Source organism: Streptomyces sp. NPDC002209 (assembly GCF_042890265.1).
In the GTDB taxonomy this organism is placed as follows: Bacteria; Actinomycetota; Actinomycetes; order Streptomycetales; family Streptomycetaceae; genus Streptomyces.
In genome coordinates this window covers 1-110413 of sequence record NZ_JBIARX010000008.1, presented here as the reverse complement: position 1 = coordinate 110413, position 110413 = coordinate 1, and the positions used below count along the sequence as shown (strand labels likewise).

Sequence of the window (110413 nt, the reverse complement as noted above, 5' to 3'; positions counted from 1 at the left end):
TCGGCGATGGTCCGCAGGAAGGTCGGCATGTTGTCGGAGGGGACGAAGGCGTTCGAGATGAACGTCAGCGGGAAGAGCCAGATCAGCCCGCCCGAGGTGGCCGCCTCCGGGGTGCGCACCGACAGGCCGATCAGCGCGCCGATCCAGGAGAACGCGTACCCGAGCAGGAGGAGCAGGGCGAAGCCGCCCAGTACCTCGCCGGCGCTGGTGTGGGTGCGCCAGCCGACGAGCAGGGCGACCACGGCCAGGACGACCAGGGTGAGGCTGGTCTGGACGAGGTCGGCGAGGGTGCGGCCGGTCAGGACCGCGCCGCGGGCCATGGGCAGCGAGCGGAACCGGTCGATCAGGCCCTTGTGCATGTCGTCCGCGATGCCCGCGCCCGCGCCGGCCGTGGCGAAGGTGACGGTCTGGGCGAAGATGCCGGCCATCAGGAACTCGCGGTAGGCGGCGGGCGAGGTGTTGCCGTCGACGCTGATCGAGCCGCCGAAGACGTAGCTGAACAGCACGACGAACATGACCGGCTGGATGACCCCGAAAATTATCATTTCGGGAATCCTGGACATGCGAATCAAATTCCGCTTGGCGATGACCAGGGAGTCGTTGACGCCCTGGACGATGCCGCCGCGCGGGCGCGGCGCCGCGAGCTGCGGGGTCGGGGAGGTGGTGGTCACTTCGCCGCCTCCTTCGATGCCGGCACCGGCGCCGGGGCCGGCTCCGCTGCCGGGAGCGCCCCCGGGGCCGAGGCCTTGTGGCCGCGGCGGCCCTTGGCGTCCGCCGGGGCGCCCTCGCCGTTCTCCTCGTCGGCCAGGGCGGCCGTGTGGCCGGTGAGGGATATGAACACGTCGTCGAGGGTCGGCCGGCGCAGGCCGATGTCGTCGATCTCGATGCTGCGGGAGTCGAGCTCGCGGATGACCTCGGCGAGCAGCTTGGCGCCGCCGGCGACCGGGACGGTCAGCTTGCGGGTGTGCTCCTCGACGGTGGTCTCGCCCTTGCCGAATCCGGCGAGCACCGTCCGGGCCTCGGGGATGTGGGCGCGCTCGTGGACGACGACCTCGACGCGTTCGCCGCCGGTCCGGGCCTTGAGCTGGTCGGAGGTGCCGCGGGCGATGACCTTGCCGTGGTCGACCACGCAGATGTCGTGCGCGAGGTGGTCTGCCTCCTCCAGGTACTGGGTGGTGAGCAGCAGGGTGGTGCCGCCGGCCACGAGCTCCTGGATGACGTCCCAGAGCTGCTGGCGGTTGCGGGGGTCGAGGCCGGTGGTCGGCTCGTCCATGAACATGACGGGTGGGCGGACGACGAGTGCGGCCGCGAGGTCCAGGCGCCGGCGCATGCCGCCGGAGTACGTCTTCGCGGTGCGGTCGGCGGCGTCGGCGAGGTTGAACCGCTCCAGCAGTTCGCCGGCCCGGACCTTCGCCGCCCTGCCGCTCATCTGGTAGAGCCGGCCGACCATCTGGAGGTTCTCGCGGCCGGTCAGGTACTCGTCGACGGCCGCGAACTGGCCGGACAGGCCGATGGCGCGGCGGACTTCGTTGGGGTGCTTGAGGACATCGATCCCGGCGACGACGGCCTTGCCGCTGTCGGGCTTGAGAAGGGTGGTCAGGACGCGCACGGCCGTGGTCTTGCCGGCGCCGTTGGGGCCGAGCAGGCCCAGTACGGTGCCTTCGGGGACATCGAGGTCCACGCCGTCCAGTGCCCGTACCTCGCCGAAGGTCTTGACCAGGCCTTCGGCATAGATGGCGCCTGGCATGTGGGTTCTCCCAGTGTGCAGCGGGCCAGCAGAATCGTTACATTCCCACGCAATCCTAGGGGCGCCGGGCGTTCCCCGCCCGGCCGTTCGGGGGACATACGCTATCGCGTCATATCGCGTTTCGCTACGGGGCTGCGGGCGTTCCGCGGGATGCGGTGCGGTGCGGTCGGCCCGCTCCGGCCCGGCTCAGCCCATGACCGTGTACCCGGCCGCGTGCAGCGCACGCGCGACCTCGGTGCAGTGCTCCGGGCCCTTCGTCTCCAGGTGCAGCTCCACCTCCACCTCGGTGAGCCCCAGCCGCGGGTCGGTCCGTACGTGGCTCACGTCCAACACGTTCGCATCCACCACTGACAGCACCCCCAGGAGACCGGCCAGCGCCCCCGGCCGGTCGGCCACGCGCAGCCGCAGCGAGAGGTAGCGGCCCGCCGCCGCCATGCCGTGCCGCAGGATCCGCTGGAGCAGCAGCGGGTCGATGTTCCCGCCGGACAGGACCGCGACCACCGGGCCGCCCCCGGCGTACAGCTCGGGCCTGCTCAGCAGGGCGGCCACCGGGCTGCACCCGGCGGGCTCCACGACGAGCTTGGCGCGCTCCAGGCAGAGCAGCAGGGCACTGGAGAGGGCGTCCTCGGAGACCGTGCGGACGCCGTCGAGGAGGTCCCCGATGATGTGGAAGGGGATGTCTCCCGGGCGGCCGACCTTGATGCCGTCCGCCATCGTGACCGGGTTGTCGATCGAGACCGGGTGCCCGACCCGCAGCGAGGGCGGATAGGCGGCGGCGCCCTCCGCCTGGACCCCGATCACCTTGACGTCCGGCCGCAGCGCCTTGACCGCGACCGCGATCCCCGCCGCGAGGCCGCCGCCGCCGATTCCGACGAGGATCGTCCGCACCTGCGGGCACTGTTCCAGGATCTCCAGGCCGACCGTGCCCTGGCCCGCGATGATGTCGCGGTGGTCGAAGGGGTGGATGAACACCGCCCCGGTGCGGTCCGCGTACTCCTGGGCCGCCGCCAGGGTCTCGTCGACGACCTGGCCGGACATCCGCACCTCGGCGCCGTACTCCTGCGTGGCCGCCACCTTCGGCAGCGGCGCCCCGACCGGCATGAACACCGTCGAGCGGACGCCGAGGAGGGAGGAGGCCAGGGCCACGCCCTGCGCGTGGTTGCCGGCGCTGGCCGCGACGACGCCGGCGGCCCGCTGCTCGGGGCGCAGGCCGGAGATGCGCACGTAGGCACCGCGCAGCTTGAAGGAGCCGGTCCGCTGGAGGTTCTCGCACTTGAAGTGGACCGGGGAGCCCGTGAGGGCGCTCAGGTGCCGGCTGCCTTCCATCGGCGTGACCCGGGCGACGCCCGAGAGCATCTTCTGGGCCCCCCGGACGTCGTCGAGAATGACCTGCGGGACGGGCACGGGCACGCGGTAGTTCATGCCGCCAGTCTCGCAGCCCGTACGGATCACGGCGCCCGGCCGACGACCCGGCCGACGACCGGCGCCGGACCGGCGACAGCCTGCCGGTGAAAGCCCACAGGGGGCGAAATCCGGCCATCCGGGACGGGCTCGGGGTCCTCGTCCCGACCGCCCGTACCAGTTCTCGTACGAGGCGTACGAGCCGCCCCACGGCCGCGTACTCTGTCCCCCATCCTTGTCGGCCCCACGCGAAGAGAGCTCACGGCCATGCCTTCCACCCCGGCCAATTCCGACCTGCCCACGGCGGCCGAGGCGTCCGCCGAAGCCGGTCTCCTCGACGCGCTCCAGCACCAGGTGGCCGTCTTCGCCCGCCGCGCCGAGCAGACCCGCCTGGGCGGGGTCGGCCAGGCCCGCAACTCGATGGACCGCGCCGCGTACCTGCTGCTGAACCGGCTCGACCTGGAAGGCCCGATGGGCGTCAAGGCGCTCGCCGGCGGCATGGGCATCGACTCCTCCACCGTCACCCGCCAGGTCGCGCCGCTCGTCGACAGCGGCCTGGTCAAGCGCACCTCGCACCCGGAGGACGGGCGGGCCGTGGTCCTCGCGCTCTCCCCGCGCGGCCTCGCCCGGCTCGAGGAGGTCCGCTCCTCGCGGCGCGAGCTGATGGCCCGGGTGACCGAGGACTGGAGCGAGGACGAGCGCGAGTCCTTCACCGGGCTGCTGACCCGTTTCAACGGCTCGCTGTCGGAGCTGATGGGCGCCGTCTCGGAAGCGGGCCCCGCTTCCTGAGGACGGACGGGAGCCGGGGCCGTCCGACCTCTTGACCGGGGCGGTCCCGCTGCCCGCACTATGTGGCCTGTGGACGACCACGGGCCGGGCGCCTACGCGGAGTTCGAAGCCTTCGTCGCGGGTGCGGCGGGGCGGCTGCTGCATGTCGCCGTCCTGCTGACGGCCGAGCCGGAGACCGAGCCCCACGCCGCCCGCCGGCTGCTCGCCGACGCGCTGGCCCGTACGTACGCGAACTGGCGCCGGGTGCGCGGCGACGACCCGTACGACCGCACCCGCCGGGAGCTGTGCGACGCCTTCGCCCGCACCGGCTGGCGCCACCACGGCGGCAGGGGGCTGCTCGCCCGGCTCGGCCCGCTGGAGCGGCTCGTGCTGGTGCTGCGCGTGTACGAGGGCGTCGCGGAGGAGGTCACCGCCGCGCAGCTGGGGCTGCCGGTCGAGCGGGTGCGGGTGCTGTGCAACCGGGCCGTGGCGGCGATGCGTTCGCAGGAGGCCGCATGAGCGTCCCCGACCGCAAGGAGGACCAGGTCAGGCGGCTGCTGGAGGGCCCCCACCCGGTGGTCCCGGCCGGGCTGGCGGCCAGCGCCGCGGCCCGCGGCGACCGGCTGCTGCGCCGCCGCCGGGCCCTGCGCCGGGCCGGCTGGGCCCTGCTGTTCGCGGCGGCGGTGGCCTTCGCGGTGTGGGCCTCGCTGGCCCGGCCGTGGGAGATCCCGCCGAGCGGTGTCTCCCCGCCCCTGGAGGGCTGGTGACCACCGCTCGGCGGTTGTCGCCGTACGGGCCGTGAAGGCCCGTACGCCGGGAAGGGGCGGCTAGCCGAGGGCCTGGGTCAGGTCCGCGAGCAGGTCGTCGGCGTTCTCGATGCCGACGGAGACGCGGACCAGGTCCGCCGGGACCTCCAGGGCCGAACCGGCCACCGAGGCGTGGGTCATGCGGCCCGGGTGCTCGATGAGGGACTCGACGCCGCCGAGGGACTCGGCCAGGGTGAAGATCTTGGTGCGGGCGCAGAGATCGACCGCCGCCTGCTCCCCGCCGATGACGCAGAACGAGACCATGCCGCCGAAGTTGCGCATCTGCTTGGCGGCGATCTCGTGGCCCGGGTGCTCGGCCAGACCCGGGTAGAGGACCTTGTGCACCTTGGGGTGCCGGGTCAGCATCTCGGCGACCTTCGCCGCGTTCTGCGCGTGCCGGTCCATGCGGACGGCCAGCGTCTTGATGCCGCGCAGCACGATCCAGGAGTCGAAGGGGCCGGCCACGGCGCCCATCGCGTTCTGGTGGTAGGCCAGTTCCTCGCCGAGCGCCGCGTCGGCGGTCACCAGCGCGCCGCCGACCACGTCGGAGTGGCCGCCCATGTACTTGGTCAGCGAGTGCACGACCACGTCCGCGCCGAGCGCGAGGGGCTGCTGGAGGTAGGGCGAGGCGAAGGTGTTGTCCACGACCAGCTTGGCGCCGGCCGACCGCGCGATGTCGGCGACGACCGCGATGTCGGTGATGCCGAGCAGCGGGTTGGAGGGGGTCTCGACCCAGATGACCTTCGTCTTCGGGGTCAGGGCGGCCCGTACGGACTCCGCGTCGGAGGTGTCGGCCACCGACCACTCCACGCCCCAGCGGGAGACGACCTTCGCGAAGAGGCGGAAGGTGCCGCCGTACGCGTCGTTCGGGATGACCACGTGGTCGCCCGGGGAGAGCAGCGTACGCAGCAGGCAGTCCTCGGCGGCGAGCCCGGACGCGAAGGCGAGGCCGCGCCGGCCGCCCTCCAGCGCCGCGAGGTTCTCCTCCAGCGCGGTCCGGGTCGGGTTCGCGCTGCGGCTGTACTCGTAGCCGCCGCGCAGTCCGCCGACGCCGTCCTGCTTGTACGTGGACACCTGGTAGATCGGGGGCACGACCGCGCCGGTCAGCGGGTCCGCGGTGTTGCCCGCGTGGATCGCGCGGGTCTCGAAGCTCTGGTGCTCGTGGCTGTCGTCGCTCATGGGCCGATGCTATGCCCCGTCAGCCGACGAGCCCACTGCACACCCGGTGGTGCGGCCGTGCACGGCCGCAGGCGGAGCGCCGGTACGGCATTGGCCTTGGCGCGGGTGCGTCTGGTTCGCTTGGGGACATGGAGATTCTGTGGTTCCTGATCGCGCTCGGCCTGCTCGTGGCCGCCTTCAGCCCGTACATACGGCGCCGGCGGGGCGGCGTCGTACGCCTGGTCGCACCGGACAGCCCTGACGCGGCCGACCCGGAGAACTACGGTTTCGCCCGCCAGGAGCACCTGGACATCCGCGTCCCGGGCCCCGATGAGGACCTGATGGACGCCCTCGAAGCCGTGCAGCACAGCGGCCGGTGGCAGGCGGCGTCGCAGCTGCTGGCCGGGACCCCGAAGGAGGGCGAGCTGCGCTGGCAGCGGATCCAGGCCTTCGGCGGGGCGGCGGCGCTGGAGCTGGTGGCCGAGCCCGGGGTCGGCGCGCGCTGGCTGAAGGCCTGGCGGCTGGAGGCGGAGAAGGACGCCGGCGGCGCACAGGTGCACGCGGAGCTGCTGGTGCAGCAGGCGTGGCGGCACTCGGGCGGCGTGGGCTCCGCGGACCACCGGATCATCCTGGAGGAGGCCCGGGAGGCGTGCCGCAAGGCGGCGCTGCTGGCTCCGGGCGACCCCGTCCCGTACATCACGGAGCTGGCGGTCGCGCGGGCGCTCGGCTACTCCGAGGCGGAGTTCGACGCCCTCTGGGCGAAGGTCATCGACGTCGCGCCCGCGCACATGGGCGCGCACCTGGCGGCCCTGCACTACTGGTGCGAGAAGTGGCACGGCTCGCGCGAGCAGGCGGACGCCTTCGCGCACGCGGCGGCGGCCCGCGCCCCGCGGGGCTCGCTGCTGGCGGCGCTGCCGCTGTTCGCCGTGTACGAGCACGTCCCGGAGGTCGTCCTGACGAACTTCTGGCAGGGCGCGGTCGTGACCCGGGCGGTGGAGGGCGCGCTGTACGCGGTGCACACCGCCCGCCAGGACGACCCGATGCTGGCGCACGTCCGGCACATGCTGCTGTCGTTCCTCGTGCCGATGGAGCGCTGGGCGCAGGCGATGGAGCAGGTCCGCCACATCGACGGCTGCGTCGGCGCCCTGCCGTGGTCGGCCGCCCCGGACCCGGCGGCGCAGTACGCGGTGTACCGCGCCCTGGCGGTGGCCGGCTACGAGGCCAACGGCGGCTCCCCGGCGACACTGCCGCACTGACGCACCGGCGCACCGGCGCGGCGGACGCCTCACCGACACGGCGGCGCCCGCAGGCAGGAGCCCCGGCCCCCCTGGCTCCCACCTGCGGAATCCCGGCGAATAAGGTTGCCGTAAAGATCTGCGGGCCGCATGATGGCCCGGCGTGACCCGCCCGGCCCGGCCGACCACCGCGCGCCCGCGGCACATCCGCAGCACCTGCACATGCACCACTTCATCCCGTGGGGGGATCCGTCCATATGGGCGCTTCACTGCGCGCGCTGCGCGCCCTCGTCCTGCTCGCAGGCTTCTACCTGCTCGGCTTCATCCTGCTCGGCGTGCTCGCCGCCGCCGACTGGGCCACCGTCACCTGGCTGCACGGCGGCGTCGCCTTCAAGATCCTCATCGTCTCGGTGGTCCTCGCCGTCCCGATCGTGCGCGGCATGTTCATGCTCCGCACCCCCAAGGGCGACCCGCAGCCCGGCGTGCCCGTCACCGAGCGGCAGGAACCCCTCCTGTGGCAGACCGTCCGCGACATCGCGGCCCAGGTCGGCACCCGCGCCCCGGACGAGATCCTGCTCATCGACGAGGTCAACGCGGCCGTCAGCGAGGACGCCCGGCTGCTGGGCCTGAAGTCCGGCACCCGCCGCCTCTACCTGGGCCTGCCCCTGATGACCGGCCTGGACGAGATGCAGCTGCGCGCCGTGCTCGCCCACGAGATGGGCCACTACGCCAACCTCGACACCCGCCTCACCCCGCTGATCGCCCGCGGCCGCGCCCAGCTGATCCGTACCATCGGGCACTTCCACGACCGCGCCGACACCAAGGTCGCCAAGGAGCGGGCCCGGCAGGAGAAGGCGGCCGAGAAGCGGCTCGCCAAGGGCAAGAAGGCCAAGGAGATCGACACCGCCGGCCAGGGCGCGATGTACCGGGCCATGGCGAAGATCTACACGGCGTACGCGCGCTTCTACATGCGCGCCACCCTTTCCGGCAGCCGCCGCCAGGAACTCGCCGCCGACCTGGCCTCGGTCCGCGTCGCCGGCCGCGACTCCGCCGCCTCCGCACTGCGCGAGCTCAACGCCATCGGCCCCGCCCACGACTTCTACATGGACTCCTACGCCACCCTCGGCGTCGGCGCCGGCCTGCTGCCGCCCTCCGGCCAGGTCTTCGGCGGCCTGCGGCAGCTGCTCGACGCCCGCTCGGACGAACTGGACGGCCTGCGCCGCGAGCTGTCCACCGAGCCCGCCTCCCCCTACGACTCGCACCCCGCGCTCGCCGAGCGCGTGGCCCGCATCGAGGCGCTGCCCGACGACGGCCGCGGCGCGCAGCCGGCCCGACCGGCGCTGGAGCTGCTCGCCTCCCCGCAGGCCGCGCTGGCGGCGCTGGAGCAGGCGGTCCTGACCCCGGAGGCGCTCGCGCTCACCCGCGTGGACTGGGCGGACCTCGTCCACGAGAGCATGACCCGGTACGTCGGCCAGGGCGCGCAGGAGATCCGCGAGGCCGTCGCCGCCGAGGGCACGGCCCCCGAGCTGGCGGCCCTGCTGGACGCCGTCGACGCCGACCCGGCGCTGCGCTGGCGGATCGCCGACCGCTTCCCGAAGTCCGAGGAGGCCGCGGCCGCCACCGGTCGCGCCGCCCGCGAGTTCACCCGCCCCGTGCTGCGGCGCGCCCTGAAGCAGCTGGTCACCGCCGAGCTGACGGCCCGCGGCGCCGCCCGCTGGCAGCTGTCCTGGTCCGACTCGGCCGCCCTGCAGTACGCGGCCGACGGGTTCGAGGAGCAGCTCGAGCTCGCCCTGGACGCGCTCGTCGCGGACCTGCCCGACACCGAACCCCTGCGAAAGCTGGTGCTCCTCTGATGCTCGGCCTGATCGTCCTCGGGATCCTCCTGATCAGCGGGGCGTACAAGCTGCTGCGCGCCCGCAAGGGCGGCGGCGCCGGCAAGCGCCGCTGGGCGAGCCGCGCCGACGGCCAGGCGGCGGTCGCGCTGGGCTTCGCCCCCGCCGAAGCGCTCGACACCGACAACGGGGCCCCGCTCCTGCCTGCGGACACGGCCGCCCTGGACGCCGTACGGGCGGGCGACTGGCAGGCCGGAGCGGCCTGGGCGGACGCGGCCGGGCAGGACTGGGACGAGCGGATCCGGCGCGTACGGGAACTGGCCGAGCTGGCCGCCGAGGACGACGCCTGGCTGCTGGCCTGGCGCGCGGCGCGGCCGCAGGACCCGACGGCGGCGGCGGTGCACGCGGACGCGTCGGTGCTGGTGGCGTGGAACGTGCGCGGCTCGCTGAGCGCGAGCAACACGACGCAGGAGCAGTTCCGGGGCTTCCACCGGCTGATCGCCGCCTCGCAGGAGGCGATGCACGAGGCCCAGCGGCTCGCCGACCCGGCGGACCCGGTGCCGTACATGCTGGAGCAGCCGGTCGCCATGGCGCTGGGGTACTCCCACGAGCGGTACGGGCAGCTGTGGGAGCAGATCGTGGGGCGCGACCCGAAGGTGCTGGCGGCGCACACCGGCGCGCTGCAGTACTGGTGCCGCAAGTGGCGCGGCTCGCACGAGGAGGCGGAGGCGTTCGCACAGCGCTCGGCGGCCGCGGGCGCCCCGGGTGAGCTGCTGTCGCTGCTGCCGCTGTACGCGTACCTGGAGTACGAGATGTCGGAGTCGGAGCTCGACCCGAGCGTCTACTACAAGCGCCCGGAGATCGTGGCGGCCACGGACGCGGCGCTCGCGGACGTGGCGGCGGCGGACCCGGCCGACCGGCGGGTGACCCGGGTACGGCACATGCTGGCGTGGAACCTGTACTGGCAGGACCGGTACACGGAGGCCGTGGAGCAGTTCCGTGCCGTCGACGGGTACATCGGGGCGACGCCGTGGACGTACGCGGCGGACGCCAAGGCGCGGTACGTGCAGGCGCGGGACTTCAGCGTGCGCCGGGCGGTCACGCAGAAATGACGGAAGTCTGACGCGGTGGCCGGGGGCGGGTCGGGGGGAATCCCGGCCCGCCCCCGCCCGTTAAGGGAGAACCACTAGGAGGGAATCATGTTCTCGTACCGCCGCACGCCCGAGCTCCCCACCCGCGAGGAGGCCCTCCAGGGCCGCGCGACCCCGCAGTTCTCGCTCCCCGACCGGCACACCGTGCTCGGCAACCCCCTCGCCGGGCCCTACCCCGCCCACCTCCAGGTGGCCGACTTCGGCCTGGGCTGCTTCTGGGGCGCGGAGCGCAAGTTCTGGCAGACCCCGGGGGTGTGGACCACGCTGGCCGGCTACCAGGGCGGCTTCACCGAGAACCCGTCGTACGAGGAGGTGTGCTCGGGCCTGACCGGCCACACCGAGGTCGTGCGCGTGGTCTTCGACCCGGCGCAGGTCTCGTACGCCACCCTCCTGAAGCTGTTCTGGGAGTCCCACGACCCGACCCAGGGCTTCCGCCAGGGCAACGACGTCGGCACCCAGTACCGCTCGGCGGTCTACACCCACTCCGAGGCCCAGCAGACCGAGGCCGAGGCCTCCCGCGCCGCGTACCAGCAGGTCCTGGCGTCCTCGGGCTACGGCGACATCACGACGGCCGTCCTCCCGGCAACGGACCGCCCCTTCTGGCCGGCAGAGCCCCACCACCAGCAGTACCTCGACAAGAACCCCGACGGCTACTGCGGCATCGGCGGTACGGGTGTCAGCTGCCCGATCGGCGTGGCCAGGGCGCAAGGCTGACGCCCCGCCCTCGATCCGGCGCCGCCCTCACCCTTTCGAGCGGCGGCGCCGGAGTTCCGCTCGGTTGGACGAGGCCGCAGACCAGTCCCGGCAGGGATCCGACCTGGCTCCCCTTCGCCGTTTCATCGCCCAGTGGGCCGCATACGTACACATCCAGCGTCAGCCGCGCCTGGCCGAGGAACTGCGGCGCTGGGAGGACACCGCTGCCACGGGCAACACCGCCGACGCCCGCCGGGCGGCCGCGGAAATCGGCAGGATCCTCGACTCCGCCCACACGGCCCTCGCAGCGACCGAGCAGGCGCCGGGGTGAGGGGTTGACCTTGTCGTTGGGGGGAGGGTTGTTCCCTCTCGTCATGGACATCAGCAGCAGGACCCCGCAGCGGCTCATCCTCGTCACCGGCGCAGGCACCGGCATCGGCCGCGCCACCGCGCGCGCCTTCGCCGACGGCGGCGACCGCGTGGTCGTCGTCGGCCGGCGCCCCGAGGCGCTCGCCGGTACGGCCGAGGGGCGTCCGGGCATCCATCCGCTGGCCGCCGACGTGACCGCCCCCGGCGGGCCCGAGGAGATCGTCCGGGCCGTCCTTGCCGCCCACGGCCGCATCGACGTGCTCGTCAACAACGCCGGGATCGTGCGCAGCGGCCCCCTCGGGGGCCTCGCCGAGCCGGACCTCTCCGCGCAGCTGGCCACCAACCTGCTGGCCCCGGTGCTCCTCACCCAGGCCGCGCTCCCCGCCCTGGAGGCCGCCCCGGCCGGGGTGGTCGTGAACATCACCACCGCCATCGGGCAGCGCGGCTGGCCCGGGAACTCCTTCTACGCCGCCACGAAGGCCGCGCTGGACACGCTGACCCGCAGCTGGGCCGTGGAGCTCGCCCCGCGCGGCATCCGGGTCGCGGCGGTCGCGCCCGGGGCGGTGGACACGCCGATCGCCGCGCACCAGGGGCTGAGCCCCGAGCGGGCCGCCGGGGTGCGGGCCTGGCAGGTGGCCCGGACCCCGCTGGGGCGGGTGGGCCGGCCCGAGGAGGTCGCGTGGGCGGTCACCCGGCTCGCCGACCCGGCGGCGTCGTTCGTGACCGGCGTCGTGCTCCCGGTGGACGGCGGTGCGCTGCCGGCCTGAGCTGCGCGGCCCGACCTGCGCGGCCCGACCCCGGCGGCCCCGCGGCGGTGCTCCTCGGCGACCATGGACGCATGCTGATCGGGGAACTCGCGGAGGCGACCGGGACCACCCCGCGCGCCCTGCGCCACTACGAGCAGGCCGGGCTGATCTCCTGCGGGCGCAGCCCCAACGGCTACCGCGCCTACGACGCCGGGGCCGCCGTACGGGTCCGCAACATCCGCACCCTGCTGGACGCGGGGCTGACGCTGGACGACGTACGGGTCTTCCTGGACTGCCTGGACGGTGACGTGGCCGCCGGGCCGCCGTCCCCGAAGGGACTGGCGGTGGCCCGGGAGCGGCTCGCGGTCCTGGAGGCGCGGATCGCCGTGCAGACGGCGACCCGGGACCGGCTCGCCGCCGCGCTCGAGCGGGCCGGTCAGATCGTCGAGGCGTCGATGACGAAGCGGTAGCGGACGTCGCTGGCCAGGACGCGCTCGTACGCCTCGTTGATCTGCTCGGCGCGGATCAGTTCGATTTCCGAGCCCAGGCCGTGCTCGGCGCAGAAGTCCAGCATCTCCTGCGTCTCGGCGATGCCGCCGATCATCGAGCCGGCGAGGGTCTTGCGGCCGGTGATGACCGAGAACAGGTTCAGCTCGACGGCCTCCTCGGGGGCGCCGACGTTCACCAGCGCGCCGTCGACCTTCAGCAGGCCGAGGTACGCGTCGAGGCCGAGCGGGGCCGAGACGGTCGAGATGACCAGGTCGAAGCTGCCTGCCAGCTTCTCGAAGGTGGTCTCGTCGCTCGTGGCGTAGTAGTGCGAGGCGCCGAGCCGCAGGCCGTCGTCCTGCTTGCGCAGGGACTGGGAGAGGACGGTGACCTCCGCGCCGAGCGCGGCCGCGATCTTCACGCCCATGTGGCCGAGGCCGCCGAGACCGACGATCGCGACCTTCTTGCCCGGGCCGGCCTGCCAGTGCTTGAGCGGGGAGTAGAGGGTGATCCCGGCGCACAGCAGCGGGGCGGCGGCGTCGAGGGCGAGGCCGTCGGGGATGCGGACGGTGTAGTTCTCGTCGACGACGACGTGCGTGGAGTAGCCGCCGTACGTCGGGTCGCCCTTCCTGTCGCGGGCGTTGTACGTGCCGGTCATGCCCTGCGCGCAGTACTGCTCCTGCCCGCGCAGGCAGTATTCGCACTCACGGCAGGAGTCGACGAAGCAGCCGACGCCGACGTGGTCGCCGACCGCGAACTTCGTGACGCCCGGGCCGACTTCGGCGACGACCCCGGCGATCTCGTGGCCCGGGACCATCGGGTAGATGCCCTCGCCCCACCCGTCGCGGACCTGGTGGATGTCGGAGTGGCAGATGCCGGCGTACTTGATCTCGATGAGGACGTCGTGCTCGCCGACGGGGCGGCGCGGGACGGTGGTGCGTTCCAGCGGGGCCTTCGCGGCGGGAGCGGCGTAGGCGGCGACCTGGGTGACGGACATGGGTGAAGACTCCTCGAACGCTGCTGCGGACGGTCTGCGGTGCGAGCAACGATCGCGGACCGGGCCGGCGCCACCCAGACCCCTGCCCTGCCTAGGACTGGCGGTCCTACCCCTGGCGGGGTCAGGAACAGGGCCGTGGGGCGCGGGCCGCCCGGCGATACTGGCGTCATGGACCAGCTTGATCAGCGTGCCGAACTGGGCGAGTTCCTCCGTTCCCGCCGTGCGCGGCTGCGCCCCGCGGACGTGGGGCTGCCGGACTACGGGCGCCACCGCCGCGTGCCCGGGCTGCGCCGCGAGGAGCTGGCGCAGCTGGCCGGCGTCTCGGTGGCGTACTACACCCGGCTCGAGCAGGGGCACGGGCAGAACGTGTCGGCGGAGGTGCTGGACGCGATCGCCCGCGCCCTGCGCCTGGACGGCACGGAGACGGCCCACTTGAACCACCTGGCCAGTCCGCGGCCCCGCAGGCACCGCGGCAAGCAGCACCGCGCGCAGCACGTCCGCCCGGAGCTGCGGACGCTGCTGGACGCGATGGAGGGGGTGCCGGCGTACCTGGTGGGGCGGCGTCAGGACGTGATCGGCTGGAACCGGCTGGCGGCCGCGGTCTTCGGCGATTTCGGGGCGCTGCCGCCGCAGGAGCGCAACCTCGTGCGGCAGGTGTTCCTGGACCCGGCGACGGCCGAGCTGTACGTGGACCGGGAGTGCCGGGCCTGCGAGGTGGTGAGCAATCTGCGCATGTACGCGGGCCAGCACCCGGAGGACGAGCAGCTGTCGGCGCTGGTCGGTGAGCTGTCGGTGAAGAACGAGGAGTTCCGGCGGCTGTGGGCGGCGCACACGGTGGCGGACAACAAGACGCACGGGGTGAAGCGGCTGCGGCACCCGCTGGTGGGTGAGCTGGACCTGGCGTTCGAGACCCTGGCACTGCCGGACGACTCGGCGCAGTTCCTGGTGACCTTCCACGCCGCTGCGGGCTCACCCTCGGCGGACGCCCTGCGGCTGCTGGCGTCGTGGTCGGCCCCGTCGGCCCCGTCCTCCACCCCCGCCTCCGCCTCGGCCCCGGCGGACGCGGACGGGGCTACAGCTTGATCTGGAAGATGCCCGCCGCGCGTTCGCGGCGGTAGCCGAGGGCGGCGTTCACCGCGCGCATCGGGGTGTTCTCCTCCGCCACCGAGGTGGCGATCTCGCGGAGGGCGGGGAAACGGGCCGTGGCCTCGCTCAGCATGCGGAGTTTGACCGTGCGCCCGAGGCCGCGGCCGCGGTGGGCGGGGACGACCACCGTGTCGTACTGGAGGGCGCGCAGGGCGGCCGGGTCCGGGAGCACCAGGGACGTGTACGCGGCCACCTCGCCGGCGGGGGTCACCGCCGCGGCCATGAGCATCCGGCCGCCGCGGTCCAGGACCAGCCGCTGCACCGTGTGCAGGCGCTCGGGGGTCCAGGCCGTGGGCCGCTCGTCCGTGTCCCCGGTCGGCGCGTCCTCCATCGACCCGTGGGCCAGTGCGGCCGCGGCCACCCACGCGTCCGGGACCAGGTCCTCCCAGCACACCAGCTGGTAGCCCGCCGGGGGTTCGGGCTGCGCGGCCGGCCGGCCGGGCGCCGCGTCGTGCGCGCCCCGGACGTCCTGGACGTACCAGGCGAGCGGCAGCACGTTCTCGAAGCCCAGCGACTCGGCGAACGCCTGGCCGGCCCCGCCCAGGTCGGCCATCGTGGAGACCGAGGTACGGCCCTGGGCCAGCAGTTCCTCGCGGACCCGGTGCCACAGGGCCGTGCCGATCCCGCGCCGCCGTGCGTCGGGACGTACCTGCAACACGTCCAGCGAGGCGGTGTGCGCATTGCCCGCGTCCGTGAACAGGAGCAGGCTCGCCACCCCTTCGTCCGCCGCGAAGTGCGCGAAGCGGCCGGTGGTCGGCGGCACGCGCAGCCGCCCGGCGATCTCCACCCGGGTCGCTGCGGGTACACCGGGCAGGTCGGCTGCGTGGGCGGCGGTCAGGACCGCCGCCCAGGCGTCCACCTCGGCGTCGGTCGGCGGCACGGACAGCTGGGTCAGGGATAACGACGTCATGAACTGGACCTTAGCCCGCCCGAACGCCGGATGGCGGGGAGCCGCCGTCAGGGGCTCCCCGCCATCCGCGGGAGTTCGGTCGGACCGGGGTGGGGGTCAGGAGGCCGCGCCGGCCTTCCAGTCCGCCCAGCTCATGTTCCAGCCGTTGAGGCCGTTCTCCGGCTTGATGGTCTTGTCCGGCGAGTTGACCACCGTGACCACGTCACCGATGAGCGAGTTGTCGTAGAACCAGGCCGCGGGCTGGTTCGGGTCGTTCGCGCCCTGCGTGTCGTTCAGACCGACGCAGCCGTGGCTCGTGTTCGCGCTGCCGAAGACCGAGTCCGGTCCCCAGTAGTTGCCGTGGATGAACGTGCCCGACTGGGACAGCCGCATCGCGTGCGGGACGTCCTTGATGTCGTACTCGCCCTTGCCCTCGCTGTTCTTGAAGCCCACGGTGGAGCCGTCCATCCGGGTCTCCTTGAACTTCTCGGAGATCACCATCTGGCCGTTGTACGTCGGGTTCTCCGGGGAGCCCGCCGAGATCGGGATGGTCTTGAGGACCGCGCCGTCCCGGGTGACGGTCATCTTCTTCGTCTTCGCGTCGACGGTCGAGACCTGGCTGCGGCCGATCTTGAAGGTGGCGGTCCGGTTCTGCACGCCCTGGACGCCGGGGGCGCCCTGCACCCCTTCAAGCGCCAGCTTCAGCGTGACGGTGGAGCCGGCCTGCCAGTACTGCTCGGGGCGGAAGTCCAGGCGCTGCGCGCTGAACCAGTGCCCGACGACCTCCTGACCGCTGCTGGAGGTGACGGAGATGGCCGCCTGGACCGCCTTCTGGTCCTTAATCGCCTTGTTGAAGGTGATCGAGACCGGCATGCCCACGCCGACGGTCTGGCCGTCGTCCGGTATGAACGAGCCGACGAAGCTGTTCTCCGGGGAGACGGTGGTGAAGGAGGCGTTCTCGTGCGCCTCCTTGCCGGAGGCGTCCTTGGCGGTCGCCGACAGGGCGTACTTCGTGGAGCGCTTGAGCGCGGCGTCCGGCTTCCAGCTCTTGCCGTCGGCGGCTATCTTGCCGGGCACGGCCGCGCCCTCGGAGGTCTTCAGCTCGACCGCCGTGAGGGTGCCGTCACCGACGGCGACGTTGGTCGCGTCGTTCAGGCCGACGTTGGTCGCGCCGTCCTTGGGCGTGATCGTTATCTTGGCCTTGGAGGCGTCCTTGGCCGCGGCCGCGTCCACGTCCGACTGGGACTTGCTGCTCGGGTCCCCGCCGCCCTTGGGCTTGTCGTCGCCACCGCCGCATGCCGAGAGCACCAGCACGCCACCGAGTACGGCGGAAATGGCCACGAGGGACCTTCTCCGCCGCTTCTTGTCCGTCCTCACACGCCACTCCATCGTTGCCTGAACCCCCGAGCTTCCCCCGGCTGCCGCCGAGTGGTGCCCCGATCAAGGCAGGGAGACACGCCCCCTGCCTCGCACCAGTCAACGCGTTGAAGGCCCGGATCGGTTCCACATTCCGTTTGAATGTGGGCAACCACACGGTCAGGCGTTGTCGGTCGTCTCTTCGTCGAAGTCCCCATCTTCCTCGCCCAGGTCCCACTCCATGGACTCGGGGTCGTATTCGACGGGCTCGCTGCTCCAGGAGGCCTGCGCCAGCTCCACGCCGGGGATGTCCGCGACCAGGTCAGTGGGGTCGACGAGGTACGCGAGCGCCTCCGACTCGTCCTCGCGTACGGCCGACTCGGCGTGGCCGCGCTCCTCGTCCGGCATGAACTCGTCGGCCTCGATGTGCTCGAGCGCGGCTCCGGTGAGCGCCTCGGGGTCGGGCACCTCCAGCACCAAATCCACCCGAAGCCGTACGTATCGTGATGTGTCAGAAGGGTTCATACGACGGAGACTAAGCCCGGGGAAGCCCCGACTTTCCCACGACCCGCCCTTGTCCGTAGCATCACCGCACACGGCCAATTCGCTGCTTCCGCAAGGGGGATCGCACCGTGTCCGCACGTCGTCCGCTGCTCACCGCTCTCGGAGCGACCACCCTTCTCGCCGCCCTCTGGTTCGTGCCCTCGGCCAACGCCACCGCACCGGGGTCCGCGGCGCCCGATTCCACGGCGTCCGATTCCGGTTCCGTCGCGCCGGAGTCCGCGAACGCGCCCGGGCCCGGATCGGTGACGACCCTCGAGGCCGATCCCGGCGGCGCCTCCCCGCAGAGCGCCGGCCAGGTGTCCCTCGGGCTCGCCGACACCGGCGGGATCGACACCACCCCGTACCTGCTGGGCGGCACGCTCTGCCTGGGCCTCGGGGCCGGGTTCGTCACCTTCTCCGTACACCGCTCGCGCGCGTAGGCCCCCGTACGGACGGACACCAAGACGCCGAATGCGCCGAAGGGCCGCTCCCGGGAGACTTCCCGGGAGCGGCCCTTCGCAGCACCTGTGACGACTTCGGCGGCGCTCCCTAGGCGAGCGGACCCGTCACCGGCTCCACCGCGGCCACGAGGCCGCCCGAACGGACGAACGCGTCGGCGGCCGCCAGGTCGGGGGCGAGGAAACGATCCGGCCCGGGACCCTCCACACCGGCCGCCCGAGCCGCCGCGATGGCCGCCAGGCTGGCCGGGGCCGCGGTGAGCCCGTGGCGCAGCTCGATGGCCCGGGTGGCCGCGTACAGCTCGATCGCGATGATGCGGGTCAGGTTGTCGACGGCGGTACGGAGCTTGCGCGCGGCCGACCAGCCCATCGAGACGTGGTCCTCCTGCATGGCGGAGGACGGGATCGAGTCGGCGGAGGCCGGCACGGCCAGCCGCTTCATCTCGCTGACCAGGGCGGCCTGCGTGTACTGGGCGATCATCAGACCGGAGTCGACACCGGCGTCGTCCGCCAGGAACGGCGGCAGGCCGTGCGAGCGGTTCTTGTCGAGCAGCCGGTCGGTGCGGCGCTCGGCGATGGAGCCGAGGTCGGCCGCCGCAATGGCCAGGAAGTCCAGTACGTACGCGACCGGCGCACCGTGGAAGTTGCCGTTGGACTCCACGCGCCCGTCGGGCAGCACCACCGGGTTGTCGACGGCGGAGGCCAGCTCGCGCGAGGCGACCAGGGCGGCGTGCGCCATGGTGTCGCGGCCCGCGCCGGCGACCTGCGGGGCGCAGCGCACCGAGTACGCGTCCTGCACGCGCGGGGCGGACTCCTCCTGGAAGTGCCCGGTGAGCCCGGAGCCCTTCAGCACGGCGGCCATGTTCGCGGCGGAGGCGCCCTGGCCCGGGTGCGGGCGGATGGCGTGCAGCTCGGGCGCCAGCACCTTCTCGGTGCCCAGGAGCGCCTCGAGGGTCAGCGCGGCGGTGATGTCGGCGGACTTGTACAGCTTGTCGAGGTCGGCGAGGGCCATGACCAGCATGCCGAGCATGCCGTCGGTGCCGTTGAGGAGGGCGAGGCCCTCCTTCTCCTTCAGCACGACGGGCTCGATCCCCGCCTCGGCGAGCAGCTCCCCGGCGGGGCGCACGACCCCGTCCGGACCCTCGGCGTCGCCTTCGCCCATCAGGGTGAGCGCGCAGTGCGAGAGCGGCGCGAGGTCGCCGGAGCAGCCGAGCGAGCCGTACTCGTGGACGACGGGCGTGATGCCGGCGTTGAGCACGTCGGCCATCGTCTGCGCGACGGACGGCCGGACGCCGGTGTGCCCGGAGGCGACGGTCTTCAGGCGCAGGAACATCAGGGCGCGCACGACCTCCCGCTCGACGCGCGGGCCCATGCCGGCGGCGTGCGAGCGGACGATGTTGCGCTGGAGCTGGGCGCGCAGCTCGGGGCTGATGTGCCGGGAGGCGAGGGCGCCGAAGCCGGTGGACACCCCGTAGACGGGTTCGGGCTTGGCGGCGAGGGCGTCGACGATCTCGCGGGCACGGGCCAGGGCGTCGAGCGCCTCGCCGGACAGCTCGATCCGCGCGTTGCCGCGGGCGACGGCGATGACGTCCTCGGCGGTGGTCCCGGACGTCCCCACCACGACAGTGTGCATATCCATATTCAGCAGCCTACGGACTGAATCGCTTCATGTCACTAGCAAGTTTCACGAGGGCCCCTTACGCCTGCGCCACAAGGCCTACGCCCGGCCGCGGAAGCGGCGGCGCTCCCCGGGCGCCTCGTGCTGGGCGGCATCGGCCAGCCGGACGACGGCGGTGTCCCGGCCTGCGACGACGGGCTTCGGCGAGCGGGCGGCCTTGGCCTTGTACTGGGCGGCGTCGGCCAGCCGGAACAGCCGCCGGGAGGACTTCACGAGCCCGATCGGGTCCCCGGTGGACGCGACCCCGCAGGCGACACCCTCCCCGAGCTCCAGCTCGGCGGCGCGCAGGCACAGCTCCTCGGTCACCCGCACCACCTCGTCGGCGGGGGGCCCGACGCTCACGAGGCAGAACTCGTCGCCGCCGAGCCGGGCGACGAGCGCGCCGGGCAGCATGGCCCCGCAGAGGCTGAGCACGGACCCGAACCGCTCCAGCAGCCGGTCGCCCATGGCATGCCCCTGGGTGTCGTTGACCTTCTTGAGCCCGTTCAGGTCACACACCACCAGGCTGACCACGGCGGCGCTGCGCCGGTGCTCCTCCAGCGCCTCGTCGAGCCGCATGTCGACGGCGCGGCGGTTGGCCAGGCCGGTCAGCGGATCGGTGAAGGCGAGCCGCCGGGCCTCTTCGAGCCGCTCGTTCTGCGCGAGCCCGGCCGCGACGACGGCGGCCAGGACGGTCGCGAACTCGGCGTCGTCCTCGTCGAAGTCGGGCAGGCCGTCGTCGCGCGCGACGTACAGCTCGCCCCAGGCGCGCCCGCTGAGCACGACGGGCGCGACGACGCAGGTGCCGCGGCCGCGGCGGCGCAGGGCCTCGCCGCGCCGCCCCGGACGGCCGCCGCCGGCGCTCTCCACCCAGGCGTGCGGGCCGCCGCCGCCGACCCAGCGCTCGTGCAGGAACTCGGTGATCTCGGGGAAGTCGTGGACGGGGTACGACTCGTCCTCGGGGAACGTCTCCTCCCCGGCCCGCAGCTCCCCCTCGTTCACCAGGACCCGCAGCCGGCCCCGCTCGCGCTCCCACGCGGAGATCGCGGCGAACGAGCCGTCCATCGCGAGACGGGCCCCGCGGGCGGCCGCCCGGACACTGTCCCGCGGCGCGCATGCGGCGGCCATGGCCTGCGCCAGGCCCACGACGGCTCGCAGCCGCCCGTCGACTCCCATCACCCCAGGTTAGGGAGTTTTGTCAGATTTGCCGACAAACGTCACCGCACTAGCGGCCCGGCCAGTTCGGGCGGCGCTTCTCGTTGAACGCCGCCACGCCCTCGGCACGGTCTCCCGAGAAGGCCACCGTCCGCCAGGCCGCGTCCTCGATCTCCAGGCCGGCCGTCAGGTCCATCCCGTGCCCCAGCCGCAGGGCCCGCTTCGCCGCCCGCAGCCCCACCGGGGAGTTCGCCGCCATCCGGGCCGCGAGGGCGAGCGCTTCGTCCCGGTCCGTGCCCGCCGGGACCACCGAGTCCACCAGGCCCAGCGACAGCGCCTCCGCCGCCTCCACCCGCCGCGCCGTGAAGATCAGTTCCGCCGCCCGCGCCGCGCCCACGCGCCGCGGCAGCAGCTGCGTGCCGCCGCCGCCCGGGATCACGCCCACGGAGACCTCCGGCAGGCCGACCACCGCCGTCTCGTCGGCCACGATCACGTCACACGCCAGCGCCAGCTCGAAGCCGCCGCCCAGCGCGAAACCGTGCACCGCCGCGATCGTCGGCATCGGCAGCTCCAGTACGCCCCCGTACGCACCCCGCGTGGTCGGCCGCTGCTGAACCAGCTCGGCGTCCGACAGGGAGTTGCGCTCCTTGAGGTCGGCCCCGACGCAGAACGCCCGCTCGGCCGTCGAGGAGAGCACGACGACCCGCACCGACGCGTCCGCAGCGAGCGCCGCGCAGGCGTCGCCGATGGCCCGCGCCATGTCCGTCGACACCGCGTTCATCGCCTTCGGCCGGTCCAGGACCAGCTCCGCGACCCCGTCCTCATGACGGCGCACAGCCACGAACTCAGACACAGAGACCCTCCCGGTTAACGAACGTTACCCGGGGATCTTAGGCTTCCTGCGCGTCAGCGACCAGGGCTCCACGACCCCGAGCCCGCGCACCGGCCGCTGCCACATCGGCTGGAGTGCGAAGCGGTACGCCCCGCCGCCCTCCTCGGCCTCGGCCTCCTTCTCCGAGACCGGCGCCGCGCCCGTCCGCCCCAGCTCCTCCGCCATCGCCCCGTCGACCAGCACCGCGTCCTTCGGCGCTATCGACGTCAGCCGCGAGGCCAGGTTCACGGTGGTGCCGAAGACGTCGCCCATCCGGGTCGTCACCGTCCCGAACGCTATGCCGACGCGCAGCTCCGGCATCTGCGCATCGGCTTCCATCGTCTCGATCAGCCGCAGTGCGATCTCCGCCGCCGTCGCCGCGTCGTCGGCGCAGTAGAGCACCTCGTCGCCGAGCGTCTTGATCAGCCGGCCCCCGTGTGCGGCCACCAGGTCCGCCGAGGTCGTCTCGAAGGACTCGACGAGCTCACCGAGCTCCTCCTCCTCCAGCCGCCGCGTCAGCCGCGTGAAGCCGACCAGGTCCGCGAAGCCCACCGCGAGCCGCCGGTCGACCATCTCCTCGTCGTCCGCCACCTGCACGACCCGCCCGGTGGCCGCCGCCAGCTGGCGGCGCCACACGTAGACGAGGAACTCCTCGAGCTCCGGCAGCAGCAGCTCGACCAGCGGGTACGTGACCTCCGTACGGGTCATGCCCGGCTCCGGCGGCTCGGTCAGACCCTCCAGGAAGGAATCGATCTGCCATTCCGCCAGCCGGGCGGTGGTCTGCCCGGTGGACCGCGCCACCTGCACGGCCATCGGCTCGCTCAGCAGCCCGGCCTCCACGAGGCCGGCGAGCCGGCGCAGCGCCAGTACGTCCGCCTCCGTCAGGGCCTTGGCCTGCCCGATGTCCGCGAAGCCCATGGCCCGCCAGAAGCGCGAGGCCAGCTCCATCGATACGCCGGCGCTGCGGGCCGCCTGGAAGGGCGTGTACCGCCGCTCCGCGCCCAGGATCAGCTGCTCCAGCCGGATGGCGAGCGGGTCCGCCGTCGGCTGCGCCGTGTGGTCGACCTCGTGGTGGGGAGTGTGCTGGTCGCGCCCGATCGGCGTGCCCGGGCCGGTGGCACCCGGGCCGGTGGGCCCCGGGCCGCCGGGCCGGGGGGCGGACGCGCCGGACGTAGAGTCGTCGACGGTCAAGGGCCGCCTCCTGTCCATTCCGTGCGCACTGCCCTGCCGAACCGGGTGATCACCGGGAGGACCGGGATCGCCTAAACCATACGGCAGGTGTGCCGTAGCTCACTCCCCACTCCCCGCAGCTGTGGCCGGGCTACCGCACCGACCGCAGATGCACCACGTCCCCGGCTCCCACGGTCTCGTGCCGGTCCTCGGCGGTCCGTACGACGAGCCGCCCGTCCGCGTCCACCGCTTCGGCCGTCCCGGTGAGCGTGCGGCCGCCGGGCAGGTCCGCCCGCACGTGCCGGCCGAGCGTGACGCAGTCCGCCGCGTACGCCTCCTGGAGCCCGCTGGCGGCCGGGTCGCCGCCCGCCGCCCGCCACTCCCCGTACCAGTGCTCCAGGGACCGCAGTACGGCCTTCAGCAGGGGCTCCCGGTCCGTCACGGCGGCCTTCGCCAGGATCAGCGACCCGGCTTCCGGTACGGGCAGCTCGTGCTCGGCCAGGGTGACGTTGAGCCCGATCCCGAGGACGACCCCGTCGCTGACCCGCTCGGCGAGGATGCCGCCGGTCTTGCGCTCCTCCCCCTCCACGGTCACCAGCAGGTCGTTGGGCCATTTGAGGGCCGTGTCCACGCCGGCGGCCCGGGACACCCCGGTCGCGGCGGCCACCCCGGCCAGCAGGGTCAGCCACCCCCAGCGCTCCTGCGGTACGGAGTCGCCCGGCTTGAGCAGGACGGAGAAGAACAGCCCGGACCGGGCGGGCGCGACCCAGCTGCGGTCGAGCCGCCCGCGCCCGGCGGTCTGCTCCTCGGCGACGAGCACGGCCCCCTCGGGCAGCTGCCCGGCCCGGGCCGCGAGATCGGTGTTGGTGGACCCGGTGGCGGCGACCACCTCGACCGAGGACCACAGCCCCCCGTCCCCGACGAGGGCCCGCTCCAGCACGGCGGCGTTCAGCGGCGGCCGGTCGAGGCTCGACCAGCGGCCGGCGGCGGCTCCGGACGGAGCCCCTCCTGATGCATCTGATGGCGTCATGCAACCCACAGTAGGTGTGTCAAACGCCGCACTGCCGAGCGCCATGCCCGCCGATACGCTACGCACCAGTAGCCAGCAGTAGTCAATCAATTGACCAGGCAGTTGACACCACACAGGGAGCCGCGACCCCGATGTCACAACCCTCAGAGCCGATCGACATGCACACGACCGCGGGCAAGATCGCGGACCTGCAGCGCCGCATCGACGAAGCCACTCACGCCGGGTCAGCGCGCGCGGTGGAGAAGCAGCACGCCAAGGGGAAGCTGACGGCACGTGAGCGGGTCGCCCTGCTGCTGGACGAGGGGTCCTTCGTCGAGCTCGACGAGTTCGCCCGGCACCGGTCGACCAACTTCGGGCTGGAGAAGACCCGCCCCTACGGCGACGGCGTCGTCACCGGCTACGGCACGGTGGACGGCCGCCCGGTGGCCGTGTTCTCGCAGGACTTCACCGTCTTCGGCGGGGCCCTCGGCGAGGTCTACGGCCAGAAGATCATGAAGGTCATGGACTTCGCGCTGAAGACCGGCTGCCCGCTCGTCGGCATCAACGACTCCGGCGGCGCCCGCATCCAGGAGGGCGTCAGCGCGCTGGGCATGTACGGCGAGATCTTCCGCCGCAACGTCCACGCCTCCGGCGTCATCCCGCAGATCAGCCTGATCGTCGGGCCCTGCGCCGGCGGCGCCGTGTACTCCCCCGCCATCACCGACTTCACCGTGATGGTCGACCAGACCTCGCACATGTTCATCACCGGCCCGGACGTCATCAAGACGGTCACCGGCGAGGACGTGGGCTTCGAGGAGCTGGGCGGCGCCCGCACCCACAACTCCACCTCGGGCGTGGCCCACCACATGGCCGGGGACGAGAAGGACGCCATCGAGTACGTCAAGAACCTGCTGGCGTACCTGCCGTCGAACAACCTCTCCGAGCCGCCCGCGTTCCCGGAGGAGGCGGACACCGAGGTCACCGAGGCCGACCGCGAGCTCGACGTCCTCATCCCGGACAGCGCGAACCAGCCGTACGACATGCACACCGTGATCGAGCACGTGCTCGACGACGCGGAGTTCCTGGAGACCCAGTCGCTCTTCGCGCCGAACATCCTGACCGGCTTCGGCCGGGTCGAGGGGCACCCGGTGGGCATCGTCGCCAACCAGCCGATGCAGTTCGCCGGCTGCCTGGACATCAACGCCTCCGAGAAGGCCGCCCGCTTCGTGCGGACCTGCGACGCCTTCAACATCCCGGTGCTGACGTTCGTGGACGTGCCGGGCTTCCTTCCGGGCACGGACCAGGAGTACAACGGAATCATCCGGCGCGGCGCGAAGCTGATCTACGCCTACGCCGAGGCCACCGTGCCCCTGATCACCGTCATCACCCGCAAGGCGTTCGGCGGCGCGTACGACGTCATGGGCTCCAAGCACCTCGGCGCGGACCTGAACCTGGCCTGGCCGACCGCCCAGATCGCCGTCATGGGCGCGCAGGGCGCGGTCAACATCCTGCACCGCCGCGCCATCGCCGAGGCAGAGGAGGCGGGCAACGCCGAGGAGACCCGGGCGCGGCTCATCACCGAGTACGAGGACGCGCTGCTGAACCCGTACACGGCCGCCGAGCGCGGTTACATCGACGCGGTGACCATGCCGTCCGAGACGCGGGCCCACGTGGTCAAGGGGCTGCGCCAGCTGCGCACCAAGCGCGAGTCCCTGCCCCCGAAGAAGCACGGCAACATCCCCCTGTAGGAGGTCAGTCCTGTGGTGATCAAGGTCGTCAAGGGGAATCCGACGCCCGAGGAGCTGGCCGCCGCACTGGCGGTGGTCCAAGCGCGCGCGGCGGTGCTGGCCTCGGCACCGTCGGGCGCGCCGCGGGTGGCGGACGAATGGTCGGCGCCGGCCCGGGTGGCGCGGCGGACGCTGCCGCAGGCGGGGCCGCGCGCGTGGGCCCGTACGTACTGGCCCGGTTAGACCCCCGTCCGCTCGTGAAGATGGCGTGAACGGACCGTGGCGCCTGAGTACGCGTACTCAGGCCCCACTGCGGTCTCCGGGGCCAGGATCGAGGCATGCTCTGGTCAGACCCGAAGAACGAGCCGCCGAAGGACATGCGCGACGTGCAGGCGATGGTCCGGCGGATGACCCTGGTGGTGGTCCTCGCGATGCTGGTGGTCGTGTACGTGCTGGGCGTGGGCTTCTAGACGGGCTCCCGGGGGGGTGTCCCGGTGCGTGCCGGGCGCCGGATCCCCGCCCCTACGATGGCGGCATGACTGCTGCTGCCCAGGCCCACGCCCTCGTCCTCGCCTCCGCCTCGCCCGCCCGGCTCAACCTGCTGCGGCAGGCCGGGCTGGCCCCGCACGTGATCGTCAGCAACTTCGACGAGGACGCGCTCAGCGCGCAGACCCCGGCCGAGCTGGCGCTGGCCCTGGCCGAGGCCAAGGCGGGCGTCGTCGCGGCCCTGGACGAGGCCGCGGGCGCCCTGGTGATCGGCTGCGACTCGGTGCTGGAGCTGGACGGCGAGGCGCTCGGCAAGCCGGCGGACGCCGAGGAGGCCACCGCCCGCTGGAAGTCGATGCGCGGGCGGGCCGGCGTACTGCGCACCGGGCACTGCGTGATCGACACGGCGACCGGGCGTCAGGTCTCGGCGACGGCGTCCACGACGGTCCGGTTCGGCGAGCCGACGGACGCCGAGGTGGCGGCGTACGTGGCGAGCGGCGAGCCGCTGCACGTGGCCGGGGCGTTCACCCTGGACGGGCTGTCGGCGCCGTTCATCGAGGGCATCGACGGCGACCACGGGAACGTCATCGGGCTGTCGATGCCGCTGCTGCGCTCCCTGCTGGCCGAACTGGGTGTTTCCATCACGGATTTGTGGGCCTGAGCTCCCCGCGGGGCGGAGGCGGGGTGTCCTGGACGTCCTGCCCGTCCTGGCCGTCCGGTCCGCCCGGGCCGCCTCCTGCGGGCGCCCCGGCCCCGCCCTGGGCGGCGTGGAGCACCAGGGTCAGGACGAGCAGGCAGAGGATCAGCATCATCACCGCGAAGGCGCCCCAGCCGACCAGGCCGACGGCAAGGGCGCCGAGGAGCCCGTGGGTGACGGCGGCGGTGACGAGCACGATGCGGGCGAAGGTGCCGGGGGCCCGGTCGCGTACGGCCGCCACGGCGAGCAGTACGGCGCACAGGAGCAGGAAGGCGCCGATGCCGGCCCCCATCCCGTACGTCGCCAGGGACATGACATCCGGATCCATGCCCGCGATGGACATCGACTGGTTGTGGGTGGTCCGGCCGAGCACGAAGTGGACGAGAACGAGCACCGCCGCCTCGGCGACGAGCACGATCGAGGCCAGCCCGGCCACGAGTCTGCGCAGTACGGCGCCCACGACGACCCACCCCTCCCCACACGTCCCCGGCCACAAGCCTGTTCGACGCCTGGAGGCTACTAACGGGTAAACGTACGGACAAGGGGTCCGGGCAGCTTCGTTACGCGAACGGCCCCCGGACCGCGGACACGCAAAGAATGTGTGGGCCGTTCGTAGGGACTCGACAAAGAATCACATGGGGCCGCTGACCCGGCGGACAGAGACCTTGGATGCACGACGGGGTTACTGTGCAGTTGGGGATCCCCCTGACCTGGGGCGCCACAAGGGCTTTCCTCCGTGGAGGTGGACTCGAATCACACTGCGTGTGGGCAAGGTCACCACCAGGGAAGGGTCGAAACGCCGTGTGGGCTGTCCCTAAACTCAGCTTGTTTCAAGGAGGGAGCCATCGTGCGCAAGGTGCTCATCGCCAACCGTGGCGAAATCGCTGTCCGCGTTGCTCGGGCCTGCCGGGATGCCGGAATCGCAAGCGTAGCCGTCTACGCCGATCCGGACCGGGACGCTCTGCATGTCCGCGCGGCCGACGAAGCTTTCGCGTTGGGCGGTGACACCCCGGCCGCCAGCTACCTGGACATCTCCAAGGTCCTGCAGGCCGCCGCCGATTCCGGCGCGGACGCCATCCATCCCGGATACGGCTTCCTCTCCGAGAACGCCGACTTCGCGCAGGCCGTGCTCGACGCCGGCCTGACCTGGATCGGCCCGCCCCCGCAGGCCATCCGCGACCTCGGCGACAAGGTCGCCGCCCGCCACATCGCGCAGCGCGCCGGCGCCCCGCTGGTCGCCGGCACGCCGGACCCGGTCTCGGGTGCCGACGAGGTCGTGGCGTTCGCCAAGGAGCACGGCCTGCCGATCGCGATCAAGGCCGCCTTCGGCGGCGGCGGTCGCGGCCTGAAGGTCGCCCGCACCCTCGAAGAGGTGCCGGAGCTCTACGACTCCGCCGTCCGCGAGGCCGTCGCCGCCTTCGGCCGCGGCGAGTGCTTCGTCGAGCGCTACCTCGACAAGCCGCGGCACGTCGAGACCCAGTGCCTGGCCGACAGCCACGGCAACGTGGTCGTCGTCTCCACGCGTGACTGCTCGCTGCAGCGCCGCCACCAGAAGCTGGTGGAGGAGGCTCCCGCGCCGTTCCTCTCCGAGGCCCAGAACGCGGAGCTGTACGCCGCGTCCAAGGCGATCCTGAAGGAAGCCGGCTACGTCGGCGCCGGCACCGTCGAGTTCCTCGTCTCCGCCGACGGCCTGATCTCCTTCCTGGAGGTCAACACCCGCCTCCAGGTCGAGCACCCGGTCACCGAAGAGGTCTCCGGCATCGACTTGGTCCGCGAGATGTTCCGCATCGCCGACGGCGAGGAGCTCGGCTACGGGGACCCGGTCCTGCGCGGTCACTCCATCGAGTTCCGCATCAACGGCGAGGACCCGGGCCGCGGCTTCCTGCCGGCGCCCGGCACGGTCACGAAGTTCGCCGCGCCGTCGGGCCCGGGCGTCCGCCTCGACGCGGGCGTCGAGTCCGGCTCGGTCATCGGCCCGGCCTGGGACTCCCTGCTGGCCAAGCTGATCGTCACCGGCGCCACCCGCGAGCAGGCGCTCCAGCGCGCCGCCCGCGCGCTGGCCGAGTTCGAGATCGAGGGCATGGCCACGGCCATCCCGTTCCACCGCGCCGTCGTCACCGACCCGGCCTTCGCCCCCACCGACGGCAGCCCGTTCACCGTCTACACCCGGTGGATCGAGACCGAGTTCGTCAACGAGATCCCGGCGTTCGCGGCTCCGGCCGCGGACGACGCCGAGGACGAGCCGGGCCGCGAGACGGTGGTCGTCGAGGTCGGCGGCAAGCGCCTCGAGGTCTCGCTGCCGTCCTCGCTGGGCATGACCCTGGCGCGCACGGCCGCTGCCGGCGGTGCCAAGCCGAAGCGCCGCGCGGCCAAGAAGTCCGGCCCGGCGGCCTCCGGCGACACCCTCGCGTCCCCGATGCAGGGCACGATCGTCAAGGTCGCGGTCGAGGAGGGCCAGCAGGTCAACGAGGGCGACCTGGTCGTCGTGCTCGAGGCCATGAAGATGGAGCAGCCGCTGAACGCGCACCGCTCCGGGACGATCGTCGGCCTGACGGCCGAGGTCGGCGCCAGCCTGACCTCCGGCGCCACCATCTGCGAGATCAAGGACTGACGTCCTTGACCGGGGTTCCCGGGGCTGTGCCCCCGGGAACCCCGTTCTTTCGTGTGCGGCGCCGCCGCGGGGCGCTGCCCCGCACTCGCGCGCCCCGAACGCCTGTGGGGCCGGGAGATCCGGCCCCGCAGGGTTCTACCGTCGCCTCATGTCCGCGACGCGGGGCCGGTCACCGGCGGCCTGCTGCTCGAGCAGCGAGGCAGGCGCGCTGCGCAGCTGGGCCGACGGCCCCCCACGCCTCTGCACCGGCAGCGGGGACTCCCTGCGCGGGCGCCGGGCCACCATCCCCTCACCGCCGGAGGCGACGGCCCCGGCCACGGTGATCTGCACTCCCTGGTCGGCGAGCGCCTGCAGCTCCGTCGCCGCCCGGTCGTCGTGCGGCGGCGGCTCGTCCGTGACCAGACGGGTCATCACGTCCGTCGGCACGGTCTGGAACATGGTGTCGGTCCCGAGCTTCGTGTGATCGGCCAGCACCACCACTTCCGCCGCGGCCTGCACCAGCGCCCGGTCCACGCTCGCGCTGAGCATGTTGGACGTGGACAGCCCGCGCTCGGCGGTCAGGCCGCTCCCGGAGAGGAAGGCCCGCGACACCCGCAGCCCCTGGAGGGACTGCTCGGCACCGCTGCCGACCAGCGCGTAGTTCGAGCCCCGCAGGGTCCCGCCGGTCATGACCACCTCCACCCGGTTCGCGTGGGCCAGGGCCTGCGCGACCAGCAGCGAGTTGGTGACGACGGTCAGTCCGGGCACCCGGGCGAGCCGGCGGGCCAGCTCCTGGGTCGTGGTGCCCGCGCCGACGACGACGGCCTCGCCTTCTTCGACAAGGCCGGCCGCTACGTCGGCAATGGCGGTCTTCTCCGCCGTCGCGAGATGGGACTTTTGCGGAAACCCGGACTCCCGCGTGAAACCGCCCGGCAAAACCGCACCGCCATGTCGGCGGTCGAGGAGTCCTTCTGCCTCCAGCGCCCGCACGTCCCGCCGTACGGTCACTTCGGAGGTCTGGACGACGCGGGCGAGCTCCCGGAGCGATACCGCTCCGTTGGCCCGCACCATTTCGAGAATCAATTGGCGACGTTCTGCAGCGAACACGAAACTGACAGTAACCCCAACGACCGTCTTGTTTCAGCTCCTTGCGCCGGAATACCGAAGTTGTCCATAAAACAGGGCGACAAGTGGTATACGCGGCGGGACGGCTGAGTGAACGTCACTCCACTCCCCGGCGGCCCGCCCCAAGTCCCCTTGCGACGTGGGGCGGTTGCCGTTCTCACGCCTCGCCGGCGGCCTTCCGCGTGTGCAGCTGGCGCGCCACCTCGGCGATCGATCCCGACAGCGAGGGGTACACCGTGAACGCGTTTGCGATCTGCTCGACGGTCAGGTTGTTGTCGACGGCGATCGAGATCGGGTGGATCAGCTCGCTCGCGCGCGGCGACACGACCACACCGCCCACGACGATCCCGGTGCCGGGACGGCAGAACAGCTTCACGAAGCCGTCCCGGATGCCCTGCATCTTGGCGCGCGGGTTGCGCAGCAGCGGCAGCTTCACGACACGGGCGTCGATCTTGCCGGCGTCCACATCGGCCTGCGTGTAACCGACAGTGGCGATCTCCGGGTCGGTGAACACGTTCGAGGAGACCGTCTTGAGGTTCAGCGGGGCCACGGCGTCGCCGAGGAAGTGGTACATCGCGATGCGGCCCTGCATGGCGGCGACGGAGGCCAGCGCGAAGATGCCCGTCACGTCGCCGGCCGCGTACACGCCGGGCGCGGACGTACGGGAGACCTTGTCGGTCCAGATGTGCCCGGAGTCCTTGAGCCGGACCCCGGACTCCTCCAGGTTCATGTCCTTGGTGTTCGGGATCGCGCCGACCGCCATCAGGCAGTGCGTGCCGGTGATGACGCGGCCGTCGGAGAGCGTGACCTCGACCCGGTCGCCGACCCGCTTGGCGGACTCGGCGCGGGAGCGGCCGATGACGTTCATGCCGCGGCGGCGGAAGACGTCCTCCAGGACGGCGGCCGCGTCCGGGTCCTCACCGGGCAGCACGCGGTCGCGGGAGGAGACCAGGGTCACCCGGGAGCCGAGGGCCTGGTACGCGCCGGCGAACTCGGCGCCGGTGACGCCCGAGCCGACCACGATGAGCTCCTCGGGGAGCTCGTCCAGGTCGTAGACCTGGGTCCAGTTCAGGATCCGCTCGCCGTCGGGCATCGCGTCCGGGATCTCGCGGGGGTGGCCGCCGGTCGCGATCAGCACGGCGTCGGCCGTCAGGATCGTCTCGGTGCCGTCGGCGGCGGTGACGATGACGTCGCGCGTGCCGTCGATCCCCTGCGGGCCGCCGAGCTTGCCGCGGCCCCGCACGACACGGGCGCCGGCCCGGGTGACGGAGGCGGTGATGTCGTGCGACTGGGCGAGCGCGAGGCGCTTGACGCGCCGGTTCACCTTGCCGAGGTCGACGCCGACGACGCGCGCGGCCTGCTCGATGTGCGGGGTGTCGTCGGCGACGACGATGCCGAGCTCCTCGTACGACGAGTCGAAGGTCGTCATGACCTCGGCGGTCGCGATGAGGGTCTTGGAGGGTACGCAGTCGGTGAGGACGGACGCGCCACCGAGGCCGTCGCAGTCGACGACGGTCACCTCCGCGCCGAGCTGGGCCCCCACGAGGGCCGCCTCATACCCGCCGGGTCCGCCGCCGATGATCACGATCCGGGTCACGAAAACTCCGCCTCACGTCTACCCGGCCGGCTGCCGCCCCGGCCGGGGCTTCCGGGGGGTCTCCCCGGGGGATGCATTCCGTGCCCCATTGTCCCGCACGCTTCAAGGTGCTTCTCCCCCGGTCCGGCCATCCGGGCACCATCCGGGCACGCGGCCATCCCCGCCCCTCCCGTACCCTCGACCTCATGTCGCTCTACGCCGCGTACGCCGGCAACCTCGACCCGCGGCTGATGACGCGCCGCGCTCCGCATTCGCCGCTGCGCGGCACGGGCTGGATCAACGACTGGCGGCTGACCTTCGGCGGTGAGCAGATGGGGTGGGAGGGCGCCCTCGCCACGATCGTCGAGGCCCCGCGGCACCAGGTGTTCGTCGCGCTGTACGACATCGCGCCACTGGACGAGGACTCCATGGACCGGTGGGAGGGCGTCGGGCTCGACATCTACCGCCGGATGCGGATCCGCGTCCACACGCTGGACGGCGAGGAGGCGGCGTGGTGCTACGTACTGAACGGATACGAGGGCGGCCTGCCCTCCGCGCGCTACCTCGGTGAGATCGCCGACGCGGCCGAATCGGCCGGCGCGCCGCACGACTACGTGATGGAACTGCGCAAGCGCCCCTGCTGACCCAAGGCCCCCACGGGCCGGGCTGCGCGGGCGGGGCGACGGACAGCGGTCGATTCGGTGGAAACGACAAGGCAACGATCCGAACACCGTGAGCTGCGCCATCTACGCGCGTAGGCAATGCTCGGCTACGCTCGTCTGCGTGAACGCATCTGTTACCGACCCCTTCGCCGACGCCACCGCCGCAGCCGCCCGCCTGCGTGAGCTGACCGGCGCCGAAACCCACGATGTCGCCCTCGTCATGGGCTCCGGCTGGGCCCCCGCCGCAGAGGCGCTGGGCGCCCCCGAGGCCGAGTTCCCCGTCACCGAGCTGCCCGGCTTCCCGCCGCCCGCGGTCGAGGGCCACGGCGGCAAGATCCGCTCGTACAAGATCGGCGACAAGCGCGCGCTGCTCTTCCTCGGCCGGACCCACTACTACGAGGGCCGCGGCGTCGCCGCCGTCGCCCACGGCGTGCGCACCGCCGTCGCCGCCGGCTGCAAGACCGTCGTCCTGACCAACGGCTGCGGCGGTCTGCGCGAGGGCATGAAGCCCGGCCAGCCCGTCCTGATCAGCGACCACCTCAACCTGACGGCCGCCTCGCCGATCGTCGGCGCGAACTTCGTGGACCTGACCGACCTGTACTCGCCGCGCCTGCGCGCGATGTGCAAGGAGATCGACGAGACCCTCGAAGAGGGCGTCTACGTCCAGTTCCCCGGCCCGCACTACGAGACCCCGGCCGAGATCAACATGATCCGCGTCATGGGCGCCGACCTGGTCGGCATGTCCACCGTGCTGGAGGCCATCGCCGCCCGTGAGGCCGGCGCCGAGGTGCTCGGCATCTCCCTGGTCACCAACCTGGCGGCGGGCCTGTCCGGCGAGCCGCTGAACCACGAAGAGGTGCTCCAGGCCGGCCGTGACTCGGCCGCGCGCATGGGCAAGCTGCTGACCCAGGTCCTCGCCCGCATCTGAGGCATCGGCACCGTACGAGAAAAGACCGTACGAGAGACAAGGCGGAAGTAGTGCAGGAACAGGACGACCTGATCACCCGGGCCCGGGCCTGGCTGGCGGAGGACCCGGACCCGGAGACGGCGGCGGAGCTCGCCGCGATCATCGAGGCCGGGGACGTCACCGAGCTCGCGGACCGGTTCTCCGGCACCCTGCAGTTCGGCACGGCCGGACTGCGCGGCGAGATCGGCGCGGGCCCGATGCGGATGAACCGCTCGGTGGTCATCCGGGCCGCGGCGGGCCTCGCGGCCTACCTGAAGGCCCAGGGCCACGCCGGCGGCCTGGTCGTCGTCGGCTACGACGCGCGGTACAAGTCCGCGGACTTCGCCCGCGACACCGCCGCCGTGATGACCGGCGCGGGCCTGCGCGCGGCCGTCCTGCCCCGCCCGCTGCCGACGCCCGTCCTCGCGTACGCCATACGGCACCTGGGTGCCGTCGCCGGCGTCGAGGTGACCGCGAGCCACAACCCGCCCCGGGACAACGGCTACAAGGTCTACCTCGGCGACGGCTCGCAGATCGTCTCCCCCGCGGACACGGAGATCGCCGCGGAGATCGAGCGCGTGGAGACCCTCGCCTCGGTCCCCCGCCCGGAATCCGGCTGGGACGACCTCGGCGACGAGGTCCTGGAGGCCTACCTGGCCCGTACGGACGCCGTCCTGACCCCCGGCTCCCCCCGGGGCGTGCGGACCGTCTACACGGCCATGCACGGCGTCGGCAAGGACGTCGTCCTGGCCGCGTTCGCCCGCGCCGGCTTCCCGGCCCCGGTCCTGGTGGCCGAGCAGGCGGAGCCGGACCCGGCCTTCCCGACGGTGGCCTTCCCGAACCCGGAGGAGCCGGGCGCGATGGACCTGGCCTTCGCGACGGCCGCCCGGGTGAACCCGGACATCGTCATCGCGAACGACCCGGACGCGGACCGCTGCGCGGTGGCCGTCCCCACCGCGGACGGCTGGCGCATGCTCCGCGGCGACGAGGTCGGCGCGCTGCTCGCCGCCCACCTGGTCCACAAGGGCGCGCAGGGCGTCTTCGCGGAGTCGATCGTGTCGTCCTCGCTCCTGGGCAGGATCGCGGAGGCTGCGGGCGTCGGCTACGAGGAGACCCTCACCGGCTTCAAGTGGATCGCCCGCGTGGAGGGCCTGCGCTACGGCTACGAGGAGGCGCTCGGCTACTGCGTGGACCCCGAGGGCGTCCGCGACAAGGACGGCGTCACCGCCGCCCTGCTGGTGGCGGAGCTGGCCTCGGAGCTCAAGGAGCAGGGCCGCACGCTGAGCGACCTGCTGGACGACCTGGCGATGGAGCACGGCCTGCACGCCACCGACCAGCTGTCGGTCCGCGTCTCGGACCTGTCGGTCATCGCCTCGGCGATGGCTGCACTGCGGGCGGAGCCGCCGGTGTCGCTGGCCGGCCTGCGGGTCTCCTCGGCGGAGGACCTGAACCGGGGCACGGCGACGCTGCCGCCCACGGACGGCCTGCGCTACCACCTGGAGGGCGACTACAAGGCCCGGGTGATCGTGCGGCCGTCGGGCACGGAGCCGAAGCTGAAGTGCTACCTGGAGGTCGTGGTCCCGGTGGCGGACGCCGCGGACCTCGCGCCGGCCCGCACCCGCGGCCAGGAGATCCTGGACGCGATCAAGAAGGACCTGGCAGTGGCCATGGGCATCTGATCCCTCACCCGCCACTCCCACGGCCCGGCCCCCTCAGCTCCCCCTGAGGGGGCCGTCGGCGTTGGGGGGCGGGGGGACGTCGCTTGGTCGCTTGCGGCGCGGGCCGGCCGTCTCCCCTCGAGGTGCCGGGGCGGGCCGGGGGCGGGGTGGCCCCCGGGGCGGGGGCGGGGCGGGGTCGGGGCGGGGAGCGGCATCCCCCCGGCCATCCCGCCGGGCCGCCTCGGAGCGGGTTCGGGGGTTTCCCGTCAGTCCCATCGTCCTTCCGGTGCGCGCCGGCCCGTCAAGGGCGCTCCTGCGTCGCGTCGCTCCGCGATCGCCTTCGGCGACCCTTGACCGGCCGGCCCTCCCCGGAAAGACAAGGACTGCCGGGAAGCCCCCGAAGGAACGGCACGGTCCATCGTCGGAGGAGCGGCCGTGTCAGAGACCAGACGGGCGACCGGGCCCCGGCCTGCCGGGCATCCGGGCCTTCGGAGACGGATGTCCGGTGCCAGGGGCCCGGCCACCCCCACCTGACGACGTCCAGATCGGCCCAGGGAGCCTCCAGGCGCACCAGATCGCTACGCGCTCCCCACGACACGGCGCCCGCCCGCCGTCTGTGGCTGATACCCGCACCGAAAGAGGACATAGAGGGCTATGTGGGAGGGCTGAGCGCGTCAGATCGCTGCGCGCCTTTCAGCCGAGGTCGAGCAGCATCACGTCGTGCAGGGGTGCCCCAGCCCACGGGTGTGCATCACCCACCTTGCGGTAGCCCCATGCCCGATACGCGGCCACGGCCGCTCTGCTGTCCGGGTGGACGTTGAGCAGGACCCGTTCGGCGTCGACGGCGGCGAGCAGGGTTTCGTGCAGGCTGCGGGCGACGCCCTGTCGACGCCAGGCGGCGCGCACGGCGAGTTCCATCAGGCCGAAGGTTCGGTGGCCGTCCTCGCGGCGCATCTCTTCGGGCACCAGCTCAGTCAGCTGGTCCCACCAACCCGTCTGCGGGCTGAGGGCGTACCCGTACGCCATGCCGACCGGCTGGCCGCCTTCAGCTGTTGCCAGGGCTCCGAGGAAAGTGCTCTTGCGCGTCTGGGCCCGGAATCGACGGAAGGCGGCCGACACCGCCGCCTCGGTTTCGGCATAGGGCGGTTCGGCGAACACCTCGGCGTAGACCAGGCGGAAGGCGTCCTGTGCCCTCGCAGCAGCCGGGCCGTCGAGCCGTACGGCGCTGATCTGTGACTGACTCATCCCAGGCCCTCTCGAACGGTCTCGCGAATGCGTGCGACGCAGTCGCGGGCATTCCGGCTGGCGATCCCGGCCGCCGACCTCTGGAAGTCACACATCTTGCGCAGCAAGCGGGGAGAAGCGATCCCACCCCACGTATCCAGTACGCCGTCTACCTCAGCACACGCTTCTTCAACCTCCCCGGCCGCAAGCAGGGCATCGGCGAACCTGACCCGGTAGGAGGCACTGTTCCGGGCCAGACCGCCATCGATGCCGCGCACGGCGGCCCGAAGGAAAGGCACTGCTCGCTGTGGCTGGTTCGCCCTCATGTACATGTCGGCGGTGGCGTAGTCGACTTCGAACGGGCCCACAAACCTGGCCCAGTTGGGCACTTCCTCATCAGAGTCCGCGCGCCCCTGATATTGGACTGCTCGGCTGAGAGCCCGGCGTGCGCTGGGCAGGTCCCCTGAGTGAACCGCCACGTTGGCACTCCGAAGTGCGATCACGAGGTGAACCGTCGCACCGGCCTGCGCCCGAGCCGCCAGACGGTAGGCGTTCTCCACCGCGCTCGCCGCCTCCCACGTCCGATCTGCCTTGATCGCCAGTAGTACGAACGTCTCCAGCACGGAAATCTGAAGGAGAGGGTCGTCCACGAGCTGGGCCGCGGCAAGGGCTTCCGTGCATGCCGACCTGCCCTCGGCAATGCGGCCGCCGTCATAGCCGTACCAAGCCCGATGTCCGTGCAATTCGGCGAGCATCTTTTGCAGTTCGCGCCCGACAGCCGAGGTGTACGACCCGTTGCACAAGGTGCTGGTGATGTCCACCTCGATACGACCGGCCTGGATGCTCGCCGGCACGCTGCCCTTGGTGTGGTCGGTTCGGTAGAGCTCTTCGAGTCGCTCTCGCAGACGCCCGAGCTCGTACGCACCCGCTCGCGGCCCCGGCGCAGCAGGGATGAGGGCCGCCGCTACGAGGGCGCCCGCGTCTGCGACGAAGGTTCTCCTCTTCACCTTCCCAGAGCCCCCGATCGGCTCTGCCACCGTCACGCGATGCCGTGGAACCTCAAAGCCCATCTCAGCGAGCGGGACACCGAACATCGCCTCCAGAACGGTCTGTTGGCCTGAGTGAGGAAGCGGTGGCGGTGTTTCGTTCTCCCAGCGCCGTAACTGGCGGACGCTCACCGCAGCGGCAATACCGAGCCGGGCTGCCTCCGTAGCGATGCCGAGACGAACGACGCCTGCGTGTATCCCGCGGCCTGGCGTAACGGGACCAGCTTCTTCACCAGCTCGCTCACCATCCGTGCGTCTTCCGTGACGGTTTCAGGGTACGGGCGGCGGGTGGCGGAGAGAGGAAACGTCCGCCTAAATGTCCGCCCTCCCATCGACCGCGGCACCTTCCTGGGCGCGCTGGACTTGGCTCCACGCCACCCCGCGCGAAAGGCAGGAGGATCCATGACCGCGATCCGCGAGCAAGCCGCCCAAGAGGCCCCCTGGCCAAGGTCGGAGGCCAGGACCAGTCCCAGTCAGGAGCTTCTCGACCGTGCGCGGGTCGGCTGGGAGCGCTTCCTCGACAGCTTCGAGGCGGCATCCGATGAGTGAGCAGTACGAGTACGTCCCTCACCGCCTCCTGCACCGCCGTGTCCGAGACATCGCGTCCGGTACCGAAGGCGAGCTGACGGCCGTGGTCAACGAGAACGTGTCGGACACCGGACCCGAGCAGTGGGTGCGGCTGGCCTAGATCCGCGACCCGTCCGGGCTCGAATTCACCACCGCGCTGGGGAACATCGTGTCCGTGGACTACGTCAAGACCCTGGAAGCCTGTCTGAAGCAACGGCGGCCACCGTCCTGACCACGATCAGCCCCGGACGGCCGCCGGACGCCAGCCGTGCGAAGCACGTAGCGATCTGCCGCGCCCGGCGCTCCGCACGAGCTCTGGTCGCCGTTTGGTGCGGGTAAGCCGCTTCCGGCCCTGGATCAGCGGTATATCGGCCCGCTGTCAGGCGCACCTGGCCACGCCGGGCCGTCGGGTCACTGGCGGGGGCGGCGCTGTTGTTCCTGCCCCCTGACCGTGCTTCTGGGGGCTTCCCGGCAGTCTTTGTCGTTCCGGGGCGGGTCGGGCTGTCAAGGGTCGCCGAAGGCGATCGCGGAGCGACGCGACGAAGGAGCGCCCTTGACGGGCCGGCACGGCACGGGGGGACGATGGACTGGCGGGAAACCCCCAGGCTCTCCCCGATGCCGGCCGGCCGGGGCCCCGCTCCCCGCCCGCCCGCGGACATGGCCTCCGCACCCGCCGGTCGGAGGCCGGCGCAGCGGCGCGAAGCCGGGGAGGTCCGCCAGGGCCGAGCCGTGCGAGCGGCGCGTCGAGAAGGAGAGCGGGGCGTCAGGAAGGGGTGGGGGTCGGGCGGACCAACTCGCCCAGGGTGGGGACCGATTCAGGGCGGGAGCGGACCGCCTCCGTGCACTCCCACGCCCGCGGCGGATCCGTGTCCGGCCCGCCGAGCACCACCGGCCCCGGCCCCGCCGACACCGCCTCGCTGCCCGCCAGCGTGCACACCACCTGCGACAGCGCGACCGGCGGCAGGTCCTCCGGCTTGCGGCTGAGCCGGATCGTGCCCGCCGGGTCGCCCGGGCGCGCCGGTGCGACCGTCAGCCCGTCGGGGACCGACGTCGTGAAGCCCGCGTCCCGCTCCTCCGCCGACGGCTCCCGCTCCAGCGCCTCCAGCAGCGCCTCGGCGACCAGCACCACGGGGTCGCGCACCGGCTTCTTCTCGGGCACCGGTACCACCCGCTCCACGCCGACCAGCTGCGATCCGCACACGAGCTCCACCGTGGCCCGGAAGCCCTGTACCCCGGTCTGCGGCTCCGGGGTGTCGCACGACACCCGCGAAGGCGCCGGACCGACGTCCACCGGCACCGTCGTCGCCCTGATCCCGCACCCGGACGCCAGACCCGACACGAGGCCCGACACCAGCAGGAGCACCACCGCCCTACGCGTCCGCGTCACCGGCGATCACCTTCCCCACGTCCATCGGCAGCCGCAGCGTGAACAGCGCGCCGCCCTCAGGCCCGTTGGCGGCGGTGATGTCGCCGCCGTGGATGTGCGCGTTCTCCACGGCGATCGACAGGCCCAGCCCGCTCCCGTCCGACTTGGGCCGCGAGGCGCTCGCCTTGTAGAACCGGTCGAATACGTGTGGCAGCACCTCCTCGGGGATGCCCGGCCCGTTGTCCTGGACCGCGATCACCAGCCACTCGCCCTCGACGACCACCGACACCCGCACCGGCGAACCGCCGTGCTTGAGCGCGTTGCCGATCAGGTTGGCGAGGATGACGTCGAGCCGGCGCGGGTCGAGCCGCGCCACGATGCCGCGCTCGGCGTCGAGTTCGACCGCGTCGAGCCACGCCCGCGCGTCGATGCAGGCCGTGACCTGGTCGGCGACGTCCACGTCGTCCAGGACCAGCTTGGCCGTTCCCGCGTCGAAGCGGGTGACCTCCATCAGGTTCTCCACCAGGATGTTCAGCCGCCGGGTCTCGCTGACCACCAGCGCCACCGCCGGTGCGATCATCGGATCGAGGTCTTCGACCTCCTCCTCCAGCACCTCGGCGACCGCCGTCAACGCCGTCAGCGGAGTGCGCAGTTCGTGCGACATGTCCGCGACGAAGCGCCGGCTGGCCTCCTCCCGGGCGCTCATGTCGGCGACCTTCTTCTCCAGCGCCTCGGCCGTCTTGTTGAACGTGTGCGACAGATCGGCGAGTTCGTCGGTCCCCGACACGTCGAGCCGGTGGTCCAGCTCGCCCTCGCCCAGGCGCCGCGCCGCGTCGCCCAGCCGCTGTACGGGCTTGAGTACGGTCCGGGCCGCGGCCTGCGCCAGCAGCGCCGACCCGAGCAGCGCGAGACCCGTGGCGATGGTCAGCGACCAGCCCAGCGCGTTCAGGTCGTCCCGCTCCTGCGCCAGGGACTTGTACATGTAGCCGGTCGGCCCGCCGCCCACGATCCGCGTCCCGCCGACCAGGTACGGGTTGCCGCGCGGCTTCGTCCGCTGCCAGTACATGTGGTACTCGGAGTCGTTGGCCGCCGTCGCCTTCTGCTGGTCGTTCACCGCGCGCTGCAGCGAGGCCGGTACGTCGTCCAGCCCGAAGGAGTCGGGACCGGCCGCGCCGAACACCTTGCGGCCGCCCCGCTCGTCGACCAGCAGCACGCTGTAGCCGGGGCTGCTGCCCGCCATCAGCTCGGCGGTGCGCTGCATCTCCTCGGGGGTCGGGTCGGCGGGCAGCGCCGCGGCCCGGTTCTGCATCTCCTGGCGGAAGTCACCGAGGGCGGCGTCCTGGGTACGGGTGAGCACCGCCTCGCGGTTGAGCCAGTACGCGATCCCGGACGCGGAGACCGCGGCCACCAGTGCGACCAGGCAGAACACCATCAGGAGCCGCAGCCGCAGGCTGGTCCAGCGCCGGCCCGCGAACAGGGCTTTGATCACTGCGGCGAGTCCAGCCGGTAGCCGACACCACGTACGGTCCGGATGAGGGTGGGCGAGGACGGTACTTCCTCGACCTTGGCGCGCAGCCGCTGGACACAGGCGTCCACGAGCCGGGAGTCGCCGAGGTAGTCGTGCTCCCAGACCAGCCGCAGCAGCTGCTGCCGGGAGAGCGCCTGCCCGGGCCGGCGGCTGAGTTCCAGGAGCAGGCGCAGCTCGGTCGGCGTCAGCTGGAGGTCCTCGCCGTTCTTCGTGACCGTCATCGCGGACCGGTCGATGACCAGGGACCCGAAGACGGCGGAATCGCTGGCCTCCCGTTCCCCGCGGCGCAGCACAGCCCGGATCCGGGCGTCGAGCACCCGGCCCTGGACCGGCTTGACGACGTAGTCGTCGGCGCCGGACTCCAGGCCCACCACCACGTCGATGTCGTCGCTGCGCGCGGTGAGCAGGATGATCGGCAGCTGGTCGGTGCGGCGGATCCGCCGGCACACCTCGAAGCCGTCGATCCCGGGCAGCATCACGTCCAGCACGATCAGGTCCGGCCGCTGCTCGCGCAGCAGTTTCAGGCCGTCCTCGCCCGTCGCCGCGGTGGCCACACGGTGGCCCTGGCGAGACAGGGAGAGTTCGAGGGCCGTGCGGATGGCGTCGTCGTCCTCGATCAGCAACAGGAAAGGCACGGGCTCATTCTGTCCCATCGACCGTTCGGAGTTCGACCGCCGGGTCCAAGGGATCGCACGGAGGTCGCTGTGACAGGCCTGTGACAGTCGGCGGACACCCCGGTTAAGTCGGCCGGGCAGTCTTCTACCAACGAAACCGAGCAGGATCCGAAGCAGACTCCACGACGGGGGGCGCGAGATGAACACGCTGCACAGCACCACCACCAGCGCGGTTGTCACGCGGCTGCACGATGTGAACCGCCGGGCAGGTGTCCGTTCGGTGACGGTCGCCCGTCCGCGGCCGGCGCACACGGTGGCCATCGACGCGAACACGTACCGGCCTTCCGTCCCGGAGAAGCACACGCCCGAGCTCTCCTCCACCTCGGAGGCCGAGTTCACGGCGTACGTCCAGGAGCGGCGGGCCGCCCTGTACGCGACGGCCTTCCACCTGACCGGTGACCGTTACGAGGCCGAGGACCTGCTGCAGAGCGCGCTGTTCTCCACGTACCGCGCCTGGGACCGGATCAGCGACAAGGCGGCCGTCGGCGGGTACCTGCGGCGCACGATGACGAACCTGCACATCAGCGCGTGGCGCCGGCGGAAGCTGAACGAGTACCCGACCGAGGAGCTCCCGGAGACGGCCTCGGACACGGACGCGATGCGGGGCACGGAGCTGCGCGCGGTGCTGTGGCAGGCGCTGGCCCGCATCCCGGAGCCGCAGCGCACGATGCTGGTGCTGCGGTACTACGAGGGCCGCACGGACCCGGAGATCGCGGAGATCCTGGGGATCAGCGTCGGCACCGTGAAGTCGAGCATCTGGCGGTCGCTGCGGCGCCTGCGGGACGACGAGGTGCTGAGCTTCGGCCGCGACGAGGCGGAGTCCTTCGAGGAGCTCGTCGCGTAACGCGGCACACCACAGACCATGGGCCAGGGGGCCCGTCCTACGGGGGTGGGACGGGGGCCTGCGGGGGGAGAGGGCGGGATCAGGCGGCCGGGGGTCCGCATGATCCCGCCTTCTCGTATGTCCGGCTCGTATGTCCGGCCCTACGCCGGTGCGGCCGCGCGGTGGCGGCCTGCTGCGCAGGCGGCCAGGCGGCCGAGGGCCTCGTCACGGCCGCAGGCGTAGGCGCCGAGGGCGGTGTGCCGGGCCACGATGCCCCGCTCCGCCCGCATCAGCCGCCATCCCCTGCGCAGCAGGAACGGCAGCGACTTGCGGCCCTCGCGCAGGTCCCGCATCAGCCTGCGCCGGAACGTCGTCGACGGCCGCCCGCGCAGGCAGATGGCGTCCGCCAGCAGCCCCAGCTCCTGGCACCGGGCCACGATGTCCGCCGCGAAGATCCCCTCCGCGATGAAGAGCGGGGTGCGGGAGATGTCCAGCGTCTCGGTACCCGTACGGGAGGACGTGGCGATGGAGTACACCGGCACCTCGGTACGGCCCGACGCGCAGAGTTCCACGATCGCGGCGAGCGCCACGTCCGCGTCCCAGGACTGCGGGGAGTCCCAGTCGATGTCGGAGCTGCCCTCGACCAGCGGGAGGGTCGGGTCGTCGGCCTCCTTGTAGAAGTCGTCCAGGCGCAGCACCGGCAGCCCGGAACGGGCAGCCAACCTGGACTTGCCGGAGCCCGAAGGCCCGGTCAACAGGACGACACGCGTAGGCAAAGGAGAGGAAGAGCTCACGGGACACCAGTCTGAACCATTCCCCCGCGCAGGGGATGCCTCCGGTGGCCGGTTGGTATCCAGGATCACACCTCAACTACGCTGCGTGCGCACGCGACTACGACCTCAGGCGGGATCCCCATGGCACGTCACGCAGCCCCGAGCAGCTCCACGCTGCGCTCCGCAGGCCTCACGCTCTCCATGGCCGGTGCGGCCCTGGCGATGGCCGCCGGCGGCGCCCAGGCCGGTGAACTCTCGGTCCCGGCGGCCCTCGCCGGGGTCGCCGACCCCATCTCGAACCTCAAGGTGAACCCCCTCGCGCACACCGGCGTGGACCCGCTCGACAACGGCGTGGCCACCAAGGTCGCCGACTTCCCGGCGGTCGGCACCACGATGGTCACGGGGATCCTGACGCAGGGGCCGTCCATCGGCGAGCTGCCCGAGGCGGCCGCGTCCTCGCTGCTCGGGCCGCTGCTGCCTAAGTAAGCCGCAGGCGCCGGGCACGAAGAGGCCCCGGCAGCGCGGGGGACGCTGCCGGGGCCGGCTCCGGTGGGGGTTGCCTCAGTACGAGGATCCGCCCGAGCCCAGCGAACCCGTGGGGTGCCAGACCGTCTTCGTCTCCAGGAACGCCGTCATGCGCGACGTGCCCGGGTCGGCGCTCCAGTCGTCCACAGGCTGTGGACGAAGGACGCGCTTGAGGTTGTCCGCCGCCGCGATCTCCAGCTCCTTGGCCAGCGCCGTGTCGGCACCCGCCAGGTCGATCGCGTTGACGTCCTGGTGGGACGCCAGGTGCGGGCCCATCTCGCCGGCCTTGCCGGACAGGATGTTGACGACGCCGCCCGGCAGGTCGGAGGTGGCCAGCACCTCGCCCAGGGAGAGGGCCGGAAGCGGCGCCTTCTCGCTCGCGATCACGACCGCCGTGTTGCCCGTCGCGATCACCGGGGCGATCACGCAGACCAGGCCCAGGAAGGACGAGTCCTGCGGGGCCACGACCGTGACGACACCGGTCGGCTCCGGGGTGGAGAGGTTGAAGAACGGGCCCGCGACCGGGTTGGCCCCGCCCACGATCTGGCCGATCTTGTCGGTCCAGCCCGCGTACCAGACCCAGCGGTCGATGGCCGCGTCGACGACTGCGGCCGCCTTCGACTTGGACAGGCCCTCGGCCTCGCCGACCTCGCGGACGAACTGCTCCCGGCGGCCCTCCAGCATCTCGGCGATGCGGTAGAGGATCTGGCCGCGGTTGTACGCGGTCGCGCCCGACCAGCCGCCGAAGGCCTTGCGGGCCGCGACGACCGCGTCACGCGCGTCCTTGCGGGAGGACAGCGGGGCGTTGGCCAGCCACTTGCCCTTGGAGTCCGTCACTTCGTACACCCGGCCGCTCTCGGAGCGGGGGAACTTGCCCCCGACGTACAGCTTGTAGGTCTTGAAGACGTTCAGACGGGTCGACTCAGACATCGAGGTAGCCCTCCAGGCCGTGGCGGCCGCCCTCGCGGCCGAAGCCCGACTCCTTGTAGCCGCCGAAGGGCGAGGTCGGGTCGAACTTGTTGAACGTGTTGGCCCAGACGACGCCCGCGCGGAGCTTGTTCGCGACCGCGAGGATGCGCGAGCCCTTCTCCGTCCAGATGCCGGCGGACAGGCCGTACTGGCTGTTGTTGGCCTTGGCGACGGCCTCGTCCGGCGTGCGGAAGGTCAGCACGGACAGCACCGGGCCGAAGATCTCGTCGCGGGCGACGGTGTGCGCCTGGGTGACGTTCGTGAAGAGCGTCGGGGCGAACCAGTAGCCGGAGGACGGCAGCTCGCACGCCGGGGACCAGCGCTCGGCGCCCTCGGCCTCGCCGGTCTCCGCGAGTGCGGTGATCCGGGCCAGCTGCTCGGCGGAGTTGATCGCGCCGATGTCGGTGTTCTTGTCGAGCGGGTCGCCCAGGCGCAGCGTGGAGAGGCGGCGCTTGAGGGAGTCCAGCAGCTCGTCGTGGATCGACTCCTGGACCAGCAGGCGCGAGCCCGCGCAGCAGACCTGGCCCTGGTTGAAGAAGATGCCGTTGACGATGCCCTCGACGGCCTGGTCGATGGGGGCGTCGTCGAAGACGATGTTGGCGCCCTTGCCGCCCAGCTCCAGGGTGACCTTCTTGTCCGTACCGGCGATCTGGCGGGCGATGGCCTTGCCGACCGCGGTCGAGCCGGTGAAGGCGACCTTGTTGACGTCCGGGTGCTCGACGAGGGCCGCGCCCGCGTCGCCGTAACCCGTGAGGATGTTGACGACGCCCTTGGGCAGGCCCGCCTGGCGGCAGATGTCCGCGAAGAACAGCGCCGAGAGCGGGGTCGTCTCGGCGGGCTTGAGGACGACGGTGTTGCCGGCGGCGAGCGCCGGGGCGATCTTCCACGCCAGCATCAGCAGCGGGAAGTTCCACGGGATGACCTGGCCGGCGACGCCCAGCGGGCGCGGGTTCGGCCCGTAGCCGGCGTGGTCGAGCTTGTCGGCCCAGCCCGCGTAGTAGAAGAAGTGCGCGGCGACGAGCGGGAGGTCCGCGTCGCGGGTCTCCTTGATCGGCTTGCCGTTGTCCAGGGTCTCCAGGACGGCCAGCTCGCGGCTGCGCTCCTGGATGATCCGGGCGATGCGGAAGAGGTACTTGGCGCGCTCGGAGCCGGGCAGCGCGGACCAGGTCGCGAACGCCTTGCGGGCGGCCTTGACGGCGCGGTCGACGTCGGCGGCGCCGGCCTGGGCGACCTCGGAGAGGACCTCCTCGGACGACGGCGAGACGGTCTTGAAGACCTTGCCGTCGGCGGCGTCGGTGAACTCACCGTCGATGAAGAGCCCGTACGAGGGGGCGATGTCGACGACCGAGCGGGACTCGGGAGCCGGTGCGTACTCGAATGCAGATGCCATGGTGATCAGTCCACCGTCACGTAGTCGGGACCGGAGTAACGGCCGGTGCTCAGCTTCTGGCGCTGCATCAACAGGTCGTTGAGCAGGCTGGAGGCGCCGAAGCGGAACCAGTGGTTGGTCAGCCAGTCCTCGCCCACGGTCTCGTTGACCAGGACCAGGAACTTGATGGCGTCCTTGGTGGTCCGGATGCCGCCGGCCGGCTTCACGCCGATCTGGATTCCAGTCTGCGCCTTGAAGTCGCGGACGGCCTCGAGCATCAGCAGCGTGTTCGCGGGGGTGGCGTTGACGCCGACCTTGCCGGTGGAGGTCTTGATGAAGTCGGCGCCCGCGAGCATGCCGATCCAGGAGGCCCGGCGGATGTTGTCGTACGTCGACAGCTCGCCGGTCTCGAAGATGACCTTGAGACGGGCGGCGCTGCCGTCGGGGCGTACGCACGCCTCCTTGACGGCCTTGATCAGCTCGTACGTCTCCAGGTAGCGGCCGGCGAGGAAGGCGCCACGGTCGATGACCATGTCGATCTCGTCGGCGCCGGCGGCGACGGCGTCACGGGTGTCCGCGAGCTTGACGGGCAGCGCGGCGCGGCCGGCCGGGAAGGCCGTCGCGACGGAGGCCACCTTGACGTCGGCGCCGTTCAGGGCGGCCTTCGCGGTGGCCACCATGTCGGGGTAGACGCAGACCGCGGCGGTCATGGGAGTCGTGCGGTCGGTCGGGTCGGGGTTGACGGCCTTGGCGGAGAGCGCTCGGACCTTGCCCGGGGTGTCCGCACCCTCAAGCGTGGTCAGGTCGATCATCGAAATGGCCAGGTCAATGGCGTAGGCCTTGGCCGTGGTCTTGATCGAACGGGTACCGAGCGCGGCCGCGCGGGCCTCCAGGCCGACGGCGTCTACGCCGGGCAGCCCGTGCAGGAAGCGGCGCAGCGCGCTGTCGGACGTCGTCACGTCAGCGAATGCGGTGAGGGTGGTGGGCATGGTCACAAGATGAGCATATCTACGCGCGTAGCGGCCTGTCACCCCCCGCGGCCGCACATCTGTGCGGGCTTGGCCACATCCGGGCGCGGCAGGGGTCGGGCAGGGTCCGCGTCTGCGGACCGCTGACCTCCACTTTTGCTGTTACACGGCGAAGACGGGAACCCGATCGTCCGGTCGAACAAGATCCGTAAATTTCTCTTCAGCAGCCCGCCAGACCTCACCGGATCAAAGCTTCGGCAGGAAACCCGTAGAGAAAAGGGGCATGCGGCTCTCCCACCTTCCCGCAACACAGCTTCCAGGAGTCGTTATGCGCACCGCCCTCCGCACCTCGATCGTCACCGCCGCCCTCGCCGGCGCCCTGCTCGCGCCGGCCGCGACGGCACTCGCCGCGCCCGCCCCGCAGCCGGTGCCGTCGACTCAGGCGGCTGTGTCCTCGGACGACAGCAGCCGCTACGAGGGCCGGGCCGTCTACGTCGGCAACGGGATGGTCGCGGTGCTGCGCAACCAGGCCGAGGGCCCGGAGGCCTGGATCCGCTACGTCGGCGACCAGTGGAAGCCGGGCGACAGCTACATGCTCCGCGTCGTGGGCCTGGTCACCCGCGGGCAGACCACCGCGGAGGCGTACGGGGCGTCCTTCGAGCTCACCAAGGCGGAGACGACCGCCCCGGTGCTCGTCGTCACCACGAAGGGCGTCGCCAAGTCCTACCCGCTGCCCGAGGGCAAGGCTGGCCAGGTCTGCTCGGCCGAGAAGACGCAGAACATCGGCGGCGCGATGAACGCCAAGCTGTCCATGTCCCCCGACGGCCCGAAGGCCGAGTTGTGGGCCTCCGGCAAGGACACCGCTTGGCGGATCCTCGACCGCGGCTTCCCGGCGCTGCCGGAGTCGGACGGCATCGTCGCCCGCATCGTGGACCCGAGTGGCGCCAAGCCCGTCTTCGAGTGGAAGACCCAGGGTGGCGGCACCCCGCTCGGCCGGACCTCCTTCCCGGCGCTGCCCAAGGGCTGCAAGCCGAACTACAAGGTCACCGAGGACCAGGCAGCCGCGGGGCCCGCGCCGAAGCCCGAGCCGACCGCCAAGGTCACGGTCAAGCCGGCCGCGGACGTGAAGCCGCAGACGGGCGCGCAGACCGTGGTCGTCCCGCAGGGCGCGGTGGCCGCCGGCGCGGAGATCGCCGCCGAGGACACCGACAACAGCACCACGGTGGCCGCCGGCGCCGGTCTCGTCGCGATCCTGGCCGGGCTCGGCGTGGCCCTGATGGCCCGCTCCCGCCGCGCCCGCAACTGCGGCTGAGCGGCATCCCCGACCCTTCAGGTCCCTCCCCGTTCCTCCTTCCGGCGGGCCACCTCCACGGTGGCCCGCCGGGCCCGTTTCCCGGAGCACCCCATGACCCGCCGCGTCCGCCCCCTGCTCGCCGCCGCCCTCCTCGGCCCGCTCGCCCTCGCCGCCCTGACCGGCTGCGGCGGTGCACCGGCCGCGCCCACGCCCCCGCCGCACATCGCCGCGGCCACCGCGCCCGCGCCCGCTGCTGCGGCGTCCGCCCCGACGACGGCCGCGCCCGTCGCCCCGCTGCCCGCCTCGAAGCCCGTACGGGTGCGCATCCCGGCGGCCGGGGTGGACGCGGGCCCGCTGCTGGCACTGGGCCTGGCCGCCGACGGCACCGTCGAGGTGCCCTCCGTGGCGGACGGGGACCGGATCGGCTGGTACACCAAGGCCGTCACCCCGGGCGAGACCGGCCCGGCCGTGCTGATCGGGCACTTCGACACCGCGCGCGGTCCGGCCGTCCTGCGCAACGTCTCGAAGATCCGCACCGGTGACGAGATCACCGTCTCCCGGGCGGACGGCAGCACCGCCGTCTTCCGGGTGCGCGAGCTGGAACAGGTCGACAAGAAGAGCTTCCCGACCGCCAAGGTGTACGGGAACACCGCCCGCCCCGAGCTGCGGCTGATCACCTGCGGCGGCGAGATCACCGACGGCCACCGCCCCGACAACATCATCGTGTACGCCGATCTCGTGGGCTGAGACGGCTTGAGGCAGAATCGGGCGCATGAGCAGCCAGCAGCCCACTGACGAACCGGTGTACGACGACCGGGTCTACCGTTCCCCGATGGCCGTGGTCACCGGCGTTCTGCTGCTCGCGCTCATCGCGTGGCTGTGCGGGGACGCCATCGTGCGGGGATCGGGGAACGCCCGGTGGTTCGCCACGGCGATCGCCCTGCTGGCCGTACCGCTGACGGTGGCCTTCACCATCCGCCCGGCGGTCTTCGCCAACGACAACCGGATGCGCGTGAGGAACCCGTTCCGGATCATCGAACTGCCCTGGGCGGCCGTGGACGCGGTACGGGCCGGGTACTCGGCGGAGGTGCTGGCCGAGGGGTCGAAGTACCAGCTGTGGTCCGTCCCGGTCTCGCTGCGCGAGCGGAAGAAGGCGAACCGGCAGCAGCTCTCCCGCCGCGGCGGGCTCACGGGCAAGGGACTCGGCTCGCCCGAGGGCGGCGACGCGGCCGCCGCCGTCGAACCGCAGCGGGCCCACGCGGACCAGGTGGTGGACGAGCTGCGGGAGCTGGCCGAGCGCGGCGCCTCGCGGGCCGGCGCCCAGGGCAGCGTGCGCGTGCGCTGGTCGTACGAGGTCATCGCGCCCGCCGTCGCGGGCGCGGTGTTCCTGATCGTCCTCCTCGCCACCCGCTGACGGAACGCCTAAGCGCGGGGGACGCCGAGGCCGGCGAGGGCCGCGGCCAGTGCGCGGCCGCAGAACCCGGCCACGATCGTGTGCAGCGGCCGGCGCACGCCGTTGTTCGCCGCTGTGCGTCGTACGGGGCTGCGTCGTGCGGTCATGGCTGTTCTCCTTCGGCTGCCACCGGTGGGCCGCGCCCACTGTGCGGGGCCGCAGCGCTGCCCGGGGCGGGGTCCTCGCCGACCCGCCGGGGTTTCATCCGATCGGATCGTCATATGCCGCCTGCTCGCCGGATCCGACCGGAACCGCAGCCGCCGGGCGCTGCGTCCTCGCAGGTGTGCAGCGCAATGAGGTCGGCCGCAGTGCCGCCACCGCCATTCACCTCCGGCTCCGACTCCTGGGCGGGGGGCTGCTGGTCGCTCATCTCCTCCTCGTCGGCTGGCTGACCCTGCGGCCCCTGGACGTGCCCTGGGCGGCCGCCGCCAATCTGACCCCGCTGGAGGGGATCCGGGCGGACCTCTCGTACGGACCTCTCGAGGCGGTCCGGCGGATCGGGGAGGGGCTGGCGCTGCTCGCCCCGCTCGGGGTGCTGCTGCCGCTGGTCAACGGGAACCTGGCGCCCTCGCCGCTGGCCGCGTGGTCCTCGCTGGGCCGGACCGCCGCCGCGGGCGCGCTGGTCTCGCTGAGCATCGAGATGCTCCAGAGCGCCGTGCCCGGGCAGGTGGTCGACGTGGACTCGGTCCTGCTGAACGGCCTCGGCGTGGTGCTCGCGCACGTGGCCGTCGTACCGGCGCTGCGTGCGCGGCTGCGGCGCTCGCAGCGTGCGCAGCGCGCCTCTCAGGGCTCTACCCCGAGAATTCCCAGGGTCGGCCTCGGTCCGTGGACCGACGTTCTGTCCGCAGTGCCGCGGGAGTATTGAGGTATCGCGGGAGCCCGCCATTACCGACCGTTCTGGTGGCCCGCAGAGCCCACAGAGGAGAAACCCATGAGCGCCATTGCCCGCCCCCGTGACGGCCGCTGGATCGGCGGCGTCTGCGCCGGACTGGCGCGCCGCTTCGGAATTTCCGCGAATACGATGCGCCTGATATTCGTCGTCTCGTGCCTGCTGCCGGGCCCGCAGTTCCTGATCTACCTGGCGCTGTGGGTGCTCCTGCCCAACGAGAAGTCCGCCTCCACCGCCTGGTAGCACGTCCGGGGCGGTTCAGCCCGCGCTGCGGACCTTCTCCAGCTGCTTGTCCGCCACCTCGTGCGGGACCTGCGCCTTCTGCTGGGCCGCGGCCGCCGCCACGTTGAGGGCCATCAGCCGCACGACGGTGGCGCCCTGGCGTACGACGACCACGTGGACCTGCGCGGAGACGCCCTGGGCAGCGGCGGTCGTGGTCCAGCTGACGCTCTCGTCGCCGGCCGTCTTGTACTCGGCCGGCCGTACGTCGCGGTAGCTGCCGCTCTGCTTCTCGACGGTGGCGGAGAAGCCCGTGCCGCAGGCGGCGACCGCGTCCTTCAGCCGGGCGATCAGCGCCTTGGCGTCGCTCTCGGCGTAGGAGCTGACGGAGGCGGAGACGGCGAGTCCGACCTGCTTCTGGGAGCCGACGCCGCGGTTGACGGTCTCGCGGGCTGCCGGGTCGGGCTTGTCGCCCATGATGTCGGCCAGGGGCTGGCAGGCCTTGCGGTCGGCCTGCGGCTGGCCGTCGGGGGCGTTCGGGTTCTTGCCCTGCGCGGAGACCTGGTAGCCGGGCAGGTCGCCCTGTTCGAGCGCGGAGCGCTCCAGCCTGCTCGCCCCTGCCTTCGGCGCGGCCGAGCCGCTCGGGGCGCCGCCGGGGGACGCGGCGGGGGAGCCTGCGGGGGCGGAGCCCTTCGGGTCGGGGGTCCTGCCGGCCGCGGGGGCGTCCTTGCTGCTGCATCCCACGGCTCCCAGGAGGAGGGCGGGGAGCAGGGCGACGGTGGCCGCTGCGACCGTGACTCGCGTGTTCAAGCGCATGACCGATGACCTCATACCCAGTGCGTCGGCGGGCAGTTGGTGGTGATCGTGGCACACGGCACGACGTGGCACACACCCGATCGAACCGGCGTGCGCCACGTGCGTGCGCGTGCGAAGGATCCGCGGACGGGACGCGGACGGGGACGCGGACGGATCCTGCGGGGATCAGCCGCCCAGCGCGCCACCGATGGGCAGGCCGCCGAGCGTGGGGCCGACCGCGTCGGTGAGCTGGTTGAGGGGCGCGGCCGGGTCGCTGGACTGCTGGCCACCCTGGGGGCTCACCTGCTGCTGGCTCGTGAGCCCCTGGGCGGCGCCGGTGACGGTGCCCAGCGCGTCGGAGAGGCCGATCGCGGAGGCCGAGGCGGAACCGGCGGCGGCGGCGACGAAGGCGGCACCGAGGGCGGCGGCACCGAGGGTCTTGGCAGCTGACTTCTTCATGAAGATTGAGTCCTTGCGACGGGGAATTGAGCGGCTCCGCAAACTAGTCACTTCAAACCCCCGGCCGCAAACATACGTAAATACGAGAAAGCGCCCGGGAATTGCTCCTCCCGGGCGCTTTCCTTACGTCACGCCATGACCTAGACCGATACGGAACCGCTGGTCGAAGCGGTCTGCTGGAACAGCCATTCCGACTTCAGCTCCGCGTAGCCGGGCTTGATGACCTCATTGATCATGGCCAGTCGTTCATCGAAAGGAATGAACGCGGACTTCATCGCATTGACGGTGAACCACTGCATGTCGTCGAGCGTGTAGCCGAAGGTGTCGACCAGGTGCTCGAACTCCCTGCTCATGCTGGTGCCGCTCATCAGCCGGTTGTCGGTGTTGACCGTCAGGCGGAAGTGCAGCTTGCGCAGCAGGCCGATCGGGTGCTCGGCGTACGAGGCGGCCGCGGCGGTCTGCAGGTTCGAGGTGGGGCACATCTCGAGGGGGATGCGCTTGTCCCGGACGTACGAGGCCAGCCGGCCCAGCTTCACGGAGCCGTCGGCGGCGACCTCGATGTCATCGATGATCTTCACGCCGTGACCCAGGCGGTCGGCGCCGCACCACTGCAGGGCCTGCCAGATCGACGGCAGGCCGAAGGCCTCGCCCGCGTGGATGGTGAAGTGGTTGTTCTCGCGCTTGAGGTACTCGAACGCGTCGAGGTGGCGGGTGGGAGGGAACCCGGCCTCGGCGCCGGCGATGTCGAAGCCGACCACGCCGTTGTCGCGGTAGCGGTTCGCCAGTTCGGCGATCTCCAGGGCGCGGGCGGCGTGGCGCATCGCGGTGAGCAGCGCACCGACGCGGATGCGGTGGCCGCTCGCCTTCGCGCGGCGCTCGCCCTCGCGGAAGCCGTCGTTCACGGCCTCGACGACCTCTTCGAGGGTCAGGCCGGCTTCCAGGTGCTGTTCGGGGGCGTAGCGGATCTCGGCGTACACGACGCCGTCCTCGGCCAGGTCCTCGGCGCACTCGGCGGCGACGCGGAACAGCGCCGCCTTGGTCTGCATGACGGCGCACGTGTGCGCGAACGTCTCCAGGTAGCGGGGCAGGGAGCCGGAGTCGGCGGCTTCGCGGAACCAGATGCCGAGCTTGTCGGCGTCCGTCTCGGGAAGGCTCTCGTAGCCGGCCTCGCGGGCCAGCTCGATGATGGTCCCGGGGCGCAGGCCACCGTCGAGGTGGTCGTGGAGCAGCACCTTCGGGGAGCGGCGGATCTGATCCGGGGTCGGCAGGTTGAGGGTCTCGCTCGTCATCCGGGCACTCTACTCCTACGCGCGTAGAGCAGCGCGTCGGCGACAGGGGTCGATACGTAACAGAGACCGTACGGACGGGTCGCGTACACCTGTCAGTCTGAGAATGTTCCGCCATGGCACAGCATGCGCCGCCGGCGCGCGGGGCCCGCCTGGGGCGGGCGGCCGGCGCGAACGGCTCGGTCCCGACGGGAAGCACAGTCAACGGAGCGGTCCTCCTGCTCCCCGGAGCGTCCAGATGGTTCCCCGGTCCGGTGCGCCCGCTCGCGCGGGCACTGGTCCGGGCGGGCGGGGCGGACGGGCTGGTCGCGCACACGGTCCTGCACGGCAGGGGGGCCTGCCGGGAGGACGACGCCCGTTGGGCGGCGGACGAGGTGGTGCGCCGGTACGGGGACGTGCCGGTGTGCCTCGTCGGCTACGACGCGGGCGGCCGGGCGGCGCTGCGGGCGGCGGGCCACGAGGCCGTCAACTCGGTGGTGGCGCTCGCCCCTTCCTTAGGCGAGGTGGTCTCGGCGGATTCCCCGGAACCGGTGAAGCAGCTGTCGGGGCGGCAGGTGCTGATCGTGCACGGGACGAACGACGCGCACAGCGATCCTGAAGCATCGTTTCGGCTGGCGGCGCAGGCGAAGAAGGCGAACCGGGCGACCTGCCGCTTCGAGGTGCACTCGGACGGGCACCGGTTGCGGGAGCACCAGGCGGAAGTCGTCGCGCTGTCCGTGGATTTCGTCCTGGGGGCGATGCTCTCGGGCCGGTACTCGCGGCCGGTGACGGACGCGCTGGCGGCGCCGCCGCCGCTGGGACTGCGGATGCCGCTCGCCTCCGGGTTCGGCCGGTCGCTGCGGGGCTGAGCCGTCCTGTAGGACGGGCACGCCGCGCGTACAGTGAGGAGTGGACTCGGGGTGGTCCTCTCCCGGAGGCGATGGGTCATGGCTGGATTGGTGTCCAGGAACTTCGACAAGCCGGACGAGACCCGACCGTTCGAGGGCGGCATGGGCCGGCTGGATCTGTTCAACACCGAGGGCGGCGCGGTGGGCCGGGCGGTCTTCGAGCCGGGGTGGCGCTGGTCGCAGCACGTCAAGCCGCTCGCGGGCACGGACAGCTGCCGGTCCGCCCACACCGGGTACGTGGTGAGCGGCCGCATGGTGATCGCCATGGACGACGGGGAGCAGGGCGAGGTCGGCCCCGGCGACTTCATCCAGATCGCGCCCGGGCACGACGCCTGGGTCGTCGGAGACGAGCCCTGCGTCGCCCTCGACTGGACCGGCTACACCGACTACGCCAAGCCCGCGACCGGCTGACGCCGTCAGGAAACCGGCAGCCACACCGGGTTCGTGAACGCCGCCGGGGCGCCCGGAAGGGGCGGCGCCGTGGCGGGATGACGGACCTCGGCCCGCACGTACGCGGAGCGGGCCGGGGTGGTGTGCCATTCCAGGGTGGTGGCGTCGGGGGCCGTGACGGCCGGGCCCTGATCGGTGATCAGCCTGAGTTCGCAGCCCGGGGCGCCCGTGACCGTGAGCCGGATCAGCACGTCCGCGTCCGGGGCCACCCGCAGGCACTCCCCGATGCCGGCATGCTCCCCGCGCCCTCCGACGGCCTCGAAGCCCACCGTGACCTGCGCGGATTCCGCCGCGTAGGACCGGCCGGCCCGTATCCCGGCGAGGACGGCGTCCCGGGTCAGGTCCTCGGCGAGGACCACGGTCTGCGGGCCGCCGATGCGGTCCGGGTCGCGGTGGTGGTCACTGCTCGCCATGGCCGGCAGCCACCGCTCGCCGTCGGCGCCGCGCAGGGCGGCGTCCCAGGAGGCCAGGGAGACCTCGTCGTCCGGGGTCCACGGGCCGTTCCAGACCTCGACCGCGTCGGCCTCGCCGAAGCCGAACTTCCAGGCGCAGCCGATGCAGGTGGCGTGCGGGTGGGCGGGCACGACCAGCCCGCCCGCGCCCCGTATGGCACGGGCGAACCGGCCGAAGCGGCCCTCGCGCGCCCGGTAGCGCCAGTCGACGAAGGTCCCCGGGTCGGTGCCGACCGCCAGGACGTGGCCGGTGCGGGTGGTGATCTCCTCGCCGGTCAGGATCAGCAGGTCGGGCGAGAGCGCGTCGGCCCAAGCGGCGTGCGCGGTGTGGGTGTTGTGCTCCGAGGAGTTGATGAAGTCCAGGCCGGCGGCCCGGGCGAGGCCGGCGATCTCGGCCGGGGTGCGGCGCCCGTCGGAGTGGACCGAGTGGATGTGGCAGTCGCCCCGGTACCAGGCCCGGCCGCGGCCCCGGGCCCGCTGGGGCGGGTAGACGGGTCGGGGGGTGCGGCCCGGGTCCCCGAAGGTGAAGCGCACGGTGATCTCGTACGGGAGCCCCTGCGGGGCCACGGTGTACGGGCCGAGCAGTATGTGCCAGCGGCCGGCCCCGACCGGGCCGGGCACGTAGCCGGGGGTCGCCTCGTCGGCGCGCAGGAAGAACTCGCTGCGGGCGCCGCCGGACCAGCCGCGGAAGCCGCGGCCGCCGAGGGCGGTGCCGTGCTGGTCGAAGATGCCTATGTCGAGGGCGTTTCCGGGGGTGCCGGGCGGTACGGGCGGCTTCCCGTACGTGTAAGCCACCCTTAACTCGCTTACGCCGCGCGGCACGTCGAGGGGCACTTCGACGAAGTCCGGGGCGCCCGGGGGGATCGTGCCGGTCAGGATCCGGGTGTCCGGCGAGGGCGCGGACAGGTGCGGGGCGGCGGCTGCGGCGGCGCCGGACGCACCGGTCGCCAGAACTTCACGTCGGGTCAGGGCCATGCCTCCACGGTGGCGGCGGTACGTGAATCCCGTGTGAATCCGGGGTGAGGGGTACCGGCCGTCCGAGCAGGGCCGCGGCCCGGTCCAGGACGCGGGCCAGGGAGCGCGCCGTCGGGGCGGCGATGGCGGTGGTGGCGGCCGCTCCCGGCCCCGGGATCCGGCGGGTCCAGCCGAGGATGCGGTGGCGGCCTGCGCGGGAGAGGGCCGCGACGGCGAGTTCGGTGCCTTCGAGGTACTCCTCGACGAGGAGGTCGGTGACCTCGGGGTACGCGCGGACGGCGGCCTGCGCATCGGCCGGCCCGGCTAACAAGCGCACGCCCTCGCCCAGAGAGCCCGCGCGGCGTGCAGGGTGTTGGAGCGGGCGCGCAGGGCGGCCTTGTCCATGAGGGCGGTGACGGCCGCCGCGGGGGTGCCGGGCAGGCCGAGGGCCTCGTTGGCACGGGCGGCGGCGAGCGCTCCGGCCTGGTCGAAGCCGAAGACGCGGGCGCGCCCGTGCCGGACCGCGTCGAGCCGGCCGACGGCGGCGATCAGGCGGCGGTGGTCGCGCCGGTCCGCCCGTACCCGCCGCTCCGCCCCCTCACGGTCGGAGGGCACCGGCCGATCCGGCGCGACCACCACGGTGTGCGCGCCGGCCCGTCGGGCGGCGGCCACCACGGCGGGTCGCGGGCTCAGCAGAACCGCCTTGGGCCCCCGCCCGGTCCTGCGAACCCGCTCCCGCTCCCCCGTCACCGCGTTTCCCCCTTCACCCGGTGTGACCACTGTGCCGGTTCGGCATATGCGCAAGGCGCCCGTTCGGGGGTCGTCTTGCCGCCTTGCGGGAACACGAGGGGTTTATAAACATCCACAATCCGGGACGAATACGCACATGCCAGCCGACGAAGCCGACCAGCCGCACGGGGGTGACCTGAGCCGCGCCGCACGGCGGCTGTACGCGTACGCCGTGGAGCGGCATTCGTTCGCCGAGTCCGAGGCCACCGAGGCCCTCGGGGCGCGGGCGGCCACGGCGATCACCGAGCTGGCCGCCGCGCACCTGCTCCAGCGGGCTTCCGGCGACGGTCCGGAGCGGTGGAGCGCCGTGGCGCCGCGGGCGGCGGCGGCCCGGGCGCTGGCCCCGCTGGCCCTGCTCGTACGGGAGACCCACGACGAGATGGACCGGCTGCGCGGGCGGCTGGAGGCGCTGGTCCCGGCGTACGAGGCGGGTGCGGCGCACCTCGAGCGGAACGGGTCGGGGCGGGCGAAGCTGGAGCTGGTCACCGACCTGGGGGCGGTGCGCGGGCTGATCGCGGAGCTGGTCGCGGGGTGCGAGCGGGAGCTGCTGACCTCGCAGCCGGGCGGGGGCCGGCCGGTGGAGACGCTGGAGGAGGCGATCGGGCGGGACGAGTCGCTGCTGGCGCGCGGGGTGCGGATGCGCACGATCTACCAGCACACGGCGCGCTACTCGCGGCCCACGGCGGCCTACGTGGAGCGGGTGACGGCGCTGGGCGCGCAGGTGCGGACGCTGGGCGACGCCCTGATGCGGATGCTGGTGTTCGACGGGCACACGGGGCTGATGGCGGTGCCGGACCGCAGCGGGGCGGCGCTGGTGGTGCGGGAGCCGGCGGTCGTGCACTTCATGACCTCGGCGTTCGAGCGGTGCTGGGTGGAGGCGGAGCCGTTCCCCACGACGGTGAGCCCGGACGCGGCCCGCTCGCTCTCGGACGAGCTGCGGCAGACGATCGTGCGGCTGCTGTCGGAGGGTCTGGAGGACAAGGTGATCGCGCGCCGGCTGGGCATGTCGGAGCGGACCTGCCAGCGCCACATCGCGGAGATCATGCGCGCGGCGGGCGCCAAGTCCCGTTTCCAGGCGGGCTACTTGCTCTCCTCGGCGGTGGCTCCCGCCGCCTCGGGGAGCGAAGCCCCGTCCTGACCGGGGTGCCAGCCGTGCAGCTCGGGGATCAGCCGGCCGCGGCGGGACAGCAGGAACCGCTTGAACTCGGCGACCGGCGGGGTGTCGGGGTGGCCGTCGAGCCAGGCGACGCCGATCTCGCGGACCGCGCGCGGGGCGGTCACCGTCAGCTCGACCACGCCGGGGCGGGCCACGGCCGGCGGCGGGAGCAGGGCCACGCCGAGGCCTGCCGCGACGAGGCCGCGCAGGGTCTCTGCCTCCTCGCCCTCGAAGGCCACGCGCGGGGTGAACCCGGCCTCGGCGCACAGGTCGTCGGTGATGCGGCGCATGCCGTAGCCGGGCTCCAGGGTGACGAAGGTTTCCTCGGCGGCCTCGGCGAGGCGGATGCGCTTGCGGGTGGCCAGGCGGTGGTCGTCGGGGACCACCAGGCGCAGCCGCTGCACGTCCAGGCGGCGGGCGACCAGGTCGGGGGCGTCGGGCAGCGGTGAGGTCAGGCAGAGGTCGAGCTCGCCGGCCCGCAGCTTCTCGAGCATGGCCTCGCCGTAGTTCTGCACCAGGGAGAAGCGCACGCGCGGGTGGTCGGCGCGGAAGGCGCGGATCAGGCCGGGTACCGTCTCGGGGCCGAGGGTGTGCAGGAACCCGAACGCCACCTTGCCGAAGGCCGGATCGGCGTCCTGCTGCACCGACTCGGCGGCGCGGGCGATCTCGGCGAGGGCCCGCTCGGCCGAGGCGAGGAAGGTCCGGCCGGCCGTGGTGAGTGCGACGGTGCGGCCCTTGCGGGCGAACAGCGTGACGCCGAGGTCCTGTTCGAGCCGGACCATGGCCCGGGACAGGGTGGACTGCGGGACACCCAGCTCGTGCGCGGTGCGGGTGACGTGCTCGTGGCGCGCGACGGCGGCGAAGTACGCCAGGCGCGGGGCCAGCAAACCTGTCACCGCGATGTCTTCTTCGTAACGGTTCATTTACAGGCACCCCTCTGAGCTGCGGTCATGCACCAGTGGATTGATTATCGCGATTCTGTGCATTGGACGCATGAAACAGGACGGGGCTACGGTCGTTGCATGCCTCCCGTTCATACCGGGGCACCCGTCACCACGGGTGCCTCCACCCCGTCGTCCCCTGCCGCACCGGAACCCCGCTCCCCCGGCCGCCCCGGCTACCGCCGCATGAGCCTCGCGCTCTTCGCCGCCGGACTCGCGACGTTCGCCCTCCTCTACTCCACCCAGGCGCTGCTGCCCGCGATCTCCGACGGGTTCGGCGTGACGGCGGGTCAGGCCAGCTGGACCGTGTCCGCGGCCACCGGCGCCCTCGCCCTGTTCGTCCTGCCGCTCAGCGCGCTCTCCGAGCGCTTCGGGCGGACCCGGATGATGACGGTCTCCATGCTGGTCGCCGTCGGCGTCGGCCTCCTCGTACCGTTCGCGCCGAACCTGGAGTGGCTGGTGGTCCTGCGCGCCGTCCAGGGTGCGGCGATCGCCGGCATCCCGGCCTCCGCGATGGCGTACCTGGCGGAGGAGGTCAAGCCGAAGGCGCTGGTGGGTGCGATCGGCCTGTTCGTGGCGGGCAATTCCATCGGCGGCATGAGCGGCCGTCTCGTCACCGGATGGGCGGCCCAGGCGTGGGGCTGGCGGGGCGGGCTGCTGGCCGTCGGCCTGATGTCCCTCGCCTGCGCGGCGGCCTTCCTGGTGCTGCTCCCCCGGGCCCGGTTCTTCCGCCCGGCCTCGCTGAACCCGCGCGCGGTCGGCCGAACCGTCGCCGGTCATCTGCGCGATCCGCTGCTGATGCGCCTGTACGGGATCGGCGCGCTGTTCATGACCGTCTTCGGCGCCGTGTACACCGTCATCGGCTACCGGCTGGTCGACGAGCCGTTCTCCCTCGGGCAGGGCGTGATCGGCTCGATCTTCCTGATCTACCTGGTCGGTACGGTCTCCTCGGCCGCCGCCGGGCAGCTGGTGGCCCGTACGGGGCGGCGCGGCGCGCTGTACCTGGCGGTGACCACGACCGCGCTGGGCCTGCTGCTGTCCCTGGCGGACTCGCTCGCCGCGATCCTGGTCGGCCTGGTCCTGATCACGGCCGGCTTCTTCGCGGGCCACGCGGTGGCGTCCGCCGCGGTGAGCCGGACCGCCACCTCGGGCCGCGCGCAGGCCTCGGCGCTGTACCAGTCGGCCTACTACCTGGGCTCCAGCGCGGGCGGCACGCTCGGCGCGCTCGCCTACCACTCGGCGGGCTGGGCGGCGACGGTGGGCATCGCGCTGCTGGCCGTGCTCGGCGTCGTGTCGATCACCCTGTACGGCTCGCACGCGGCGCGCGCCGAGCGGCGTCACGGCTCGCTGGCGGCCGCACGCTGATACGGCCGCGGGCGGATCGCCCGTACGACATCGGTACGAGCGGAATTACGGAGCCCGGAGGCGCAAGCCGCCCCGGGCTCCGGCGCGTTGCCCCTCCCCGCCGGGCAGGCATGAGGAGGTGGGAGGGAGTCCGGCGTGAAATCCATGCGGATGCGTACGGGACGGATGCGTACGGTGCGGCGTGCGGCGGCGGTGGTCTGCGGGGCGGTCGTGCTCGCGACCCCGCTGGTGGTCGGCGGGGGCGGGGCGGCGCAGGCCGCCGGCTCGTGCAACGTGACCACGGGGCCGTACCAGCGGCAGGTGGAGCAGTTCCTGGGCCGGCCGGTCGACGGGTGGCAGTCCGCGGCCGACTGCCAGGCGGTCAAGGCGTTCCAGGCCCGGCACGGCATCACCCCGACCGCGGGGTACGCCGGGCCGCTGACCTGGCAGACGATGAGCACCATGCTGGCGCAGCGGGCGGCGGGCACGACGCCGAACAAGGACGGGAAGTGCCCGGTGGACCTGGGCCGGATCGCCTGCGTCGACCTGACCCGCCAGCTCAGCTGGGTCCAGGACGGCGCCAGGCTGGCGTACGGCCCGGTGCCGGTCCGCACCGGGAAGGACGGCACCGAGACCCGGACCGGCCTGAAGCGGATCTACTACCGCAGCATCGACCACTGGTCGACGATCTACGACGTGGCGATGCCGTACGCGCAGTTCTTCGACAACGGGATCGCCTTCCACTCCGTCGAGAAGAGCATGTGGAACCCGCCGGGGTCCGGCGGCTGCGTGAACATGCGGCCCGCGGACGCGAAGGCGTACTGGAACCTGCTGGTCAAGGGCGACGACGTGTACGTGTACGGCCGCAAGCCCGGTACCTAGCCGGGGCTTTCCGGCTGCCGTTGTCAGACCCCTCGGGTAGCTTTCGAGGTATCGGACCGACTGGGGGAAGACAGCCATGAGTGACCTCGCGACCGGAACCGGAACCGAAACCGGCATCGACTCCGACCTGGACGCGGCGATGGACCGTTACCGGGTCGAGCTCACCGGCTACTGCTACCGCATGCTCGGCTCCTCGTTCGACGCCGAGGACGCGGTGCAGGACACCTACGTCCGCGCCTGGCGCAGCTTCGGGAAGTTCGAGGGCCGGTCCTCGCTGCGCTCGTGGCTGTACCGGATCGCCACCAACGTCTGTCTGGACCTGCTGAGCGCGGGGAACAAGCGGGCCCGCCCGATGGACCTCAGCGCCCCGCAGCACCAGGCGTCCGCGGTGCTGAGCCGGTCGCCCGAGGCGACGTGGCTGGAGCCGGTGCCGGACGGCCGGGTGCTGCCGCAGACCGCCGATCCGGCGGAGATGGCGCTGGCGAAGGAGTCCGTACGCCTCGCGTTCGTGGCGGCCCTGCAGCACCTTCCGGCGAAGCAGCGGGCGGTGCTGATCCTGCGCGAGGTGCTGGCGTGGAAGGCGGACGAGGTCGCGGCGCTGCTGGAGACCACGGTGGCCTCGGTGAACAGCGCCCTCCAGCGGGCCCGGGCCACGATGTCCGCCACGCGCATGCGCGAGAGCGAGGCGGCGGATCCGCTGGACGCGGAGCAGGTGAAGCTGCTGGAGCAGTACCTCTCGGCCTTCGAGGCGTACGACATCTCCCGGCTGACCACCTTGCTGCACGAGGACGCGGTGCTGTCGATGCCGCCGTTCGACCTGTGGCTGCAGGGGCCGGCGGACATCGCGGCGTGGCATCTGAACCAGGGCATCGGCTGCAAGGGCTCCCGCCTGGTCCCGACCACGGCGAACGGCCTGCCGGCCTTCGGCCAGTACCGGCCCCGGGAGGACGGCGAGCCGGGGCACGTGCCGTGGGCGCTGCAGGTCCTGGAGATCTCAGACGGCAGGATCGCCGGGCTCAACGCCTTCCTGGACACCGACCGCTGGTTCCCCCTCTTCGGCCTCCCCGAGCAGCTCGCGGAGTCCGACGAGGTCCAGCAGGGCGCGTAGCCCGGGCCGGGCGCCGCTCACCCGGAACGGCCGCCCCCGCGCGGCGAGCCGCAGCCGTGCCAGCGCTTCGACGGCGCCCAGGTCCGCAGCGGTGACGGCGCCGGCGTCGCACACCACCGCGGTGGCCCCGCCCTCGTACAGCCGGACGAGGCGGGCGCACAGCCCGTCCACGTCCCGCGCGGTCGGCCGGGGCCCGGGCAGCACGAGTCGCATGATCTCCACGCAGGGGTGACTGCCGGGCCCGCCCGAACTCATCGGTGCGCACAAAGACGTCGGCGCGGCTCCGGACGGGGAGCCGCGCCGACGCGCTGGGGGGGCCGCAGGTCAGGCGATGCGGTCCAGGACGATCGGCGTGGCGGAGAACGCCGTGCCGGCCGGGGCGATGTCGTACGTGCCCTCCAGCGAGGCCAGGGCGTAGTCGAACTTCTCCGGGGTGTCCGTGTGCAGGGTCATCAGCGGCTGGCCGGCCACCACGGTGTCGCCCGGCTTGGCGTGGAGCTCGATGCCCGCGCCCGCCTGCACCGGGTCCTCCTTGCGCGCGCGGCCGGCGCCCAGGCGCCAGGCGCCGACACCGACGCCGTACGCGTCCAGACGGGTCAGGACGCCCGACTCGGGGGCGGTGACCACGTGCTGCTCGCGGGCCACCGGGAGGGCCGCGTCCGGGTCGCCGCCCTGGGCCGCGATCATCCGGCGCCAGACGTCCATCGCGGAACCGTCGGCCAGTGCCTTGGCCGGGTCGGCGTCCTTGATGCCCGCCGCGTCCAGCATCTCGCGGGCCAGCGCCAGGGTCAGCTCGACGACGTCGGAGGGGCCGCCGCCGGCCAGGACCTCGACCGACTCGCGGATCTCCAGCGCGTTGCCGGCCGTCAGGCCGAGCGGGGTGGACATGTCGGTGAGCAGGGCGATCGTCTTGACGCCGCTGTCCGTACCGAGGGCGACCATCGTCGAGGCGAGCTCGCGCGCGTCCTCGATGTTCTTCATGAACGCGCCGGTGCCGACCTTCACGTCGAGGACGAGCGAACCGGTGCCCTCGGCGATCTTCTTCGACATGATCGAGGAGGCGATCAGCGGGATGGCCTCGACGGTGCCCGTCACGTCGCGCAGGGCGTACAGCTTCTTGTCGGCCGGGGCCAGGCCGTCGCCCGCCGCGCAGATGACCGCGCCGGTGGTGTCGAGGACGTGCATCATCTCCTCGTTGGACAGCAGCGCGCGCCAGCCGGGGATCGACTCGAGCTTGTCCAGGGTGCCGCCGGTGTGGCCGAGGCCGCGGCCCGACAGCTGCGGCACGGCCGCGCCGCACGCGGCGACGAGCGGGGCCAGCGGGAGGGTGATCTTGTCGCCGACGCCGCCCGTGGAGTGCTTGTCGGCGGTCGGGCGGGACAGGGAGTCGAAGTTCATCCGCTCGCCCGACGCGATCATCGCGGCGGTCCAGCGCTTGATCTCGGCCCGGTTCATGCCGTTCAGCAGGATGGCCATCGCCAGCGCCGACATCTGCTCGTCGGCGACGACACCGCGCGTGTACGCGTCGATGACCCAGTCGATCTGCTCGGGGCTCAGCTCGCCGCGGTCCCGCTTGGTGCGGATGACGGAGATGACGTCCATGTGGTGCTTCCTTCTACGCGCATAGAGATGAGGGGAAAGAAAGACGGAAGGGAGACGGCCCTTCGCCCGGTGGGGCGAAGGGCCGTCGGCACGGCTATCTCAGGTGGTCCGGCCCGAAGGCCTGCGGCAGCATCTCGGCCAGCGGAAGGATCCCCTTCGGGGTCTCCACCAGCAGTTCCGGCCCGCCGAACTCGAAGAGCAGCTGGCGGCAGCGCCCGCACGGGACGAGGATCTCGCCCTTGCCGTCCACGCACGTGAAGTGCGTCAGGCGGCCGCCGCCCGTGGCCTGGAGCGCGGAGACCAGCCCGCACTCGGCGCACAGGCTCAGCCCGTAGCTGGCGTTCTCCACGTTGCAGCCGACCACGGTGCGGCCGTCGTCGGCCAGGGCGGCGACCCCGACCCGGAAGCCGGAGTACGGGGCGTACGCCCGGGTCATGGCCTCCCGGGCGGCGGCCCGCAGGGCCTCCCAGTCCACGTCGGTCACTTGCCCTGGCCCTTGCGGTAGGGCAGACCGTCGGCCTTGGGCATGCGCAGGCGCTGCGCCGACAGGGCGAGCACCAGCAGCGTCGTGACGTACGGGGCCGCCTCGACGAACTGGCTCGGGACGGCATCGGTCAGGACGTACCAGAGGAACAGGGCGGCCGAGCTGACCGCCGCGAACCCGGCCTGGACGTGCTTCTTCTTGTACAGGTACCAGCCGAAGGCCACGACGAGCAGGATCGCCAGGAGCAGCAGCATCGCGTGGACGTTCTCGGCGCCGCCGCGCAGCTTGAGGCTGTAGGTGAAGCCGAAGAGGCCGGCGCCGAGGGCCGTGCCGCCGGGCATCCAGTTACCGAAGATCATCGCGGCGAGGCCGATGTAGCCGCGGCCGCCGGTCTGGCCCTCCTGGTAGATGCCCGTGGAGACGATCGCGAGGAACGCGCCGCCGAGGCCGGCCAGCCCACCGGAGACGATCACGGCGATGTACTTGTACTTGTAGACGTTGACGCCGAGGGACTCGGCGGCGACCGGGTTCTCACCGCAGGAGCGCAGGCGCAGGCCGAAGGAGGTCCGCCACAGCACCCACCAGGTGCCCGGGACCAGCAGGACGGCGATGACGGTCAGCGGCGAGAGGTTGGTGACCAGGCCGCCGATCACACCGGCGATGTCCGAGATCAGGAACCAGTGCTTGCCCTGCAGGGTGGCCATCCAGTCCGACAACCCCGGCACGGTGATCTCCGTGATCGGGTCGATGCGCGGGGACTGCTTGGAGGAGCCGCCCGGGGCCTTGTCGAAGGTGAAGTTCGACAGGTACTGGGTGAAGCCGACGGCCAGGATGTTGACCGCCACACCGGAGACGATGTGGTTGACGTTGAACGTCACGGTGATGATCGCGTGCAGCAGGCCGCCGAGGGCGCCGCCGACGACGCCCATGAGGACACCGGTCCACGGGCCCCACTGGTAGCCGGCCCAGGCACCGAACCAGGTGCCGAGGATCATCATGCCCTCGAGGCCGATGTTGACGACGCCCGCGCGCTCGGCCCACAGGCCGCCGAGGCCGGCGAGGCCGATCGGGACGGCGAGCTGGAGCGCACCGGAGATCTGGCCCGCGGAGGTCAGGTCGTCGGCGCCGGAGATGACCCGGACCAGCGAGATCAGGGCGAGGCCGCCCGCGATGATCAGCAGGATCCAGGGCAGGGTGAGCTTGCGTCGGCCGCCGTCCTTCTTGGGCGCGGCGCTCGTCGCGGAAACGGTGCTGGTGCTCACGCCGCGACCTCCTTGTTGTCGGTCTTGAGGGCGTGGCCGGCGGCCAGCTCACGGCCGACCTTCTGCTGCTGGCGGCGGATGCCGTAGCGGCGGACGAGCTCGTAGCTGACGACGACCGCGATCACGATCAGGCCCTGCATGATCGTGCCGATCTCCTTGGCGTAGCCGGCGGTGTCGAGACCGGCGGCGGCCTTGTCGATGAAGGCGATCAGGAACGCGGAGAAGAAGATGCCGATCGGACTGTTGCGGCCGAGCAGCGCGATGGTGATGCCGGTGAAGCCGATGCCCAGGGGGAAGGACAGGTTGTACGTGTAGGACTCGCCGAGCAGCAGCGGCATGCCGGTCAGACCGGCGACCGCGCCCGAGATGAGCATCGAAGTCATGATCATCTTCTTGGCGTCCACGCCGGAGGCCTGCGCGGCGGACTCGCTGGCGCCGGTGGCGCGCAGGTCGAAGCCGAAGCGGGTCCGGTTGAGCACGAACCAGTAGACGATGCCGAGGGCGAAGGCCACGAAGGTGAAGCCGTAGACCTCCAGGCCGTCCCCGATGGTCAGGGCCGGGAACCTGCCGGACTCCGGGATGTCACCGGTGGTCAGGTTGTTCGAGCCGGGAGGCTGGACACCGAGGTTCTTCGGCAGGATCAGCCAGGCGATCACCGCGGTGGCGATGGCGTTGAGCATGATCGTGGAGACGACCTCGCTCACGCCGCGCTTGGCCTTGAGGATGCCGGCGATGCCGGACCAGAAGGCACCGGTGGCCATGGCCACGAGCACGATCAGGAGGATGTGCAGCGGACCGGGCAGCGAGACCGAGGCGCCGACCACGGCGGAGATCATCGCCGCGAGACGGTACTGGCCGTCGACGCCGATGTTGAAGAGGTTCATCCGGAAGCCGATGGCGACGGCCAGGGCAGCCAGGTAGTAGATACCGGCCTGGTTGACGATGAGGACCTGGACGTCCTCATAGCTGGCCTGGTCGATCATGATGCGCAGCGGGTCGATCGGGTCGACGCCCGAGGCCGTCAGCACGATCATGGTCAGGAGGAAGGCGCTGACCAGAGCGAGCGCCGGTCCGGCGACTGCGAGGAGCAGCCGGTCCTTGTCGAATTTCTTCATCGGGCCTCGTCCTCCGTCGTGTCACCGTCGGCAGCGTCGGAAGGGTTGTCGGTGGCTTCCAGGTGGCCGCGGGCGGCACCCGTCATGGCGGTGCCGAGTTCCTCGGGCGTGATGGTCGCCGGGTCGGCGTCCGCGACCAGGCGGCCGCGGTAGATCACGCGCAGCGTGTCGGACAGGCCGATCAGCTCGTCCAGGTCGGCCGAGATCAGGAGCACGGCGAGGCCCTCGCGGCGGGCCTCGCGGATGGCGTCCCAGATCTGGGCCTGCGCGCCGACGTCCACACCGCGGGTGGGGTGGGCGGCGATGAGGAACTTCGGGTTGTGGCTCATCTCGCGGCCGACGATCAGCTTCTGCTGGTTGCCGCCGGAGAGGGAGGCCGCGGTGACCTCGATGCCCGGGGTGCGGACGTCGTACTCGCGCACGATCCGCTCGGTGTCCTTGCGGGCGGCCTTGGGGTCGAGGATGCCGCGCTTGGAGTTGGGCTCCTCGGTCACGTGGCCGAGGATGCGGTTCTCCCAGAGCGGGGACTCCAGCAGCAGCCCGTGGCGGTGGCGGTCCTCGGGGATGTAGCCGATGCCGCCCTCGCGGCGCTTGCGCGTCGGCGTGGTGGAGATGTCGGTGCCGTCGAGGGTGATGACACCGCCGTCCGGGATGCTCATGCCCATGAGGGCCTCGATGAGCTCGGTCTGGCCGTTGCCCTCGACGCCGGCGATGCCGAGCACCTCACCCTTGTGGATGGTGAAGTCGATGCCCGACAGCACCTCGCGCACGATGCCGTCCGGGTCGGTGGCGGCCAGGCGCAGGTCCTGGACCCGCAGCATCGGGGTCGTCGTCACGGTCGACTCGCGCGTCTCCGGCGACGGCAGCTCGCTGCCGACCATGAGCTCGGCGAGCTGCTTGGTCGTGGCGGTCTTCGGGTCGGCGGTGCCGACCGTGGTGCCGCGGCGGATGACGGTGATGTCGTCGGCGACCTTCAGCACCTCGCCCAGCTTGTGCGAGATGAAGATGACGGTCAGGCCCTCGGCCTTGAGCTCCCGCAGGTTGTCGAAGAGCGCGTCCACCTCCTGCGGCACGAGCACCGCGGTGGGCTCGTCGAGGATGAGGGTGCGGGCACCGCGGTAGAGGACCTTGAGGATCTCCACGCGCTGGCGGTCGGCGACACCGAGGTCCTCGACCAGGGCGTCGGGGCGCACGCCGAGGCCGTACGCGTCCGAGATCTCCAGGATCTTCTTGCGGGCCTTGGCACCGATGCCGTACAGCTTCTCGCCGCCGAGAACCACGTTCTCCAGGACGGTGAGGTTGTCGGCGAGCATGAAGTGCTGGTGCACCATGCCGATGCCCCGGGCGATGGCCTCGCCGGGGTTGGCGAAGGTGACCTGCTCCCCGTCGATGGCGATGGTGCCCTCGTCCGGCTTCTGCATGCCGTAGAGGATCTTCATCAGGGTCGACTTGCCGGCACCGTTCTCACCGATGAGGGCGTGGACCGTGCCCTTGCGGACGGTGATGGCGATGTCCTTGTTGGCGACGACGCCGGGGAAACGCTTGGTGATGCCGTGCAGTTCTACGGCGGGGGGGCTGGACGCGTTGATGACGCACTCTCCTTGGCGCGGAAGGAGCTGGAAAGCCAAGTTGGCAGGGGCAGGACGGGATCGGCCGGGCGGGTGGGCGGGAGGAGGACGGTATCGCGTCCACGATGCCTCTACGCGCGTAGCACTGTCGAAAGTGAAAACTTGCGGCCAACTGGCCACAAGGATCACGAAACGCGGCTCGGGGCCCGGGAGCGGTAGAGACCGCTTCCCGGACCCCGGAGACCACTACTGCACGTCAGGGACTGCCTTACGGGGCGGTCTTGACGTTGATCTTCTTGGCGATGATGTCGGCCTTCGCCTTCTCGACCGCGGCGGTGACGTCCGCCATCTTCTTGTACTCGGGGTTGGAGTCGGCCAGGCCGACGCCGTCCTTGTCGAGGCCGTAACGGATCTCACCGTTCTGCGGCTTGCCGTCCTCGACCGACTTGATCAGGTTGAAGACCGCGTCCGGGACGTCCTTCGTGACCGAGGTCAGGATGTGGTCCTTGTACTTCGCCAGACCGGCCTGGTTGTACTGGTCGGAGTCGACGCCGATGGCCCACTTGCCGGCGGCGGCGGTGGCCTCGATCGCACCCGAACCGGCAAGACCGGCGGCGGAGTAGATCACGTCGGCACCCTTGGCCAGCTGGCCCTGGGCGGCGGCCTTGCCGAGGTCGGGCTTGGCGAAACCGGAGAAGTCCGGGGGCTGCGTCAGGTAGGTCGACAGCACCTCGGCGTTGGGGTTGGTGTCCTTGACGCCCTGGGCGAAGCCCGCCTCGAACTTCTTGATCAGCGGAACCTCGACACCGCCGATGAAGCCGACCTTGCCGGTCTTCGACGCCTTGGCGGCGGCGACGCCGGCCAGGTAGGAGCCCTGCTCCTCGTTGAAGACCAGGTTGGCGATGTTCTTGTCGGTCACCGAGGTGTCGTCGATGAGGCCGAACGTGGTGTTCGGGAACTTCGCGGCGACCTTCTTGATGGCCGGCGCGTAGGCGAAACCGACACCGATGACCGGGTTGTTGCCCTTGCGCGCGAGCTCGGTGAGGCGCTGGACCTTGTCGGCCTCGCTCTCGCCCTCGGTGGGCTCGGCCTCGGCACCCTTGATCTTCAGGTCCTTCTGGGCCTTCTCGAGACCCGCGAACGCGGCGTCGTTGAAGGACTGGTCACCGCGGCCGCCGATGTCGTACGCGATGGCTGCGGACTTCTGGCCCGACGACGACTCCGACGAGGACGCGGAGGAGTCGGACGACTTCTTTCCGCCACAGGCGGTGGCCGAGAGGGCCAGCGCCGCGGACGCGATGCCCACGGTGGCGATCCTGGTGATCCGGCGCAAGGGGAGGCTCCTTCAAAACCTGACCGAAGCGCCACGACCGGCGCTGGTTTAGCGGCGATCGTAACGCGCGTAGATGTCAGTTAAAGGGCCGTTCATGAGTCGTTATCGGATCGTCGCGAATCGGACAGTGACCGATCGGTGACTGCCCGGACGTCCAGCCCTTGTGTACCAAGGGCTGGACAGGTGTGACGGCAGGCGCTCAGATGTTGTAGGAATTTTTACCCGATCGGCCTCGAACGGCGCCCGTCGAGCAGTGCGGCGGCCGTGAAGAACTCCACGCCGACCCCGATCGCGGACTCGTCCACGTCGAAGTCGCCCCGGTGCAGGTCCCTCTTGGCGCTCGCGCCGGGGGTGTGCACCCCGAGCCGGGCCATGGCTCCGGGCACGTGCTCGAGGTACCAGGAGAAGTCCTCGCCGCCGAGGCTCTGCTCGGTGTCCTCGACGGACTCCTTGCCGAGCCGGGCCGCCATCGAGTCGCGCAGCAGCTCGGTGATGACCGGGTCGTTCACGACCGGCGGCACCCCGCGCACGTAGGTGATCTCCGACTTGGCCCGGTGCATCCCGGCGATCTCGTCGATCGCGGCGTGGATCTGGTCGGGCGCCTCGTGCCAGGCGTTGATGTCCAGGCAGCGGATGGTCCCGGACAGCTCGGCGTGCATCGGGATCACGTTGCAGGCGTGCCCGGCCTCGATCCGGCCCCAGGTGATGGACATGCCCGAGCGGGCGTCCATCCGGCGGGACAGCACGGCCGGCAGGTCGACGGCGACCCGGGCGGCGGCCGTGACCAGGTCGGTGGTCAGGTGCGGGCGGGCCGTGTGGCCGCCCGGGCCGGCCAGCGTGATCTCCAGCCGGTCGCAGGCGGAGGTGATGGGCCCGGTCCGCAGTCCGATCTTCCCGGCGTCGACCCGCGGGTCGCAGTGCACCGCGACGATGCGGCCCACGCCGTCCAGGACACCGGACTCGATGGCGTCGGTCGCTCCGCCGGGCAGCACCTCCTCGGCGGGCTGGAACAGCAGCCGCACGGGGCGGGGCAGCAGGCCCTGCCGGTCGAGGTCGGCGAGGACCAGGCCCGCGCCGAGGACGACCGCGGTGTGCACGTCGTGGCCGCAGGCGTGGGCGCGGTCGGGGAAGGTCGAGCGGTACGCCACGTGGGTCTTGGTGTCCGGAATGGGCAGGGCGTCGATGTCCGCGCGCAGGGCCAGCATCGGCCGGCCCCCGTCCCAGGTGCCCACGTCACAGATCAGGCCGGTCCCGGACTTCAGCACGCGGGGGCGCAGGCCGGCTTTCTCCAGCCGGGCCTTGATCGCCGCCGTGGTGCGGAACTCCTGGTGTCCTAGCTCGGGATGCATGTGCAAGTCCCGGCGGAAGGCGATCAGTTCGGCACGCAGGTGGTCCGGAAGCTTGCCGGGCAGCTCGGGCCGGTCGGGCGTGCCGGGCAGGGCGGTCTGGGACTCGCGGGACATCAACTGGTTCACCCGTTGAAGGGTAGGCGCACGAATGGCTCAACTGGCCGGAGATCACCAAAAGTTCATGCCGTTAGGGGAAAAAAACCAGACCTCTGGACGCATGACCGGATGCACCCGGGGGTAAACTCGCGCGCTCATCCGGCCGCAGAGGCCGTCTGGGCAGGCAGTCTGTGCACATCACGGGCGGTCTCGGTGACCCCGGCGAGAAAGGTGCGGGCCCGCGGCGAGGCGGATCCGGTGAGCCAGGCCGGGTCGACATCGCATACGGCGACGGTCACACCGGTACCGGTCAGCGCGTACGGCAGGGTGTGGACGACGGTGGACGGAAAGCTGACGATCGTACGGCCGACGGGGCCGCGCCGGGCGATCAGCTCCAGCGGCAGGTCCGGGCGGACGATCTCGAGCCCGGTCGCCTCGCTGAGCGCGCGCAGCTTGTCCGCGGACTCCCGGCGGTGGGCGAAGTAGCGGGTGGCCCCGTGCTCCAGGGTCAGGGCGCGTACGGCGTCCAGGTAGCGGGCCGGGTCGACCACGCCGGTCTCGACGAGGGAGGTGCCGACGAGGTCGGTGCCCTTGGTCAGGCGCGGCGGGCCGAACCGGGAGCGGGTCCAGGCGAACTCGTTGACCCGCAGTGTCATCGCGCCGTGGACGGTGACGGGCATCGAGCTGAACACCTCGACGCGGCGGCCCTTGCCCGCGGCCGGGGTGAAGCGGCGCCGGGCGGTGGCCGAGACCGGCGCGTACGCGAGCTCGCGGACGCGGCCGGGCAGGCCTCCGCCGCCGACCCGGTGCCAGCGTACGAGGCGCTCGCCGCGGCCGGTCTGGGCGACGAACTCCATGGTGGCGGTCCCGTCGTCGACCACCACGAGCTCCTCGGCCCGTACGAGGGTGAGCAGGAGCTGCACGTACCGGGAGAAGGGGTCGCCGACGACGACCCGGCGGGCCGCGCGCACGTCCCGGGCGAGCGCGGCGAGCGCCTTGAAGGGCGCGAGCCGGCCGCCACGGGCCTCCTGCCAGGCGACCTCGTACCCCTCGTCCCGCGCGAGGCCCGCCATCCGGCGCAGCTGGCCGCGGGACATGGGGTCGGTGGGGGGCAGCACGATGATCCGCAGCCAGGACGACGCGTCGGCCGGACGGTCCGGGGCGGGGGCCTTCGCGCCGCCGGCGGCATCCGCCGGGCCGGAGCCGGCGTCCGAGGGATCGGCCCCGGAGGCCGGCCCGCGCGCCGCCCGGCTGGGCTGGCGGGGGACGCCGGCGAGCAGCGGGGCGCCGCCCGGTGCGGACACGGCTTCGGCGTACGCCCACTCCAGCACGTTCAGGAGCTGGACCGGACTCTCGACGAAAGCCAGGGTGGAGGCTGAGGGGGTCACCACGTACTCCTCGTCAGGGGCGGGGCGGAGCGTCGTACCGGGCGGACACCGGGCGGGACGGCGGAACGGCCGGAGGGCCGGAGGGCCGCGGCTCAGACCGAGGCGAGTTCGCCCTGGACCCGGCGGAGCTTCTTCATGGGGCCGAGCTCGGAGTCGTAGACGCGCTTGATGCCGTCGCCGAGGGCGGTCTCGATGGTGCGGATGTCGCGGACCAGGCGGGCGAGGCCGCCCGGCTCCACGGAGGCGGCCTGGTCGGAGCCCCACATGGCGCGGTCGAGGGTGATGTGCCGCTCGACGAAGGCGGCGCCGAGGGCGACGGCCGCGAGGGTGGTCTGCAGGCCCGTCTCGTGGCCGGAGTAGCCGATCGGGACGTTGGGGTACTCCTCCTGCAGGGTGTTGATCACCCGCAGGTTGAGCTCCTCCGCCTTGGCGGGGTACGTCGAAGTGGCGTGGCAGAGCAGGATGTTGTCGCTGCCGAGCACCTCCACGGCGTGCCGGATCTGCTTCGGGGTGGACATGCCGGTGGAGAGGACGACGGTACGGCCGGTGGCGCGCAGGGCGCGCAGCAGCTCGTCGTCGGTGAGGGAGGCGGAGGCCACCTTGTGGGCGGGCAGGTCGAACTTCTCCAGGAAGGCGACGGCCTCGGTGTCCCACGGGGAGGCGAACCAGTCGATGCCGCGCTTGGCGCAGTGCTCGTCGATGGAGCGGTACTCGGCCTCGCCGAACTCCACGCGGTGGCGGTAGTCGATGTACGTCATCCGGCCCCAGGGGGTGTCGCGCTCGATGTCCCACTGGTCGCGCGGGGTGCAGATCTCCGGGGTGCGCTTCTGGAACTTCACGGCGTCGCAGCCCGCTTCGGCGGCGGCGTCGATGAGGGCGAACGCGTTGCCGAGGTCGCCGTTGTGGTTGATGCCGATCTCGCCGACGACGTAGACGGGGCGGCCGGGGCCGGCGGTGCGCGAGCCGAACGTGCGCAGGCGGGAGTTGGGGGTGGCGACGGTCATGGCAGCTCAGGTCCTTCGTTCGGTGCGTGGGGGTGCGGAGGGGGTGTGAACAGGGGGGCGAGGAGGCGGGCGCGGGCCAGGTCGTGCGGGTCGTCGATCTCCAGGACCCGTGCGGGGTCGGTGGCGACGGGGAGGGTGCGCCCGAAGAAGCGGTGCCGGGCCGTGCGGAAGCCGGCGGCGTCCATGGCGTAGGCGGCGCCGGTCTCCAGCAGGTCCTGGGGCCGGTCCTGGCGGCGGGGGCGTACGGCCTTGTCGTGGTTGACGCCGCTTCCGGCGCCGTCGGCCGCCTCCCGCCACAGGAAGCCGTGGAACGGGGCGACGGTCAGGGCCGAGTCGGCCGAGCCGGTGGCGACGGCGGCGGCGACCGACTCGACGTCGGAGGAGGTCAGGAAGGGGCTGGTGCACTGGACGAGGAGGACGACGTCCACGCTGAGGGAGTGCAGTTCCTCGAAGGCGTCGAGCGCGTGCAGTACGGCGGCCTCGCTGCTCGCGGTGTCCCCGGAGATCGCCGCGGGCCGGCGGATCGCGTCGGCCCCGGCGGTGCGGGCGGCGTCGGCGATGGGGGCGGCGTCGGTGGAGACCACGACGTCGGTGACGGTGGCGGCGCCCCGGCAGGCCTGGACGGCCCGGACGACGAGCGGGACTCCGGCCACCTCGGCGAGGTTCTTCCCCGGGACGCCCTTGGAGCCGCCGCGGGCCGGGATCACGGCCAGTACGCGGGGGCGCCCCGCGCGGTTCGCGGCAGGGTTCGCGGCGATACGCGTGGCGGGGTTCACGGCGGGGCTCACAGCTCCCCCATCCGGCGGATCATCGGGGCCACGCGCTGGACCCCGTGCCGGTACGCCCCGCGGGCCGCCTCGCGCAGGTGCGAGCGGAGCCAGCGGCGCAGCCGGGACTCCCCGCCGCTCTCGCGGACCGCGCCGGGCAGCGGGGTCCCGTCGGGGGCGAGGTGGTGCCGGGCCAGGATCCCGGGCAGGTACCCGGGCGCGGTGACCTGCGTGTAGTAGGGGGCGACGGCGGGGAGGACCGGGAGGTCCAGCAGTTCGCCGAGCCGGGCGCGGGCGGCGGCGAAGGAGTCCCGGGCGCCGGACGCACCCGTCACCCCCTGGTCGGCCAGCCAGTCGGGGTCGCCCTGCGGCAGCAGGCCGGCGTCGAGCTGGTCCCAGGACGCCAGGCAGCCCGAGCCGAGGAAGTGGTGGTTGCCGAGCACCTCGCGGATGCCGAGGTCGGTGAGGACCGCGGTCGGGATCCCGCGGTGCAGGGACTCCAGGGCGGCCGTGGAGGACACCGTGACCAGCAGGTCCGTGCCGTCCAGGACCTCGCCCATGTTCCCGTACACCAGGCGGCAGTTGGCGGGCAGTCCGCCCGGGATCCGCTCGGCGAGCCGCTGGTACGGCTGCTCCTCCAGGTGTGTGGTGTGCTCCCCGGGCCGGCTGCGCAGCTTGATCAGCACCTCGCGCTCCGGGTGCAGCCGGGCGTGCCGGGCGGCCCGTTCCAGCAGGTAGGCGCGGTCGGCGCGGCTTTCGGGGACGGAGGGCTGGACGGCGAAGACCACGGTGTGCGCGCGGCTGCCGGCCTTCTCGTACGCCGCTCCGTCCAGGAAGGGCAGTGCCGTCTGCGTGACGGCGCCGGCGTCCGCGCCGACGCCCTCGTACACCGCGCGGAAGCGTCCCGCGTCGTACCGGGAGTTGGCGAGGACGAGGTCGGCCCCGTGTCGCAGCAGCAGCCCGTCGGCGAGCTTCTCGTATACGACGCCCACGTATCCGGTGACGAGGACGGGGCGGGCGGCGGGCTCGGGCCACAGGGCGCGGACCCCGTGCAGGACCGCCTGGACGGCTCCGCCGACGAGGGCGAGGACGACGACGTCGTAGCGCCCGCGCTCGAGCTCCGCGAGGAACTGCGCGCAGGTCACCTCGGAGAGCCGGTCGGCGCGGACGCCCACCTCGCCGAGCTGGCGCGCGGTCGGGGTGGCCCGGCCGCGGAGCAGGTACCCGGTGAGGTGCGGCTCCGGCGCGAGGCGGCGGGCGGTGAGTGCGCCCCATTTCCATCGCGTATCGGAATCGGCGAGTACGGCGATGCGAAGGGCAGTACGAGTGGCGGCACGATTACTGGCTGGCACCCGGCAGAAGCTATTCCGCAATTTCGGTGATCGGCCCAACGAACGCACAACAGCGGGTTAACAACCCGTCTACGTCATGCGAAACCGCACGGGTTAACGCGCCCGCCCTGCGTCGTTCACATGGAATCCGCATACGGGCCATGGTGAATGCCGGACGACGCCTTAATGTCTCGCGGGTGCTCAAGCTCTCTGTTGTCGTGCCGTTCTACAACGTGCAGACATACGCACCGGATGCCCTGAAAAGCCTCGAACTCAACGCCCGGGACGATTTCGAGTTCCTGCTCGTCGACGACTGTTCGACGGACGGTACGCCCGAACTCCTCGAGCGGGCGGCGCGCGCGCTGCCGGGGGCGGTGCTCCTCAGACACGGACGGAACGGCGGCCTGGCCACCGCCCGGAACACCGGCCTGGACGCGGCCCGCGGCGAGTACGTCACGTTCCTGGACGGCGACGACTGGCTGGCGCCCGGCCACCTCGCCCGCACACTGGCCGCCATAGAGGCTCTGAGCTGCGATTTCGTCCGCAACGACCATGTCCAGGTGACCGGCCGCACCCGCTCGGTGCAGCGGGTCCCGTACGGTCCGCAGCTGGTCGTCGGCGATCCGCGGGCCGGGATCCTGCCCGCCTCCCGGGCCACCTCGGTCGACTACCCGTACGCCTGGGCGGGCATGTACCACCGGCGGCTGCTGGACCGCGGGCTGCTGCACTTCACCGACGGGCTGCGGACGGCGGAGGACCGGCCGTGGATCTGGCGGCTGCACCGGGAGGCCGGATCGTTCGCGGCGGTCGGACTGCCCGGGATCTTCTACCGGCGGGGCGTCTCGACCTCGCTGACGCAGATCAAGGACGAGCGCCAGCTCGATTTCATCAAGGCATTCGACCAGGTCCTGTCGGATACGGTCGGCGATCCCGATCGCGATCTTCTTCTTCCAAAAGCCGTCCGAACGTATTGTGCAATTATCGCGCACCATATCGGGTCCATCGAAAGGTTCGAGCCTGCCGTGGCCAAGAAACTCCGTTCGATGAGCACGGACGCTCTCGGACGCATGCCGCAGGACGTACTCGACCAGGCCCTGAACGCGATGGACGCCGAACGCTCCACCCTCCTGCGCCGCCTGCGCCGCCGACCCGCACGAACCCGCACGGGCACGGGCACGGGAACGGGAACCGGAACGGACACCCGAGCAGGAGCCACTGCCTGATGGCCGCTCAGAGCACCCCGTGCACCCAGATCTTCCTCGCCTCCACGCTCTACGGGATGGCCACGCTCGCCGCCGGCATCGACGCGGGCAGCTTCCCGCCGGCCGGCCGCCGCATCCTGCTCACCAGCAACCACGCCCTCACCGCCGAGGTCTCCCCCGGCCTCGCCGACATGCCGGGCTTCGCCGCGCTGCGCACCCGTTTCGACGAGGTGCTCGACTGGAACGCCGCCATCGCCCCGCAGCACCCGAGCGCCTGGGCCCCGCGCCCCGAGGACGTCCCGCTGTGGGAACGCCAGCTCCGGGCGGTCTGGGGACTGGGCGAGGACCGCGTCGAGATCGTCGTGGAGTCGATCCAGGTCCCGCCCGCCCGGACCCTGTGCACGCTGTTCCCCGGCGCCGCCGTCGACGTCTACGCCGACGGGCTGATGAGCTACGGACCCACCCGCTTCCGCCTCGACCCGCAGCTCGGCATGCGCGTGCGCCGCGTCCTGCACCTGGACCTGGTACCGGGTCTGGAGCCGCTGCTGCTCACCGAGTTCGGCGTACCGCCGGAGCTGGTCCCGACGCCCGAGTTCCTCAAGGTGCTCGGCGAACTCCCCTCATACGGGCCCGAGTTGGACGGGGTCGGCGAGGCGCCGGCGCTGCTGCTGGGCCAGTACCTCTCCGCCCTCGAACTCCTCTCCCCGCAGGAGGAGGAGGACCTCCACGCGGAGATGGTCCGGGGCGCGCACGCCCTCGGCCACCGGGAGCTCGTCTTCAAGCCCCACCCCAGCGCCCCCGCCGAGTACTCCCGCCGCGCCGAGGCCGAGGCCGAGCGGCTCGGCGCCCGCCTCACCGTCATGGCCACCCCGGTCCTGGCCGAGACCCTCTACCAGCGGCTGCGCCCCGCCCTGGTCGTCGGCTGCTTCTCCACCGGACTGCTCACCGCCGCCACCCTGTACGGGCTGCCGGTCGCACGCACCGGGACCGAGGCCATACTGGCCCGCCTCACCCCGTACCAGAACAGCAACCGGATCCCGCTCACGGTGGTCGACGCCCTGCTTCCCGCCCTCGCGGACGCCGAGGCCGTCGCCGCCTGGAGCGCACCCGGCCCCGACGAGGTCCGGGACGGGCTGGCCGGGCTGCTCACCGCGGTCGGGTTCACCATGCAGCCGCAGATCCTGGCGGCGCGCCGCACGGACGCCGAACGCCATCTCGCCGCCCATCTGGACGACCGCACCTGGCGCTACTTCAAACGCCGCCGGCTGACCACCCTCGGGCTGCCCGGCGGCATCCCGGCCCAGCTGTCCTTCCTGCCGCACAGCCCGGCCGTCCGCCGCGTGGTCCGCCGGCTGCGGCGGCTGCGCGCGGCGCGCCCGCGGTGACGGCGACCGCCACCACGGGGAGGGGCTGTGGCACCGTCCACCGCGGGGTGGAACGCCCGCTGGGCCCGCGGCGGCGCCGGGCCCCCGGCTGAGCAGCGGGTTCAGCTGACGGCGAGCTTGGCGGCGAAGCCGAGGAACAGCACGCCCGCCGCCGAGGTCGCCCCGGCCGAGAGCCGCTTGCGGCGCCGGAAAGCGGCGGACAGCCGGGTGCCGCCGAAGATCAGCAGGGTCAGGTACAGGAAGCTGCCGAGCTGGAGCAGCACGCCCAGCAGGAGGAACGAGAGCGCCGGGTAGGCGTACGAGGGATCCACGAACTGCACGAAGAAGGAGACGAGGAACAAGATCGCCTTGGGGTTGAACAGGCTGATCAGCAGCGCCCGCCGGTAAGGCCGCTCCCCCTCGGCCGGGACTGCGTCCTGCTCCGGCGCCCCGGCCCGTACGTCCCGCTCGGCCCGCGAGCGCCACAGCGCCCACGCACCGCGCATCATCCCGACGGCGAGCCAGGTCAGGTACCCGGCGCCGAGCAGCTTGACGATGCCGAAGGCCACCGGGCTGGTCTGGAGCAGCGCCCCCGCCCCGGCGGCGGCGAGCGCCATCAGCACGGCGTCGCCGGTGAACACCCCGGCGGCGGCCTTGTACCCGGTGCGCACGCCGCGGCGCGCCGCGACGGACAGCACGTACAGCGAGTTCGGCCCCGGCAGCAAAATGATCAGTATGAGCCCGACGAGGTAGGTCGGCAGATCCGTGACACCCAGCATGAGCAGGAGTGTCCCATAGGGACACACCTGTCGTGGCTGGATTTCACCATGTGGATTCCACCAGGTGGATGTCACCAGGCGGAGTCCGCCGGTTCGTACGTCCCCCACACCTCCCGCAGGGCGTTGCAGACCTCGCCCACCGTGGCGCGGGCGCGCAGGGCCTCCTTCATGGGATAGAGCACGTTGGCCGTGCCGGCCGCCGCCTCGCGCAGGGCGCCCAGCGCTCCCGCCACCGCCTCGCCGTCACGCTCCGCGCGCAGGGCGGCCAGCGCCTCCCGCTGGCGGTTTTCGATCGCCGGGTCGACGCGCAGCGGCTCGTACCGCTCCTCCTGCTCCAGCGCGAACCGGTTGACCCCGACCACCACGCGCTCGCCGTCGTCCGTCTCCCGCGCGATGCGGTACGCGTTCCGCTCGATCTCCCCCTTCTGGAAGCCGGCCTCGATCGCGGCCACCGCCCCGCCCAGGTCCTCGACGCGTCGCATCAGCGCGAGCGCCGCCGCCTCGACCTCGTCCGTCATCCGCTCCACCGCGTACGACCCGGCGAAGGGGTCGACGGTGTGCGGCACGTCCGTCTCGTACGCCAGCACCTGCTGCGTGCGCAGCGCGAGGCGCGCCGATTTCTCCGTGGGCAGGGCGATCGCCTCGTCGAAGGAGTTGGTGTGCAGTGACTGCGTGCCGCCGAGCACCGCCCCGAGCGCCTGCACGGCGACCCGCACGAGGTTCAGCTCCGGCTGCTGCGCCGTCAGCTGGACCCCGGCCGTCTGGGTGTGGAAGCGCAGCATCAGCGACTTCGGGTCCCGGGCCCCGAACTCCTCGCGCATGACCCGGGCCCAGATCCGCCGGGCGGCCCGGAACTTCGCGACCTCCTCCAGCAGCGTGGTGCGGGCGACGAAGAAGAAGGAGAGCCGCGGGGCGAACTCGTCGACCTCCATTCCGGCGGCCAGCGCGGTCCGTACGTACGCGATCCCGTCCGCCAGCGTGAAGCCGATCTCCTGCGCGGGCGAGGCCCCGGCCTCGGCCATGTGGTAGCCGGAGATGGAGATGGTGTTCCAGCGGGGGATCTCGGCCTTGCAGTACCGGAAGGTGTCGGACGTCAGCCGCAGCGAGGGCTCGGGCGGGAAGATGTACGTGCCGCGCGCGATGTACTCCTTGAGCACGTCGTTCTGGACGGTCCCGGTCAGCTGCCCGCCGTCGATCCCGTGCTCCTCGGCGACCAGCTGGTACATCAGCAGGAGCAGGGCCGCGGGGGCGTTGATCGTCATGGACGTGGAGACCCGGTCGAGCGGGATCCCGTCGAACAGCACCCGCATGTCCTCGACCGAGTCGATCGCGACGCCGACCTTGCCGACCTCCCCGTGCGCGAGCGGCGCGTCGGAGTCGTGCCCCATCTGCGTCGGCAGGTCGAAGGCGACGGACAGCCCGGTGCCGCCGCCGGCGATGAGCTGCCGGTAGCGGGCGTTGGATTCGGCCGCCGTCCCGAACCCGGCGTACTGCCGCATCGTCCACGGCCTGCCCGTGTACATCGTCGGGTAGACCCCCCGCGTGTACGGATACGCCCCTGGTTCACCCAGTTTGCCCTGGGGGTCCCACCCCGTCAGATCGCCGGGCCCGTAGACGGGTTCGATCGGAAATCCGCTCTCAGTACTCGCCATGTGACGAAGCCCTCCATAGAGCAAACGGCCCCGGGGCTGATAAAACCTCCCCGCGACGGCTCCGACCGTCCCCTGACGGCCGCTGGTCACAATGGCGCAACATCCCTGGATCGTCTGCAACTCTCCACGCCCGCCAGGCATCACCTAGATACACGACAGTAGAAATCGGGGGACTGCAATGCACCGCCAGAGAGTCATAGTCCGCACGCTCGGGGTGGCCACCGCCGTCGCGCTCGCCGCGACCGCCTGCGGGCCGCAGAAGACGGAGCCGGCCGGCTCCGCCTCTTCGGTTCCGTCCGCGTCCGCGGCGGGTTCCACCCCCGAGAGCTCCCCGTCGACGGAGAACAAGCCCGCCGACGCCTCGCCCTCGCCGTCCGCCTCGCAGTCGGCCTCGCCGTCCGCGTCCGCCTCGCCGACGGTCAAGGCCATCATGGCGAACGGCGACGAGAGCGAGCAGGTGCGCGAGCTCCAGGCCCGCCTGAAGCAGCTCAAGTACATGACGGTCGCACCCACCGGCTTCTACGGTTCGAAGACGACCGCCGCGGTCAAGGCCTTCCAGACGAAGAACGGCCTGACGGCGTCCGGTGCGGTCGACGAGGCGACCTGGAAGAAGATCCAGAGCCTCAGCAAGAAGCCCACCGCCGACGAGCTGCGCCCGCCGACCGTCAACGAGGTCGACGCGCCGGACCCGCGCTGCATGACGGGCCGCGTCATGTGCATCAGCAAGGAGAGCCGCACGCTCGCCTGGATGATCGACGGCAAGATCGTCTCCACCATGGACGTCCGCTTCGGCTCCGAGAACACCCCGACCCGTGAGGGCGAGTTCAAGGTGGAGTGGAAGGCCAAGGACTGGACGTCGACCATCTACCACACGCCGATGCCGTACTCGATGTTCTTCAGCCAGGGTCAGGCGGTGCACTACTCCGCCGACTTCGCGGCCCGCGGCTACGCCGGCGCCTCGCACGGCTGCGTGAACGTCCGGGACAAGGGCAAGCTCGCGACGCTGTTCGAGCAGGTGCACGTCGGCGACAAGGTCGTCGTCTACTGGTGATCCCGGGCGATCCGCGTGATCCGCACGATCCGGGCGATCCGCGTGAGGGCGATGGCCCCGGATGATCCCGGGGCTCCCCGGGATCCGGTCGAAGAAGTAGAGGCGCGGGCAGGGCCGGGGGAACGAACCCCGCCCGCGCCAGGTGCGCAGAGCCCAGGGGTACGGGGGGAACCCCGGCTCATGCGCGGCCGATGACCAGTCGGCTCGTTATGTACTGCGCCGCAGGTTCGAAAAGTGTTACAGCCCGTTCACGCCGCCGCTCGGAACCCGCTCGAGGCGTCCTCGCGGACCACCCGAAGGAACCCCTGGAAGCCGTCAGCGCGGCTTGCGGGCCGCCGCGGACGACGCGACCGGGCTCGCCGGGACGAACGTCGGGGCCTTGAGCACCGGGCTCCCGTCGTCGGCGGTGCGCGGAACGGACGGCGCGCCGCTGCCGTTGGGCCCGTCGAGCAGCGCCTCGCAGAAGTGCGGGATGCGCGCGAGCCCTTGCGCCAGCTTCGAGAGCCGCTCGCGGCGGTCGGAGGTCATGTGCCCGGACCGGTAGGCCTCGCACAGGTCCACCGCCTTGAGGCGACTCTGCTTGTCGGTGTCCTTCAGCGAGGTGGTCCCGCCGGCAAAGGTGTCCTTGCCGTCCTTCGTACCCCTGTCGCCCGGGTCGTCCTGGCCGGCGCTGCCGCCGGCCGAGGTGCCGGGTCCGGTTCCCGTTCCGGTTCCGAATCCCGGGACCGCGCCCGCGTCCGCTCCCGGCGTCTGCGCCGTGCCCGGGCCGGGCACCGGGCCGTCGGTGCCGCGGAGCGGGGTGGGGCGCAGCTGCGGTGCGAGGGTCGGGCCCGCCGTGTCGCCGGCCGTCGTCTGGTTCTCGTCGGCGCTCAGGGAGACCGCCGGTGCGGGTCCCGCCGTGTCGTGCGTGGCACGGTCCAGCAGGCCGGCTCCGGCGGCGACCGCCAGGCTGCCGACGGCGACGCCCGCCAGTGCGGCGACCAGGGCGAACCGCGCCGGGCGGCCGCGCCGGGACGCGGTGACGGCGGGAGGGGCGGCGGCCGAACCAAGTTCCACGAGGGGCGTGGCGTCTGCGCCGACGGGCGCGTACATCCCGGGCACTGCGGACATCACGGATACGCCGGGCACCGAACTCGCTCCGGAGGCGGACGCCGAGGCCGCCCCGACCGCCACGGCCCCGCCGCGCGCCGCGCGGAAGGCGGCCACTGCGGCGGCCTCGCCGGGCAGTTCCACCCCGGCGGGCGGCTGCGGCGCGGCCAGCATGTCGAGAGCGGCCCGCAGCCGGGCCTCCGCTTCGCGGGCGCGCCGGTCGGCGCCAGGTACGGCCGGGCCGCCGCGCAGCACTCGTTCCGCCGCGGCCTTGTCCAGCCACCTGTTGCGCTCGTCGGCCATCACATGTCCTTCTGCGTCCGCCAACGTGAATGCGTCACACCGGTTTGCTCCACGAGGCCACTGCCCCGGCCGCGCTGAGCGGGTACGGCGTCGAGATCCCTCCCGCCCCTGCCGTCCCGAGCCTGGCCACCGGCATTATGGCCGACCGGCTCCGCCGCGTCCGACCCCGGATCCAGGTCCGGCCCGAAGCCGCCCTCCTGGCCGAGCAGCTCGGCCAGTTTCTTCAGGCCCCGGTGGGCTGCGGTGCGTACCGCGCCGGGGCGCTTGCCCAGGGTCTCCGCCGCACTCTTGGCGTCCAGGCCGACCACGACGCGGAGCACCACGGCCTCGGCCTGGTCCTGCGGAAGCTGTGCGATCAGCGCCATGGTCCGGCCGGTCGACAGGGCCTCCATCGCCTCGCCGGCGGTGTCGCTGTCGGCGGCGCGGCCCGTCAGTTCGGTCTCGTCGCCGCCGATGGCGGGGCGGCGCCCGCGCATGCGGATGTGGTCGAGCGCGCGGTTGCGGCCGATCCGGGCGGCCCAGCCGCGGAAGCGGTCGGCGTCGCCGGTGAAGGAGTCGAGGTCGCGGGCGATCTGCAACCAGGCCTCCGAGGTCACGTCCTCGGCGTCGGCGTCGCCGACGAGCGTGCGTACGTATCCGAGCAGGCGTGGGTGCACGGCACGGTACACAGAACGGAACCCGCTCTCGTCGCCGCCCTGTGCCGCGAGCACCGCGGCGGTCAGCTCCGCGTCGTCCCCCAGCAAAGTCCCCAACCCGTTCACTGTCCTGTACGTGTGGCGCAAATCAGCACGTTACGGCTTTCAAGTACCTTCGTCCACGTGCTGTACGGGGAGCAACCAATCGTGCGCGAAGCGGGGTGTGACACAAAACGCACTCGCGGCGCTGAGAGGGGTACGGGCTTGTCGCACGAGCCCGTACGGACGGCGACCGGGGCCTCTCCTGTGGGGGGTGGCGGCCTCGGTCGTCTTCCTCATCCCCTTCCGCCCCTCCCCGCACCGCCGCCGCTCCCGGCCTTCCGGCGAGCCACGCGTCATCACGTCATCCTTTCGGCTCACTTCCGGGTGAAAAGCCCGGATGGGTACGACACACCCGGCCCGGCGTCGCTAGCGTGGCGGTACACCCGCGCCGCGCCCCGAGGAGCCCCCCGCTGTCCAGCCACCTTCCGGCACAGGCCCGCGGCAGCTCCGATCCTTCTCACGTCTCCGGGCTGGCGCGGTTCAACGCCCTCTCCCCCGAAGCCTCCGAGGCCGTCCTGCTGCACTGCTGCGGGAGCCGGCGCTGGGCCCAGCGGGTGGCGGCCCACCGCCCCTACCCGGATCCCGGTGCGCTGCTCGCCGCCGCCGACGAGGCCTCGTACGACCTCTCCCAGGCGGACCTGAGCGAGGCGCTGGCCTCGGAGTTCCCGGTGGAGCTGGACCACGGGGCCTCGTACGCCGCACTCCTGGCGCTCGACGCGGCCCATGCGGAGTACGAGCGCAAATTCGGCCACGCCTTCGTGATCTGCCTGGACGGGCATCCGCCGGAGGAGCAGGCGGACCAGCTGCTGGCCGCGATCCGGCGGCGGATGGAGCTCGAGGCGGACGAGGAGCGGTCGATCTCGGCGGACGAGCTGCGCCGCCTCGCCCAGGTCCGGCTCGCCGACCTGACACATTGGCTGACCTCGCCGGACGGGGTTTCCGCCGCGGATTCAGGGCTATTCGCCCCTGTGGGATAGTCCGTCCGTGCCTGTTTGATCACACCGATGGACCCGGCGCGAGGGAACCGACAAAGCGTCGCTACGATGTCCGGGGCCGGAGGACCGTACCCGGCCGGGCCCGACCGACAAAGAAGCCGGCTGGCCCCCGCCCCGCTTCCGGAGGGTTTTCCGTGCCGGCTGGAACGTTGTACCGCGGCCGGGAAGGAATGTGGTCCTGGGTGGCTCATCGAGTCACCGGCGTCCTCATCTTCTTCTTCCTGTTCGTACACGTCCTCGACACCGCTCTCGTCCGCGTCTCCCCCGAGGCGTACGACGATGTCGTGGCTACCTACAAGACTCCGATCGTCGCGCTGATGGAGTACGGCCTCGTGGCCGCCATCCTCTTCCACGCGCTCAACGGTCTCCGTGTGATCGCCGTGGACTTCTGGTCCAAGGGCCCCCGTCTCCAGAAGCAGATGCTCTGGACCGTCATGGCCGTCTGGATCGTCCTGATGGGCGGGGCCCTGTACCCCGTCCTCGGCCACGCAGCTGCTGAACTGTTCGGGAAGTGACACGCATGTCTTCTGACACTTCTGCCGCCCAGGCCATCGGCGACGTGGAGGGCGTGAGCCTCTACGACGTCGACAACCCGGCGCCGTACATCGAGGCCCCGCGCAAGCGCACGGGCAAGACCCCGCGCTCGACCCGCGGCAACTTCGAGATGGCCGCGTGGCTCTTCATGCGCCTCTCGGGCATCGTCCTCGTCGTCCTGGTCATCGGCCACCTCGTCATCCAGCTGGTGCTGGACGGCGGCGTCTCCAAGGTCGGCTTCGCCTTCGTGGCCGGCCGCTGGGCGTCCCCGTTCTGGCAGGTCTGGGACCTGCTGATGCTGTGGCTGGCCATGCTGCACGGCGCCAACGGCCTGCGTACCGTCATCAACGACTACGCGGAGCGCGCCAACACGCGGCTGTGGCTGAAGGGCCTGCTCTACACCGCCACGGTGTTCACCATCCTTCTGGGCACGCTGGTGATCTTCACCTTCGACCCGAACATCCGCTAGGCAACGGGGCTGAGGCGAATCCAATGAAGATCCACAAGTACGACACCGTCATCGTCGGCGCAGGTGGCGCCGGCATGCGCGCCGCCATCGAGTCGACGAAGCGCAGCCGCACCGCGGTGCTGACGAAGCTCTACCCCACCCGCTCCCACACGGGCGCCGCGCAGGGCGGCATGGCCGCCGCGCTGGCGAACGTGGAAGAGGACAACTGGGAGTGGCACACCTTCGACACGGTCAAGGGCGGTGACTACCTGGTCGACCAGGACGCCGCCGAGATCCTGGCGAAGGAGGCCATCGACGCGGTCCTCGACCTGGAGAAGATGGGCCTGCCGTTCAACCGCACCCCGGACGGCACCATCGACCAGCGCCGCTTCGGCGGCCACTCGCGCAACCACGGCGAGGCCCCGGTCCGCCGGTCCTGCTACGCCGCGGACCGCACCGGCCACATGATCCTCCAGACGCTGTACCAGAACTGCGTCAAGGAGGGCGTGGAGTTCTTCAACGAGTTCTACGTCCTGGACCAGCTCCTCGTCGAGGAGGACGGCGTCAAGAAGTCGGCCGGTGTGGTCGCGTACGAGCTCGCCACCGGCGAGATCCACGTGTTCCAGGCGAAGGCCGTCATCTACGCCTCCGGCGGCACCGGCAAGTTCTTCAAGGTGACCTCCAACGCGCACACCCTCACGGGTGACGGCCAGGCGGCCTGCTACCGCCGCGGCCTGCCGCTCGAGGACATGGAGTTCTTCCAGTTCCACCCGACGGGCATCTGGCGCATGGGCATCCTGCTGACGGAGGGCGCCCGCGGTGAGGGCGGCATCCTCCGCAACAAGGACGGCGAGCGCTTCATGGAGAAGTACGCGCCGGTCATGAAGGACCTCGCGTCCCGTGACGTCGTCTCGCGCTCCATCTACACCGAGATCCGCGAGGGCCGCGGCTGCGGTCCGGCCGGCGACCACGTGTACCTGGACCTGACGCACCTTCCGCCGGAGCAGCTCGACGCGAAGCTCCCGGACATCACCGAGTTCGCGCGCACCTACCTGGGCATCGAGCCGTACACGGACCCGATCCCGATCCAGCCCACCGCGCACTACGCCATGGGCGGCATCCCGACGAACGTCGAGGGTGAGGTCCTGGCGGACAACACCACCGTCGTCCCGGGCCTGTACGCGGCCGGCGAGGTCGCCTGCGTCTCCGTGCACGGCGCCAACCGCCTCGGCACCAACTCGCTGCTGGACATCAACGTGTTCGGCAAGCGCTCCGGTATCGCCGCGGCGAAGTACTCGCAGGAGAACGACTACGTCGAGCTCCCCGAGAACCCGGCGCAGCAGGTCGTCGACCTGGTCGAGCACCTGCGCAACTCCACGGGCAAGGAGCGGGTCGCCGACCTGCGCCTGGAGCTCCAGGAGACGATGGACGCCTGCGTGATGGTGTTCCGTACGGAGCAGACCATCAAGACCGCGGTCGAGAAGATCGCGGAGCTGCGCGAGCGCTACAAGAACGTGTCCGTCCAGGACAAGGGCAAGCGCTTCAACACGGACCTGCTGGAAGCCATCGAGCTGGGCAACCTGCTCGACCTGGCCGAGGTCATGGCCGTGTCCGCGCTCGCGCGCAAGGAGTCCCGCGGCGGTCACTACCGCGAGGACTACCCGAACCGCGACGACGTCAACTTCATGCGCCACACCATGGCGTACCGCGAGGTCGGAGCCGATGGCTCGGACTCGGTCCGGCTCGACTACAAGCCGGTCGTGACGACCCGCTACCAGCCGATGGAGCGTAAGTACTGATGGCTACCCCCACCCTGGAAAAGATGGAAGAGGCGGCCGCGGCCTCCCCGTACATCACGGTCACCTTCCGGATCCGCCGCTTCAACCCCGAGATCTCGGACGAGGCGCAGTGGCAGGACTTCCAGATCGAGATCGACCCGAAGGAGCGCGTGCTCGACGGTCTCCACAAGATCAAGTGGGACCTCGACGGCACGCTGACCTTCCGCCGGTCGTGCGCGCACGGCATCTGCGGCTCCGACGCGATGCGGATCAACGGCAAGAACAGGCTCGCCTGCAAGACGCTGATCAAGGACATCAACCCGGAGAAGCCGATCACGGTCGAGGCCATCAAGGGCCTCACGGTGATGAAGGACCTCGTCGTCGACATGGAGCCCTTCTTCCAGGCTTACCGCGACGTCATGCCGTTCCTCGTCACCAAGGGGAACGAGCCGACGCGCGAGCGCCTGCAGTCGGCGGAGGACCGCGAGCGGTTCGACGACACCACGAAGTGCATCCTGTGCGCGGCGTGCACCTCGTCGTGCCCGGTGTTCTGGAACGACGGGCAGTACTTCGGCCCGGCGGCGATCGTCAACGCGCACCGCTTCATCTTCGACTCGCGTGACGAGGCCGGCGAGCAGCGCCTGGAGATCCTGAACGACAAGGACGGCGTGTGGCGCTGCCGCACGACCTTCAACTGCACCGATGCCTGCCCGCGCGGCATCGAGGTCACGAAGGCGATCCAGGAAGTCAAGCGCGCCCTGATCACGCGCCGCTTCTGACCTGGCGGTCTGCGTTCGTACGAGGGCCCCGCACCCCGGATCCACTCCGGGGGGCGGGGCCCTCGCCCGTTCGGGTGACCACGCGGCTTCCGGCCGCGGGAGCCGGTTCCGTCCTACGATGATGCTCTCGACAGCAGCCCACGGGAGGCACGTGATGTCCGCAGCACCCGCTGAGCAGCCCTACGGCGAGCCGCAGGCCGAGCGCTCGCTCCTCGATGAAGCCAACGCGCTCATGGAGCGGCTCCCCGGCTACCGAGTCGAGATCATCGGAGGACAGATCCTCGTGTCCCCACCGGCAGACGGCGCCCACGCGCGGGGCCTGACCGATCTCATGTTGCCCTTCCTCACGGCGGGGCTGCACGGAGAACAGTCGAAGGTCGTCCAAGCGATCGGCATCTGGCTCCCCGACGGGCGCGAGGACTACGCCATCCCGGACCTCGCCGTGGTCGACGCGGATTTCGAAGACCACCTCGTCGAGAACAACTGCTACGACCCCGTCTCCTTCCGCCTGGTCCTGGAGGTCACCTCCAGCAACTACAAGACTGACCTGCGGACGAAGGTCAGCGCCTACGCCAACGCCAAGGTCCCGGTCTACGTGATCGTCGACCGTCGGCACAACCGCCTGCACGTGCTCACCGACCCGGTGACGGACGAGTACGCCACCCACCGCGTCCACGCCCCCGGTGAGCTCGTCACACTCCCCGATTCCGTCGGCGCCAAGGTGACCCTGGAGGTCGAAGCCGTCCTCACTGCGGCGCGCCGCAAGCCCGAGAGCGAGGAGAACGGCCTCGCCTGATCGGGGTACGAGTCCGGGCGGGGCTGTGGAAAGATCGAGCGCATGAGCGAGCAGCAGCCGAACCCGTACTCAGGTGACAACGGGGCCCCAGGGGGCCCGGGTTATGGATACCCGCAGGGATATCCGGCGACTCCGGGGGCCCCCGGGTACGGGTACCCGGCCACTCCGCCCGCGCCCGGGTACCAGCCGACCGTCGGCGGCGCCGGCATCCCGGCCCCCGGGCTGCCCCCGGTGATGCCGCCCGCGCAGCCCCAGGCGTACGGCGGCGGGTCCGGGTTCGCCCTCGGCGACATCACGATCGCCGGGGACCAGATCATGACCCCCTCGGGCCCGATGCCGCTCAAGGGCGCCATGTGGAACGCCTCGGACCTCTCGCGCACCGAGACGAAGATCCCGGCGCACGCGATCGTGCTCGCGATCGTCTTCTTCCTGTTCTGCCTGCTCGGCCTGCTCTTCCTCCTGATGAAGGAGAAGACCACCACCGGCTACATCCAGGTCACCGTCACCAGCGGCGGACGCCACCACTCCACGATGATCCCGGCGGTCGATGCGGGAACGTTCCCCTGGGTGATGAACCAGATCAACTACGCCCGTTCCCTCAGTATCTGACGGGTGACGGTCGGGTCGGTGATGCCGGTGTCGTCCGCCAGCATCACCGCCTTGCTGAGGATCAGGGCGAGCGTCCGGTCCCCCTCGAAGGGCAGGTAGCCGGTCTCCGTCCCGGGGGCCGCGCGCCCCGCCGGGACGATGCACAGGTACTGGTCGCCCGGATCCATGAGGATGTTCCCCGACCCGAGGTGGATCCGGTACGTGCGCAGCTCGCCCCGCACGTGCAGGAACCGCCCCTCGATCCGGCACCGGTCGGCGATGGCCAGCCTCGGGACCAGCCGCTCCAGCAGGAGCCGGCGGGTCTCGGCGCTCTGGTTCAGCTCTCCGAATCCGTACGAGGTCCAGTAGTCCCGGAAGCGGCCCGCGGGGCCGCCGTCCTGCCAGGTCGGGTCGTTGCCGACGCTGGCCACGCCGACGAACAGGTCGACGTCGCGCAGGACTTCGCTCAGCACGAGTGCGGGGACCTCGGACAGCGGGAGCGGGTCGACCGGGTCCTCGCCGTTGCGGAGCCACATCGTGTACTCGCCGCCGCAGGCGTGCGCCGAGTTCTGCGGGGCGCCGATCGGGTAGAAGCGCACCTGGTCGGTGCGCAGCCGCAGGAAGCTGCCCGAGTCGGTGATGTCCTCGTACTCGCCGTCCCCGGTGTCCCCCTCGATCCAGTACTCGGCGCGGAGCCCCCACCGGGGCAGCTCGCGCACGGCGGGCGGCGCGGTGTCGTCCACGGCGAGGCGCAGCTTGTTGCGCCAGCCGCGGACCGCGGCCAGCGAGTGGAACTGGTGCTGGCGCAGGAAGTGCGCGGCGAAGCGGTTGGAGTACGTGCCCGTGCGGAGCTCGGCGTCGGTGAGCGGGTACACCTCGCGGTGGGCCTGCTTGAACGGCTGGGTGATGCCGTGCCGTTCGAGCCAGTCCCGCCAGGCGGCGACCTCGGCCGGCTCGCGGTCGATGGGATGCCAGAGGGTCACCTCGGCGCCCTCGGTGACGGGTCGGTCCGTGAGGGTGCGCGCCTCGCCGTCGGCGAAGCCGACGGGGGTGCCGTCCACCACCCACAGCAGGCGCCGGGCGAGGGTGCCGACCAGGGGGTGGTCGAGGTAGCGCTCGCGCCACTGCCCGTACGTCCACGTGCGCCGGGCGAGGAACTGCCGGTCCAGCCGCTCGGCCTGCGCCCCGAGCATCTTGTCGATGTCCTTGACGGCCGCCTTGAGCTCCTTGAGCTCCTCGGCGTGGTCGCGGCGCACGGCCGCCGGGACGCCCTTGACCGCCTTGCCCGTGGCACTGCGCCAGGAGAGCAGCGCCTTGGAGCCGCGGACCTCCAGGAGGGCGGTGGTCGCGCCGAGCGCGTGCTCGGCCTGCCCGACGCGCGTCAGCCCGTAGGCAGGCACGGCGAGTTCCTCGATCTCCTCCCGGCTCAGCCCGAGCGCGGTGGCGCGCGCCTCCAGGGCGGAGTCCAGCATCTTGAGGGTGCCCTTGAACGTCACGCGGGTGGCGAGCCGGGCCAGTTCGGCCAGGGCGGCCTCGCTGTCGATGCGGGACAGGGCGGTGACTGCGGCGTTGGCCACCTTGGGGCCCCGCGGGCCGAGGCCCGCGACCTTGCGCAGCGAGCTCTCGACGAGCGCGCCGAGCGCGCGTGCGATGTCCGGGTGCGGGGGCAGGAAGGACAGCAGCCAGGCCAGTCCGCGCAGCGCGTTGGCGTTGTACGTGTCCCACACGTCGTTCGGGTTCGGCCCGTACCCCACCTCGTCCAGGGCGTGGGTGCGGGGCGCGCCGACGAGCCGGAGCCAGCCGAGGAGCTGTTCGCGCACGGCGTCCTCCCCGGCCTCCTTGATCAGGGCCCGGCCGGTCTTCTCCCACTTGCCCGTGGGCTTGGCCGCGGTCGCGGTCACCGCGTGGGCGAGCAGGGCGTGCCAGCGGGTCCCGTCCGCCAGCGCCCGGTCCGCCCACGCCTCGCCGACGTTGAGGACGGGCTCCGTCAGCCGCGGCGCGAGCTCGACGACCGGCCGGTACCCGTACGCGACCAGGGCGCTGCGGCGCAGGGTGGCGACGGCGGCCGGCGGGATCGGGCGGCCCGCGTCCAGCTCGGCGAGGACCAGCTCCGAGGCCCATCCGTAGTAGTGGACCTGTCCCATCCGGCCCAGCGCGTCGAATTGGGCCAGCCGTTCGGCGGGGAGCGGGTCGCCCCCGGGCAGGTCCCGTCCGGTGGCGGCGATGAGGGCCAGCGCGTTCACCCGGGCCGGGGAGTCCTCCGCCAGGGAGCGGCAGGTGTCGGCCAGCCGGTCCACGAGCCGCTGCCGGAACTCCACCGGCCGGGCGCGGACGGCGCCGATCACCTGGGCCGCCTCCCCGTTGCCCCAGTGGCCGCTGTAGTGGATGGCGGCCTTCAGCAGCGCGGTGGCGAGCTCTGCGGCGTCTTCCTGTGCCAGGGCGCGGTGGACGCCCTCGGCGTATCCCTTGTTCGTGTTCCTGTTCCCGGCCATGTCAGCCACCCACCAGGGCGACGAGCTTCAGGAACGTGACCTCCGTGCCGAGGGGCAGGTCGACGACCTCGTCGAGATCGGTGACCTGGCGGTCCCCGACGAGCACGAGGAACCCGTTGCGTCCGAAGGCGGTGAGTGCGAGCTCGGCCTGTTCGTGGGCATCGGGCTGGTCCTTCTGCGGCACGAGGGCCGCGGCGCGCCGCTCGGCGACCTCCTGGAACACCCGCCGCCGGATCAGCTCGCGCAGCGCGAGCCGCTCCTCGGCCACCTCGAACTCCCAGCCGTCGCCCCGGCCGCCCGCTGTCGTCTCGTCGACGAAGGTCACCATTCCCATGCCCAGGAGCGTAAGGGGGTCCTCTGACAGCGGATCGGCTGCCCGATATCCAGGGGCGGTCGGCGGGCGTCTCGGACAGGATGCCCCCATGACTCCCGTGAACCTCGTGAACCCCCTCCTTGCGCATGACGTCGCCGGTCCGGCGGACGGCCCGGCGCTGGTCCTCCTGCACTCCTCCGTCTGCGACCGCCGGATGTGGGAGCCGCAGTGGGGCCCGCTGGCCGAGGCCGGATTCCGGGTCGTCCGGGCCGACTTCCGCACCTGCGGGGACTCGCCGCCGGCCGTCGCGCCGTACCGCGACGCGGACGACGTACTGGACCTGCTGGACTCCCTCGGCATCGAACGGGCCGCCTTCGCCGGGTCCTCATACGGCGGCCGCGTCGCCCTGGGGATAGCGGCCCTGCACCCGCAGCGGGTGTCCGCGCTGGCCCTGCTCTGTTCGGCCGTCCCCGCGCAGCAGCGCGGCCCGGCCCTGCGGAAGGTCGCCGACGCGGAGGACGCGCTGCTGGAGGCGGGGGACGTCGCGGGCGCGGTGGAGCTGATGGTGGAGACCTGGCTCGGCCCGTCGGCGGACGAGGAGGCCCGCGCGCTCGTACGGACCATGCAGCGCCGCATCTTCGACGTGGCGCTGACCGTGGAGGAGCACCACGAGCTCCCGGAGCACGAGATCGACCTCGAGGCGGTCACCGCCCCGACCCTCGCGATCGGCGGGGCCCACGACGTCGAGGACTTCCGCGACATCGCCGCCGATCTCGCGCAGCGCATCCCCGGCGCCCGCCACCTGGAACTCCCCTGGGCGGGCCACCTCCCGTCCCTGGAACGCCCGCAGGACACCACGGCCCTGCTACTGGACTTCCTGCGGTGATGCCCGGCCCGGAGCCCCTGACCGCGTGCCACGGCCCCCGCACCTCGCCGCTCGGGCCGAGCTGGCGTCGCCTCGCCGCACCCGGTCCGGTGAACCGTCCAGATACGACAAGAGCCGGTCGCGTCGTCCTACGATGATGCTCTCGACCCAGCCCACGGGAGGCCCGAGATGTCCGCAGCACCCGTCGAGTACGCAGACGAGGACCGGCCGCTGACGCTGCTCGAGGAGGCCAACAGGCTCATGGAGCAGAACCCTGGCTACCGCGTCGAGATCATCGGAGGCCAGCTCACTGTGACGCCGCCTGCGGACATCCCCCACTCCAGGGTGCTGAACAAGATCACCCGACCATTCGTCGCAGCAGGTCTGGACGACGGGGAGACAGAGGTGCACCAGAGCATCGGACTTTGGCTGCCGGACGGGCCGGACGACTATGCCATCCCCGACCTCGTCGTCGTCGATGCAGACAGCGATGAGCACCTGGTCAAGAACAACTGCTACGACCCGGTCGTGTTCCGCCTCGTCCTCGAAGTCACGTCGAGCAACTTCAACACCGATCTGCGCTTCAAAGTCGGCGCGTACGCGCAGGCCGTGATCCCGATCTACGTGATCGTGAACCGGAAGCATCAGCGGGTGCACGTCCTCACCGAGCCCGCCGGGGGCGAGTACGGGAGCCACCGGGTGTACGCGCCCGGCGAGCTGGCCGTCCTGCCCGACAGCCTCGGTGCCAAGGTCACGCTCGACGTGGAGGAGCTGTTGGCCGCCGGCCGGCCTCAGGCGAAGAAGCGCGCCCCGCAGGATCCCGACGCCGGGTGACCGGTCACTGCTGGCAGCGGCCGAACGTCACGACGTACGTGCCGGCCTGGCTCGCGCCGGCTCCGGCGCGGTCCGCCGCGCCCGGCTGGGCCCAGGCACCGATCTCCCGCATCGACGGGTCGAGGACCCGCTCGCGGTGGCCGTACGTGCTCACGTTCACCCACCAGTTGACCGCGGCGTTCGGGGTGCCCGAGCCGCCGCCCCAGCCCGTGTACGTGATCTCGGCGGCCCCCCACGACCGGGGGTTCGGGCAGTAGCCCGCGGCCTTGATCCGGGTACCCGGTGTCGAACCGGTCTGCGGGTTGGTGTGCGAATCCTTGCCCGGCCCCCACCACTTCAGCTGGACGGCAGCCGCGGAGTGCTGCTGCGCCGCGTTCGTCAGGGCCTGGTTCACGGTGAGGGCCGGCAGCCCGCGCTGCGTGCGCTGGGCGTTGATGAGGCAGATCACCGCGTTCCGCGCGGCGCTGTCGTTGCTGCTGGTCGGGGCCCGGGCCGCGGCCGCGGCGTCGCACGTGGCGGCCGTCGCCGGCGCCGCCGAGACCGGGACGAGCGGAGCCGACAGGATTCCTGCCACCGCCAGGGTCCGCGCGGTGCGGATGAGTGAAGCGTGCCTGCTCAAGGAGGTCCACCTCCCCTTTCACGCCCCCGCCCCTCCAGGCTGCCACCGGCCCTGCCGACCCGCCATCCGGGCCCCGGGCGGACGTACGGGCAGGCGTACCGGAAGGCGTACGGCCCGGCGCATCGACACCGGCCCCGCCCGGCGGGACCATTCCCCCGTGACGAGGCACTCGCACTCCAAGACCGTGTATCCGGACCACAGTTCTCACCACCTCGGGCGGCGCACGTTCCTCACCGCCATGGGAACCGCCGCAGCCACCTTCGCCACCGGCATCCCCGCCCACGCCACCGACCACGCGCGCGACGCGGCCTCCGCCGTCGAGTACGTCGACGTACAGCTCCTCAACATCACCGACCTGCACGGCTACCTCCAGGCCGCCCCCGGCAGCAATGCCACCATCAGCGGGAACGGGGGCCGTACCTACACCGTCGGCGGAGTCGCCTACATGGCCGCCCACCTCGCCCGCCTCCGCGACGGCCGGCTCAACTCGTTCTTCTTCACCCCCGGAGACTCCTTCTCCGGCTGGGAGTTCGACGCCGCCGCCTTCGCCGACGAGCCCACCATCGAGGCCCTGGACCGGATGGGCCTCGACTTCGCGACCGCCGGGAACCACGAGTTCGACAAGTCCCCCGCCTTCCTGCAACGGCACATGGAGCAGGGCGTCCCCTTCCCCGTCGAGGGCCGCGACGCCACCTTCACCGACTCCTCCGGCGCCCGCTTCCACGGCTCCGGCTTCCGCTACCACAGCGCCAACGTCGTCCGGACCGCCGACCGGAGCAGTACCGTCCTGCCCGCGTACAACATCGAGAAGGTCCGCACGACCACCGGCCAGGAGCTGCAGATCGGCTTCATCCACCTCACCGCCCTCGGCACCGAGCTCTTCCCCGGCTCCTACCAGCCCGGCCTCGCCACCCTCGACGAGGTCGCCACCGCCGACCGGTACGCGGCGCTGCTCAAGGCCCAGGGCGTCAACGCGATCGTGCTGAGCATGCACGACGGGGCGGTCGCGGGCGGCGACTTCAACAGCGGCACCGACCCCTCCGGCCCGGCCCTCGACCTGGCGCTGCGCGTCTCCCCCGACATCGACGCCATCGTCACCGGCCACTGGCACACCCGGTTCAACATGATGGTCCCGGACCCGAACGGCGTCCCCCGCCCCTTCGTCGAGGCCGGCTGCTACGGCCAGCTCATCAACGAGATCAACCTCCGCCTCGACCCGGCCACCGGCCGGGTGATCCGCGAGCTGACCGTCTCGACGAACCACCCCAACACCCGTGACGTCACCCCCGATCCGGCCCTCAAGGAGGTCGTCGACCACTGGGCCGGCCAGGCCGCGGCCCGCGACGCCACCCGGATCGGGAAGCAGACCGGATCGTTCGTCCGTACCCGCAACACCGCGGGCGAGAGCACCATGGGCGACCTCGTCGCCGACTGGGCGCTGTGGGCGGGCCGCCGCCCGACCGACCCCGAGAACGACGCCAACGTCCACCCCAACGTCCCGGCCCAGCTCGCCCTGGTCGCGGCGGCACCACGGGTCGGCCAGGCCGTCATCGCCGGCGACCTGGTCCGCGATACGGCCTCGGGCGGCGCCGTCACCTTCGGCCGCGCCTGGAAGGCCGTCGGCTTCGGCGACCCGATCGTCAGCGCGACGGTGACCGGGCAGCAGATCCACGACGCGCTCGAGCAGCAGTGGACGACCGCGGCGAGCGGGGAGCTGCTGTTCGCGCCCCTGGCCGTCTCCAAGAACGTCCGCTACACCTTCAACACCCTGGGCAGGGTCGGCGACCGCGTGAACCCGGCGGACGTGTTCATCGACGGCGCCGCGCTCGACCTCACGGGCACCTACCGCCTCGCGTCCCCCTCGTACACCTTCCTCGCGAACGACGGCTACGGCGCGCTGGACGGTTTCCAGGCGCCGTACCGCCACCAGCGCGACTTCGAGAGCTTCGTCGCGTACGTCCGCGAGACGCAGACCCTCACGCCCGCACCCCTGAACCGCGTCACCGCCGCCAACACCACCCGCCGGGGCGCCGAGGTCGGCATCGTCCTGGAACCCGCCCCCCTCCTCCTCCCCGACGGCAGCCCCATGCCCCGCCCCGAGGCCGCGATCGTCTCGGCGGACCGTCCCCGTACCGATCGCGAGGGCTTCCGGCCGCCCTGCTGATCCGCCGGAAAAGGTGACCGGGGTGTGACGTGCCCGCCGGTAGCGTCGGCCGGATGCACCGAGAACGACTCACGGCGTACGCCGCCGTCTCCGCCCGCCTGTCCCTGCTGAGCGACCACCGGCTGCGCGCGCTGACGGCCGCCGCGACACCCCTCGGATCCGGTATCGGCGGCCGGTCCGCCGAGTTGGACCTCGACGGGACCCGGGTCTTCGTCAAGCGCGTGCCGCTGACCGACATCGAGCTGCTGGCGCGCAACGTACGGTCCACCGCGAACCTCTTCGGACTGCCGCTGCACTACCAGTACGGGGTCGGCTCGGCCGGGTTCGGGGCCTGGCGGGAGCTGGCCGTGCACGCCATGACCACCGGCTGGGTGATCGAGGGCGCGTACGAGGGGTTCCCGCTGATGTACCACTGGCGGGTACTGCCCGACTCCCCGCCCGGGGGCGACGGCATCGACGCGGCCGTCGCCCGGTGGGAGGGATCGGACGCGGTGCGCCGGCGGCTGGAGGCCATCGGGCGGGCCTCGTACAGCCTGGTGCTCTTCCTGGAGCACGTGCCGCACCGGCTCGGCAGCTGGCTGGCCGAACACCCGGCGTACGACTGGGCGGACCGGTCCCTGCTGCGCGGTGCGGAGTTCATGAGCTCGCGCGGGCTGGTCCATTTCGACGCCCACTTCCACAACGTCCTGACCGACGGGGGGCTCGTCCACTTCGCCGACTTCGGGCTCGCGCTCAGCACCCGCTTCGAGCTGGCGCCCGACGAGGCCCGGTTCCTGTCGGAGCACCTGAACTACGACCGCGCGTACACCGCGAGCCATCTCCTGCGGTACCACCTGCCCGGCGCCGGCGAGCGCGACGACCTGGAGCACGAGGCCTTCCTGCGGGAGTGGATCGCGGGGCGCGGGCGCGGCGGGGTGCCCGCCGAGGCCGCCGCGCTGCTCGACCGGCACGCCGCTACGGGGCTCGTGATGGCGGGATTCCACCGGCGGCTGGTGACGGAGAGCAAGCGGACGCCGTTCCCGGCGATGGAGGTCGCGGACGCCTCGGCGTAGCCCTCCCCCAGAAGGCTTGAACCTGTTCAAAAAGAGGTCTACAGTCAGTCCTGCCAACAAGTTGAACACGTTCAAGGGGGGCGAGGGCATGGACCTCACCGTCGTCGCATACGTCATCTACCTGCTCATCAGCATCGCGCTGACCGTCTGGGTGGCCCGTACGCTCAGCCGCAACGGGCGCATCTTCATCGCCGACGTCCTGCACGGGAACGAGAAGCTCGCGGACGCCGTGAACCACCTGCTGGTGGTCGGCTTCTACCTCGTCAACATCGGCTTCGTGACGCTGTACCTGCGCTCGGACGTCGGCATCGACACGGCCCGCCAGCTCTTCGAGGCCCTGTCGGTCAAGCTCGGTGTCGTCCTGCTCGTCCTCGGCGTCATGCACCTCGGGAACGTCTGGGTGCTGAACAAGATGCGCCGCCGCGGGATCATGGAGCGCCAGCAGACCCCGCCGGTCGCCCCGCAGGGGTGGACCGCTCCCGCCGGGGCCTGAGCGATGGCCACGGCAACGCAGGCCACGCACCACCTGACCGTGCTGTACGACGCCAACTGCCCGCTCTGCGTCCACATCCGGCACTGGCTCCTCGGGCAGCGCTGGCTCGTACCGCTCCGGCTGATCCCGGCCGGGTCCTACGAGGCGCAGCGGCGCTACCCGCAGCTCGACCACGCGGCGACGCTCCGCGAGATCACCGTCATCGGGGACGCCGGGCAGGTGTGGACCGGCACCGACGCCTTCATCGTGTGCCTGTGGGCGCTGGTGGAGCACCGGCCGAAGGCGAACTGGCTCGCCACCCCGGCGGGCCGGCCCTTCGCCCGGGCCGCCATGTACACGGCCTCGGCATGGCGGCAGGCCGTACGGACCGGGCCCGGTCCGGAGGGTGAAGTGGAGCCGGAGGCACCGGCCTGTGACGACCACTGCGCCGTACCCGGATAGGCTCGTGCACCGTGACTGATCAGAAGGCTCCCAAGAGCGAGCAGACCCGCACGCTCATCCTCGAAACCGCGCTCCGTCTCTTCCAGGAGCGCGGCTTCGACAAGACGACCATGCGGGCCATCGCCAAGGAGGCAGGGGTCTCGGTCGGCAACGCCTACTACTACTTCGCGTCCAAGGAACACCTCGTCCAGGGGTTCTACGACCGGATCGGCGCCGCGCACCAGGCGGCGGTCCGGCCCATCCTGGACAGCGAGACCGATCTGCAGAAGCGGCTCGCGGGCGTGCTGACGAGCTGGCTGGACATCGCGGCGCCGTACCACGAGTTCGCCTCCCAGTTCTTCAAGAACGCGGCGGACCCGGAGAGCCCGCTCAGCCCCTTCTCCCCCGAATCGGAACCCGCGCGCAAGGCCGCGATCGACATGCACCGCGAGGTGCTGGCGGGCGCGAAGACGAAGGTCCCGGACGAGCTGGCCGACGTACTGCCGGAGCTGATGTGGCTCTCGCAGATGGGGCTCGTCCTGTACTGGGTCTTCGACCGGTCACCGAACAGCGAGAAGACGCGGCGGCTCGCGGAGCGCGGCGCGCAGCTGACGACGCGGGGCATCGTCCTGGCCCGGTTCCGGGTGCTGCGGCCGCTGGTGCGCGAGGTCCACGAGCTGTTCGCGGACTTCCTGCCGGGCATGGCGCAGACGGTGGTGTCGAAGAAGAAGCGGGCCTCCGACCCGGACCCCGAGCCCGCATAGCGGTCGGCGCAGCCGCCCGGCTAGAGCCAGTCGAGTTCCCACAGGCGCCAGACCCCGGTGCCGTCCGAGAGGTACTGGGCTCCGGAGACGGCGTCTCGGGACATGACGTAGTCCTTCTTCTGCCAGATGGGCAGCATCGGGACGTGCTGGGCGACCAGCTTCTGGAGCTCGCGGAAGTCGCCGGAGGCCTGGGCGCGGTCCGAGAAGGACTGGGTACGGGCGATCAGGTCGCCCACGGCCTTGTCGGAGAAGCCGTTGTTCATGCTGGAGTCGGCGCCGACGAGCGGGGCGAGGAAGTTGTCCGCGTCCGGGAAGTCGGCGATCCAGCCGATGGTGTAGGCGTCGAACTCACCGGCCGCGTAAGCCTTCTGGAAGTCGGCCCACCGGTCGACCACCTTGATCTCGACCCGGAAGAGCCCGGTGGACTGGAGCTGCTTCGCGATCTCCTCGGCCTCCGGGACGTTCGCGCCGCGCGCGTTCACCCCGAGGGTGAAGGAGACCGGGGCGGTGATCCCGGCGTCCTTGAGCAGCTTCTTCGCGGTGGCGCCGTTGGGCGACGAGTAGGTGTCGAAGAACGGCGTGCTGTGGCCGGCGATACCGGCCGGGACGAGCGAGTAGAGCGGGGTCACCGTCCCCTTGTGGACCGCTCCGGCCACCTTCGGGCGGTCGATGACGGCGGCGACGGCCTGGCGTACGGCGAGCGGGGCGGCGGCGGAGCCGGGGCGGACGTTGAAGACCATGCTGCGGGTCTCGGTGCCGCCGGAGGCCTGGTAGCGGGTGTCCTTCAGGCCGGGATTGAGGCCGGCGAGCACGTCCGGCGGCATGTCGCGGTGGGCGACCTCGATCTGGTGGTCCTGCCAGGCCTGGTTGAGCTGGGCGGAGTCCTTGAAGTACCGGACCGTGACGGCCGTCCCGGCGGGCTTGGCCTGGCCCAGGTAGCCCGGATTGGGCTTGAGCTCGGCGCTGGTGCCGGGCAGGTACGCGCCGAGGGTGAAGGGGCCGGAGCCGTCGGCCCTGCCGTCCTCGCGCAGGGCCTTCGCCGGGTACTTCTCCTTGTCGACGATCGAACCGGCACCCGTCGCGATCTTGAACGGGAAGGTGGCGTCGGGCGCGGAGAGGTGGAAGGTGACGGTGCGGTCCTCGGCCTCGACCGACTCCAGGGTGTTGAAGAGGGGAGCCGGGCCCTGGTCGGAGTTGATCGCCTTGATGCGGTCGAACGAGTGCTTGACGTCCTCGGCGGTGACGGCGCGGCCGCCCGCGAACTTCAGGCCGGGGCGGAGCTCGCACTGGTACGTGGTGAGCTTCTGGCCGATGAACTTGCACGCGGATGCCGCATCCGGGACCGGGGTGCCGGAGCCGGACCTGACGGTCAGCAGCGACTGGTAGACGTTGCCGAACAGGGCCCAGGAGCCGGCGTCGTACGCCCCGGCGGGGTCGAGGGAGGAGACGGCGTCGCTCGTCCCGACCCGCAGGGCGGTCCCGCTGCCGCGGCCCTCCTCGGGCAGCAGCTGCCAGGCACCGACACCGGCCACGCCGATCACCAGCCCGACCGCGATGACCTTCGTGCGGACAGCCTTCATCCTTGACCCCACCCCACCCCGTCCAGGGCATGCGCATGCCCTGGGTCTGACCGTCAATCGGCTCCCCATGTCCGATTAACGGTCATCCCATCACGGAAATCGGACGCCGGGAAGGCCGATTCGCGGCGGGTCGTTACCGGTTGCGACCGGTCAGGCCTGGTATGAGGCGAGTTCGACGACCGTGATGTCGGAGGGTGCGCCGACCCGGACCGGGGGTCCCCAGGCACCGGCGCCGCGGGAGACGTAGAGCTGGGTGTCGCCGTAGCGCTCGAGGCCGGCGACGGTGGGGTTGGCGAGCTCGGCGAGGTAGTTGCCCGGCCAGAGCTGACCGCCGTGGGTGTGGCCGGAGAGCTGGAGGTCGACGCCGTGGCGGACGGCGTCGTGGATGACGACGGGCTGGTGGGCCATGAGCACGGCGGCGCGGGCCCGGTCGCGGTCGCCGAGGGCGGCGGTGAAGTCCGGGCCGTGGCCCTCGGTCTCCCCCTGCACGTCGTTGACCCCGGCGAGGTCGAAGTACGGGAGCGCCCGGCGGGCGTTCTCCAGGGGCGTGAGGCCGAGCTCGCGGACGTGGTCGATCCACTGCTGGGCCCCGGAGAAGTACTCGTGGTTGCCGGTGACGAAGTACGAGCCGTGCCGCGCGCGGAGCCGGCGCAGGGGCTCGGCGGCGCTGCCGAGGTCGTGGACGTTGCCGTCCACGAGGTCGCCGACGATCGCGATGAGGTCGGGCTGGGTGCGGTTGACCGTCTCGACGATGCGGGTGGTGTGGGCGCGGCCGAGGACCGGACCGAGGTGGATGTCGCTGACGACGGCGATCCGGAAGCCGTGCGCGGCGCGGGGGAGCTTGGCGAGGGGGACCTGGACGCGCTTGACGCGGGGGCCGCGCAGGACTCCGTACGTGCCGGTGGCCACGGTCCCGGTCGCCGCGAGGGCGGCTGCGCCGCCGACCGCTCGGGCGACGAACTGGCGGCGGGTCGCCCCTGCGGGGCCCTGGGCCGCCGGGCTCTGCTCCTCCTCGGGCGGGAGCGGGTCGTCGAGGGCGGTCGCAGGGCCGTGCGGGGCTTCTCCCCCACCGGCCGTTCCGCCGTTCCCGGGGGCTCCGCCCCGGACGCCGCGGCCCGCACGCCGGCCGGGCCGGGAGTGCCCGGCGGGGGAAGGGTGTCCTCGGCGCAGCAGGAGGGCCCGGACGGGTTCTGCCACCAGCATGGCCAGCGCCAGGTACAGGAGGATCGCCAGCCACATGTAACCCGGCCAGGCCACGGACTGTTGGAGCCAGAAGGGGGCGCCGGCGCGGCCCGTGGTGAGGGCGGCCAGCGAGAGGAGCGGCAGGGTGAACGCGAGGACGGTGCCGATCCGGCGGGCCGTGGCGCGCGGGCCCGTCGTATCGCGGACCAGACGGACCCACAGCCAGCGGTGGACCAGCACCAGCAGGGCCAGGACCAGCACCGCGATCACCGCGAAGATCGCGGTCTTCACGCGTCCGGGCCCCGGCGTGATTCACGCCGCAGCGCGAGGACTCCGCGCAACCCGATCACACCAACGGCCGTCCCCAGGAGAAAGGAGGCGATGGCCAGGAGAAGGTGTACCCAGAAGTAGGCCGTCGGCTCGCCCGCCGCGTCGAATGCCAGACCACTGGCGTCCTTCCACAGGTTCCGGACGAAAGTTGCCCAGATGAACCAGCTCCACACTCCGAAGGCGAGCAGGAACCAGGAGACGGCGCGGCTGAGTTTCATGCCCCCAGTATCGGTTTGGTCCCCAGGACGGACGCGTCGGGGTGGGCTGTACCGGCGGTGGTTCGGCCATGTTGGCCGGTCCCTGACGGCGGAGCGCCGATCGGGATGTACTTTCACCTGCGTGTCTGCCAAGAAGACCGCGCTGACGGTCCTTTCCGCCGGGCTGCTGGTCCCCGCGATGCTCGTGGTGCCCGCGCACGCCGCGCCCACCCCGCCGACGGACGGGAAGGGCCAGCCGCCCAAGGCCCCGGCCGCAGCCGGGCCGCCGGCGTCGATGTCCACCGTCGGCGGAGCCCTGCTCGGCAAGCCGGGGGTCCAGGTGAACCCGCTGGCCGGCGCCCCCGCCCTGCCGACGAACCTGACGGGGCGTTCGTGGATCGTGGCCGACGCCGAGACCGGCGAGGTCCTGGCCGCCAACAACGCGCACTGGCGGCTGCCCCCGGCCTCCACCCTGAAGATGCTCTTCGCGGACACGGTGCTGCCCGGCCTCCCGAAGGACAAGGTCCACAAGGTCACCGACCAGGACTTGGAGGGCGTCGGCGCCGGCTCCAGCCTGGTCGGGGTCAAGGAGGACCACGAGTACTCCGTGCACGACCTGTGGCTCGGGGTGTTCCTGCGGTCCGGGAACGACGCCGTGCACGTGCTCGCCGCCATGAACGGCGGCATCGACAAGACCGTCAAGGACATGCAGGCGCACGCCGAGGAACTCCAGGCCCTCGACACCCACGTGGTGTCCCCCGACGGGTACGACGCTCCGGAGCAGGTGTCGAGCGCGTACGACCTCACCCTCATCGCCCGCTCCGGCCTGCAGAAGCAGGACTTCCGCGAGTACTGCGGGACGGCGGAGGCGAAGTTCCCCGGACGGCAGGAGCCCGGGAAGCCGCGCGAGTACTTCGAGATCCAGAACACCAACCGGCTGATGACGGGCGCGAGCGGCCTCTCCCCGTACAAGGGCATCGCCGGGGTGAAGAACGGCAACACCACCATGGCCGGCTCCACCTTCACCGGCGCGGCGCAGCAGGGCAACAAGAAGCTGCTGGTCACGGTGATGAACCCGAGCGCGGGCGGGCTGAACTCCGTCTACGAGGAGACCGCCGGCCTCTTCGACTGGGGCTTCGCGGCGATCGGCAAGGTCAAGCCGGTGGGCGAGCTGGTCCCGCCGAAGAGCGCGGACACCTCCTCGCTCGGCTCCCCCGCCCAGTCCCACGAGAACAGCTCCTCGGCGGCCGGCGGGGGCGCGGGGGGCGGTGTCGGCACCGCGCTCGGCGTCGCGGGCGGGGCGCTGGCCGTGATCGCGGGCGGGGCGTACGCGGTCAACCGCCGCTGGCCGCGCGGCCCGCGCGGCCGCCGCAGCGGGGGCGGCGACCAGGCGTCCTAGGCCGGCCGGGCCTGCCCGGCGGCCGGGCCGCCCGGCCGCCGGGCCGCCTAGGCCTCCTGCTCCTGGTCCGCGGGCTTCTCGGGGTCCTCCGCGCCGTCGCCGTCCGCGGCGGCGCGGGTGGCCGTCCAGGCCGAGCAGTACAGCAGCAGCTTCGCCATCAGGTTGATCCAGATCAGCAGGGCGACCGGCACGCCGAAGGCCCCGTACATGCTCTTCGCGGCGACCCCGCGCATATAGCCGCTGAGCAGCAGTTTCAGCAGTTCGAAGCCGGCCGCGCCGAGGAGGGCCGCCTGGATGAGGCTGCGGCGCGGCGGTTCGACGCCAGGCAGCAGGGTCAGCACGTAGAGCAGGATCAGGAACGCCGCCACGACCCCGACGAGGAAGGCTGCGGCCCGCAGGAACGCGCCGCCCGCGCCGTGCTGCGGCACGCCCAGCCAGCCGCCGAATTTGCCGACCGCGCTGGAGCCGAGGATCGAGGCCGCGGCCGAGCACAGGCCCACGCCGCCGAGGCCGACGAGCACGAGCCCGTCCTTGCCCTTGCGCAGGACGGGATTGCCCAGGTCCTCGTCGTCCTTGTCCCACACGACGCGCAGGCAGTCCCGCATCGAGCCGACCCACCCGATGCCGGTGACGAGCAGGAGGGCGGCGGCGACGAGCCCGATCGTGCCCGCGTTGGCGACGAGGCCGTCGATGTCGAGCTGCCCGGAGATGCCGGGGACCTGCTCGGCGAGGTTCTTCTGGAGCCGGTCCAGCTGGTCCTGGCTGAGCAGCGCCGCGCCGATCACGGCGGCCACGGTGATCAGCGGGAACAGCGCGAGGAAACTGATGAACGTGATCGCGGCGGCGAGCCGGCTCCAGTGGACACGTTCGAGGCGTTCGTAGGCACGCCACGCGTGCGTCCGCATCAGCCGGACCACGAGAGGCCCGATCACAGGGAGTTTCGTCAGCCAGTCCATGAGGTCACCGTAAAGGAGACGACGGAAATAGCCGGGATTGCCGGTTTTGGGCACTACGGTCGTCGATTGTGACTTTTCGCGAACCGCGTCCGATGGACGACCGTCCGTTCCACACCCTGGTCCTGCGCACGCTCCGGTTCCACGCCCGCCAGACGCTCAGGCCGCGCCGTCAGGAGCGCCGTACGGCCGTCTCGGCCACACCGGCGGTCCCCGCCGCCTCGTCGACCGGTGACCCGAGCTGCGCCGGGACGCCGGTGACCGGGCCGCTGCCGAAGGGGTACTCGCGCAGCTTGCGCCAGACCCCGTCCGAGCCCTGCTCGTAGAGCGCGAAGCCCGTGCAGGTCCACTGCGCCGCGTACTCGGCGAGGGTCGTGAACGCCAGGTCCATCGCCTCCTCGGAGATCCCGTGGGCGACGGTGACGTGCGGGTGGTACGGGAACGCCAGCTCCCGGTCGAGCGGCCCGTCCGGGTCGCGGACCAGGCCCTGGAGCCGGGTGCAGCCCGCAGCGCCCTCGACGACCTTGACGAAGACCACCGGGGAGAGCGGGCGGAACGTGCCGGTGCCGGCGAGCCGCATCGCGAAGGGGCCGAAGGCGGCCGCGACCTCGGACAGGTGGGCCCTGATCTCCGGCAGCCGGTCCGCGTCGACCTCGGTGGGCGGGAGGAGGGTGACATGCGTGGGGATGCCGTGCGCGGCAGCGTCCCCGAAGCCGGCGCGCAGCTCTTGGAGCTGGCTGCCGTACGGCTCCGGGACCGCGATCGAAACGCCGAGCGTTACGGTCCCCACGTATGTCTCCTCCGTCGTCTGGTGCGTACAGGTTGCGTACGGGTCCTGCCGACCCAGTGTGGGGCCAGCACCCCCCGGATTGCCAGGGCCTCTTTCCCTGACCGGTCCGTCAGCCCCGGGTCAGTGCTTCGCGGGGACCAGGCCGAGGCGGTCGTAGGCCTGCGCCAGGGTCTCGGCAGCGACCGCGCGGGCCTTCTCCGCGCCCTTGGCGAGGATGGAGTCCAGCGTCTCCGGGTCGTCCAGGTATTCCTGGGTGCGCTGCTTGAACGGTGTGACGAAATCGACCATCACACCGGCCAGGTCCGTCTTCAGCGCGCCGTAGCCCTTGCCCTCGTACCGGGCCTCGAGGGCGGGGACCGACTCCCCCGTGAGGGTGGAGTAGATCGTGAGCAGGTTGCTGACGCCGGGCTTGTGCTCGGCGTCGAAGCGGACCTCGGCCTCGGTGTCGGTGACCGCGCTCTTGATCTTCTTCTCGGTGACCTTGGGCTCGTCGAGGAGGTTGATCAGGCCCTTGGGGGACGACGCGGACTTCGACATCTTGATCGTCGGGTCCTGGAGGTCGTAGATCTTCGCGACCTCCTTGACGATGTGCGCGGCGGGGAGGGTGAAGGTCTGGCCGTAGCGCTGGTTGAAGCGCTCGGCCAGGTCGCGGGTGAGCTCGATGTGCTGGCGCTGGTCCTCGCCGACGGGGACGGCGTTCGCCTGGTAGAGCAGGATGTCGGCGACCTGGAGGATCGGGTACGTGAACAGGCCGACGGTGGCGTTGTTGACGCCGCCCTTGGCGGACTTGTCCTTGAACTGGGTCATCCGGCTGGCCTCGCCGAAGCCGGTGATGCAGTTCATGACCCAGCCGAGCTGCGCGTGCTCGGGAACGTGGCTCTGGATGAAGAGCGTGCAGCGCTCGGGGTCGAGACCGGCGGCGAGGAGCTGCGCGGCGGAGAGCCGGGTGTTGGCGCGCAGATCCTTCGGATCCTGCGGCATGGTGATCGCGTGCAGGTCGACCACCATGTAGAAGGCGTCGTGCGTCTCCTGCAGGGCGACGTACTGGCGGATGGCTCCGAGGTAGTTCCCGAGGTGGAACGAACCGGAGGTGGGCTGGATACCGGAGAGCGCGCGAGGACGATCAGAAGCCATGGGTCCATTCTCTCAGGTACCGGAGCCGTGCCGGGCCGCACCTGACCGGATTCCCTCGCGGCTGCGCCCCGGCCCCGCCCCCGGACTCCGTGCGGGACACCCCCGCGCCCCGCACGCCGGACCGGCCGGATTTCCGGCCGGTCCGGTGTGCGAGGACGGGCCGGGTCAGGACAGGGGGAGGCCCGGAGCCGGGTAGGCCTTGAGGAGGTCCGCCACCTCGGTGCGGATCGCGGACAGCGCCGCCTCGTCCGACGCGGACGCGGCGTCCACCGCTCGGGAGATCCAGTCCGCCACCGCCGGCATGTGCTCCACGCCCAGGCCCCGCGAGGTCAGCGACGGCGTGCCGATGCGGATGCCCGACGGGTCGAACGGCTTGCGCGGGTCGAACGGGACCGTGTTGTAGTTCACCACGATCCCGGCGCGGTCCAGCGCCTTGGCCGCCACCTTGCCCGGGACCCCCCGCGAGGTCAGGTCCATCAGGATCAGGTGGTTGTCCGTACCGCCAGAGACCAGGTCGAAGCCCCGTTCCAGCAGGGCCGCGGCCAGCGCCTTCGCGTTCGCCACCACCGCATGCGCGTACGTCACGAACGACGGCTGCGCCGCCTCGTGCAGCGCCACCGCGATGCCCGCCGTCGTCTGGTTGTGCGGCCCGCCCTGGAGGCCCGGGAACACCGCCTTGTCGATGGCCTTCGCGTGCTCCTCCCGGCACATCAGCATCGCGCCGCGCGGTCCCCGCAGCGTCTTGTGCGTGGTCGTCGAGACCACGTCCACGTGCGGCACCGGCGACGGGTGCGCCCCGCCCGCGATCAGGCCCGCGATGTGCGCCACGTCCGCGACCAGGACCGAGCCCGCCTCCCGGGCGATCGAGGCGAACGCCTCGAAGTCGATCGTGCGCGGGAGCGCCGTACCACCACAGAAGATGATCTTCGGGCGCTCCGCGAGCGCCAGGTCGCGCACCGCGTCGTAGTCGATCAGGCCCGTCCCGGCGGACACGCCGTACTGCACGCCCCGGAACCAGGACCCCGTCGCCGAGACGCCCCAGCCGTGCGTCAGGTGCCCGCCCATCGGCAGGGCCATGCCCATCACCGTGTCGCCGGGCTCGGCGAAGGCCAGGTACACCGCGAGGTTCGCCGGCGAGCCGGAGTACGGCTGGACGTTCGCGTGGTCCACCCCGAACAGGCCCTTCGCCCGCTCGACGGCCAGCGCCTCGACGCGGTCGATGTTCTGCTGGCCCTCGTAGTAGCGGCGGCCCGGGTAGCCCTCGCTGTACTTGTTCTGCAGCACCGTGCCGGAGGCCTCGAGCACGGCGGCGGACACGTAGTTCTCACTGGGTATCAGGCGCAGGGTCTGCGCCTGCAGGGATTCCTCGGCGGTGACGTAGGACGCCAGCTCGGGATCGGTGGCAAGCAGGGCGGGGTGGCGGCTCGCGCTCATGGCGGCTCCTCCGGGGTCGATGTCAGATCTCGTCCCCGCGAGGCCCAGGCGAGCGGCCCTGAATGCGGTCGTGCGCGCACGACTCCCCCGGAGTTGGTTCTCCGTACGCCAGTCGCCGTGCGTGCCGCCCACCTTAGCGGGCGGTCCACAGGAAAGGTTTCCCCGTCCGGTATACGAGCGACGTATAGCCGTATACAAGGTGATGTGACGCCGGTGGCACCACCCTCGTCACCCCTGTCACCCGGCCCGCCTGACCGACGATCGGAGACCCCGTGTCGACAACTGCTGAAGCCATGCGTTCCGCCGAGGCCCACAGCGCGCACAACTACCACCCGCTGCCCGTCGTCGTGGCGTCCGCGGAAGGCGCGTGGATGACCGACGTGGAGGGCCGCCGCTACCTGGACATGCTCGCGGGCTACTCGGCGCTCAACTTCGGCCACGGCAACCGGCGTCTGCTCGACGCCGCCAAGGCGCAGCTGGAGCGGGTCACCCTCACGTCGCGCGCCTTCCACCACGACCGGTTCGCCGACTTCTGCACCGAGCTCGCCGCGCTGTGCGGCAAGGAGATGGTGCTGCCGATGAACACGGGCGCGGAGGCCGTGGAGACCGCGGTGAAGACCGCGCGCAAGTGGGGTTACGAGGTCAAGGGCGTCCCGGACGGGCAGGCCAAGATCGTGGTCGCGTCCGGCAACTTCCACGGCCGGACGACGACGATCGTGAGCTTCTCGACGGACCACGAGGCCCGCGACCACTACGGGCCCTACACCCCGGGGTTCGAGATCGTCCCGTACGGGGACCTCACCGCGCTCGCCGCGGCCGTCACGGCGAACACCGTGGCCGTGCTGCTGGAGCCGATCCAGGGCGAGGCGGGGGTGCTGGTGCCGCCCGCCGGGTACCTGCGCGGCGTACGTGAGCTCACGCGCGAGCGGAACGTCCTGTTCATGGCGGACGAGATCCAGTCGGGGCTCGGCCGGACCGGGAAGACGTTCGCGTGCGAGCACGAGGAGGTCGTGCCCGACGTGTACGTCCTCGGCAAGGCGCTGGGCGGCGGCGTGGTCCCGGTCTCGGCCGTCGTCGCCGACCGGGACGTGCTCGGGGTGTTCCGGCCCGGCGAGCACGGCTCCACCTTCGGCGGCAACCCGCTGGCCTGCGCGGTCGCCCTGGAGGTGATCGCGATGCTGCGCACCGGCGAGTACCAGCAGCGCGCCACCGAGCTCGGCGACCACCTGCACCGGGAGCTGAACCTGCTGGTCGGCGGGGGTGCGGTGACCGCCGTGCGCGGGCGCGGGCTGTGGGCGGGCGTCGACATCGACCCGGGGCACGGCACGGGCCGGGAGATCTCCGAGAGGCTGATGGAGCGGGGCGTTCTCGTCAAGGACACGCACGGCTCGACGATCCGGATCGCGCCCCCGCTGGTGATCAGCAAGGAGGACCTGGACTGGGGCCTGGACCAGCTGCGGTCCGTGCTCGCCGCCGACTGAGCCCGCATCCGCCGCGGGCACGGCCGGGAACCGAGCAGGACCCGGCCGTGCCCCCGGCTAGGCCGTCTCTTCCGGATCTTGCCGGACCCGCGCCGCCCGGCACCGCACCTCGCCGCGTTGTCGGGGCGCCCGAGTACGTCCAGTACTCGGGCGCCCCTCCGCCTTGCGATGCACGGCACCAGACGACGCGGGCTTGACCGGCAAGATCCGAAAGAGACGACCT

General features: G+C 72.0%; 111 protein-coding genes, 2 pseudogenes and 1 riboswitch (1 of these 114 cut by a window edge). Of the genes and pseudogenes, 54 read left to right on the top strand and 59 right to left on the bottom strand.

Features of this window, described 5'->3' with window-relative positions:
- The 3 genes from ACFYXK_RS18055 to ilvA form a co-directional block, all read right to left on the bottom strand.
- A protein-coding gene (locus ACFYXK_RS18055) for an ABC transporter permease (RefSeq protein WP_389411968.1) crosses the window boundary here: on the bottom strand, positions 1 to 671 show its 5' portion. It extends 187 nt beyond the left edge of the window; only the first 671 of its 858 coding nucleotides appear in the window; its start codon is at positions 669 to 671; the stop codon falls past the left edge of the window.
- A complete protein-coding gene (locus ACFYXK_RS18050) occupies positions 668 to 1747 on the bottom strand; it encodes an ATP-binding cassette domain-containing protein (protein ID WP_389411967.1) in 1080 nt (359 codons plus the stop codon). The genes ACFYXK_RS18055 and ACFYXK_RS18050 overlap by 4 nt, the downstream gene beginning before the upstream one ends.
- A 186-nt stretch (positions 1748 to 1933) precedes the next feature.
- The gene (gene ilvA, locus ACFYXK_RS18045; RefSeq protein WP_389411966.1) at positions 1934 to 3169 is read right to left on the bottom strand and encodes a threonine ammonia-lyase; all 1236 of its coding nucleotides are present in this window, start codon (positions 3167 to 3169) and stop codon (positions 1934 to 1936) included.
- Between the two features lie 246 nt (positions 3170 to 3415).
- Here ilvA and ACFYXK_RS18040 point away from each other — a divergent pair, with 246 nt between their 5' ends.
- From ACFYXK_RS18040 to ACFYXK_RS18030, 3 genes are all read left to right on the top strand, one after another.
- Positions 3416 to 3937 (top strand): MarR family winged helix-turn-helix transcriptional regulator, encoded by a 522-nt coding sequence (locus ACFYXK_RS18040; RefSeq protein WP_053786297.1) that lies wholly within the window; start codon positions 3416 to 3418, stop codon positions 3935 to 3937.
- Between the two features lie 69 nt (positions 3938 to 4006).
- Complete coding sequence (locus ACFYXK_RS18035) at positions 4007 to 4435, top strand: sigma factor-like helix-turn-helix DNA-binding protein (RefSeq protein ID WP_389411965.1); 429 nt, start codon at positions 4007 to 4009, stop codon at positions 4433 to 4435.
- Positions 4432 to 4683 carry a hypothetical protein gene (locus ACFYXK_RS18030; RefSeq protein ID WP_030290839.1) on the top strand — a complete coding sequence of 84 codons (252 nt, stop codon included), beginning with the start codon at positions 4432 to 4434 and terminating at the stop codon, positions 4681 to 4683. The genes ACFYXK_RS18035 and ACFYXK_RS18030 overlap by 4 nt, the downstream gene beginning before the upstream one ends.
- 60 nt (positions 4684 to 4743) lie before the next feature.
- Here ACFYXK_RS18030 and ACFYXK_RS18025 read toward each other — a convergent pair whose 3' ends face one another.
- Entirely contained in the window at positions 4744 to 5901 is a 1158-nt protein-coding gene (locus tag ACFYXK_RS18025; protein ID WP_389411964.1) for a cystathionine gamma-synthase, read from the bottom strand.
- Between the two features lie 128 nt (positions 5902 to 6029).
- On the opposite strand from ACFYXK_RS18025, the gene ACFYXK_RS18020 reads away from it, so the two are divergent.
- From ACFYXK_RS18020 to ACFYXK_RS17990, 7 genes and pseudogenes are all read left to right on the top strand, one after another.
- On the top strand, positions 6030 to 7136 hold the full coding sequence (locus tag ACFYXK_RS18020; RefSeq protein WP_389411963.1) for a hypothetical protein: 1107 nt from the start codon (positions 6030 to 6032) through the stop codon (positions 7134 to 7136).
- Between the two features lie 236 nt (positions 7137 to 7372).
- Positions 7373 to 8968 (top strand): M48 family metallopeptidase, encoded by a 1596-nt coding sequence (locus ACFYXK_RS18015; protein ID WP_389411962.1) that lies wholly within the window; start codon positions 7373 to 7375, stop codon positions 8966 to 8968.
- Entirely contained in the window at positions 8968 to 10059 is a 1092-nt protein-coding gene (locus tag ACFYXK_RS18010; protein ID WP_389411961.1) for a hypothetical protein, read from the top strand. Before ACFYXK_RS18015 ends, ACFYXK_RS18010 begins: the two co-directional genes overlap by 1 nt.
- An 87-nt stretch (positions 10060 to 10146) precedes the next feature.
- The gene (gene msrA / locus ACFYXK_RS18005; protein WP_389411960.1) at positions 10147 to 10812 is read left to right on the top strand and encodes a peptide-methionine (S)-S-oxide reductase MsrA; all 666 of its coding nucleotides are present in this window, start codon (positions 10147 to 10149) and stop codon (positions 10810 to 10812) included.
- A 64-nt stretch (positions 10813 to 10876) separates the two neighbouring features.
- Positions 10877 to 11122: pseudogene (locus ACFYXK_RS18000) on the top strand (hypothetical protein); the annotation flags it as partial.
- A 43-nt stretch (positions 11123 to 11165) separates the two neighbouring features.
- Positions 11166 to 11927, top strand: coding sequence for an SDR family NAD(P)-dependent oxidoreductase (locus tag ACFYXK_RS17995; protein WP_389411959.1), 762 nt, complete (start codon positions 11166 to 11168; stop codon positions 11925 to 11927).
- 71 nt (positions 11928 to 11998) lie between these two features.
- A complete protein-coding gene (locus ACFYXK_RS17990; protein ID WP_389411958.1) occupies positions 11999 to 12376 on the top strand; it encodes a MerR family transcriptional regulator in 378 nt (125 codons plus the stop codon).
- Here the strand turns inward: ACFYXK_RS17990 and ACFYXK_RS17985 are convergent.
- Positions 12343 to 13389, bottom strand: coding sequence for an NAD(P)-dependent alcohol dehydrogenase (locus tag ACFYXK_RS17985; RefSeq protein WP_389411957.1), 1047 nt, complete (start codon positions 13387 to 13389; stop codon positions 12343 to 12345). The two genes, ACFYXK_RS17990 and ACFYXK_RS17985, sit on opposite strands and share 34 nt — an antisense overlap.
- A 168-nt stretch (positions 13390 to 13557) precedes the next feature.
- Between ACFYXK_RS17985 and ACFYXK_RS17980 the strand changes: the two genes are divergently transcribed.
- Positions 13558 to 14472, top strand: coding sequence for a helix-turn-helix domain-containing protein (locus ACFYXK_RS17980; RefSeq protein WP_389411956.1), 915 nt, complete (start codon positions 13558 to 13560; stop codon positions 14470 to 14472).
- Here the strand turns inward: ACFYXK_RS17980 and ACFYXK_RS17975 are convergent.
- The 3 genes from ACFYXK_RS17975 to ACFYXK_RS17965 form a co-directional block, all read right to left on the bottom strand.
- Positions 14462 to 15445, bottom strand: coding sequence for a GNAT family N-acetyltransferase (locus tag ACFYXK_RS17975; protein ID WP_389411955.1), 984 nt, complete (start codon positions 15443 to 15445; stop codon positions 14462 to 14464). The two genes, ACFYXK_RS17980 and ACFYXK_RS17975, sit on opposite strands and share 11 nt — an antisense overlap.
- A 96-nt stretch (positions 15446 to 15541) precedes the next feature.
- The gene (locus ACFYXK_RS17970; protein ID WP_389411954.1) at positions 15542 to 16813 is read right to left on the bottom strand and encodes an Ig-like domain-containing protein; all 1272 of its coding nucleotides are present in this window, start codon (positions 16811 to 16813) and stop codon (positions 15542 to 15544) included.
- A gap of 147 nt (positions 16814 to 16960) precedes the next feature.
- The gene (locus tag ACFYXK_RS17965; RefSeq protein ID WP_328620464.1) at positions 16961 to 17305 is read right to left on the bottom strand and encodes a hypothetical protein; all 345 of its coding nucleotides are present in this window, start codon (positions 17303 to 17305) and stop codon (positions 16961 to 16963) included.
- 107 nt (positions 17306 to 17412) lie between these two features.
- Between ACFYXK_RS17965 and ACFYXK_RS17960 the strand changes: the two genes are divergently transcribed.
- Positions 17413 to 17763 (top strand): hypothetical protein, encoded by a 351-nt coding sequence (locus ACFYXK_RS17960; protein WP_389411953.1) that lies wholly within the window; start codon positions 17413 to 17415, stop codon positions 17761 to 17763.
- Positions 17764 to 17872: 109 nt separating this feature from the next.
- Here ACFYXK_RS17960 and hutH read toward each other — a convergent pair whose 3' ends face one another.
- The 5 genes from hutH to ACFYXK_RS17935 form a co-directional block, all read right to left on the bottom strand.
- Entirely contained in the window at positions 17873 to 19414 is a 1542-nt protein-coding gene (gene hutH / locus ACFYXK_RS17955; RefSeq protein ID WP_389412116.1) for a histidine ammonia-lyase, read from the bottom strand.
- Positions 19415 to 19498: 84 nt separating this feature from the next.
- Complete coding sequence (locus ACFYXK_RS17950; RefSeq protein ID WP_389411952.1) at positions 19499 to 20614, bottom strand: diguanylate cyclase domain-containing protein; 1116 nt, start codon at positions 20612 to 20614, stop codon at positions 19499 to 19501.
- Positions 20615 to 20663: 49 nt separating this feature from the next.
- A complete protein-coding gene (locus tag ACFYXK_RS17945; protein WP_389411951.1) occupies positions 20664 to 21446 on the bottom strand; it encodes an enoyl-CoA hydratase/isomerase family protein in 783 nt (260 codons plus the stop codon).
- 24 nt (positions 21447 to 21470) lie between these two features.
- Complete coding sequence (locus tag ACFYXK_RS17940; protein WP_389411950.1) at positions 21471 to 22655, bottom strand: adenylate/guanylate cyclase domain-containing protein; 1185 nt, start codon at positions 22653 to 22655, stop codon at positions 21471 to 21473.
- Positions 22656 to 22785: 130 nt separating this feature from the next.
- Entirely contained in the window at positions 22786 to 23664 is an 879-nt protein-coding gene (locus ACFYXK_RS17935) for a biotin--[acetyl-CoA-carboxylase] ligase (protein WP_389411949.1), read from the bottom strand.
- 131 nt (positions 23665 to 23795) lie between these two features.
- On the opposite strand from ACFYXK_RS17935, the gene ACFYXK_RS17930 reads away from it, so the two are divergent.
- The 4 genes from ACFYXK_RS17930 (at position 23796) to ACFYXK_RS17915 (ending at position 26517) form a co-directional block, all read left to right on the top strand.
- The gene (locus tag ACFYXK_RS17930) at positions 23796 to 25391 is read left to right on the top strand and encodes an acyl-CoA carboxylase subunit beta (RefSeq protein ID WP_053786314.1); all 1596 of its coding nucleotides are present in this window, start codon (positions 23796 to 23798) and stop codon (positions 25389 to 25391) included.
- A 15-nt stretch (positions 25392 to 25406) separates the two neighbouring features.
- A complete protein-coding gene (locus ACFYXK_RS17925; RefSeq protein ID WP_389412115.1) occupies positions 25407 to 25613 on the top strand; it encodes an acyl-CoA carboxylase epsilon subunit in 207 nt (68 codons plus the stop codon).
- Between the two features lie 95 nt (positions 25614 to 25708).
- Positions 25709 to 25840, top strand: a complete 132-nt coding sequence (gene mmpB / locus ACFYXK_RS17920) for a morphogenic membrane protein MmpB (protein ID WP_383505359.1) — start codon at positions 25709 to 25711, stop codon at positions 25838 to 25840.
- Positions 25841 to 25905: 65 nt separating this feature from the next.
- On the top strand, positions 25906 to 26517 hold the full coding sequence (locus tag ACFYXK_RS17915; protein WP_389411948.1) for a Maf family protein: 612 nt from the start codon (positions 25906 to 25908) through the stop codon (positions 26515 to 26517).
- On the opposite strand, the gene ACFYXK_RS17910 is transcribed toward ACFYXK_RS17915, so the two are convergent.
- The gene (locus ACFYXK_RS17910; protein ID WP_389411947.1) at positions 26498 to 27013 is read right to left on the bottom strand and encodes a hypothetical protein; all 516 of its coding nucleotides are present in this window, start codon (positions 27011 to 27013) and stop codon (positions 26498 to 26500) included. The two genes, ACFYXK_RS17915 and ACFYXK_RS17910, sit on opposite strands and share 20 nt — an antisense overlap.
- A 387-nt stretch (positions 27014 to 27400) precedes the next feature.
- Here ACFYXK_RS17910 and ACFYXK_RS17905 point away from each other — a divergent pair, with 387 nt between their 5' ends.
- Positions 27401 to 29164 carry an acetyl/propionyl/methylcrotonyl-CoA carboxylase subunit alpha gene (locus ACFYXK_RS17905; protein WP_389411946.1) on the top strand — a complete coding sequence of 588 codons (1764 nt, stop codon included), beginning with the start codon at positions 27401 to 27403 and terminating at the stop codon, positions 29162 to 29164.
- A 135-nt stretch (positions 29165 to 29299) separates the two neighbouring features.
- On the opposite strand, the gene ACFYXK_RS17900 is transcribed toward ACFYXK_RS17905, so the two are convergent.
- Together ACFYXK_RS17900 and ACFYXK_RS17895 are read right to left on the bottom strand one after the other, a co-directional pair.
- Positions 29300 to 30250, bottom strand: a complete 951-nt coding sequence (locus tag ACFYXK_RS17900) for a DeoR/GlpR family DNA-binding transcription regulator (RefSeq protein WP_389411945.1) — start codon at positions 30248 to 30250, stop codon at positions 29300 to 29302.
- A gap of 175 nt (positions 30251 to 30425) precedes the next feature.
- A complete protein-coding gene (locus tag ACFYXK_RS17895; protein ID WP_030290802.1) occupies positions 30426 to 31865 on the bottom strand; it encodes an NAD(P)H-quinone dehydrogenase in 1440 nt (479 codons plus the stop codon).
- A gap of 185 nt (positions 31866 to 32050) precedes the next feature.
- Here ACFYXK_RS17895 and ACFYXK_RS17890 point away from each other — a divergent pair, with 185 nt between their 5' ends.
- The 3 genes from ACFYXK_RS17890 to ACFYXK_RS17880 all read left to right on the top strand — a co-directional run bounded on the left by ACFYXK_RS17890 (position 32051) and on the right by ACFYXK_RS17880 (position 35131).
- The gene (locus ACFYXK_RS17890; protein ID WP_053786320.1) at positions 32051 to 32488 is read left to right on the top strand and encodes a gamma-glutamylcyclotransferase; all 438 of its coding nucleotides are present in this window, start codon (positions 32051 to 32053) and stop codon (positions 32486 to 32488) included.
- 139 nt (positions 32489 to 32627) lie between these two features.
- Entirely contained in the window at positions 32628 to 33434 is an 807-nt protein-coding gene (locus ACFYXK_RS17885; protein WP_053786321.1) for a purine-nucleoside phosphorylase, read from the top strand.
- A gap of 50 nt (positions 33435 to 33484) precedes the next feature.
- On the top strand, positions 33485 to 35131 hold the full coding sequence (locus ACFYXK_RS17880) for a phospho-sugar mutase (RefSeq protein ID WP_389411944.1): 1647 nt from the start codon (positions 33485 to 33487) through the stop codon (positions 35129 to 35131).
- Between the two features lie 672 nt (positions 35132 to 35803).
- On the opposite strand, the gene ACFYXK_RS17875 is transcribed toward ACFYXK_RS17880, so the two are convergent.
- A complete protein-coding gene (locus ACFYXK_RS17875; protein ID WP_389411943.1) occupies positions 35804 to 36355 on the bottom strand; it encodes a GNAT family N-acetyltransferase in 552 nt (183 codons plus the stop codon).
- Positions 36352 to 37512, bottom strand: coding sequence for a tetratricopeptide repeat protein (locus tag ACFYXK_RS17870; RefSeq protein ID WP_389411942.1), 1161 nt, complete (start codon positions 37510 to 37512; stop codon positions 36352 to 36354). The genes ACFYXK_RS17875 and ACFYXK_RS17870 overlap by 4 nt, the downstream gene beginning before the upstream one ends.
- A 270-nt stretch (positions 37513 to 37782) precedes the next feature.
- Between ACFYXK_RS17870 and ACFYXK_RS17865 the strand changes: the two genes are divergently transcribed.
- A complete protein-coding gene (locus ACFYXK_RS17865; RefSeq protein WP_389411941.1) occupies positions 37783 to 37929 on the top strand; it encodes a hypothetical protein in 147 nt (48 codons plus the stop codon).
- Positions 37922 to 38068 (top strand): hypothetical protein, encoded by a 147-nt coding sequence (locus ACFYXK_RS17860; protein ID WP_389412122.1) that lies wholly within the window; start codon positions 37922 to 37924, stop codon positions 38066 to 38068. Before ACFYXK_RS17865 ends, ACFYXK_RS17860 begins: the two co-directional genes overlap by 8 nt.
- A gap of 642 nt (positions 38069 to 38710) precedes the next feature.
- Here ACFYXK_RS17860 and ACFYXK_RS17855 read toward each other — a convergent pair.
- From ACFYXK_RS17855 to afsQ1, 3 genes are read right to left on the bottom strand one after another with little or no spacing between them, the layout of a single operon-like run.
- A complete protein-coding gene (locus ACFYXK_RS17855) occupies positions 38711 to 39334 on the bottom strand; it encodes a hypothetical protein (RefSeq protein WP_389411940.1) in 624 nt (207 codons plus the stop codon).
- The gene (locus ACFYXK_RS17850) at positions 39318 to 40745 is read right to left on the bottom strand and encodes a sensor histidine kinase (protein ID WP_389412114.1); all 1428 of its coding nucleotides are present in this window, start codon (positions 40743 to 40745) and stop codon (positions 39318 to 39320) included. Before ACFYXK_RS17850 ends, ACFYXK_RS17855 begins: the two co-directional genes overlap by 17 nt.
- A gap of 53 nt (positions 40746 to 40798) precedes the next feature.
- A complete protein-coding gene (gene afsQ1 / locus ACFYXK_RS17845) occupies positions 40799 to 41476 on the bottom strand; it encodes a two-component system response regulator AfsQ1 (RefSeq protein WP_362879846.1) in 678 nt (225 codons plus the stop codon).
- Between the two features lie 178 nt (positions 41477 to 41654).
- Between afsQ1 and ACFYXK_RS17840 the strand changes: the two genes are divergently transcribed.
- Positions 41655 to 42359 carry a SigE family RNA polymerase sigma factor gene (locus tag ACFYXK_RS17840; RefSeq protein ID WP_030290788.1) on the top strand — a complete coding sequence of 235 codons (705 nt, stop codon included), beginning with the start codon at positions 41655 to 41657 and terminating at the stop codon, positions 42357 to 42359.
- A gap of 140 nt (positions 42360 to 42499) precedes the next feature.
- Here the strand turns inward: ACFYXK_RS17840 and ACFYXK_RS17835 are convergent, their stop codons facing one another.
- Positions 42500 to 43198: a uridine kinase gene (locus ACFYXK_RS17835; RefSeq protein WP_389412113.1), complete on the bottom strand. Its 699-nt coding sequence runs from the start codon at positions 43196 to 43198 to the stop codon at positions 42500 to 42502.
- Between the two features lie 54 nt (positions 43199 to 43252).
- Here ACFYXK_RS17835 and ACFYXK_RS17830 point away from each other — a divergent pair, with 54 nt between their 5' ends.
- Positions 43253 to 43597 carry a hypothetical protein gene (locus tag ACFYXK_RS17830; protein WP_389411939.1) on the top strand — a complete coding sequence of 115 codons (345 nt, stop codon included), beginning with the start codon at positions 43253 to 43255 and terminating at the stop codon, positions 43595 to 43597.
- 75 nt (positions 43598 to 43672) lie between these two features.
- On the opposite strand, the gene ACFYXK_RS17825 is transcribed toward ACFYXK_RS17830, so the two are convergent.
- From ACFYXK_RS17825 to deoC, 3 genes are read right to left on the bottom strand one after another with little or no spacing between them, the layout of a single operon-like run.
- Complete coding sequence (locus ACFYXK_RS17825) at positions 43673 to 44566, bottom strand: aldehyde dehydrogenase family protein (RefSeq protein ID WP_389411938.1); 894 nt, start codon at positions 44564 to 44566, stop codon at positions 43673 to 43675.
- Entirely contained in the window at positions 44559 to 45995 is a 1437-nt protein-coding gene (locus ACFYXK_RS17820; protein WP_389411937.1) for an aldehyde dehydrogenase family protein, read from the bottom strand. The genes ACFYXK_RS17825 and ACFYXK_RS17820 overlap by 8 nt, the downstream gene beginning before the upstream one ends.
- 5 nt (positions 45996 to 46000) lie before the next feature.
- Complete coding sequence (gene deoC / locus ACFYXK_RS17815; protein ID WP_389411936.1) at positions 46001 to 46963, bottom strand: deoxyribose-phosphate aldolase; 963 nt, start codon at positions 46961 to 46963, stop codon at positions 46001 to 46003.
- Between the two features lie 307 nt (positions 46964 to 47270).
- Between deoC and ACFYXK_RS17810 the strand changes: the two genes are divergently transcribed.
- The 3 genes from ACFYXK_RS17810 (at position 47271) to ACFYXK_RS17800 (ending at position 49650) form a co-directional block, all read left to right on the top strand.
- On the top strand, positions 47271 to 48254 hold the full coding sequence (locus ACFYXK_RS17810) for a hypothetical protein (RefSeq protein WP_389411935.1): 984 nt from the start codon (positions 47271 to 47273) through the stop codon (positions 48252 to 48254).
- A 93-nt stretch (positions 48255 to 48347) separates the two neighbouring features.
- Positions 48348 to 48983 carry a class F sortase gene (locus ACFYXK_RS17805; RefSeq protein ID WP_389411934.1) on the top strand — a complete coding sequence of 212 codons (636 nt, stop codon included), beginning with the start codon at positions 48348 to 48350 and terminating at the stop codon, positions 48981 to 48983.
- Positions 48984 to 49008: 25 nt separating this feature from the next.
- On the top strand, positions 49009 to 49650 hold the full coding sequence (locus ACFYXK_RS17800) for a PH domain-containing protein (protein WP_389411933.1): 642 nt from the start codon (positions 49009 to 49011) through the stop codon (positions 49648 to 49650).
- An 8-nt stretch (positions 49651 to 49658) separates the two neighbouring features.
- Here ACFYXK_RS17800 and ACFYXK_RS17795 read toward each other — a convergent pair whose 3' ends face one another.
- Positions 49659 to 49796, bottom strand: coding sequence for a hypothetical protein (locus tag ACFYXK_RS17795; protein ID WP_389411932.1), 138 nt, complete (start codon positions 49794 to 49796; stop codon positions 49659 to 49661).
- 176 nt (positions 49797 to 49972) lie between these two features.
- On the opposite strand from ACFYXK_RS17795, the gene ACFYXK_RS17790 reads away from it, so the two are divergent.
- Entirely contained in the window at positions 49973 to 50554 is a 582-nt protein-coding gene (locus ACFYXK_RS17790) for a VanZ family protein (RefSeq protein ID WP_389411931.1), read from the top strand.
- Between the two features lie 66 nt (positions 50555 to 50620).
- Positions 50621 to 50821 carry a PspC domain-containing protein gene (locus tag ACFYXK_RS17785; protein ID WP_383505412.1) on the top strand — a complete coding sequence of 67 codons (201 nt, stop codon included), beginning with the start codon at positions 50621 to 50623 and terminating at the stop codon, positions 50819 to 50821.
- Positions 50822 to 50836: 15 nt separating this feature from the next.
- Here the strand turns inward: ACFYXK_RS17785 and ACFYXK_RS17780 are convergent, their stop codons facing one another.
- The 3 genes from ACFYXK_RS17780 to ACFYXK_RS17770 all read right to left on the bottom strand — a co-directional run bounded on the left by ACFYXK_RS17780 (position 50837) and on the right by ACFYXK_RS17770 (position 53340).
- A complete protein-coding gene (locus ACFYXK_RS17780) occupies positions 50837 to 51613 on the bottom strand; it encodes a hypothetical protein (RefSeq protein WP_389411930.1) in 777 nt (258 codons plus the stop codon).
- A 165-nt stretch (positions 51614 to 51778) separates the two neighbouring features.
- Complete coding sequence (locus tag ACFYXK_RS17775; protein WP_389411929.1) at positions 51779 to 52051, bottom strand: hypothetical protein; 273 nt, start codon at positions 52049 to 52051, stop codon at positions 51779 to 51781.
- 140 nt (positions 52052 to 52191) lie between these two features.
- Positions 52192 to 53340 carry an adenosine deaminase gene (locus ACFYXK_RS17770; protein WP_327361836.1) on the bottom strand — a complete coding sequence of 383 codons (1149 nt, stop codon included), beginning with the start codon at positions 53338 to 53340 and terminating at the stop codon, positions 52192 to 52194.
- 113 nt (positions 53341 to 53453) lie between these two features.
- Between ACFYXK_RS17770 and ACFYXK_RS17765 the strand changes: the two genes are divergently transcribed.
- Both ACFYXK_RS17765 and ACFYXK_RS17760 read left to right on the top strand, forming a co-directional pair.
- The gene (locus ACFYXK_RS17765) at positions 53454 to 54185 is read left to right on the top strand and encodes an alpha/beta hydrolase (RefSeq protein ID WP_383505421.1); all 732 of its coding nucleotides are present in this window, start codon (positions 53454 to 53456) and stop codon (positions 54183 to 54185) included.
- A 78-nt stretch (positions 54186 to 54263) separates the two neighbouring features.
- Positions 54264 to 54635, top strand: a complete 372-nt coding sequence (locus ACFYXK_RS17760) for a cupin domain-containing protein (protein WP_389411928.1) — start codon at positions 54264 to 54266, stop codon at positions 54633 to 54635.
- A 5-nt stretch (positions 54636 to 54640) separates the two neighbouring features.
- Here the strand turns inward: ACFYXK_RS17760 and ACFYXK_RS17755 are convergent, their stop codons facing one another.
- The 3 genes from ACFYXK_RS17755 to ACFYXK_RS17745 are packed head-to-tail and all read right to left on the bottom strand — an operon-like array spanning position 54641 to position 56830.
- Complete coding sequence (locus ACFYXK_RS17755; protein ID WP_389411927.1) at positions 54641 to 56101, bottom strand: CehA/McbA family metallohydrolase; 1461 nt, start codon at positions 56099 to 56101, stop codon at positions 54641 to 54643.
- Complete coding sequence (locus ACFYXK_RS17750) at positions 56082 to 56417, bottom strand: hypothetical protein (RefSeq protein ID WP_389411926.1); 336 nt, start codon at positions 56415 to 56417, stop codon at positions 56082 to 56084. The genes ACFYXK_RS17755 and ACFYXK_RS17750 overlap by 20 nt, the downstream gene beginning before the upstream one ends.
- Complete coding sequence (locus ACFYXK_RS17745) at positions 56405 to 56830, bottom strand: hypothetical protein (RefSeq protein ID WP_389411925.1); 426 nt, start codon at positions 56828 to 56830, stop codon at positions 56405 to 56407. Before ACFYXK_RS17745 ends, ACFYXK_RS17750 begins: the two co-directional genes overlap by 13 nt.
- A 136-nt stretch (positions 56831 to 56966) precedes the next feature.
- On the opposite strand from ACFYXK_RS17745, the gene ACFYXK_RS17740 reads away from it, so the two are divergent.
- Entirely contained in the window at positions 56967 to 58007 is a 1041-nt protein-coding gene (locus ACFYXK_RS17740; protein ID WP_389411924.1) for a LuxR C-terminal-related transcriptional regulator, read from the top strand.
- Here the strand turns inward: ACFYXK_RS17740 and ACFYXK_RS17735 are convergent.
- The gene (locus ACFYXK_RS17735) at positions 57950 to 58948 is read right to left on the bottom strand and encodes a LysR family transcriptional regulator (RefSeq protein ID WP_389411923.1); all 999 of its coding nucleotides are present in this window, start codon (positions 58946 to 58948) and stop codon (positions 57950 to 57952) included. The two genes, ACFYXK_RS17740 and ACFYXK_RS17735, sit on opposite strands and share 58 nt — an antisense overlap.
- Before the next feature lie 99 nt (positions 58949 to 59047).
- On the opposite strand from ACFYXK_RS17735, the gene ACFYXK_RS17730 reads away from it, so the two are divergent.
- The 3 genes from ACFYXK_RS17730 (at position 59048) to ACFYXK_RS17720 (ending at position 62300) form a co-directional block, all read left to right on the top strand.
- The gene (locus tag ACFYXK_RS17730; RefSeq protein ID WP_389411922.1) at positions 59048 to 60331 is read left to right on the top strand and encodes an MFS transporter; all 1284 of its coding nucleotides are present in this window, start codon (positions 59048 to 59050) and stop codon (positions 60329 to 60331) included.
- A 165-nt stretch (positions 60332 to 60496) separates the two neighbouring features.
- Positions 60497 to 61192: a L,D-transpeptidase family protein gene (locus tag ACFYXK_RS17725; RefSeq protein WP_389412112.1), complete on the top strand. Its 696-nt coding sequence runs from the start codon at positions 60497 to 60499 to the stop codon at positions 61190 to 61192.
- Positions 61193 to 61268: 76 nt separating this feature from the next.
- Entirely contained in the window at positions 61269 to 62300 is a 1032-nt protein-coding gene (locus ACFYXK_RS17720; protein WP_389411921.1) for a sigma-70 family RNA polymerase sigma factor, read from the top strand.
- Here ACFYXK_RS17720 and ACFYXK_RS17715 read toward each other — a convergent pair.
- The 12 genes and pseudogenes from ACFYXK_RS17715 to ACFYXK_RS17660 form a co-directional block, all read right to left on the bottom strand.
- Entirely contained in the window at positions 62187 to 62513 is a 327-nt protein-coding gene (locus ACFYXK_RS17715) for an STAS domain-containing protein (RefSeq protein ID WP_389412111.1), read from the bottom strand. The genes ACFYXK_RS17720 and ACFYXK_RS17715 overlap by 114 nt on opposite strands.
- Positions 62514 to 62624: 111 nt before the next feature.
- Positions 62625 to 63902 carry a thymidine phosphorylase gene (locus ACFYXK_RS17710; protein ID WP_389411920.1) on the bottom strand — a complete coding sequence of 426 codons (1278 nt, stop codon included), beginning with the start codon at positions 63900 to 63902 and terminating at the stop codon, positions 62625 to 62627.
- A 94-nt stretch (positions 63903 to 63996) separates the two neighbouring features.
- On the bottom strand, positions 63997 to 64386 hold the full coding sequence (locus ACFYXK_RS17705) for a cytidine deaminase (protein ID WP_389411919.1): 390 nt from the start codon (positions 64384 to 64386) through the stop codon (positions 63997 to 63999).
- Positions 64383 to 65648: an ABC transporter permease gene (locus ACFYXK_RS17700; RefSeq protein ID WP_389411918.1), complete on the bottom strand. Its 1266-nt coding sequence runs from the start codon at positions 65646 to 65648 to the stop codon at positions 64383 to 64385. Before ACFYXK_RS17700 ends, ACFYXK_RS17705 begins: the two co-directional genes overlap by 4 nt.
- Complete coding sequence (locus ACFYXK_RS17695) at positions 65645 to 66763, bottom strand: ABC transporter permease (protein ID WP_383505449.1); 1119 nt, start codon at positions 66761 to 66763, stop codon at positions 65645 to 65647. The genes ACFYXK_RS17700 and ACFYXK_RS17695 overlap by 4 nt, the downstream gene beginning before the upstream one ends.
- On the bottom strand, positions 66760 to 68322 hold the full coding sequence (locus ACFYXK_RS17690) for an ABC transporter ATP-binding protein (RefSeq protein ID WP_389412110.1): 1563 nt from the start codon (positions 68320 to 68322) through the stop codon (positions 66760 to 66762). The genes ACFYXK_RS17695 and ACFYXK_RS17690 overlap by 4 nt, the downstream gene beginning before the upstream one ends.
- Before the next feature lie 277 nt (positions 68323 to 68599).
- Positions 68600 to 69664, bottom strand: a complete 1065-nt coding sequence (locus ACFYXK_RS17685; RefSeq protein WP_389411917.1) for a BMP family protein — start codon at positions 69662 to 69664, stop codon at positions 68600 to 68602.
- Between the two features lie 218 nt (positions 69665 to 69882).
- Positions 69883 to 71127: an amidohydrolase gene (locus tag ACFYXK_RS17680; protein WP_389412109.1), complete on the bottom strand. Its 1245-nt coding sequence runs from the start codon at positions 71125 to 71127 to the stop codon at positions 69883 to 69885.
- A 137-nt stretch (positions 71128 to 71264) separates the two neighbouring features.
- Positions 71265 to 72500, bottom strand: coding sequence for a hypothetical protein (locus ACFYXK_RS17675; RefSeq protein ID WP_389411916.1), 1236 nt, complete (start codon positions 72498 to 72500; stop codon positions 71265 to 71267).
- 89 nt (positions 72501 to 72589) lie between these two features.
- A complete protein-coding gene (locus ACFYXK_RS17670; protein ID WP_389411915.1) occupies positions 72590 to 73501 on the bottom strand; it encodes an N-acetylneuraminate synthase family protein in 912 nt (303 codons plus the stop codon).
- A 47-nt stretch (positions 73502 to 73548) separates the two neighbouring features.
- Positions 73549 to 74259, bottom strand: a pseudogene (locus tag ACFYXK_RS17665) (cytidylyltransferase domain-containing protein); the annotation flags it as partial.
- 26 nt (positions 74260 to 74285) lie between these two features.
- Positions 74286 to 75620 carry a DUF6716 putative glycosyltransferase gene (locus tag ACFYXK_RS17660; protein ID WP_389411914.1) on the bottom strand — a complete coding sequence of 445 codons (1335 nt, stop codon included), beginning with the start codon at positions 75618 to 75620 and terminating at the stop codon, positions 74286 to 74288.
- Between the two features lie 176 nt (positions 75621 to 75796).
- Here ACFYXK_RS17660 and ACFYXK_RS17655 point away from each other — a divergent pair, with 176 nt between their 5' ends.
- Together ACFYXK_RS17655 and ACFYXK_RS17650 are read left to right on the top strand one after the other, a co-directional pair.
- The gene (locus tag ACFYXK_RS17655) at positions 75797 to 76822 is read left to right on the top strand and encodes a glycosyltransferase family 2 protein (protein ID WP_389411913.1); all 1026 of its coding nucleotides are present in this window, start codon (positions 75797 to 75799) and stop codon (positions 76820 to 76822) included.
- Positions 76822 to 78186, top strand: coding sequence for a polysialyltransferase family glycosyltransferase (locus ACFYXK_RS17650; protein ID WP_389411912.1), 1365 nt, complete (start codon positions 76822 to 76824; stop codon positions 78184 to 78186). The genes ACFYXK_RS17655 and ACFYXK_RS17650 overlap by 1 nt, the downstream gene beginning before the upstream one ends.
- Before the next feature lie 101 nt (positions 78187 to 78287).
- Here the strand turns inward: ACFYXK_RS17650 and leuE are convergent, their stop codons facing one another.
- The gene (leuE, locus tag ACFYXK_RS17645; RefSeq protein ID WP_389411911.1) at positions 78288 to 78944 is read right to left on the bottom strand and encodes a leucine efflux protein LeuE; all 657 of its coding nucleotides are present in this window, start codon (positions 78942 to 78944) and stop codon (positions 78288 to 78290) included.
- A 71-nt stretch (positions 78945 to 79015) separates the two neighbouring features.
- Positions 79016 to 80596, bottom strand: a complete 1581-nt coding sequence (locus tag ACFYXK_RS17640) for a methylmalonyl-CoA mutase (RefSeq protein ID WP_389411910.1) — start codon at positions 80594 to 80596, stop codon at positions 79016 to 79018.
- A 178-nt stretch (positions 80597 to 80774) separates the two neighbouring features.
- Here ACFYXK_RS17640 and ACFYXK_RS17635 point away from each other — a divergent pair, with 178 nt between their 5' ends.
- Complete coding sequence (locus ACFYXK_RS17635) at positions 80775 to 81647, top strand: peptidoglycan-binding protein (RefSeq protein ID WP_389411909.1); 873 nt, start codon at positions 80775 to 80777, stop codon at positions 81645 to 81647.
- Between the two features lie 315 nt (positions 81648 to 81962).
- On the opposite strand, the gene ACFYXK_RS17630 is transcribed toward ACFYXK_RS17635, so the two are convergent.
- Together ACFYXK_RS17630 and ACFYXK_RS17625 are read right to left on the bottom strand one after the other, a co-directional pair.
- A complete protein-coding gene (locus tag ACFYXK_RS17630; RefSeq protein ID WP_389411908.1) occupies positions 81963 to 83039 on the bottom strand; it encodes a hypothetical protein in 1077 nt (358 codons plus the stop codon).
- Entirely contained in the window at positions 83039 to 83782 is a 744-nt protein-coding gene (locus ACFYXK_RS17625; RefSeq protein WP_389412108.1) for an RNA polymerase sigma factor, read from the bottom strand. Before ACFYXK_RS17625 ends, ACFYXK_RS17630 begins: the two co-directional genes overlap by 1 nt.
- A gap of 365 nt (positions 83783 to 84147) precedes the next feature.
- On the opposite strand from ACFYXK_RS17625, the gene ACFYXK_RS17620 reads away from it, so the two are divergent.
- The 7 genes from ACFYXK_RS17620 (at position 84148) to ACFYXK_RS17590 (ending at position 89715) form a co-directional block, all read left to right on the top strand.
- The gene (locus tag ACFYXK_RS17620) at positions 84148 to 84753 is read left to right on the top strand and encodes a 2-oxo-4-hydroxy-4-carboxy-5-ureidoimidazoline decarboxylase (RefSeq protein ID WP_389411907.1); all 606 of its coding nucleotides are present in this window, start codon (positions 84148 to 84150) and stop codon (positions 84751 to 84753) included.
- A 152-nt stretch (positions 84754 to 84905) separates the two neighbouring features.
- On the top strand, positions 84906 to 85286 hold the full coding sequence (gene sdhC, locus ACFYXK_RS17615; RefSeq protein WP_383505484.1) for a succinate dehydrogenase, cytochrome b556 subunit: 381 nt from the start codon (positions 84906 to 84908) through the stop codon (positions 85284 to 85286).
- Between the two features lie 5 nt (positions 85287 to 85291).
- On the top strand, positions 85292 to 85774 hold the full coding sequence (locus ACFYXK_RS17610; protein WP_389411906.1) for a succinate dehydrogenase hydrophobic membrane anchor subunit: 483 nt from the start codon (positions 85292 to 85294) through the stop codon (positions 85772 to 85774).
- A gap of 23 nt (positions 85775 to 85797) precedes the next feature.
- Positions 85798 to 87552 (top strand): succinate dehydrogenase flavoprotein subunit, encoded by a 1755-nt coding sequence (gene sdhA, locus ACFYXK_RS17605; protein ID WP_352213570.1) that lies wholly within the window; start codon positions 85798 to 85800, stop codon positions 87550 to 87552.
- The gene (locus ACFYXK_RS17600) at positions 87552 to 88310 is read left to right on the top strand and encodes a succinate dehydrogenase iron-sulfur subunit (RefSeq protein WP_030865238.1); all 759 of its coding nucleotides are present in this window, start codon (positions 87552 to 87554) and stop codon (positions 88308 to 88310) included. The genes sdhA and ACFYXK_RS17600 overlap by 1 nt, the downstream gene beginning before the upstream one ends.
- A 154-nt stretch (positions 88311 to 88464) precedes the next feature.
- On the top strand, positions 88465 to 89106 hold the full coding sequence (locus ACFYXK_RS17595; RefSeq protein WP_389411905.1) for a Uma2 family endonuclease: 642 nt from the start codon (positions 88465 to 88467) through the stop codon (positions 89104 to 89106).
- A gap of 42 nt (positions 89107 to 89148) precedes the next feature.
- The gene (locus ACFYXK_RS17590; protein WP_389411904.1) at positions 89149 to 89715 is read left to right on the top strand and encodes a hypothetical protein; all 567 of its coding nucleotides are present in this window, start codon (positions 89149 to 89151) and stop codon (positions 89713 to 89715) included.
- Here ACFYXK_RS17590 and ACFYXK_RS17585 read toward each other — a convergent pair.
- The gene (locus tag ACFYXK_RS17585; protein ID WP_389411903.1) at positions 89691 to 92186 is read right to left on the bottom strand and encodes a DUF4132 domain-containing protein; all 2496 of its coding nucleotides are present in this window, start codon (positions 92184 to 92186) and stop codon (positions 89691 to 89693) included. The two genes, ACFYXK_RS17590 and ACFYXK_RS17585, sit on opposite strands and share 25 nt — an antisense overlap.
- Before the next feature lies 1 nt (position 92187).
- On the bottom strand, positions 92188 to 92520 hold the full coding sequence (locus ACFYXK_RS17580) for a hypothetical protein (RefSeq protein WP_389411902.1): 333 nt from the start codon (positions 92518 to 92520) through the stop codon (positions 92188 to 92190).
- An 88-nt stretch (positions 92521 to 92608) separates the two neighbouring features.
- Between ACFYXK_RS17580 and ACFYXK_RS17575 the strand changes: the two genes are divergently transcribed.
- Together ACFYXK_RS17575 and ACFYXK_RS17570 are read left to right on the top strand one after the other, a co-directional pair.
- Entirely contained in the window at positions 92609 to 93385 is a 777-nt protein-coding gene (locus tag ACFYXK_RS17575; RefSeq protein ID WP_389411901.1) for an alpha/beta fold hydrolase, read from the top strand.
- 168 nt (positions 93386 to 93553) lie between these two features.
- Complete coding sequence (locus tag ACFYXK_RS17570; RefSeq protein ID WP_389411900.1) at positions 93554 to 94198, top strand: Uma2 family endonuclease; 645 nt, start codon at positions 93554 to 93556, stop codon at positions 94196 to 94198.
- A 4-nt stretch (positions 94199 to 94202) separates the two neighbouring features.
- Here ACFYXK_RS17570 and ACFYXK_RS17565 read toward each other — a convergent pair whose 3' ends face one another.
- Entirely contained in the window at positions 94203 to 94817 is a 615-nt protein-coding gene (locus ACFYXK_RS17565; protein ID WP_389411899.1) for a CAP domain-containing protein, read from the bottom strand.
- A 238-nt stretch (positions 94818 to 95055) separates the two neighbouring features.
- Here ACFYXK_RS17565 and ACFYXK_RS17560 point away from each other — a divergent pair, with 238 nt between their 5' ends.
- The 5 genes from ACFYXK_RS17560 to ACFYXK_RS17540 all read left to right on the top strand — a co-directional run bounded on the left by ACFYXK_RS17560 (position 95056) and on the right by ACFYXK_RS17540 (position 99710).
- Positions 95056 to 96981 (top strand): bifunctional metallophosphatase/5'-nucleotidase, encoded by a 1926-nt coding sequence (locus ACFYXK_RS17560; protein WP_389412107.1) that lies wholly within the window; start codon positions 95056 to 95058, stop codon positions 96979 to 96981.
- 53 nt (positions 96982 to 97034) lie between these two features.
- The gene (locus ACFYXK_RS17555; protein ID WP_389411898.1) at positions 97035 to 98033 is read left to right on the top strand and encodes a protein kinase family protein; all 999 of its coding nucleotides are present in this window, start codon (positions 97035 to 97037) and stop codon (positions 98031 to 98033) included.
- An 88-nt stretch (positions 98034 to 98121) separates the two neighbouring features.
- Positions 98122 to 98526, top strand: coding sequence for a hypothetical protein (locus ACFYXK_RS17550; RefSeq protein ID WP_383505517.1), 405 nt, complete (start codon positions 98122 to 98124; stop codon positions 98524 to 98526).
- Positions 98527 to 98529: 3 nt separating this feature from the next.
- Positions 98530 to 98967: a thiol-disulfide oxidoreductase DCC family protein gene (locus ACFYXK_RS17545; RefSeq protein ID WP_389411897.1), complete on the top strand. Its 438-nt coding sequence runs from the start codon at positions 98530 to 98532 to the stop codon at positions 98965 to 98967.
- 11 nt (positions 98968 to 98978) lie between these two features.
- A complete protein-coding gene (locus ACFYXK_RS17540) occupies positions 98979 to 99710 on the top strand; it encodes a TetR family transcriptional regulator (RefSeq protein ID WP_383505523.1) in 732 nt (243 codons plus the stop codon).
- Between the two features lie 20 nt (positions 99711 to 99730).
- Here ACFYXK_RS17540 and ACFYXK_RS17535 read toward each other — a convergent pair whose 3' ends face one another.
- From ACFYXK_RS17535 to ACFYXK_RS17525, 3 genes are all read right to left on the bottom strand, one after another.
- A complete protein-coding gene (locus ACFYXK_RS17535) occupies positions 99731 to 101290 on the bottom strand; it encodes an ABC transporter substrate-binding protein (RefSeq protein WP_389411896.1) in 1560 nt (519 codons plus the stop codon).
- 150 nt (positions 101291 to 101440) lie between these two features.
- Positions 101441 to 102763: a metallophosphoesterase gene (locus ACFYXK_RS17530; protein WP_389411895.1), complete on the bottom strand. Its 1323-nt coding sequence runs from the start codon at positions 102761 to 102763 to the stop codon at positions 101441 to 101443.
- Positions 102760 to 103020, bottom strand: coding sequence for an SCO4848 family membrane protein (locus ACFYXK_RS17525; RefSeq protein WP_030154873.1), 261 nt, complete (start codon positions 103018 to 103020; stop codon positions 102760 to 102762). Before ACFYXK_RS17525 ends, ACFYXK_RS17530 begins: the two co-directional genes overlap by 4 nt.
- A 121-nt stretch (positions 103021 to 103141) precedes the next feature.
- Between ACFYXK_RS17525 and ACFYXK_RS17520 the strand changes: the two genes are divergently transcribed.
- Positions 103142 to 104398, top strand: a complete 1257-nt coding sequence (locus ACFYXK_RS17520; protein WP_389411894.1) for a D-alanyl-D-alanine carboxypeptidase family protein — start codon at positions 103142 to 103144, stop codon at positions 104396 to 104398.
- Between the two features lie 47 nt (positions 104399 to 104445).
- Here ACFYXK_RS17520 and ACFYXK_RS17515 read toward each other — a convergent pair whose 3' ends face one another.
- The 4 genes from ACFYXK_RS17515 to glyA all read right to left on the bottom strand — a co-directional run bounded on the left by ACFYXK_RS17515 (position 104446) and on the right by glyA (position 108709).
- Positions 104446 to 105354: a YihY/virulence factor BrkB family protein gene (locus tag ACFYXK_RS17515; RefSeq protein ID WP_389411893.1), complete on the bottom strand. Its 909-nt coding sequence runs from the start codon at positions 105352 to 105354 to the stop codon at positions 104446 to 104448.
- Between the two features lie 169 nt (positions 105355 to 105523).
- Complete coding sequence (locus ACFYXK_RS17510; RefSeq protein ID WP_389411892.1) at positions 105524 to 106141, bottom strand: 2'-5' RNA ligase family protein; 618 nt, start codon at positions 106139 to 106141, stop codon at positions 105524 to 105526.
- A 120-nt stretch (positions 106142 to 106261) separates the two neighbouring features.
- A complete protein-coding gene (gene trpS / locus ACFYXK_RS17505; RefSeq protein WP_383505540.1) occupies positions 106262 to 107275 on the bottom strand; it encodes a tryptophan--tRNA ligase in 1014 nt (337 codons plus the stop codon).
- 165 nt (positions 107276 to 107440) lie between these two features.
- Positions 107441 to 108709, bottom strand: a complete 1269-nt coding sequence (glyA, locus tag ACFYXK_RS17500; RefSeq protein WP_389411891.1) for a serine hydroxymethyltransferase — start codon at positions 108707 to 108709, stop codon at positions 107441 to 107443.
- Between the two features lie 35 nt (positions 108710 to 108744).
- Positions 108745 to 108835, bottom strand: a riboswitch (ZMP/ZTP riboswitch).
- 146 nt (positions 108836 to 108981) lie between these two features.
- Between glyA and rocD the strand changes: the two genes are divergently transcribed.
- Entirely contained in the window at positions 108982 to 110190 is a 1209-nt protein-coding gene (gene rocD, locus ACFYXK_RS17495) for an ornithine--oxo-acid transaminase (RefSeq protein WP_389411890.1), read from the top strand.
- The last annotated feature ends 223 nt before the right edge of the window (positions 110191 to 110413 follow it).

Bases quoted from the DNA above. Each gene is read 5' to 3' on its own strand.
- ACFYXK_RS18050 (WP_389411967.1), bottom strand. From the start codon at position 1,747: ATGCCAGGCGCCATCTATGCCGAAGGCCTGGTCAAGACCTTCGGCGAG.
- ilvA (WP_389411966.1), bottom strand. From the start codon at position 3,169: ATGAACTACCGCGTGCCCGTGCCCGTCCCGCAGGTCATTCTCGACGAC.
- ACFYXK_RS18040 (WP_053786297.1), top strand. From the start codon at position 3,416: ATGCCTTCCACCCCGGCCAATTCCGACCTGCCCACGGCGGCCGAGGCG.
- ACFYXK_RS18030 (WP_030290839.1), top strand. From the start codon at position 4,432: ATGAGCGTCCCCGACCGCAAGGAGGACCAGGTCAGGCGGCTGCTGGAG.
- ACFYXK_RS18025 (WP_389411964.1), bottom strand. From the start codon at position 5,901: ATGAGCGACGACAGCCACGAGCACCAGAGCTTCGAGACCCGCGCGATC.
- ACFYXK_RS18020 (WP_389411963.1), top strand. From the start codon at position 6,030: ATGGAGATTCTGTGGTTCCTGATCGCGCTCGGCCTGCTCGTGGCCGCC.
- ACFYXK_RS18015 (WP_389411962.1), top strand. From the start codon at position 7,373: ATGGGCGCTTCACTGCGCGCGCTGCGCGCCCTCGTCCTGCTCGCAGGC.
- ACFYXK_RS18010 (WP_389411961.1), top strand. From the start codon at position 8,968: ATGCTCGGCCTGATCGTCCTCGGGATCCTCCTGATCAGCGGGGCGTAC.
- msrA (WP_389411960.1), top strand. From the start codon at position 10,147: ATGTTCTCGTACCGCCGCACGCCCGAGCTCCCCACCCGCGAGGAGGCC.
- ACFYXK_RS17995 (WP_389411959.1), top strand. From the start codon at position 11,166: ATGGACATCAGCAGCAGGACCCCGCAGCGGCTCATCCTCGTCACCGGC.
- ACFYXK_RS17990 (WP_389411958.1), top strand. From the start codon at position 11,999: ATGCTGATCGGGGAACTCGCGGAGGCGACCGGGACCACCCCGCGCGCC.
- ACFYXK_RS17985 (WP_389411957.1), bottom strand. From the start codon at position 13,389: ATGTCCGTCACCCAGGTCGCCGCCTACGCCGCTCCCGCCGCGAAGGCC.
- ACFYXK_RS17980 (WP_389411956.1), top strand. From the start codon at position 13,558: ATGGACCAGCTTGATCAGCGTGCCGAACTGGGCGAGTTCCTCCGTTCC.
- ACFYXK_RS17975 (WP_389411955.1), bottom strand. From the start codon at position 15,445: ATGACGTCGTTATCCCTGACCCAGCTGTCCGTGCCGCCGACCGACGCC.
- ACFYXK_RS17970 (WP_389411954.1), bottom strand. From the start codon at position 16,813: ATGGAGTGGCGTGTGAGGACGGACAAGAAGCGGCGGAGAAGGTCCCTC.
- ACFYXK_RS17965 (WP_328620464.1), bottom strand. From the start codon at position 17,305: ATGAACCCTTCTGACACATCACGATACGTACGGCTTCGGGTGGATTTG.
- hutH (WP_389412116.1), bottom strand. From the start codon at position 19,414: ATGCACACTGTCGTGGTGGGGACGTCCGGGACCACCGCCGAGGACGTC.
- ACFYXK_RS17950 (WP_389411952.1), bottom strand. From the start codon at position 20,614: ATGGGAGTCGACGGGCGGCTGCGAGCCGTCGTGGGCCTGGCGCAGGCC.
- ACFYXK_RS17935 (WP_389411949.1), bottom strand. From the start codon at position 23,664: ATGACGCCATCAGATGCATCAGGAGGGGCTCCGTCCGGAGCCGCCGCC.
- ACFYXK_RS17930 (WP_053786314.1), top strand. From the start codon at position 23,796: ATGTCACAACCCTCAGAGCCGATCGACATGCACACGACCGCGGGCAAG.
- mmpB (WP_383505359.1), top strand. From the start codon at position 25,709: ATGCTCTGGTCAGACCCGAAGAACGAGCCGCCGAAGGACATGCGCGAC.
- ACFYXK_RS17915 (WP_389411948.1), top strand. From the start codon at position 25,906: ATGACTGCTGCTGCCCAGGCCCACGCCCTCGTCCTCGCCTCCGCCTCG.
- ACFYXK_RS17890 (WP_053786320.1), top strand. From the start codon at position 32,051: ATGTCGCTCTACGCCGCGTACGCCGGCAACCTCGACCCGCGGCTGATG.
- ACFYXK_RS17875 (WP_389411943.1), bottom strand. From the start codon at position 36,355: ATGAGTCAGTCACAGATCAGCGCCGTACGGCTCGACGGCCCGGCTGCT.
- ACFYXK_RS17865 (WP_389411941.1), top strand. From the start codon at position 37,783: ATGACCGCGATCCGCGAGCAAGCCGCCCAAGAGGCCCCCTGGCCAAGG.
- ACFYXK_RS17860 (WP_389412122.1), top strand. From the start codon at position 37,922: ATGAGTGAGCAGTACGAGTACGTCCCTCACCGCCTCCTGCACCGCCGT.
- ACFYXK_RS17850 (WP_389412114.1), bottom strand. From the start codon at position 40,745: ATGGTGTTCTGCCTGGTCGCACTGGTGGCCGCGGTCTCCGCGTCCGGG.
- ACFYXK_RS17840 (WP_030290788.1), top strand. From the start codon at position 41,655: ATGAACACGCTGCACAGCACCACCACCAGCGCGGTTGTCACGCGGCTG.
- ACFYXK_RS17830 (WP_389411939.1), top strand. From the start codon at position 43,253: ATGGCACGTCACGCAGCCCCGAGCAGCTCCACGCTGCGCTCCGCAGGC.
- ACFYXK_RS17825 (WP_389411938.1), bottom strand. From the start codon at position 44,566: ATGTCTGAGTCGACCCGTCTGAACGTCTTCAAGACCTACAAGCTGTAC.
- ACFYXK_RS17820 (WP_389411937.1), bottom strand. From the start codon at position 45,995: ATGGCATCTGCATTCGAGTACGCACCGGCTCCCGAGTCCCGCTCGGTC.
- deoC (WP_389411936.1), bottom strand. From the start codon at position 46,963: ATGCCCACCACCCTCACCGCATTCGCTGACGTGACGACGTCCGACAGC.
- ACFYXK_RS17810 (WP_389411935.1), top strand. From the start codon at position 47,271: ATGCGCACCGCCCTCCGCACCTCGATCGTCACCGCCGCCCTCGCCGGC.
- ACFYXK_RS17805 (WP_389411934.1), top strand. From the start codon at position 48,348: ATGACCCGCCGCGTCCGCCCCCTGCTCGCCGCCGCCCTCCTCGGCCCG.
- ACFYXK_RS17800 (WP_389411933.1), top strand. From the start codon at position 49,009: ATGAGCAGCCAGCAGCCCACTGACGAACCGGTGTACGACGACCGGGTC.
- ACFYXK_RS17795 (WP_389411932.1), bottom strand. From the start codon at position 49,796: ATGACCGCACGACGCAGCCCCGTACGACGCACAGCGGCGAACAACGGC.
- ACFYXK_RS17785 (WP_383505412.1), top strand. From the start codon at position 50,621: ATGAGCGCCATTGCCCGCCCCCGTGACGGCCGCTGGATCGGCGGCGTC.
- ACFYXK_RS17780 (WP_389411930.1), bottom strand. From the start codon at position 51,613: ATGCGCTTGAACACGCGAGTCACGGTCGCAGCGGCCACCGTCGCCCTG.
- ACFYXK_RS17775 (WP_389411929.1), bottom strand. From the start codon at position 52,051: ATGAAGAAGTCAGCTGCCAAGACCCTCGGTGCCGCCGCCCTCGGTGCC.
- ACFYXK_RS17770 (WP_327361836.1), bottom strand. From the start codon at position 53,340: ATGACGAGCGAGACCCTCAACCTGCCGACCCCGGATCAGATCCGCCGC.
- ACFYXK_RS17765 (WP_383505421.1), top strand. From the start codon at position 53,454: ATGGCACAGCATGCGCCGCCGGCGCGCGGGGCCCGCCTGGGGCGGGCG.
- ACFYXK_RS17760 (WP_389411928.1), top strand. From the start codon at position 54,264: ATGGCTGGATTGGTGTCCAGGAACTTCGACAAGCCGGACGAGACCCGA.
- ACFYXK_RS17755 (WP_389411927.1), bottom strand. From the start codon at position 56,101: ATGGCCCTGACCCGACGTGAAGTTCTGGCGACCGGTGCGTCCGGCGCC.
- ACFYXK_RS17740 (WP_389411924.1), top strand. From the start codon at position 56,967: ATGCCAGCCGACGAAGCCGACCAGCCGCACGGGGGTGACCTGAGCCGC.
- ACFYXK_RS17735 (WP_389411923.1), bottom strand. From the start codon at position 58,948: ATGAACCGTTACGAAGAAGACATCGCGGTGACAGGTTTGCTGGCCCCG.
- ACFYXK_RS17730 (WP_389411922.1), top strand. From the start codon at position 59,048: ATGCCTCCCGTTCATACCGGGGCACCCGTCACCACGGGTGCCTCCACC.
- ACFYXK_RS17725 (WP_389412112.1), top strand. From the start codon at position 60,497: ATGCGTACGGTGCGGCGTGCGGCGGCGGTGGTCTGCGGGGCGGTCGTG.
- ACFYXK_RS17720 (WP_389411921.1), top strand. From the start codon at position 61,269: ATGAGTGACCTCGCGACCGGAACCGGAACCGAAACCGGCATCGACTCC.
- ACFYXK_RS17715 (WP_389412111.1), bottom strand. From the start codon at position 62,513: ATGCGACTCGTGCTGCCCGGGCCCCGGCCGACCGCGCGGGACGTGGAC.
- ACFYXK_RS17710 (WP_389411920.1), bottom strand. From the start codon at position 63,902: ATGGACGTCATCTCCGTCATCCGCACCAAGCGGGACCGCGGCGAGCTG.
- ACFYXK_RS17695 (WP_383505449.1), bottom strand. From the start codon at position 66,763: ATGAAGAAATTCGACAAGGACCGGCTGCTCCTCGCAGTCGCCGGACCG.
- ACFYXK_RS17680 (WP_389412109.1), bottom strand. From the start codon at position 71,127: ATGTCCCGCGAGTCCCAGACCGCCCTGCCCGGCACGCCCGACCGGCCC.
- ACFYXK_RS17670 (WP_389411915.1), bottom strand. From the start codon at position 73,501: ATGACCGTCGCCACCCCCAACTCCCGCCTGCGCACGTTCGGCTCGCGC.
- ACFYXK_RS17650 (WP_389411912.1), top strand. From the start codon at position 76,822: ATGGCCGCTCAGAGCACCCCGTGCACCCAGATCTTCCTCGCCTCCACG.
- leuE (WP_389411911.1), bottom strand. From the start codon at position 78,944: ATGCTGGGTGTCACGGATCTGCCGACCTACCTCGTCGGGCTCATACTG.
- ACFYXK_RS17640 (WP_389411910.1), bottom strand. From the start codon at position 80,596: ATGGCGAGTACTGAGAGCGGATTTCCGATCGAACCCGTCTACGGGCCC.
- ACFYXK_RS17635 (WP_389411909.1), top strand. From the start codon at position 80,775: ATGCACCGCCAGAGAGTCATAGTCCGCACGCTCGGGGTGGCCACCGCC.
- ACFYXK_RS17630 (WP_389411908.1), bottom strand. From the start codon at position 83,039: ATGGCCGACGAGCGCAACAGGTGGCTGGACAAGGCCGCGGCGGAACGA.
- ACFYXK_RS17610 (WP_389411906.1), top strand. From the start codon at position 85,292: ATGTCTTCTGACACTTCTGCCGCCCAGGCCATCGGCGACGTGGAGGGC.
- sdhA (WP_352213570.1), top strand. From the start codon at position 85,798: ATGAAGATCCACAAGTACGACACCGTCATCGTCGGCGCAGGTGGCGCC.
- ACFYXK_RS17600 (WP_030865238.1), top strand. From the start codon at position 87,552: ATGGCTACCCCCACCCTGGAAAAGATGGAAGAGGCGGCCGCGGCCTCC.
- ACFYXK_RS17595 (WP_389411905.1), top strand. From the start codon at position 88,465: ATGTCCGCAGCACCCGCTGAGCAGCCCTACGGCGAGCCGCAGGCCGAG.
- ACFYXK_RS17590 (WP_389411904.1), top strand. From the start codon at position 89,149: ATGAGCGAGCAGCAGCCGAACCCGTACTCAGGTGACAACGGGGCCCCA.
- ACFYXK_RS17585 (WP_389411903.1), bottom strand. From the start codon at position 92,186: ATGGCCGGGAACAGGAACACGAACAAGGGATACGCCGAGGGCGTCCAC.
- ACFYXK_RS17580 (WP_389411902.1), bottom strand. From the start codon at position 92,520: ATGGGAATGGTGACCTTCGTCGACGAGACGACAGCGGGCGGCCGGGGC.
- ACFYXK_RS17575 (WP_389411901.1), top strand. From the start codon at position 92,609: ATGACTCCCGTGAACCTCGTGAACCCCCTCCTTGCGCATGACGTCGCC.
- ACFYXK_RS17570 (WP_389411900.1), top strand. From the start codon at position 93,554: ATGTCCGCAGCACCCGTCGAGTACGCAGACGAGGACCGGCCGCTGACG.
- ACFYXK_RS17560 (WP_389412107.1), top strand. From the start codon at position 95,056: ATGGGAACCGCCGCAGCCACCTTCGCCACCGGCATCCCCGCCCACGCC.
- ACFYXK_RS17555 (WP_389411898.1), top strand. From the start codon at position 97,035: ATGCACCGAGAACGACTCACGGCGTACGCCGCCGTCTCCGCCCGCCTG.
- ACFYXK_RS17550 (WP_383505517.1), top strand. From the start codon at position 98,122: ATGGACCTCACCGTCGTCGCATACGTCATCTACCTGCTCATCAGCATC.
- ACFYXK_RS17545 (WP_389411897.1), top strand. From the start codon at position 98,530: ATGGCCACGGCAACGCAGGCCACGCACCACCTGACCGTGCTGTACGAC.
- ACFYXK_RS17535 (WP_389411896.1), bottom strand. From the start codon at position 101,290: ATGAAGGCTGTCCGCACGAAGGTCATCGCGGTCGGGCTGGTGATCGGC.
- ACFYXK_RS17525 (WP_030154873.1), bottom strand. From the start codon at position 103,020: ATGAAACTCAGCCGCGCCGTCTCCTGGTTCCTGCTCGCCTTCGGAGTG.
- ACFYXK_RS17515 (WP_389411893.1), bottom strand. From the start codon at position 105,354: ATGGACTGGCTGACGAAACTCCCTGTGATCGGGCCTCTCGTGGTCCGG.
- trpS (WP_383505540.1), bottom strand. From the start codon at position 107,275: ATGGCTTCTGATCGTCCTCGCGCGCTCTCCGGTATCCAGCCCACCTCC.
- glyA (WP_389411891.1), bottom strand. From the start codon at position 108,709: ATGAGCGCGAGCCGCCACCCCGCCCTGCTTGCCACCGATCCCGAGCTG.